115 protein-coding genes, 1 other RNA gene and 1 pseudogene (1 of these 117 running past the window's edge) are annotated in these 115,343 nt (G+C 47.2%); 87 read left to right on the forward strand and 30 right to left on the reverse strand.

Annotation, left to right across the window (positions count from 1 at the left end):
* The 11 genes from CP950_RS08825 to CP950_RS08875 all read left to right on the forward strand — a co-directional run.
* Positions 1-420: integrase core domain-containing protein (locus CP950_RS08825; protein ID WP_133092099.1), on the forward strand; the 420-nt coding region annotated here is incomplete at its 5' end.
* 363 nt (positions 421-783) lie between these two features.
* Positions 784-3,636: a beta strand repeat-containing protein gene (locus tag CP950_RS08830; RefSeq protein WP_096674505.1), complete on the forward strand. Its 2,853-nt coding sequence runs from the start codon at positions 784-786 to the stop codon at positions 3,634-3,636.
* Between the two features lie 240 nt (positions 3,637-3,876).
* Positions 3,877-4,701, forward strand: coding sequence for a ferritin-like domain-containing protein (locus CP950_RS08835; RefSeq protein WP_096674507.1), 825 nt, complete (start codon positions 3,877-3,879; stop codon positions 4,699-4,701).
* The gene (locus CP950_RS08840) at positions 4,698-6,593 is read left to right on the forward strand and encodes a B12-binding domain-containing radical SAM protein (protein ID WP_096674509.1); all 1,896 of its coding nucleotides are present in this window, start codon (positions 4,698-4,700) and stop codon (positions 6,591-6,593) included. The genes CP950_RS08835 and CP950_RS08840 overlap by 4 nt, the downstream gene beginning before the upstream one ends.
* A 49-nt stretch (positions 6,594-6,642) precedes the next feature.
* Positions 6,643-7,341 carry a hypothetical protein gene (locus CP950_RS08845; protein ID WP_096674511.1) on the forward strand — a complete coding sequence of 233 codons (699 nt, stop codon included), beginning with the start codon at positions 6,643-6,645 and terminating at the stop codon, positions 7,339-7,341.
* Between the two features lie 9 nt (positions 7,342-7,350).
* Positions 7,351-8,055: a hypothetical protein gene (locus CP950_RS08850; RefSeq protein ID WP_096674513.1), complete on the forward strand. Its 705-nt coding sequence runs from the start codon at positions 7,351-7,353 to the stop codon at positions 8,053-8,055.
* Between the two features lie 24 nt (positions 8,056-8,079).
* Positions 8,080-8,736: a 7-carboxy-7-deazaguanine synthase gene (gene queE, locus CP950_RS08855; protein ID WP_096674515.1), complete on the forward strand. Its 657-nt coding sequence runs from the start codon at positions 8,080-8,082 to the stop codon at positions 8,734-8,736.
* A 36-nt stretch (positions 8,737-8,772) separates the two neighbouring features.
* Positions 8,773-9,237, forward strand: coding sequence for a 6-pyruvoyl trahydropterin synthase family protein (locus CP950_RS08860; protein ID WP_096674517.1), 465 nt, complete (start codon positions 8,773-8,775; stop codon positions 9,235-9,237).
* Positions 9,238-9,251: 14 nt separating this feature from the next.
* On the forward strand, positions 9,252-9,707 hold the full coding sequence (tadA, locus tag CP950_RS08865) for a tRNA adenosine(34) deaminase TadA (protein WP_096674519.1): 456 nt from the start codon (positions 9,252-9,254) through the stop codon (positions 9,705-9,707).
* Positions 9,704-10,648 carry an LD-carboxypeptidase gene (locus CP950_RS08870; protein WP_096674521.1) on the forward strand — a complete coding sequence of 315 codons (945 nt, stop codon included), beginning with the start codon at positions 9,704-9,706 and terminating at the stop codon, positions 10,646-10,648. Before tadA ends, CP950_RS08870 begins: the two co-directional genes overlap by 4 nt.
* Before the next feature lie 44 nt (positions 10,649-10,692).
* The gene (locus CP950_RS08875) at positions 10,693-11,352 is read left to right on the forward strand and encodes an SOUL family heme-binding protein (RefSeq protein WP_243391971.1); all 660 of its coding nucleotides are present in this window, start codon (positions 10,693-10,695) and stop codon (positions 11,350-11,352) included.
* A 16-nt stretch (positions 11,353-11,368) separates the two neighbouring features.
* On the opposite strand, the gene CP950_RS08880 is transcribed toward CP950_RS08875, so the two are convergent.
* The 5 genes from CP950_RS08880 to CP950_RS08900 all read right to left on the reverse strand — a co-directional run bounded on the left by CP950_RS08880 (position 11,369) and on the right by CP950_RS08900 (position 16,935).
* A complete protein-coding gene (locus tag CP950_RS08880; protein ID WP_096674523.1) occupies positions 11,369-12,250 on the reverse strand; it encodes a 23S rRNA (adenine(2030)-N(6))-methyltransferase RlmJ in 882 nt (293 codons plus the stop codon).
* 16 nt (positions 12,251-12,266) lie between these two features.
* Positions 12,267-13,064 carry a phosphatase PAP2 family protein gene (locus CP950_RS08885; protein ID WP_096674525.1) on the reverse strand — a complete coding sequence of 266 codons (798 nt, stop codon included), beginning with the start codon at positions 13,062-13,064 and terminating at the stop codon, positions 12,267-12,269.
* 5 nt (positions 13,065-13,069) lie between these two features.
* The gene (locus CP950_RS08890) at positions 13,070-14,329 is read right to left on the reverse strand and encodes a glycosyltransferase family 9 protein (protein ID WP_096674527.1); all 1,260 of its coding nucleotides are present in this window, start codon (positions 14,327-14,329) and stop codon (positions 13,070-13,072) included.
* 17 nt (positions 14,330-14,346) lie between these two features.
* The gene (locus CP950_RS08895; protein WP_243391972.1) at positions 14,347-15,339 is read right to left on the reverse strand and encodes a lysylphosphatidylglycerol synthase transmembrane domain-containing protein; all 993 of its coding nucleotides are present in this window, start codon (positions 15,337-15,339) and stop codon (positions 14,347-14,349) included.
* 99 nt (positions 15,340-15,438) lie between these two features.
* Positions 15,439-16,935 (reverse strand): glycosyltransferase family 39 protein, encoded by a 1,497-nt coding sequence (locus CP950_RS08900; protein ID WP_096674531.1) that lies wholly within the window; start codon positions 16,933-16,935, stop codon positions 15,439-15,441.
* 69 nt (positions 16,936-17,004) lie between these two features.
* Between CP950_RS08900 and CP950_RS08905 the strand changes: the two genes are divergently transcribed.
* Positions 17,005-17,844: a DUF3047 domain-containing protein gene (locus tag CP950_RS08905; protein ID WP_243391973.1), complete on the forward strand. Its 840-nt coding sequence runs from the start codon at positions 17,005-17,007 to the stop codon at positions 17,842-17,844.
* A 39-nt stretch (positions 17,845-17,883) separates the two neighbouring features.
* On the opposite strand, the gene CP950_RS08910 is transcribed toward CP950_RS08905, so the two are convergent.
* Positions 17,884-20,181, reverse strand: coding sequence for a heavy metal translocating P-type ATPase (locus CP950_RS08910; protein ID WP_096674533.1), 2,298 nt, complete (start codon positions 20,179-20,181; stop codon positions 17,884-17,886).
* A gap of 69 nt (positions 20,182-20,250) precedes the next feature.
* Here CP950_RS08910 and CP950_RS08915 point away from each other — a divergent pair, with 69 nt between their 5' ends.
* Positions 20,251-20,445 (forward strand): heavy-metal-associated domain-containing protein, encoded by a 195-nt coding sequence (locus tag CP950_RS08915; protein ID WP_096674535.1) that lies wholly within the window; start codon positions 20,251-20,253, stop codon positions 20,443-20,445.
* 168 nt (positions 20,446-20,613) lie between these two features.
* Positions 20,614-21,702: an iron-sulfur cluster carrier protein ApbC gene (gene apbC, locus CP950_RS08920; RefSeq protein WP_096674537.1), complete on the forward strand. Its 1,089-nt coding sequence runs from the start codon at positions 20,614-20,616 to the stop codon at positions 21,700-21,702.
* 3 nt (positions 21,703-21,705) lie between these two features.
* Here apbC and CP950_RS08925 read toward each other — a convergent pair whose 3' ends face one another.
* On the reverse strand, positions 21,706-22,416 hold the full coding sequence (locus CP950_RS08925; RefSeq protein WP_096674539.1) for an ATP-binding cassette domain-containing protein: 711 nt from the start codon (positions 22,414-22,416) through the stop codon (positions 21,706-21,708).
* A complete protein-coding gene (locus CP950_RS08930; protein WP_096674541.1) occupies positions 22,409-23,104 on the reverse strand; it encodes an ABC transporter permease in 696 nt (231 codons plus the stop codon). Before CP950_RS08930 ends, CP950_RS08925 begins: the two co-directional genes overlap by 8 nt.
* Positions 23,105-23,170: 66 nt before the next feature.
* Here CP950_RS08930 and CP950_RS08935 point away from each other — a divergent pair, with 66 nt between their 5' ends.
* From CP950_RS08935 to sodB, 6 genes are all read left to right on the forward strand, one after another.
* Positions 23,171-23,371, forward strand: coding sequence for a hypothetical protein (locus CP950_RS08935; RefSeq protein ID WP_096674543.1), 201 nt, complete (start codon positions 23,171-23,173; stop codon positions 23,369-23,371).
* 38 nt (positions 23,372-23,409) lie between these two features.
* Complete coding sequence (locus CP950_RS08940; RefSeq protein ID WP_243391974.1) at positions 23,410-24,123, forward strand: endonuclease/exonuclease/phosphatase family protein; 714 nt, start codon at positions 23,410-23,412, stop codon at positions 24,121-24,123.
* Entirely contained in the window at positions 24,120-25,595 is a 1,476-nt protein-coding gene (gene cls, locus CP950_RS08945) for a cardiolipin synthase (RefSeq protein WP_096674547.1), read from the forward strand. The genes CP950_RS08940 and cls overlap by 4 nt, the downstream gene beginning before the upstream one ends.
* Before the next feature lie 77 nt (positions 25,596-25,672).
* Entirely contained in the window at positions 25,673-26,020 is a 348-nt protein-coding gene (locus CP950_RS08950) for a YqaA family protein (protein WP_336437104.1), read from the forward strand.
* A 212-nt stretch (positions 26,021-26,232) separates the two neighbouring features.
* Positions 26,233-27,009: a 3-hydroxybutyrate dehydrogenase gene (locus CP950_RS08955; protein WP_096674549.1), complete on the forward strand. Its 777-nt coding sequence runs from the start codon at positions 26,233-26,235 to the stop codon at positions 27,007-27,009.
* Positions 27,010-27,127: 118 nt separating this feature from the next.
* Positions 27,128-27,706 (forward strand): superoxide dismutase [Fe], encoded by a 579-nt coding sequence (sodB, locus tag CP950_RS08960; RefSeq protein ID WP_096674550.1) that lies wholly within the window; start codon positions 27,128-27,130, stop codon positions 27,704-27,706.
* A gap of 81 nt (positions 27,707-27,787) precedes the next feature.
* On the opposite strand, the gene CP950_RS08965 is transcribed toward sodB, so the two are convergent.
* Both CP950_RS08965 and CP950_RS08970 read right to left on the reverse strand, forming a co-directional pair.
* The gene (locus tag CP950_RS08965) at positions 27,788-28,948 is read right to left on the reverse strand and encodes an FAD-dependent oxidoreductase (protein WP_096674552.1); all 1,161 of its coding nucleotides are present in this window, start codon (positions 28,946-28,948) and stop codon (positions 27,788-27,790) included.
* A 64-nt stretch (positions 28,949-29,012) separates the two neighbouring features.
* Positions 29,013-29,177 (reverse strand): rubredoxin, encoded by a 165-nt coding sequence (locus tag CP950_RS08970; protein ID WP_096674554.1) that lies wholly within the window; start codon positions 29,175-29,177, stop codon positions 29,013-29,015.
* A gap of 171 nt (positions 29,178-29,348) precedes the next feature.
* Here CP950_RS08970 and CP950_RS08975 point away from each other — a divergent pair, with 171 nt between their 5' ends.
* On the forward strand, positions 29,349-30,293 hold the full coding sequence (locus CP950_RS08975) for a hydrogen peroxide-inducible genes activator (RefSeq protein WP_096674556.1): 945 nt from the start codon (positions 29,349-29,351) through the stop codon (positions 30,291-30,293).
* A 68-nt stretch (positions 30,294-30,361) separates the two neighbouring features.
* On the forward strand, positions 30,362-31,462 hold the full coding sequence (locus tag CP950_RS08980) for an alkene reductase (RefSeq protein ID WP_096674558.1): 1,101 nt from the start codon (positions 30,362-30,364) through the stop codon (positions 31,460-31,462).
* A gap of 44 nt (positions 31,463-31,506) precedes the next feature.
* Here the strand turns inward: CP950_RS08980 and CP950_RS09980 are convergent, their stop codons facing one another.
* From CP950_RS09980 to CP950_RS08990, 3 genes are read right to left on the reverse strand one after another with little or no spacing between them, the layout of a single operon-like run.
* Positions 31,507-31,683, reverse strand: coding sequence for a hypothetical protein (locus CP950_RS09980; protein WP_165766439.1), 177 nt, complete (start codon positions 31,681-31,683; stop codon positions 31,507-31,509).
* Between the two features lie 14 nt (positions 31,684-31,697).
* Complete coding sequence (locus CP950_RS08985) at positions 31,698-31,889, reverse strand: hypothetical protein (RefSeq protein WP_096674560.1); 192 nt, start codon at positions 31,887-31,889, stop codon at positions 31,698-31,700.
* 54 nt (positions 31,890-31,943) lie between these two features.
* Positions 31,944-33,089, reverse strand: a complete 1,146-nt coding sequence (locus CP950_RS08990; RefSeq protein WP_096674562.1) for an alpha-hydroxy acid oxidase — start codon at positions 33,087-33,089, stop codon at positions 31,944-31,946.
* A 124-nt stretch (positions 33,090-33,213) separates the two neighbouring features.
* Here CP950_RS08990 and CP950_RS08995 point away from each other — a divergent pair, with 124 nt between their 5' ends.
* The 3 genes from CP950_RS08995 (at position 33,214) to CP950_RS09005 (ending at position 35,851) form a co-directional block, all read left to right on the forward strand.
* Complete coding sequence (locus CP950_RS08995; RefSeq protein ID WP_096674564.1) at positions 33,214-34,122, forward strand: DMT family transporter; 909 nt, start codon at positions 33,214-33,216, stop codon at positions 34,120-34,122.
* A 115-nt stretch (positions 34,123-34,237) separates the two neighbouring features.
* Positions 34,238-35,386, forward strand: coding sequence for an aminotransferase class V-fold PLP-dependent enzyme (locus tag CP950_RS09000; protein WP_096674566.1), 1,149 nt, complete (start codon positions 34,238-34,240; stop codon positions 35,384-35,386).
* Positions 35,387-35,563: 177 nt separating this feature from the next.
* Entirely contained in the window at positions 35,564-35,851 is a 288-nt protein-coding gene (locus tag CP950_RS09005; RefSeq protein WP_096674568.1) for a protein tyrosine phosphatase, read from the forward strand.
* 57 nt (positions 35,852-35,908) lie between these two features.
* Here the strand turns inward: CP950_RS09005 and CP950_RS09010 are convergent, their stop codons facing one another.
* Positions 35,909-36,793 carry an NAD(P)H-hydrate dehydratase gene (locus CP950_RS09010; RefSeq protein WP_096674570.1) on the reverse strand — a complete coding sequence of 295 codons (885 nt, stop codon included), beginning with the start codon at positions 36,791-36,793 and terminating at the stop codon, positions 35,909-35,911.
* A 135-nt stretch (positions 36,794-36,928) separates the two neighbouring features.
* On the opposite strand from CP950_RS09010, the gene CP950_RS09015 reads away from it, so the two are divergent.
* The 3 genes from CP950_RS09015 to CP950_RS09025 are packed head-to-tail and all read left to right on the forward strand — an operon-like array spanning position 36,929 to position 39,556.
* The gene (locus CP950_RS09015; protein WP_096674572.1) at positions 36,929-37,786 is read left to right on the forward strand and encodes an LOG family protein; all 858 of its coding nucleotides are present in this window, start codon (positions 36,929-36,931) and stop codon (positions 37,784-37,786) included.
* 33 nt (positions 37,787-37,819) lie between these two features.
* Positions 37,820-38,335 (forward strand): hypothetical protein, encoded by a 516-nt coding sequence (locus CP950_RS09020; protein WP_096674574.1) that lies wholly within the window; start codon positions 37,820-37,822, stop codon positions 38,333-38,335.
* Positions 38,336-38,338: 3 nt separating this feature from the next.
* Positions 38,339-39,556, forward strand: a complete 1,218-nt coding sequence (locus tag CP950_RS09025) for a BaiN/RdsA family NAD(P)/FAD-dependent oxidoreductase (protein WP_096674576.1) — start codon at positions 38,339-38,341, stop codon at positions 39,554-39,556.
* Between the two features lie 10 nt (positions 39,557-39,566).
* Here the strand turns inward: CP950_RS09025 and CP950_RS09030 are convergent, their stop codons facing one another.
* Entirely contained in the window at positions 39,567-40,328 is a 762-nt protein-coding gene (locus CP950_RS09030) for a TerC family protein (RefSeq protein ID WP_207760258.1), read from the reverse strand.
* A gap of 205 nt (positions 40,329-40,533) precedes the next feature.
* Here CP950_RS09030 and CP950_RS09035 point away from each other — a divergent pair, with 205 nt between their 5' ends.
* Positions 40,534-41,127, forward strand: coding sequence for a hypothetical protein (locus tag CP950_RS09035; protein WP_207760264.1), 594 nt, complete (start codon positions 40,534-40,536; stop codon positions 41,125-41,127).
* 46 nt (positions 41,128-41,173) lie between these two features.
* On the opposite strand, the gene CP950_RS09040 is transcribed toward CP950_RS09035, so the two are convergent.
* Both CP950_RS09040 and CP950_RS09045 read right to left on the reverse strand, forming a co-directional pair.
* Positions 41,174-41,434, reverse strand: coding sequence for a TIGR02450 family Trp-rich protein (locus tag CP950_RS09040; RefSeq protein WP_243391975.1), 261 nt, complete (start codon positions 41,432-41,434; stop codon positions 41,174-41,176).
* Positions 41,400-41,714: a hypothetical protein gene (locus CP950_RS09045; RefSeq protein ID WP_096674580.1), complete on the reverse strand. Its 315-nt coding sequence runs from the start codon at positions 41,712-41,714 to the stop codon at positions 41,400-41,402. Before CP950_RS09045 ends, CP950_RS09040 begins: the two co-directional genes overlap by 35 nt.
* A 115-nt stretch (positions 41,715-41,829) precedes the next feature.
* Here CP950_RS09045 and CP950_RS09050 point away from each other — a divergent pair, with 115 nt between their 5' ends.
* Both CP950_RS09050 and CP950_RS09055 read left to right on the forward strand, forming a co-directional pair.
* Positions 41,830-42,879: a fumarylacetoacetate hydrolase family protein gene (locus tag CP950_RS09050; protein ID WP_096674582.1), complete on the forward strand. Its 1,050-nt coding sequence runs from the start codon at positions 41,830-41,832 to the stop codon at positions 42,877-42,879.
* A gap of 176 nt (positions 42,880-43,055) precedes the next feature.
* The gene (locus CP950_RS09055; RefSeq protein ID WP_096674584.1) at positions 43,056-43,247 is read left to right on the forward strand and encodes a hypothetical protein; all 192 of its coding nucleotides are present in this window, start codon (positions 43,056-43,058) and stop codon (positions 43,245-43,247) included.
* Between the two features lie 80 nt (positions 43,248-43,327).
* On the opposite strand, the gene selD is transcribed toward CP950_RS09055, so the two are convergent.
* From selD to CP950_RS09075, 4 genes are all read right to left on the reverse strand, one after another.
* Positions 43,328-44,398, reverse strand: coding sequence for a selenide, water dikinase SelD (selD, locus tag CP950_RS09060; RefSeq protein WP_096674586.1), 1,071 nt, complete (start codon positions 44,396-44,398; stop codon positions 43,328-43,330).
* A gap of 130 nt (positions 44,399-44,528) precedes the next feature.
* Positions 44,529-45,836 (reverse strand): DEAD/DEAH box helicase, encoded by a 1,308-nt coding sequence (locus tag CP950_RS09065; protein WP_096674588.1) that lies wholly within the window; start codon positions 45,834-45,836, stop codon positions 44,529-44,531.
* 122 nt (positions 45,837-45,958) lie between these two features.
* Positions 45,959-46,381, reverse strand: coding sequence for a YbgC/FadM family acyl-CoA thioesterase (locus CP950_RS09070; RefSeq protein WP_096674590.1), 423 nt, complete (start codon positions 46,379-46,381; stop codon positions 45,959-45,961).
* A gap of 7 nt (positions 46,382-46,388) precedes the next feature.
* Positions 46,389-46,835, reverse strand: coding sequence for a GNAT family N-acetyltransferase (locus tag CP950_RS09075; protein WP_165766440.1), 447 nt, complete (start codon positions 46,833-46,835; stop codon positions 46,389-46,391).
* Positions 46,836-47,016: 181 nt separating this feature from the next.
* Here CP950_RS09075 and CP950_RS09080 point away from each other — a divergent pair, with 181 nt between their 5' ends.
* The 11 genes from CP950_RS09080 to CP950_RS09125 all read left to right on the forward strand — a co-directional run bounded on the left by CP950_RS09080 (position 47,017) and on the right by CP950_RS09125 (position 55,470).
* The gene (locus CP950_RS09080) at positions 47,017-47,601 is read left to right on the forward strand and encodes a hypothetical protein (RefSeq protein WP_096674591.1); all 585 of its coding nucleotides are present in this window, start codon (positions 47,017-47,019) and stop codon (positions 47,599-47,601) included.
* A gap of 161 nt (positions 47,602-47,762) precedes the next feature.
* Positions 47,763-48,527, forward strand: coding sequence for a molybdate ABC transporter substrate-binding protein (modA, locus tag CP950_RS09085; protein ID WP_272867616.1), 765 nt, complete (start codon positions 47,763-47,765; stop codon positions 48,525-48,527).
* A gap of 109 nt (positions 48,528-48,636) precedes the next feature.
* Positions 48,637-48,882, forward strand: a complete 246-nt coding sequence (locus tag CP950_RS09090) for a FeoA family protein (protein WP_096674593.1) — start codon at positions 48,637-48,639, stop codon at positions 48,880-48,882.
* Positions 48,875-50,788, forward strand: coding sequence for a ferrous iron transporter B (feoB, locus tag CP950_RS09095; protein ID WP_096674595.1), 1,914 nt, complete (start codon positions 48,875-48,877; stop codon positions 50,786-50,788). Before CP950_RS09090 ends, feoB begins: the two co-directional genes overlap by 8 nt.
* Positions 50,789-50,817: 29 nt before the next feature.
* Positions 50,818-51,555, forward strand: a complete 738-nt coding sequence (locus CP950_RS09100) for a fumarylacetoacetate hydrolase family protein (RefSeq protein ID WP_419185589.1) — start codon at positions 50,818-50,820, stop codon at positions 51,553-51,555.
* Between the two features lie 15 nt (positions 51,556-51,570).
* Positions 51,571-52,620 carry an alpha/beta fold hydrolase gene (locus tag CP950_RS09105; RefSeq protein ID WP_096674597.1) on the forward strand — a complete coding sequence of 350 codons (1,050 nt, stop codon included), beginning with the start codon at positions 51,571-51,573 and terminating at the stop codon, positions 52,618-52,620.
* A gap of 121 nt (positions 52,621-52,741) precedes the next feature.
* Entirely contained in the window at positions 52,742-52,840 is a 99-nt protein-coding gene (locus CP950_RS10160; protein ID WP_419185591.1) for a DUF5993 family protein, read from the forward strand.
* A complete protein-coding gene (locus CP950_RS09110; RefSeq protein ID WP_096674599.1) occupies positions 52,837-53,400 on the forward strand; it encodes a disulfide bond formation protein B in 564 nt (187 codons plus the stop codon). The genes CP950_RS10160 and CP950_RS09110 overlap by 4 nt, the downstream gene beginning before the upstream one ends.
* Positions 53,401-53,445: 45 nt before the next feature.
* Positions 53,446-54,420, forward strand: a complete 975-nt coding sequence (locus CP950_RS09115) for a Bug family tripartite tricarboxylate transporter substrate binding protein (RefSeq protein ID WP_243391976.1) — start codon at positions 53,446-53,448, stop codon at positions 54,418-54,420.
* A gap of 114 nt (positions 54,421-54,534) precedes the next feature.
* On the forward strand, positions 54,535-54,993 hold the full coding sequence (locus CP950_RS09120; protein WP_096674603.1) for a hypothetical protein: 459 nt from the start codon (positions 54,535-54,537) through the stop codon (positions 54,991-54,993).
* 51 nt (positions 54,994-55,044) lie between these two features.
* Positions 55,045-55,470 carry a glycine zipper family protein gene (locus tag CP950_RS09125; protein ID WP_096674605.1) on the forward strand — a complete coding sequence of 142 codons (426 nt, stop codon included), beginning with the start codon at positions 55,045-55,047 and terminating at the stop codon, positions 55,468-55,470.
* A gap of 35 nt (positions 55,471-55,505) precedes the next feature.
* Here CP950_RS09125 and CP950_RS09130 read toward each other — a convergent pair whose 3' ends face one another.
* The 5 genes from CP950_RS09130 to trxA form a co-directional block, all read right to left on the reverse strand.
* Positions 55,506-56,900, reverse strand: a complete 1,395-nt coding sequence (locus CP950_RS09130) for an MATE family efflux transporter (protein WP_096674606.1) — start codon at positions 56,898-56,900, stop codon at positions 55,506-55,508.
* Complete coding sequence (locus CP950_RS09135; protein WP_096674608.1) at positions 56,901-58,628, reverse strand: ArnT family glycosyltransferase; 1,728 nt, start codon at positions 58,626-58,628, stop codon at positions 56,901-56,903.
* A gap of 92 nt (positions 58,629-58,720) precedes the next feature.
* Positions 58,721-59,068 carry a type B 50S ribosomal protein L31 gene (locus tag CP950_RS09140; protein ID WP_096674611.1) on the reverse strand — a complete coding sequence of 116 codons (348 nt, stop codon included), beginning with the start codon at positions 59,066-59,068 and terminating at the stop codon, positions 58,721-58,723.
* 176 nt (positions 59,069-59,244) lie between these two features.
* Positions 59,245-60,507 carry a transcription termination factor Rho gene (gene rho, locus CP950_RS09145; RefSeq protein WP_096674613.1) on the reverse strand — a complete coding sequence of 421 codons (1,263 nt, stop codon included), beginning with the start codon at positions 60,505-60,507 and terminating at the stop codon, positions 59,245-59,247.
* 260 nt (positions 60,508-60,767) lie between these two features.
* A complete protein-coding gene (trxA, locus tag CP950_RS09150; RefSeq protein ID WP_096674615.1) occupies positions 60,768-61,094 on the reverse strand; it encodes a thioredoxin TrxA in 327 nt (108 codons plus the stop codon).
* A 108-nt stretch (positions 61,095-61,202) separates the two neighbouring features.
* On the opposite strand from trxA, the gene CP950_RS09155 reads away from it, so the two are divergent.
* The 7 genes from CP950_RS09155 (at position 61,203) to CP950_RS10125 (ending at position 71,427) form a co-directional block, all read left to right on the forward strand.
* Positions 61,203-64,199: a PD-(D/E)XK nuclease family protein gene (locus CP950_RS09155; protein ID WP_096674617.1), complete on the forward strand. Its 2,997-nt coding sequence runs from the start codon at positions 61,203-61,205 to the stop codon at positions 64,197-64,199.
* Positions 64,196-67,705 carry a UvrD-helicase domain-containing protein gene (locus CP950_RS09160; protein WP_243391977.1) on the forward strand — a complete coding sequence of 1,170 codons (3,510 nt, stop codon included), beginning with the start codon at positions 64,196-64,198 and terminating at the stop codon, positions 67,703-67,705. The genes CP950_RS09155 and CP950_RS09160 overlap by 4 nt, the downstream gene beginning before the upstream one ends.
* Before the next feature lie 125 nt (positions 67,706-67,830).
* Positions 67,831-68,664 (forward strand): tetratricopeptide repeat protein, encoded by an 834-nt coding sequence (locus CP950_RS09165; RefSeq protein WP_096674769.1) that lies wholly within the window; start codon positions 67,831-67,833, stop codon positions 68,662-68,664.
* A gap of 43 nt (positions 68,665-68,707) precedes the next feature.
* Positions 68,708-69,211, forward strand: a complete 504-nt coding sequence (locus CP950_RS09170) for a DUF1993 domain-containing protein (protein ID WP_096674621.1) — start codon at positions 68,708-68,710, stop codon at positions 69,209-69,211.
* Between the two features lie 260 nt (positions 69,212-69,471).
* Positions 69,472-69,966, forward strand: coding sequence for a LexA family protein (locus tag CP950_RS09175; protein WP_096674623.1), 495 nt, complete (start codon positions 69,472-69,474; stop codon positions 69,964-69,966).
* Position 69,967: 1 nt separating this feature from the next.
* Positions 69,968-71,254 carry a Y-family DNA polymerase gene (locus CP950_RS09180; RefSeq protein WP_243391978.1) on the forward strand — a complete coding sequence of 429 codons (1,287 nt, stop codon included), beginning with the start codon at positions 69,968-69,970 and terminating at the stop codon, positions 71,252-71,254.
* A gap of 41 nt (positions 71,255-71,295) precedes the next feature.
* Positions 71,296-71,427, forward strand: a complete 132-nt coding sequence (locus CP950_RS10125) for a hypothetical protein (protein ID WP_272867617.1) — start codon at positions 71,296-71,298, stop codon at positions 71,425-71,427.
* 75 nt (positions 71,428-71,502) lie between these two features.
* On the opposite strand, the gene CP950_RS09185 is transcribed toward CP950_RS10125, so the two are convergent.
* Together CP950_RS09185 and ffs are read right to left on the reverse strand one after the other, a co-directional pair.
* The gene (locus tag CP950_RS09185; protein ID WP_096674627.1) at positions 71,503-72,171 is read right to left on the reverse strand and encodes a putative quorum-sensing-regulated virulence factor; all 669 of its coding nucleotides are present in this window, start codon (positions 72,169-72,171) and stop codon (positions 71,503-71,505) included.
* Between the two features lie 115 nt (positions 72,172-72,286).
* Positions 72,287-72,384: signal recognition particle sRNA small type (gene ffs / locus CP950_RS09190), an RNA gene on the reverse strand.
* A 32-nt stretch (positions 72,385-72,416) separates the two neighbouring features.
* On the opposite strand from ffs, the gene dnaX reads away from it, so the two are divergent.
* The 12 genes and pseudogenes from dnaX (at position 72,417) to rlmD (ending at position 87,041) form a co-directional block, all read left to right on the forward strand.
* Complete coding sequence (gene dnaX, locus CP950_RS09195) at positions 72,417-74,036, forward strand: DNA polymerase III subunit gamma/tau (protein ID WP_096674629.1); 1,620 nt, start codon at positions 72,417-72,419, stop codon at positions 74,034-74,036.
* Between the two features lie 41 nt (positions 74,037-74,077).
* Positions 74,078-74,401: a YbaB/EbfC family nucleoid-associated protein gene (locus CP950_RS09200; protein ID WP_096674630.1), complete on the forward strand. Its 324-nt coding sequence runs from the start codon at positions 74,078-74,080 to the stop codon at positions 74,399-74,401.
* Positions 74,401-75,015, forward strand: a complete 615-nt coding sequence (gene recR / locus CP950_RS09205; protein ID WP_096674632.1) for a recombination mediator RecR — start codon at positions 74,401-74,403, stop codon at positions 75,013-75,015. The genes CP950_RS09200 and recR overlap by 1 nt, the downstream gene beginning before the upstream one ends.
* A 126-nt stretch (positions 75,016-75,141) precedes the next feature.
* Entirely contained in the window at positions 75,142-76,557 is a 1,416-nt protein-coding gene (locus tag CP950_RS09210) for a carbohydrate porin (RefSeq protein ID WP_096674634.1), read from the forward strand.
* Positions 76,558-76,807: 250 nt separating this feature from the next.
* Positions 76,808-78,223, forward strand: coding sequence for a TolC family protein (locus CP950_RS09220; protein WP_096674638.1), 1,416 nt, complete (start codon positions 76,808-76,810; stop codon positions 78,221-78,223).
* Positions 78,224-78,234: 11 nt separating this feature from the next.
* A complete protein-coding gene (locus CP950_RS09225) occupies positions 78,235-79,461 on the forward strand; it encodes an efflux RND transporter periplasmic adaptor subunit (protein WP_096674640.1) in 1,227 nt (408 codons plus the stop codon).
* An 8-nt stretch (positions 79,462-79,469) separates the two neighbouring features.
* On the forward strand, positions 79,470-82,523 hold the full coding sequence (locus CP950_RS09230) for an efflux RND transporter permease subunit (protein WP_096674642.1): 3,054 nt from the start codon (positions 79,470-79,472) through the stop codon (positions 82,521-82,523).
* Positions 82,524-82,569: 46 nt separating this feature from the next.
* Positions 82,570-83,343: a 5'/3'-nucleotidase SurE gene (gene surE, locus CP950_RS09235; RefSeq protein WP_096674644.1), complete on the forward strand. Its 774-nt coding sequence runs from the start codon at positions 82,570-82,572 to the stop codon at positions 83,341-83,343.
* A gap of 29 nt (positions 83,344-83,372) precedes the next feature.
* Positions 83,373-83,996 (forward strand): annotated as a pseudogene (locus tag CP950_RS09240) (protein-L-isoaspartate(D-aspartate) O-methyltransferase); the annotation flags it as partial.
* Entirely contained in the window at positions 83,993-84,784 is a 792-nt protein-coding gene (locus CP950_RS09245) for a peptidoglycan DD-metalloendopeptidase family protein (protein WP_096674647.1), read from the forward strand. The pseudogene CP950_RS09240 and the gene CP950_RS09245, both read left to right, overlap by 4 nt.
* A gap of 33 nt (positions 84,785-84,817) precedes the next feature.
* The gene (locus tag CP950_RS09250; protein ID WP_096674648.1) at positions 84,818-85,642 is read left to right on the forward strand and encodes a 3'-5' exonuclease; all 825 of its coding nucleotides are present in this window, start codon (positions 84,818-84,820) and stop codon (positions 85,640-85,642) included.
* Positions 85,632-87,041, forward strand: a complete 1,410-nt coding sequence (gene rlmD / locus CP950_RS09255) for a 23S rRNA (uracil(1939)-C(5))-methyltransferase RlmD (RefSeq protein ID WP_096674649.1) — start codon at positions 85,632-85,634, stop codon at positions 87,039-87,041. The genes CP950_RS09250 and rlmD overlap by 11 nt, the downstream gene beginning before the upstream one ends.
* A 56-nt stretch (positions 87,042-87,097) precedes the next feature.
* Here the strand turns inward: rlmD and CP950_RS09260 are convergent, their stop codons facing one another.
* Complete coding sequence (locus CP950_RS09260) at positions 87,098-87,799, reverse strand: Bax inhibitor-1 family protein (RefSeq protein ID WP_096674650.1); 702 nt, start codon at positions 87,797-87,799, stop codon at positions 87,098-87,100.
* Positions 87,800-88,088: 289 nt separating this feature from the next.
* Between CP950_RS09260 and ndk the strand changes: the two genes are divergently transcribed.
* The 15 genes from ndk (at position 88,089) to CP950_RS09335 (ending at position 105,098) form a co-directional block, all read left to right on the forward strand.
* Entirely contained in the window at positions 88,089-88,514 is a 426-nt protein-coding gene (gene ndk, locus CP950_RS09265) for a nucleoside-diphosphate kinase (protein WP_096674651.1), read from the forward strand.
* Positions 88,515-88,548: 34 nt separating this feature from the next.
* Positions 88,549-89,724: a dual-specificity RNA methyltransferase RlmN gene (gene rlmN / locus CP950_RS09270; RefSeq protein ID WP_096674652.1), complete on the forward strand. Its 1,176-nt coding sequence runs from the start codon at positions 88,549-88,551 to the stop codon at positions 89,722-89,724.
* 28 nt (positions 89,725-89,752) lie between these two features.
* Complete coding sequence (gene ispG, locus CP950_RS09275) at positions 89,753-91,021, forward strand: flavodoxin-dependent (E)-4-hydroxy-3-methylbut-2-enyl-diphosphate synthase (RefSeq protein ID WP_096674653.1); 1,269 nt, start codon at positions 89,753-89,755, stop codon at positions 91,019-91,021.
* Positions 91,022-91,045: 24 nt separating this feature from the next.
* Positions 91,046-92,374, forward strand: coding sequence for a histidine--tRNA ligase (gene hisS, locus CP950_RS09280; RefSeq protein WP_096674654.1), 1,329 nt, complete (start codon positions 91,046-91,048; stop codon positions 92,372-92,374).
* Between the two features lie 71 nt (positions 92,375-92,445).
* Complete coding sequence (locus CP950_RS09285) at positions 92,446-93,105, forward strand: YfgM family protein (RefSeq protein WP_096674655.1); 660 nt, start codon at positions 92,446-92,448, stop codon at positions 93,103-93,105.
* Positions 93,102-94,259, forward strand: a complete 1,158-nt coding sequence (gene bamB, locus CP950_RS09290) for an outer membrane protein assembly factor BamB (RefSeq protein WP_096674656.1) — start codon at positions 93,102-93,104, stop codon at positions 94,257-94,259. The genes CP950_RS09285 and bamB overlap by 4 nt, the downstream gene beginning before the upstream one ends.
* Entirely contained in the window at positions 94,256-95,620 is a 1,365-nt protein-coding gene (der, locus tag CP950_RS09295; RefSeq protein ID WP_096674657.1) for a ribosome biogenesis GTPase Der, read from the forward strand. Before bamB ends, der begins: the two co-directional genes overlap by 4 nt.
* A gap of 138 nt (positions 95,621-95,758) precedes the next feature.
* Positions 95,759-96,001: an RNA chaperone Hfq gene (hfq, locus tag CP950_RS09300; RefSeq protein ID WP_096674658.1), complete on the forward strand. Its 243-nt coding sequence runs from the start codon at positions 95,759-95,761 to the stop codon at positions 95,999-96,001.
* Complete coding sequence (gene hflX, locus CP950_RS09305; RefSeq protein WP_272867618.1) at positions 95,967-97,235, forward strand: GTPase HflX; 1,269 nt, start codon at positions 95,967-95,969, stop codon at positions 97,233-97,235. Before hfq ends, hflX begins: the two co-directional genes overlap by 35 nt.
* Positions 97,225-98,781 carry an FtsH protease activity modulator HflK gene (gene hflK / locus CP950_RS09310; RefSeq protein ID WP_096674662.1) on the forward strand — a complete coding sequence of 519 codons (1,557 nt, stop codon included), beginning with the start codon at positions 97,225-97,227 and terminating at the stop codon, positions 98,779-98,781. The genes hflX and hflK overlap by 11 nt, the downstream gene beginning before the upstream one ends.
* A gap of 5 nt (positions 98,782-98,786) precedes the next feature.
* Complete coding sequence (gene hflC, locus CP950_RS09315; protein WP_165766442.1) at positions 98,787-99,650, forward strand: protease modulator HflC; 864 nt, start codon at positions 98,787-98,789, stop codon at positions 99,648-99,650.
* A gap of 22 nt (positions 99,651-99,672) precedes the next feature.
* Positions 99,673-100,842, forward strand: a complete 1,170-nt coding sequence (locus CP950_RS09320; protein ID WP_096674666.1) for an ATP phosphoribosyltransferase regulatory subunit — start codon at positions 99,673-99,675, stop codon at positions 100,840-100,842.
* Between the two features lie 59 nt (positions 100,843-100,901).
* Positions 100,902-102,242 carry an adenylosuccinate synthase gene (locus tag CP950_RS09325; RefSeq protein ID WP_096674668.1) on the forward strand — a complete coding sequence of 447 codons (1,341 nt, stop codon included), beginning with the start codon at positions 100,902-100,904 and terminating at the stop codon, positions 102,240-102,242.
* A 47-nt stretch (positions 102,243-102,289) separates the two neighbouring features.
* Positions 102,290-104,503, forward strand: a complete 2,214-nt coding sequence (locus CP950_RS09330) for a malate synthase G (RefSeq protein ID WP_096674669.1) — start codon at positions 102,290-102,292, stop codon at positions 104,501-104,503.
* Positions 104,504-104,711: 208 nt separating this feature from the next.
* Entirely contained in the window at positions 104,712-105,098 is a 387-nt protein-coding gene (locus tag CP950_RS09335) for a hypothetical protein (RefSeq protein WP_243391979.1), read from the forward strand.
* A gap of 8 nt (positions 105,099-105,106) precedes the next feature.
* On the opposite strand, the gene CP950_RS09340 is transcribed toward CP950_RS09335, so the two are convergent.
* The gene (locus CP950_RS09340; protein ID WP_133092101.1) at positions 105,107-105,478 is read right to left on the reverse strand and encodes a hypothetical protein; all 372 of its coding nucleotides are present in this window, start codon (positions 105,476-105,478) and stop codon (positions 105,107-105,109) included.
* 242 nt (positions 105,479-105,720) lie between these two features.
* Here CP950_RS09340 and CP950_RS09345 point away from each other — a divergent pair, with 242 nt between their 5' ends.
* The 11 genes from CP950_RS09345 to phoR form a co-directional block, all read left to right on the forward strand.
* Positions 105,721-106,950 carry an MFS transporter gene (locus CP950_RS09345; RefSeq protein ID WP_243391980.1) on the forward strand — a complete coding sequence of 410 codons (1,230 nt, stop codon included), beginning with the start codon at positions 105,721-105,723 and terminating at the stop codon, positions 106,948-106,950.
* 44 nt (positions 106,951-106,994) lie between these two features.
* Positions 106,995-107,681, forward strand: a complete 687-nt coding sequence (locus CP950_RS09350; protein WP_096674677.1) for a dienelactone hydrolase family protein — start codon at positions 106,995-106,997, stop codon at positions 107,679-107,681.
* 62 nt (positions 107,682-107,743) lie between these two features.
* Positions 107,744-108,220 (forward strand): hypothetical protein, encoded by a 477-nt coding sequence (locus CP950_RS09355; RefSeq protein WP_243391981.1) that lies wholly within the window; start codon positions 107,744-107,746, stop codon positions 108,218-108,220.
* 72 nt (positions 108,221-108,292) lie between these two features.
* Positions 108,293-109,633: a phosphoglucosamine mutase gene (gene glmM, locus CP950_RS09360; protein WP_096674680.1), complete on the forward strand. Its 1,341-nt coding sequence runs from the start codon at positions 108,293-108,295 to the stop codon at positions 109,631-109,633.
* Between the two features lie 99 nt (positions 109,634-109,732).
* The gene (gene pstS / locus CP950_RS09365) at positions 109,733-110,764 is read left to right on the forward strand and encodes a phosphate ABC transporter substrate-binding protein PstS (protein WP_096674771.1); all 1,032 of its coding nucleotides are present in this window, start codon (positions 109,733-109,735) and stop codon (positions 110,762-110,764) included.
* 72 nt (positions 110,765-110,836) lie between these two features.
* Positions 110,837-111,826: a phosphate ABC transporter permease subunit PstC gene (gene pstC / locus CP950_RS09370; protein ID WP_096674682.1), complete on the forward strand. Its 990-nt coding sequence runs from the start codon at positions 110,837-110,839 to the stop codon at positions 111,824-111,826.
* A complete protein-coding gene (gene pstA / locus CP950_RS09375) occupies positions 111,823-112,692 on the forward strand; it encodes a phosphate ABC transporter permease PstA (protein ID WP_419185590.1) in 870 nt (289 codons plus the stop codon). Before pstC ends, pstA begins: the two co-directional genes overlap by 4 nt.
* 29 nt (positions 112,693-112,721) lie before the next feature.
* Positions 112,722-113,534, forward strand: coding sequence for a phosphate ABC transporter ATP-binding protein PstB (gene pstB / locus CP950_RS09380; RefSeq protein ID WP_096674775.1), 813 nt, complete (start codon positions 112,722-112,724; stop codon positions 113,532-113,534).
* A 12-nt stretch (positions 113,535-113,546) separates the two neighbouring features.
* Positions 113,547-114,254: a phosphate signaling complex protein PhoU gene (gene phoU / locus CP950_RS09385; protein WP_096674684.1), complete on the forward strand. Its 708-nt coding sequence runs from the start codon at positions 113,547-113,549 to the stop codon at positions 114,252-114,254.
* A gap of 37 nt (positions 114,255-114,291) precedes the next feature.
* Positions 114,292-115,008, forward strand: a complete 717-nt coding sequence (phoB, locus tag CP950_RS09390; RefSeq protein ID WP_096674686.1) for a phosphate regulon transcriptional regulator PhoB — start codon at positions 114,292-114,294, stop codon at positions 115,006-115,008.
* Between the two features lie 48 nt (positions 115,009-115,056).
* On the forward strand, positions 115,057-115,343 hold the 5' end (the start) of the coding sequence (gene phoR / locus CP950_RS09395; protein ID WP_096674688.1) for a phosphate regulon sensor histidine kinase PhoR. The gene runs 1,033 nt beyond the window's last position; the window shows 287 of its 1,320 coding nt (coding positions 1-287); the start codon lies at positions 115,057-115,059; its stop codon lies beyond the right edge, outside the window.

Below are 115,343 nucleotides of genomic sequence, written 5' to 3' on the forward strand. Positions count from 1 at the left end.
GAATCCAACCGTGAGATCTTGGCGATTGAAATTGATATTAGCCTGCCAGCAGCTAGAGTAGTGCGAACCCTAGAGCAACTAGAGGATATCCATGGTTTACCCAAAGCCATACGGCTCGATAACGGGAGCGAACTTCGGTCTGCCGTGTTCATGGGCTGGTGCGAAGAAAAAGGGATTGAACTGAAATTTATACAACCGGGTAAGCCTCAACAAAATGCGTTTATTGAACGCTTTAATAAAACCTACCGTCATGAAGTACTCAACGCGTATTTATTTGAAAACCTCAGGGAGGTGCGTGAAATAACAGAAAACTGGATCACTATTTACAACGAAGAAAGACCGCACAGCTCTCTTGGCAGAATATCGCCTAGAGACTATCGAGCACAGGCAGAAAACAACACTTTAGGAATGTCGGCTTGACGGGGGATACTACACAATGGCATGTCAGATCCATCACATTCCACTTAACCCCAAGGTTCTCGATGCCTATGCCACACCAAAAGCCAATACCTTAAAGCCATTGTTTTTAGTGTTGTTTAGCCTCATTTTTAGAGCTTCTAAGGCGTAGGTTGATTCAGTAAGACTCTAGGCGATGACTAAATAGTCCAACATTTTTGACTCATAAAAGCTATTACTAATATGTTCCCCATTTTAGGGCGGACACACATATTGTTTTAAATCAAAAAAGGTACAATAGAATCGCTTTAGACCTTAGAGCTGTCTTTGCATATTTTGACGACTACCGCACTGGCGTTGCAACACAGTTTAATCCTACGAGGCATTATGATTTCCATATTTCGTTTTATTAGAACTAAAAATTTCGCATTAATTTTTACTCCTTTTTTCTTTACTAGCGCTTTAGCTATCGACAGTAACGGTACTTCTACTTATGCTGGTTCTCAGCAACTTACTGCGACAGGCTTTCAATATAACTCTGGTACATCGACTGAAAGCTCCATCACTACCGTAACTGGTATTCGAGATGGAACTATTACCGGCAACTACTCCATTACCAATGATAGTTATTCAGGATCAACCTGGGGACTTCTAACGAGCCCCTCTTCAAACTTATCTCAATCACTGGTCAGCATTTTTCCTTCTGGGTATACAGCTCCAGCTGCAAGTGCTACTGCATCAACAACGACAACACCCCAAAGCAATCTCACAATTGGTGGTAATCAAGTCATCAGTTTGACGCCTTATGGTCCTGCGTATGGATCGGCATCAGGAGTCTTATCCGTGGTGGGTAGTTACAAAGATACTGTCAATACATATACCTCGGCTGGGAAGACTATTTATGCTGATCAAGGTTTTTTGTATGATGCAGCGCTGGGGGGACAGTTTACTAAGCTGACGATCCCAGTTTCAGTCACGCTTGTTAATAACACATCTAATTTTGTCCAAAACACCTTGGCGCATAGTCACTATGGCAACCAAGTTGTAGGCAATTATGACACTACCTTGGCTAATGGAAATGCATTTTCTTACAACACAACTACCGGAATTTATACTAGCTTGAATAAACCTGGTGCACTAAGTACTACGGCATATGGTGTCTATGGCGGAGTCAGCGGAAATGTAGTTGCTGGTGGCTATGCCAATGTAGTAACTAGCGCGTTAAATGGTACGGGTACCGTAGCGTATATTTATAACCAGCAGGGCACTGGAGCCTATGTTACCTATGTAGCACCAATTCCCACCGGGGCTCCAACTGGCACTACAACTGTGGCAACCCATTTTGAAGGGATTACTGGTGCTGGTGCAAGTAAGACCTATAACCTCGTAGCTGACTCCGTTGATTCAAATGGTAATGTCCATGCTTGGGTCGTTCATGTGGCGGCTGATGGGACATCAACCTGGACCGAAATTACCGCCCCAGCTTCAGCTCCTGGAGCCATAGTATCAGCCAACTCGATTTATCAAAATCAATTTATTGGTGTCTATACTTACAATGGAATTGTTTATGCATACGATCCAACTGTGCCAGGTATTTATACCCCTACTACCAATTCAGCACCCTTAACAAATAACAGCAATAGCGCAACAGCCTACACGCTTAATAATGGTGATGATTTTTTAAATACTTCTACCATCACAATGACAGGAACTAATAGCCAAGGTGTTACAGCTGTGGGAAACAATGAAGTGACCAATGCTGCAGCTGGAATAATCAGTGTGACGGGTGCTGGTAGCGCCGCAATCAAAATAACTGGTAGTAACAATACGATTTTGAACTACGGTACTTTAAATGCAGCTTCTGGAGCATACGCTATTCAACAAACAGATGCATCAAGTGGTACAACTATTATTAATGAATCTACCGGGGTTATCAATGGTCAGGTCTCTATTACTGGGGACTCCACAGCCCGTTTTGAGAATCAAGGTTATTTTGGAATTACTTCTTCTGGTGCAGGCGTTACCCATACCGTCACAGGAGTGTTTGCTCAAACGTCTTCTGGAACATTTGGATTACGCGTATCCCCAACGTCTGCTGACAAACTAGCTATAACAGGAACAGCGAAATTAGGCGGTACTTTGTATGTCACTGGTGCAAGCGGAACTTATAGCAATACTCGGTATACCTTACTGTCAACAACTGCTGGAATCAGTGGATCGTTTGCAGGCTACAGCACTAATCTTAGCAATGCGACTAATCTTTTTTATGATGCCAATAATGTTTATTTGAATATTTACCAATTTACTACCGCCAATACTCAACAATCTTTAGTAAATACTGCCAATGCCTTGCAGGGTACTTTTGCTTTACAAAATAGCGTTCTGGTTAACAGCTTTAGTTATGACTGTAATGAGTTTGGTGAGAATGGCATTTGTATTTCGGTTGGCGGTAGAAATACAGCCATTGCCAATACAAATGGGTTAAATAACTCTAGCGCACTCTTAATTGCAGCATATCGCGCTAGTAACAACGTGCGGGTAGGTGCTTATTTTGATCAAAATTTATCTTCCAGTAATCCTGGAGGTACTGTGCAATTGGGCAATAGCACTCCACTGATGGGGGCTTTTGTAGCTATTGCTCAAAGAACAGATGGCACTGGTGCTGAAGCTAAGTTTACTGCAGCTTATGGACAAAAGAATGCCACGATTACCCGTCAAGTAGTCAATAACACTGAGCCTGGCAGCGGATCTTCTACTCTATTTAGTAGCGGCGTACAGTTAGTTGCTAAGTATGGATTTGCGATGATGGATAAAATCATTATCGCCCCATATCTTGGTATGCGATATACCGCTAATAGTATGGGAGGGTATACCGAAGGAAGTTCTGCATCCGTGACTGCTCCGTTAACCTACCAAGCTCTAAATACTAATGCAACTACTGTTGTTGGTGGATTAGGCGCTTCGCATCAGTTGACATCGAAAACCACTCTATTTGGTAGTGCTGGTCTTGAACAGGATATTTCAACTTCCAACGGGACTTATAGTGCCAGTGGAATTAATGGCTTAACCCCATTTGGATTTAATTCCAATCCCGTTTACACAAGAGCTACTGCAAGTTTGGGAGCATCTTATTTGCTTGAGAAAAATCAATCAGTTTCAATAGTGGGTGCATATAGACAGGCTGCTTATCAATCCTTGAATTCAACCACGGGTATGATTTATTACACGATAGGCCTCTAATATATTGAATCGTTTTCCAGTGTGTTCGGGACCGCCACTTTATTTACTCAATCTAAAAAGACAAAATTCCTACTAGCGTAGATATATAGAGTCTAAATTTATCGTCTAAATGCCACACTACCAATCTAGTTACACAGAAGTTACACATACAAATTCAGCAGGCGTAACCCACTGTTTTGTATGTGGTTTTAACAACGTAACTATTGAGTGGGAATAGGCGGCATCGCTCTACCGTTGCCTATGGATGAATTACGAGAAACCGCTCTTGCATTATTGGTGAGCACCGATGCGCAATTTAAAGTAAGTCAGTTGCACTCCTTGTTTACTCAATATCAGCAGCAAGATGTAGCCTTAAATCCCTCAAAGCAATTTGACTGTGAAAGCCTTGATCTTCCGGGTCGCCCAGTAAAGCCAGAGCTAGTTCCGCCTTTGCGGGCCCCCAAGAGAAGAATGGATACGATTGAAGGCAGAGCCATTCTTTGGCATTCTCTAGCCCATATCGAATTTAATGCGATGAATCTCGCTTTAGATGCTATTTGGCGCTTCCCAGATATGCCCAAGGAGTATTACGAAGATTGGTTAAAGGTTGCCAAAGAGGAGTCTTACCATTTCAGCTTAGTCAATCAGCATATGCAATCTTTTGGATTTAGCTATGGCGATTTTCCAGCTCACAATAGTTTGTGGGAAATGGTTGAAAGAACCACTGATTCTGTTATTGCCAGAATGGCCTTAGTTCCAAGAACCATGGAGGCAAGAGGTCTCGATGCAGTTCCCGGAATTCGGGATCGCTTTGCACAAATCAAAGATAGCAAAGGAGTAGAAATACTCGAGATTATTCTTCAAGACGAAATCGGTCATGTCTTCATTGGAAATCACTGGTTTAATTTTTTATGTGCTGGTGAAAAAGTATCTCCGATCACCGCTTATCGAGAATTAGCCAAAAAATACCATGCGCCCACATTAAGAGGGCCGTTTAATTTTGAAGCGCGGCAGCAAGCAGGATTTTCTTCTGAAGAGCTGAGCTTACTTGAATCGCCCATCGAGAAACGGATGCAGGCAGTATGAAGATACTCAGTCTGATTCCGCCGATGACGCAGCTCAATACGCCGTATCCTTCTACGGCGTATCTCACTGGTTTTTTGCGCTCACAAGAATTTGCAGCAGTCCAAGAGGACCTAGCCTTAGCTTTAGTGCTCAGATTCTTCACTCCAGAAGGTTTGGCGGAGATTCAGGAGGAAGCGCTTAAGTTGCCTGAAGAAAATCGCAGTGCCAGCGTGAACTTCTTTCTTGATTATTTTGCTGATTATCAACACAGCATTGCTTTGGCCATTGCATTCTTACAGGGGCGTGACAGCACGCTGGCTCATCGGATTAATAGTCGCAGCCTGCTGCCAGAGGGGCCACGCTTTGCCTCTTTAGATGCCTATGATGAAGAAGAGGATGGGGACTCATTAGCATGGGCCTTTGGCGCCTTAGGTTCGCAGGATCGGGCGCGCCATTTAGCGACTCTCTATCTCAATGATTTATCAGATGTCTTGCGCGATGCTGTGGATGACCGCTTTGAGTTTGTTCGCTACGCTGAATCCTTAGCGAGTAGCCAGCCTACCTTTAATCCGCTAGCGGATGCCTTGGCTGCAAGCCCCACATTAATGGATTCGCATCTACAAGTATTAACTCGGGCCTCTATAGAAAAACACCAGCCGAGTTTGGTGTTGTTGTCAGTACCTTTTCCCGGTGCGATGTATGCCGCTTTGCGAATTGCTCAGACCATCAAAATCATTGATCCACAGATTAAGGTGGGTTTGGGTGGCGGGTATGTCAATACCGAGTTGCGTGAGCTCTCAGACCCCCGCATTTTTGATTTTGTAGATTACATTTCCCTAGATTCTGGAGAGCGACCCCTGTTGGCCCTCATCGAGCATTTGAATGGTAAGCGCTCAGCAGAGAGATTGGTGCGGACATTTATCCGCAATGCTAACCATGAAGTCCGCTACATCAATTGGCAAGAGCCAGATGTTCCATTTGAGAAAGTGGGCACTGCTACTTGGGATGGACTGCCCCTCAATTCGTATTTGTCTTTATTAGATATGCTCAATCCGATGCATCGTCTGTGGAGCGATGGGCGTTGGAATAAGCTCACTGTTGCCCATGGCTGCTATTGGAAAAAATGCAGCTTCTGTGATGTGAGTCTTGATTACATTTCACGCTACGAGACTGCTTCAGCCAGTCTATTGGTTGATCGCATTGAAGCGATCGTTGCTGAGACTGGTCAGACTGGATTTCATTTTGTAGACGAGGCTGCACCACCGAAGATCTTGAAGGCGCTTGCTGAGGAATTAATCCGTCGCAAAGTCATTATTTCTTGGTGGGGAAATATCCGCTTTGAAAAAACCTTTACCCCTGAGTTGAGTGAGTTATTAGCGCAAAGCGGATGCATAGCCATGTCGGGTGGCTTAGAGGTTGCTTCGGATAGATTACTAGAGCTCATGAAAAAAGGGGTGTCCGTAGAGCAGGTAGCCCTCGTAACCAAAGGCTTCTCGGATGCAGGAATTTTGGTGCACGCCTACCTAATGTATGGCTTCCCGACGCAAACCGTTCAAGAGACAGTGGACGCCTTGGAATATGTCCGTCAGTTTTTCGAGAATGGCTGTATTCAGAGTGGCTTTTTTCATCGCTTTACTTGCACGGTACATTCACCAGTAGGTAAGGATCCGCAAGCCTATGGCATCTCCTTAGCGCCATTGCCTGAGATTAGCTTTGCAAAGAACGACATCGGGTTTATAGATCCGAGCGGAGTAGATCATGATCTTCTTGGCATGGGTCTAAAGAAGGCAATTTACAACTTTATGCACGGCGTTGGCTTTGAGCAAGAGGTTGATGCCTGGTTTGAGATGCCAGACATCCCGAAAGCGAGCATTGCCCGTAATAAGATAGCCAAAGTCTTGCAGCTTATATAAACTTCATCATATTGATCTAGTCACCAATCATCATTACTGAGGTAACCCTATGAATTTATCTCGCCGTACTTTCATCGCATCGGCTGCCTTAGCGCCAGTGGCCTGTAGCAGCCTTTCTTATGAACACGGTATCCCCGTAGCTCAGCCTAAGCCGCTGCCACTGGTTCGTCCTCCCCAGGTCGGACAAGAGTGGAGCTACCTTAAGAAGGATGTATTTAACGGTCAAACCCTGGGCTTAATCAACGAGCGGGTTACCAGCCTTGGCTCCCCAATTACGATTGAACGCACTACAGCGGTTGGTGGTCGACTCCCTACTGAAATACAAACAAGCTGGGGAATGGTTGCGACGGATACGCAATGGGCCCGCGTACTCCAGTTCAATCCCGCGTTACCACTTTGGCCATTGCAGCTATCCAATAGTTGGGCGCAACAATTTAATACTAAATATAGCGTGGCAGGCTACCCCGCTACTCAGTTGAATTGGCAAGAATATATGAGCGTACAGGGCTGGGAAAAGATTACCGTTCCCGCCGGTGAGTTTATTGCCCTGCGCTATCAGTCATTGATCAACTACGAAAGTGATGATCCCAATAAGGTGGACTGTATTCATAAAGAAACCACTTGGTTTGTTCCTCAAATTGGGCGTTGGGCTGCTCGCGAAGTCTCTGGTTCTTACCGAATACAGGGTCAAGTGGGGGCGGTCATTCTAGAGGGAAGTTTTCAGTGGCAACTGACTGCTTATAAGTAATCACTAGTAATGAAAATTCACCAGCTTTTGCTCTTATGTGTGGCTGTGACATTGACTGCTTGTATTGCATCACAACCCTATCCTGAAGGCATTCCCCTAGTTGCCCCAATATCTCCACCAACAGTGAGAGCGCCACAAGTAGGGCAGCAATGGGTTTATGAAGTTCGCAATGTGTTTAACCGCGAACTCGTCGACATCGTCACCGAAAGAGTCGCCTCGGTCGGCCCGCAAGTGCGGATTGAGCGTAGCGGCCTAAAGGCAGGCCAGTTGCCCGATGAGATTCAAGGCCCATGGGGCTATGTCATTCAAGACCCTTTTTGGAATCCACCCCAACGGTTTTTGCAGCCATCCCCTATATGGCCCGAACAGTTGCTCATCGGCGGATCGGGTTTTTATCCAACCCGTTATCAGGTGGTGGGTTATCCAGACAGTAGTTACTACTGGGATTTAAATCTCAAGGCGGTTGCTTGGGAGCAGATAGCGGTACCTGCCGGCGTGTTTATAACCCTAAAGTATCAAAGAGAGGCGCCTTATTTTCAGAGTAATGATGTCTTTCGGCTTGCTAATGCGCGTACTGAAGATGTCTGGCTTGCCCCAGAAACTGGCCGCTGGGCTATTCGCCGCGGTTATGGGCGCTACATACTGGGCGGGATGAACTGGAGCGGGGCTCTTTGGGAGGATTACTTGGAATGGGATCTAATCTCCTGGAAGTAAGTAAACCGCTTAAAATCAGCTGTAATTATGTATACCGTTAAAGAACTTTTCCCCACCCTGCAGGGTGAAGGTGCACACGCAGGCCGTGCTGCTATTTTTTGCCGCTTCGCCGGCTGCAATCTTTGGAGTGGACGGGAAGAAGATCGCGCCACAGCCGTTTGCCAATTTTGTGACACCGATTTTGTGGGCAGTGACGGCGCTGGTGGCGGTAAATTCGAGAATGCCGAGCTACTCGCAAATGCGATTGAGGATGCCTGGCTGAGTACTGGCGCAGGGCCACAACAACGTTATGTCGTATTTACGGGCGGCGAACCACTCTTACAGCTAGATGCCGCTTTAATTGAAGCATTGCACGGCAAAGGGTTTTCGATCGCCATTGAAACCAATGGAACGATCAAGGTTCCCAAGGGAATTGATTGGGTCTGTGTAAGCCCTAAAGCCGGCTCTGATCTGATAGTGTTGCAAGCGGATGAAATTAAATTGGTCATTCCGCAGTCTGGTCATCAAGCCTTGGAAAGTCTATTAGCGCGTTTCGAGGGCATGGATTATCGCAATCGTTTCTTGCAACCCATGGATGGTCTGACCTTAAAAGAAAATACCGCCTTAGCCGTGCGTTTATGTCAAAAGCGTCCATTGTGGCGTTTGAGTGTGCAAGCGCATAAGATGATCGGCATTCGGTAATTAGGTCAAAGTCTCAAATAAGAATGAAAATAAAATATGTCCAATAAGTCAAAAGCCATCTCCATCACCCGTCGTCTAGAGTTCGATGCAGGTCATCGCATTCCAAATCATGATGGACAATGCAAGCATCTCCATGGCCATCGCTATGCGATTGAGGTCACCCTCACGGGCGTGATCGCCAATCACCCTGGCCAAGCAGATGATGGCATGTTGCTCGACTTTGGCGACATTAAGCGCTTAACCAATCAATACGTAGTCGAGCCTTGGGATCATGCATTCTTAGTAGCAAAAGAAGATGTAGCTTTAGTAGCATTCCTCAATTCTTTACCCGATCATAAGACCGTGGTCATGGACTCGGTGCCTACCGTTGAAAACTTAGGTAACGCTGCCTTTGCAATACTAGAGCCCATATTTGCTAAGGCCTTTGCAGGCAGCTTGCAATTAACTTCGTTACGCTTATACGAAACTCCTAATTGCTGGGTAGACATTACTCAGTCATAAGCACGGAACTCTACATGTCAACTGAGCTTGATCATCAATTTATGCAGCAAGCATTGGATCAAGCTCGACTAGCAGCCGCGGCGGGTGAGGTACCAGTAGGAGCCGTGCTAGTGCGTGATGGTGTTGTCATTGCAAATGGCTTTAATCAACCTATTGGACTTCACGATCCCAGTGCCCATGCAGAAATGCTCGCATTGAGATCTGCCGCCCTAACTGAATCTAATTACCGTTTGCCTGGCGCAACACTTTATGTCACGCTTGAGCCTTGTGTCATGTGTGCCGGTGCCATGCTGCATGCTCGTTTAGATCGAGTGGTGTTTGGTGCCAGCGATCCTAAAACAGGTGCAGCAGGCAGTGTCCTGGATATTTTTGCCGCAAAACAGATCAATCACCACACTCAAGTTGAAGGTGGCATCATGAGCGAGGAATGCGGCCAAGTACTGCGGGATTTTTTTAAGGAGCGGCGTTGAAGCACATTCATTTAATTGCGCCCTCCGGGGCTAGTCTAGATATACGTAGCCCCGCCGCTGGTGTTGAGGCACTGCAATCCTTGGGGATTGAAATTCACAATACCGCATGTTTTGAGCGGGTAGATCAACGCTTTGCGGGATCAGATGAACAGCGCCTTGCGGATATGAATGAGCTGAGCCAAGTTGATCCTGAGAAAGTAGTCATGGCCATTCGTGGCGGCTATGGATTGCATCGCTTGCTGCCCAATATTGAATGGGCAGCCATTGCAAGCAATATTGAACAAGGCTTGCAGATTTGTGGGCACAGTGATTTCACAGTATTTCAATTGGGGCTATTAGCGCAGACGGGCGCAATTAGCCTCGCTGGCCCCATGCTCAATTTTGATTTTGCTAGTCTTAACGATGCTGGTGTAGTAATGCCACCCAACAACTTTACTTGGCAACATTTTGTGCAAGCAATGGATGCGCGCACCTTGGATTGCCAAGTAACAGCGCCGCAAACATATCTGGGTTCAATGCCGCAGGGAGCTTCCTCTGGGATATTGTGGGGCGGTAATTTATCTATCCTCGCTGGCTTAGTGGGAACCCCTTATTTACCCAGCGTAAATCAAACTCGTGGTGGCATCTTATTTTTAGAGGATGTGAATGAGCACCCCTACCGAGTGGAGCGGATGTTGATGCAATTACTCGATGCGGGTATCTTAAGCAATCAAAGCGCCATCCTCTTGGGAGGGTTCACTGCCTATCGCCTACATGATCACGATCGTGGCTATAGCCTGGAGAGTGCTCTTAAGGCTATCCGTCAAAGGTTGCCACAGCATATCCCGATCTTGACCGATCTGCCGTTCGGCCATCAACCAGAAAAGCTCACCTTGCCAGTAGGTGCACAAACGAACCTAAATTACGATGCCAATGGATTTACTATTCAGTCTCGTTGGTAATGCGTTTTTGTCACAAAAAGGTCTTTATGCTCAATCACCGACTTTTGCGAATCAGCCTCATTCTTGCAATCCTCTCGATTCTCTTTTCTGCGAGTGCCGCCATGGCTATTGAAGAACCCAAATATACCGTGCTTGAAAAATCCACTCCATTTGAACTGCGCGAGTACGTGCCGCTGATTTTGGCTGAGGTAGAGGTAGCAGGGGATATGGATGATGCATCTAGCCAAGGCTTTCGTTTGATCGCTGCTTATATCTTTGGTAAAAACCAAGCCAAGAACAAAATGAATATGACGGCACCAGTGACGATTGAGTCCAAAGATACCAATCTAAGTCAACGTATTGCGATGACGGCACCCGTCACGATACAGGAGTCTAAGCAGACTAAGCCAAATGAGCCAGCATCTAATAAGAACTTATGGATCGTGTCATTTGTGATGCCAAGCGAGTACACGCTTGCGGATTTACCTCAACCACTTGATGACAGAGTACATATTAGAGAGTTGCCTGCGGAGAAAAAGGCGGCGATTACTTTCTCTGGCCGGTACAGTGAAGAGAAGGTCTTGGAGAAAACCCAAGAACTACAAGCTTGGATGAAAACCCGTCAATTGAAGGAGGCGAGCGATCCGCAATTTGCGCGTTACAACCCGCCTTGGACACTACCGTTTTTTCGTCGCAATGAAGTGTTGATTCGTGTAAGCGATTAAGTTAAAACAAAACTTGTCAGACCTCAACACTTTTCAACAGAAATTTAGCGCCCTCATTTTGAGCCAGAGCGCTAATTAAAAAAGGTAGTGCTTCTTGCAATTGCTTTTCTAGCGTCCAGGGTGGATTAATCACAAACATGCCACTTGCCTGCAAACGTCGCTCACCCGGTGAATTTTCTACGCGCAGTTCAGCTTGAAGCCATGAGCGTGTATGCGCTGCGGCAATCTTTTTGAGTCGATCCGGCAAGGCTGTGGATTCTCTTCTGGCAATGATGGGGTACCAAATGGCATAGCAGCCAGTGGCGAAGCGTTGCAAAGCCTCCTCTAAAGCCAACTCTAGGTTGCGATAGTCTTGTTTGTCCTCATAAGATGGATCAATGAGTACCAGGCCACGTCTACTGGGGGGTGGCAATAGACCCTTCAAGCGCGCAAAGCTATTTTCTGCATAGATATCAATTTGCTTTGCTTGCGGCAGTTGCGTGATGTTGTGACGCAAGATGTCGATTTCTTTTGGATGGAGCTCAAACAGCTTTAACCTATCCTGAGGCCGCAACATACGGGCCAGCAAAAATGGTGAGCCGGGATAAAGATCCAGCTCAGCGTTGCCATTCTCAGCTTGAATGGCTTGCAAATAAGCTAGCACCACTGCACTCACGGACTTACCCGATTGTGTACCTTGCTGAGCAAATTGCTGCAAGCGATATATCCCTTGATCAGCCTCTTTGCTGATTGCCGCAAAGCCGTCTTTTAGGTGATAAATGCCAGCACCGGCATGGGTATCCACTACAGTAATAGCACCCGGTTTTTCTTGTAGATACTCAAGCAATAAGAGTGAGATCAGATGCTTCAATATATCTGCATGACTCCCCGCATGAAAGGCGTGGCGGTAACTAAACATCGCTAAACATAGTCCTTTAAATACTCTTTTTAAGTTGGGCTTTAACAAAGAATGTCAAAGTAATGGCAATGAGTATTGCCGCTCCATATTGCAGAGGCAAGTTTAGGGTGAGATCCATGGTTTCAGTTAACAACATATATATGGCAAGAGCTCCTGCACAGGCAACAAACCTTGGCCCAATCTGAGTTGGCACTAATTGAGTGCTCGGAATGTAGCGAGCGACGCTGGCACCTATTAGCCCGCACCACAAGCCAATAGCAGCTCCACCAAGGACATCAGTAAGCCAGTGAGCTCCAACCCCGATACGGGAAAGCCCAACTAAGCTTGCAACGATGAAGACCCAAAACATTGAACGACGGGATGCTGGTTTGCAGGCGAAATAGAGCGCAGCAGCTACAGCAAAGGCAGTTAGCGTATGACCGGAAGGAAACGCTTTTTGCAGGAGCGGTTCACCAATACGATGAAAATCAACTTCATTGAGGATTGCTGCTGGTCGGGGAAACTCAAACCATGCCTTCAGGAAAGAGCTCAGTATCGCGCTCATAATACCCGCAACTATTCCCGAGCAAAGCATCCGAGGCGCTAGTAACAGCAGAGGAAAACACACCGCAAAAATACCCCAGCCATTACCAAGAAAAGTAAACCAAGCCCAAAGTGTATCGGGCAGAAAGGCCGTCCCGCGATTAAGAAATAAAAAAGTCGATGTTTGCAATCCGCCTTGATAAAGGAGTGCGACTACTGCCAACAGCAGGATGGGAGCGCACCAAACCCAAACTGCACAAACCTGCTGGCGAATGGCCGGCTTATCCGTCATATTAATTAGCGTGACTTTGCTTGATCTGCTTCATGCAGTTGATAGGTCATTTTTTCCAAAACCTGTGGAACGGTAATGGCCTGCATACAGACATTATTTTGGCAAGGGGTTTTGCGGTGATTGGCTGCGCTCACACAAGGGGAGCAGGCGAGGTTAGCGGTAATGGCAATCGAGTTACCAACTGAGCCGTAAAGGGCTGGCGTCTCTGGGCCAAATAAAACCACAGTTCGTAAAGGAGTGACTGCCGAGAAATGACCAGGACCTGAGTCATTCGTCACCATCACATCAGATAAGGTATAGAGCGGTGGCAGCTCTGCAAAGCTTACTTGCCCGGCGAAGTTTAAGGCTTTCTTAACCTGCGCATCTACCCGCACTTTTTCTACATAATCAAACTCCGCAGCAGATCCCGTAATCAGAATTAAATCCTGCGGGAATCGTTCGTGCAGCGCTTGGATGAGCTCAGAAAAGCGCGCTTGCGCCCAGCGTCTTTGTGGCAGTAAATCACTTGCATTGGGATTGACCAAAATTAAGCGCTGTTGACCGTGGGTAAATTCAATACCGGCTTCCTTACTGAGTTTTTCTATTCGAAGCTGAACGCGCTCTAGCGCTTTGGGGTCAATTTCAGCTTGCTGTAAACGAACTTCAGAATCCGCAATATGAATCTTGCTAAAGGGAATCTCAATCTCTTTGGCAAAGGCCGCGTAAACCAAAGAGAGAAAATTTTTGGTGATATGAATATGCGGGTTGTAATGAACCTTGCGGCCTAACATCGTGCCGCGCCATAATCCTTCACCATGAAAAATATCGTAGCCAACTCGGCGGCGAGCGCCACACAGACCAGTAAGCAAGGCGGTGAAACGTGAAAACAATTCCAAATCAATTACGGTATCGATTCCTTGCTGACGTGACCATACCAAGAAGCGCAAAGTATCTTTAATCAAGCTTGCCAAACCTGAGGAATCAATGGTGAAGATATTTTCTGGTTTGACTGTGTTGAGTAATGTCAAACTGGCGCTATTACTTTTAAAGATCAAAAAGAATAATTCTGCGCCGCGTGCTTGCGCATCGCGCATGGCAGGGTCTACCAATATTGCACTACCCATCTCAGAGAGCTCAATGAACAGGAGTTTGCGAGGGGTATCTGTGTCGCGATGGATGCTATTTTTAATGCCATCTATCAAAGCCACTATAGGGCTCACTAAGGCGCATAGCGGCACACCAACCCAATGGTCAATTGCGCGCATCGTATTAACGCTAATACTCATAATTTGACTTTAAAAGTTTATTTTCGTTTTAATAAAAAGTAGGCACCGGGTAAAACAGCAATCACCGTAATTGCACCATAACTAATCGATGCGAGAACAGTAATGGAGGGGTTCACCCCCCACAGTGCCAGCACCGAGGAAAGGGTTGCTTCGCGCAAACCCCATCCAGAAATGCTAATAGGAAGCATGAGCAAAAGACTGAGCGCAGGGAGGCCGATCATGAGAGCTTCAATGGGAGCATTGACACCATAGGCTTTGAGGCAACAAAAGAGCGTCAAAATTGTCAGGAAATGAATGCTGACGGCAAAAGCAGCTTGGGCAGTATTCATGGGCCAAGCAAATGCGAGCTGCAAGCCTGGCATGGCGTTCATCATCTGAAAGCGTTGCAAAAATTGGTTTAATAATTGGCGCGTTGGTGTCCAGACTAAACCTAGGGCGAGCACGATCAGGCCAAGGGCGGTTGCACCGATGACCAAATAACCCAAATCTTGCCCCCAAATGGCTAGGGTAGCGCCACCGATCACTAGGCCAATGCCGCCAAGTAGATTGTTGCCTACCACGCCTATAAAGCGGTCAATGAACGCCATCGCAAAGCTCAGGCGTAAGCGTGGCGGGGCATGATCTATGTCAACTGCCTGATGCAACTGAGCATCCAACTTTTTTTCTTGGGCAAGCTCACCACCTTGAGTCAGGTGGGTTGCCGTAATGGCTCGATAGCTATCCCCGCCAATGGTGCTGGGTAAACCTTGATTTACTAAGCCGCCAGCAAAATAGAGGCCAATATAAGAGAAGGTACGCCTAGGGAAGCCCACTGCCTCCATAAACTTTCCCCAACGAAAGCCTCCCAAAAGAAAGGCGAGAGTCATGCAGGCTAGAGCTAATAAAAACCAAATTGGTTGCAGTTGAATTTCAGAATGCAGTAAGGAATTCCAATCAATGCCGCTAGTCGCTTTCCATAGCAATAATAGTGACAGCACAATGCGGATGGATGGCCAGATCTTCTTTAGCATGATTTTCCACCTTGGACTGGCTTTAAGGGTGGATTGGGGTTGTGAACTCATAGGCGTTAGGATAATGCCTTGCGAGTCTAAGGTCTTGAATTTGATAAATTAGCGTACTAAATCAGCGCCTCTCCAGTTTGTACACAGGCTGAAGTCAAATGTCGATAAAAGCTGCCCAAAACGACGTGTTTCTAGACTATCTAAAAGTCGACAGCTCTCAAAGCCGGCGCCTTTTCCCGTAGGGGGCACGTATGACAAGCCTGACCAATTGAGCAAAATCACATTGGCACCCAAGGGTAACTGCCCAAACCAGAGGTCAAATTGGTCTTGCCGTTGATCTAAAACATAGACAGGTAAAGGCTGAGCATACCAAGCTGCACGACTACCTAAGGTCCAATTCTGAACGGCAATGCCAGTAGCATTATTGGCATGAGCGAGTTCGGCCGCTTTTTGACCAGCGCTCTGCCAGCCATAGAGATCCGCCATCGGATTGGCCTTCAGGTTGGCGGATGGAGGCCCGCCAGCCAAGACAAAACCAAAGCCGATGAGGCACAAAGCTATTTGCACAATGAATAAGCTACTAATCAGGCGTCGCCGTTGTTGAGACCAAGCTTTCGCTAAGCCTATGCCAATAAAGGGGGCTAAACAGAACCAGGCTGGCGTGGTCCAGTGGGGTAGGCTGCCACCACCTGAAAGCGCGGCAAAGATCGTGAAGGGGACAAAAAAGAAGCTCAATAGAGCAAGTAGGGTGAGTCGATGGTTGCGCCAACCCTGTTTTAGAAAGAAATACACTCCCACCACCATGAGCGGTCCAAAACAGGCAATTTGTATCCCAATAAATGCCGCGACTCTGCGCAAGGCCCATGTGCCTCCAGCGCCGTGTGCAATTTGATATTTGAATGAAATCCAATCATTTACCCAGTTCCAATAAAAGACGGGGCTGATCAAGACGCAGGCAATGATGCCAGCAAGCCAAAAGCCAGGTTGATTAATCCAAGGCTTTCTTTTTGCACTTAAAAAAACCATGAGTAAGGCAACGACGGTAAAAACAGCGGTGTATTTACTCAGACCAGCTAGCCCCAGTAAGACCCCAGTAATAATCCAATCACCCAATGAGAAGCGCTCTTTGCGTAACCAACGCAACGCCATCAACATGAGACCCAAACTCAGCGGGGTCAGCAAGGTATCAGGTAGTAGGCCAATCGATAGCACATGGGGCAGGGGGGCTGCTATTACCGCTAAGGTCGCCATCAAGCCACAACTTGGTCCCGATGGTAGTACATTCGTCAAATAGCCAGAGCTCCGACCTTGAATCACATCATGCAGCTCGAGTGTGATTCGATAAACTAAAGAGACAGAAATCAGCCATAAAGCTTCGGGGATTAGGCGAATTACCCCTTCGCTAGTAGTCAGCGCAATTAAAGGCCATTGAATCCACCCGACAAGCGGGGGGTGATCAAAGTAACTCCAGGCCAAATGCTGTGCATACAGGGCGTAGTGCGCTTCATCGACCGAGAACCCAAAGGAGAAGCCTAGGGCAAGATGGACGATTGCCACTATGCAAATGCTGATTACTGCCCAACTAGAAGGTGATGGATGGCGCATCTGGATCTTTATCGAATAGATTCAGGCAATTTTAGACTTAGTTGGATCATTCTTTGGGACAATCGCACTATGTCTAGACATCCCGATCGCCCCGAAACTGTATTAATGCATTGGAAAAAAGCGGTTGGCTGCCTGGGTGTAGCGCTGCTATTCACCTTCAGTGGCTGCGCAGGATTTAGTGACAACACCATTCAAGATGAGTCTGGTCAGGCGGTGAATTTGGATCAACTACCAGCACAAGAGAATTTACCCAAGTTCTCCGCGGGGCAGCCGGGCTCTGCTACACCTGAAGGCTGGCATTTCTATCGCATCGCTCCTTATAAAAAGAATACAAGCTACCGTCTAGAGGGCTATCAAGGCATAACGGTGTTGAGTGCGAACGCAAAAACTTCAGCGTCTGGATTGGCAGTGAAGTTGCGTCCCCGTTCTGCACAGAATCTTTGGCTGAAGTGGGAATGGAAAGCAACTACGGCATTAGACAGGGCAGATAATGCTGATAGAGCCAACGATGATTCCCCGCTCCGGATTTTGGTGGCCTTTGATGGCAATAAATCAAAACTGTCTTTGAAAGAAAAACTCAACTTCGAAATGGCCAATTTAATTAGTGGCCAAGAGTTACCTTACGCCACCCTGATGTACATTTGGTCGGGCAAAACGCCAGTCAATACCGTACTGAATAACGCACTTACTTCGCAAGTCAAAATGATCGTCGTAGATTCTGGCTGGGAGAATTTGGGAGAATGGCGCAAGCACGAAAGAGACTTGGCGAGTGACTACCAACGGGCTTATGGAGAGACCCCTGGCGCAGTCATTGGCATTGCAATCTTGACTGATACCGACAATACCAAGTCTGAAACCCGAGCGTTTTACGGCGATATGGAATTGATTCGCAAGAACGCTAAACAGTAGGCCAAAATAAATACGTAAATACGTAAATACGCTCTTTGCCTAATGAATATTGCGAGGACGCCAGCGTTTCAATAAGAGGGCATTACTCAGAACACAAAAGCTTGACAGTGCCATAGCGCTGCCTGCCAACATAGGGGATAAGTAGCCAAAAGCTGCCAAGGGGATGCCAATAGCATTAAAGGCAAATGCCCAAAATAAGTTCTGTTGAATCTTGCCCCAAGTCTTTTTAGAGATATCAATTGTGTCGGCAACAAGCAGGGGGTCACCGCGCATTAAGGTAATGCCAGCTGCTTGCATGGCTACATCGGTACCAGTCGACATCGCCATGCCGACATCAGCCATTGCAAGGGCTGGGGCATCGTTAATGCCATCACCCACCATAGCCACCCAATGATGCTGCTTACCGTTATTTGAATGTTGTAGTTTTTGAATAATCTCGGCTTTATTACCCGGCATGATTTGTGCGAATACTTCATCAATGCCTAGCGAGCTTCCAACGCGCGCAGCCGCTGACTCATTATCTCCAGTGAGCATCACAGTGCGGATGTGCATTTGATGAAGCGAGGCGATCGCTAATTTAGCTTGGGGTTTTAACTCATCACCAAAAGCAATGAGGGCGATTGGAGTGCTGTTTTCTTTGCCTGATGCATCCGCTTTCAGTAGAACGGAGATCGTTTGACCTTGATCAAAGCCCGCTTGGGCTAAGTTCAGTAAGTCTGCATATTGTGGGTGATGCTCTAGTGAAGTGACACTCTGCAAAGAGAGGCGCTCACCTTGATAGTCGCCTGCCGTCAAAGTTCCTGCAATGCCAATGCCTGGCAATGCCTTACTATCTTTACATGCAATAGGATTGACCTTGCTCTCTTTTGCTGCATCTAATAATGCTTTAGCTAAAGGGTGCTCGCTTCCCAATTGCAAGCCCGCTGCTGAGGCAAGTATTTGATTGGTATTCGTGCCGACCTCAACCAGTGGCATGAGGTCAAGCATGCGCGGCTTACCTTGGGTCAGCGTACCCGTTTTATCGAAAGCGACGACATCAAGTCGATGGGCGAGTTCTAGAACTTGAGGGTCTTTTATTAAGATGCCGAAGCGAGCCGCGATGCCTGTTCCAGCCATGATGGCAGCAGGCGTGGCTAAGCCAAGTGCACAGGGGCAGGCAATCACTAAAACCGATACGGCACGCAAGATAGCTATAGTTCCAGAGTCGACGAAATACCAGTTCGCAATGGCGGTGATGATGGCAATCATGAATACTGTCGGCACAAATACTGCGCTCACTTGATCCACCATTTTTTGGATGGGCGCCTTTTGGGTCTGCGCGGAATCTACCAAAGCAATGATTTGCGCAAGCACGCTTTCTACTCCTATTGCTTGAGCTTCAACGATCAAAACGCCTTCACCATTGAGCGCGCCACCAATCACTTGAGACTCAAGCCCTTTTTTCACAGGATTACTCTCGCCAGTAATCAGGGATTCGTCAATATGACTACTTCCCATGATGATTACTCCGTCAACAGGAATCCGTTCACCAGGCAGTACCAATACCCTATCTCGGGGGAGGATTTGCTCTAATCGAAGCGTGCGATATTGGTCAAGTGGAAGATCGTCACTCATCACAAGGTCAGGGTTTAATACCTTGGCATTTTCTGGCCACAACTTTTGCAGTGCTCGAATGGCGGTACTGGTTTGTCGTTTTGCGCGAGCCTCTAACCATTTGCCTAGCAAGACCATGCAAATGATGATGGCTGCGCCTTCAAAGTACAGTTCTTGATGGAGGTCAGAAGGAGAATTCAGCATGAGATAGAGGCTTAGGCCATAAGCAGCGCTAGTGCCAATCGCCACCAATAAATCCATATTGCCAGCACCAGCCATTAAAGATTGGTAGCCTGCTTTATAAAAACGCCAGCCGAAGATAAATTGCACGGGGGTGGCTAATGCCAATTGCCATACCGGCGGCAATGACCAATGAATGCCCAGTGGCATTAATATCATTGGCAAGACGAGCAGGGCTGCCAAAGCAAAGCTGAGGCACACCCGCCCCAAACCATCTGCCCCCCAAAATAAAGTGGATGCTGCCGGCGCATCATTGCCGCGCAGAGAACTCTCCTTAGCGCCATATCCCGTTTTTTGAATGAAGGCAATGAGGTCTTCAGCGCCAAGACTAGAGCCTGGCTTTACACGGATTCGGGCTTGTTCTGTTGCGAGGTTGACTGTAGCGGCCTCAATGTCTGGGTTTTTAGCTAAGGCTTTTTCGACACGACCCACGCAGGAGGCGCAGGTCATGCCGCTAATGTCTAAAGTGTAGAAATTGGAATTGATTTGTTGGTGAGCATCCATATAGAAGATAATCTACCTTAATAAGCCCCAACTTACCCCTTTTTACTTAAGATTACTGAAAGGTTCTCTATGTTTAATCTCACCGTTTCTGGCATGACCTGTGGCGGCTGTATTAATGCGGTAACACGAGCGATTCAGACGGTGGATCCTCAGGCAAAGGTTCAGGCGGATTTGACTACCCAAGTACTCACTGTGGAAACCCACTTATCGCCTGAAATCACTGCCCAATTGGTTACCGAAGCTGGCTTTCCGCTTTCTGAGTAGGGTTAAATGCACGCGGTTTATTACCAGTTTTATTTGGCGCATTCAGCAGTATTTTCAGGGTGAGGTTAATCTACACTCTATTGACTAAATGCCCCGTGGGAATTTCCCAAACTTAACCCGAGTGTTTTTGGGTTTGCCTTAATTTATTTTTCTTATTAGGAGTGTGATTTGGCTGTGACTGTTGAAGTGGTACAAGCGGTACTAAAAACGCTGGTTGATCCCAATACCCAAATCGATTTTGTGACTGCAAAGGCAGTAAAAAATCTGCGCGTTGAAGCGGGCGATATTAGCCTAGAGATTCTTTTGGGATATCCCGCAAAGAGTCAATTTGATGCAATCCGTGAGCAAGTCCTTAAGGCCTTGCATGAAATTCCTGAGGTGAAAAGTGTCAGCGTTAATGTAAGCAGCCAAATTGTTGCTCACTCTGTACAGCGCGGCGTAAAACTACTGCCTGGTGTAAAAAATATTATTGCGGTAGCGAGTGGCAAAGGTGGGGTTGGTAAATCCACCACCGCTGCCAATCTTGCGCTTGCCTTGGTGGCTGAAGGTGCGCAAGTCGGTATGCTTGATGCGGATATTTATGGTCCTAGCCTACCCATGATGTTGGGTATTTCAGGCCGCCCTGAATCACTTGAAGAAAATACAATTGAGCCAATGGAAGGCCATGGCTTGCAAGTTAGCTCAATTGGTTTCTTAATAGACCAAGATAGTCCGATGGTATGGCGTGGACCTATGGTGACCTCTGCTCTTGAGCAGTTGTTGCGTCAAACCCGTTGGCGTGACCTAGATTACTTAATCGTCGATATGCCTCCTGGCACTGGTGACATCCAGCTCACCTTGTCGCAAAAGGTGCCTGTGACTGGTGCCGTGATTGTGACGACACCCCAAGATATCGCCTTGCTCGATGCCCGTAAGGGCCTCAAGATGTTTGAGAAGGTAGGCGTACCGATCGTGGGCATTATTGAAAATATGAGTACCTATATTTGCCCAAGCTGTGGACACGAAGAGCATATTTTTGGCGCAGGTGGTGGCGAAAAAATGTGCAAAGAATATGGCGCCGATTTCTTGGGTTCTTTGCCCTTAAATCTATCGATTCGTGAACAAGCTGACGCAGGGCGCCCTACAGTTGCGGCAGATCCCGATGGCGCAATTAGCGTTGCCTATAAAGCGATTGCACGGCAAGTGGCTATTAAAGTTGCTAGTCTTTCAAAGGATATGAGTGGTAAGTTTCCGAACATCGTGATTCAGAACACCTAAGGATTAAAAACCCTCTAATTCTTGGCGAAGGAAGCGCTTGGCGGCTGGCGTTTGTGGATTGCTAAAGAAAGGACCTACGGGTCCTGTTTCTTTAATTTCTCCCTGATCTATAAACAGAATATATTCAGCCAAGCGTTGCACTTGAGCTAATTGGTGCGAAGTAAAAATGACCTCTGACCCTTGCAGCTTAAATTGGCGAATCATGCCCTCGACTTGTTCGGTTGTATTTGGATCCAGGTTGGCAGTAGGTTCATCCAACAGAACCAAGTTGGGTTTTTGTAAGAAGACTCTCCCCAAGCAGAGTTTTTGTCTTTCTCCAGCAGATAATTGATGGGCTGGATTACTAGCAAAGTCAGCCAAGCCGATTCGGTCAAGAACCTGATTCACATCCTCATTGCTAATAGTGCGGTCAGCGTCTTGAATCAAACTCAAATTAGCACGTGTAGAGGCTTTGATCATGGGTGTGTGATGCAAGACCAATGCAGTGCGAATAGGGGCATAAGAGTAGCGCAGGGTACCAGCGTCAGGCTTAATCAAGCCTTCGAGCAACTTTAACAAGGTAGTTTTTCCAGCGCCATTGGGGCCAACGCAGGCAGTAATTCGATCGGCAGGAATCATTGCGCTTGGAATATTGAGGATGGTTCTGCCATTGCTTCTCACGATGATGTCTTTGAGTTCGATGTAGCGCTGAAAGAGAGATCTTTGATCAACCATAACGGCGCTCCGCAATTTGTCGAACCACAAAGGTAATTAGGTTGGCCAATAAAACAATACTCAATAAGACAATACCCAGCGCTAAGGCGAGTGGTAAGTCTCCCTTACTTGTTTCTAAGGCAATGGCTGTTGTCATGGTTCTGGTGGAGTGATCAATGTTGCCACCAACAATCATGACCGCACCCACTTCAGAAATCGCTCGGGCTAAGCCAGCCAAAATAGCGATTGTTAGCGAAAAGCGGCAATCCCATAGCAACCATTTGAGATAAGAGAGGCGTGGCAGATGCAAGATTAAAAAGGAGTCCCGATGGATTTTCCAAGAATCCTCCAGTATTTGCCTGCTGAGGGCGGCTATTAAGGGGGTTGTGAGCAGTATTTGCGCCAGAATCATGCCCTTAACAGTAAACAGCCAGCCCCAAGCTCCCAAGGGGCCTGAGCGGGACAGTAAAAGGTAGACAACTACGCCCACTATTACGGTAGGGACGCCCATTAAGGTATTGAGGACAACAACAATAAGCTTTTTGCTTCTAAATTCTTCGGTGGCGAGAAATGCGCCAAGAGGTAGACCAAGTACGCAGCCAATGAGCAGGGCGGTCAAGCTCACCTGCAAGGAGGTCAACACAATACCTATTAAACTGGTGTTGAAGTGAGCAAGAAGAGAAAGTGCATCCTGAAAGGCATTTAACATAGACTTGATTCTATCAAGGCAGTGGCAAAATGAACTTATTGTTACCCACTAACTCAATTTGGACTTATGGCTGAAGTAATTTGTCTTTGCAATGAAGTGCTAGATGTGGATTTACGTGAATATCTTGACACCCATCCGATTGACTCGATCGAGGAGTTAAGAGATCAGGCATCTATTTGCAATAAATGCATGCAGTGTCAAGATTTGGTGGAGAGTGAGATCTACTTAGCAAGACTGCGCCGACAGCGCGCTCAGGAACAACTTTAATGGCCTCGCTGCCGTTCGGGCGGTTCAATATTGTGTCAATGAATTTGCATAAGGGCGTCTCGCCACTGCATCGACTCTCTACGGTGCATGGTCTGCGTCAAAAAATGCGTGACTGCAATCCTGATTTACTTTTCTTGCAGGAAGTTCAGCAAGAGCATCGCGGTCATGCCAAACGTTTTAGTGCTTGGCCTGCATCAGAGCTAACCCATTTTTTATCTGAAGACTGTTGGCATGCTTGGCACTACGGCAGAAACGCACAATATCAAGCCGGTCACCACGGCAATGCGATTCTTTCTAAGCGGCCATTAAACCATGGGCAAAACTATGACATTTCAGCGTATCGTTTTGAGAAGCGCGGTCTACTGCATAGCTCTGTGCAGTTGGAAGATGCCGCAAACCTCATTCATTGCTTTTGTGTGCACCTCGCCTTATTTGAGCGCGGTAGGGAGCGCCAGCTTGAGCAGATTCTGCGCTATATCGATACCTTGGCGAACCAAGGTCCAACCATCGTGGCGGGGGACTTTAATGATTGGCGCAATCGTATCAGCTCACCGATGCGGGCTGCTGGGTTTCAAGAGGTATTTGAGGTGATGACAGGGGCGCCTGCAAAGACTTTCCCCAGTTTCAAACCCATGCTGCCAATGGATCGAATTTATGTGCGCGGCTTTAAGATCCATGCGGCCACAATTTTGCATGAAGAGCAGATGCTCTCTGACCACTTAGGTATTTCCGCGGAACTCGAGTTGCTATGAATTTATTGGCTTATTTAATGAACGTCTTTTTTAATATTCATCTGATATGGCTTACGCCCATTCATATTCTGGTTGTCGCAGTTTTTTTTATCCGCATGATATGGGTAAGAAGGCCAGTAGGGGTTGTTTTTGCATGGCTACTTATTGTCATCCTGTTGCCGATATTGGGCATTGCCCTTTATGTGTTGATTGGCGAGCGCCCCGTAGGTCGAAGTCTTGCCCAAAAAATAAAACGCATGGAAAAAGACTACGTTGTAGTGTCAAACGAGATGCGTCGCCACTTTAAAGACGATGTTCATCTACTTCCTGCTGAAGCGAGGGCCCTCAGTCAATTAGCGGAATCGAGCAATGGCTCGACTTTAATCGCGGGTAACAAAATTGAATTGGTTTCCAATTCTCAGGAGATTTTGCAACAATTCATTTTAGAAATTAATGCTGCCAAAACAAGCTTGCATTTAGAGTTCTATATTTGGGCCTTGGGAGGAGATGCTGATCTAGTGGGCGAAGCTCTGATCAGGGCTGCTCAGCGCGGGGTAGCGTGCCGAGTACTTTTGGACTCCTTGGGAAGTAAGGTTTGGTTGAAATCAGCATGGCCAAAGCGCTTTAGAAATGCCGGTATTTCGGTTACTGAAGCGCTGCCTATACAAATTGGCCGTTTTCAATTTCGCCGTGCCGATTTGCGTCTGCACCGCAAGATATTTGTAATTGATGGACTGGTAGCTTGGACTGGCAGCATGAATTTAGTTGATCCCCGCACCTTTAAGCAAGATTCAGGGGTCGGCGAGTGGGTGGATGCGTTGATCAGAATTGAAGGGCCGGTGGTCTCTCAGTTCGAACTCACCTTTCTATTCGACTGGAGCGTCGCCACCAACCAGATTACTCGCTTTATCGATCCACACCCACAGATTTCCGCTAAGGCGGGGAGCGTGTTAGCTCAAGAATTTGCCAGTGGCCCCGTCTATCGTGACGATATTTTGTATCAAGTGCTGCTGTCTGCGATTATGGATGCGCGCAGCGAATTAACTATTACGACACCGTATTTTGGAGCTGACGACGGTTTAATGCAGGCCTTGCTGGCAGCCGCTCATCGCGGGGTCAAGATTACTTTAATTGTGCCCAAACTCAATGATTCAACTTTAGTCGCCTGGAGTAGTCGGAGTATGTATACCGACTTGCTGAGTGTTGGAATCCGTATCGCTGAATTTCATGGGGGGTTACTACACACCAAGAGTTTATTAATAGATGGGCGGATTGCTATTTTCGGTTCGGTAAACTTTGATCAACGTAGCTTACGCCTGAACTTCGAAATTAGTCTGATTGTGTATGACAAGGATTTCTGCCGAGACTTGGAAAATTTGATTCACTCTTATTTGCTTCAGTCTGACATGGTGGATCCTGAATCCTGGTCTCAAAGACCGCGGTGGCGGATACTGCTAGAAAATGCAGCCCACCTTACCTCGCCATTGCTATAGCCATTGATTACGCTACATAGAAAGTCTGTATTGATGTTGGTTATCTACTACTTGATAAAAACGGAGATTCTCTTTTAATGGAGCATCTACTGCAGTATGTTTTTGATCTATTTGAAATGCCCGCGGTTGGACTGCCGGCAGTGTTTCTTAGCGCCCTGATATCGGCTACCTTAATCCCCATTGGCTCAGAGCCGATTCTGTTTGGGTATGTCTCGCTGAATCCAAATCTTTTTTGGGTCGCCATTTTGGTTGCGGCGCTTGGTAATACCGCAGGCGGGATGATAGATTGGTGGCTAGGTCTGATTGCAAGAAATACGTTTGATGCCCTGAAAGAATCTAAGCCAGCTGAAGATCGGCGGCTGAAGCGCTGGTTAATTAAACGGGGGCCAGTAATGCTTATTTGCTTGGTTACCAATCGTAGGTGACCCCCTTTGCGTTGCGGCAGGCTGGCTCCGTCTAGCTTGGCTGCCATGCTTGCTTTACATGTTTATTGGTAAATTATTCCGGTTTGTCGTTGTTACTTGGCTCTTGAAGTTGATACCGGCGAGTTTTTGGCATCAATTAGGTGTAATGCTTCATCAGATTTAAATTATTTCGCTGTATGCTCGGTACGTCGAACTCTACAAAGAATATAACCATGTCTTATTTAAAAGGTAAAACCGCCTTAGTTACTGGCTCTACCAGTGGCATTGGCTTAGGAATAGCAATTGGCCTGGCAAAACAAGGCGTCAACATCATGATGAATGGTTTTGGCGAAAGAGAAGCTGCCATGGCCGAGGTGAAAGCTTGCGGAGTTGAGGTAGATTATCACGGTGCCGATATGAGTAAGCCCACCGAAATTGCTGAACTGATTCAGATAACGGAGGCTCGGTTTGGTGCACTTGATATTTTGGTGAACAACGCTGGTATTCAGTACACAGCCAAGGTTGAGGATTTTCCCGCAGATAAATGGGAGGCGATTATCGCCATCAATTTGAGCTCGGCTTTTTACACCTCCCATTACGCCTTACCTGGGATGCAAAACCGCAATTGGGGTCGAATTATCAATATCGCTTCCGTTCATGGCCTCGTAGGATCAAGTCAAAAGGCGGCCTATGTTGCCGCTAAACACGGGATCGTGGGTCTAACCAAAGTGATTGCGTTGGAAAATGCAAAGACGGGCGTTACTTGTAATGCAATTTGCCCTGGCTGGGTATTAACTCCCTTGGTGCAAAACCAAGTGGATGATCGTGCCAAGCGCGAAGGGGTAACTGTAGAGGCGGCTAAGCAGGCCTTGGTCTCAGAGAAGCAACCTTCAGGACAATTTGTTACTCCCGAGCAATTGGCTGCTTTAACGGTGTTCTTGTGTGGTGCTGATGCCTCTGAGGTGCGCGGGGCTGCCTGGAATATGGACGGTGGCTGGGCCTCCCAGTAAATTGACGTCAACAATCCGCGTTTCTAGTACAGACGAACAAAAGCGCAAGAATAGTCTATAGTTACAGCAAATATACCCCTTATATTTATCTGTTATTGTCATTTAAAAAGGAAAATTCATGGAACACACACTCCCCGCATTACCCTATGCAATGGATGCACTTGCACCATTTATCTCTAAAGAAACTTTAGAGTTTCACTATGGCAAGCATCACCAAGCTTACGTGACTAATTTGAACAATCTGATTAAAGATACTGAGTTCAAAGATTCCTCACTCGAAGAAATCGTTAAGAAATCCGCTGGTGGCGTTTTCAATAACGCAGCACAAGTATGGAACCATACTTTCTACTGGAACAGCATGAAGCCAAACGGTGGCGGTGCTCCAACAGGCGCGTTGGCAGATGCGATCAATGCAAAGTGGGGTTCCTTCGATAAATTTAAAGAAGAATTCACAAAGTGCGCGATTGGAACTTTTGGCTCTGGTTGGGCTTGGTTAGTGAAAAAGGCAGACGGTAGCTTGGACTTGGTTTCCACAAGCAATGCGGGCACCCCTATTACTACTGATGCCACACCATTGTTTACTTGTGACGTTTGGGAACATGCTTATTACATCGACACACGTAATGCACGTCCAAAGTATTTAGAGAATTTTTGGAACTTAGTGAACTGGGATTTTGCGAATAAGAACTTCGCTTAATACTAGGCTCTGAGTACCGAGCCACTATCGAAAAGGCCCACATAGTGGGCCTTTTTCATTTTCAACTGCGAGGGCTGCGCATTACAAAATGGCAGGCAACTCTTTAGTAAACGCACTTCGCTGCGCTGTGGCTGTTCCCATCAAAGCAAATCCCAACAAGCTCCCATTGGCTGCTTCAAAGCGCGCCTCTAAGCCACCGTCAATAGAATGTATTTTCCAGCTGCCTACCGCATCATTCGCTGGGGGTGAAATAATTGTGGGCAGAGCGGGGGTTTTAACCATCACCGGCATGGCTGGGTAAGAGAGTGTAAGGGCTTGACCCAATAAATTTGGGGCAAGCGCACGTGCGGCTTGCATGATTGGCATGACATAAGGCAGTACGAGACCTTCTACCTCGGCGCAGTCTCCCAGTGAGTAGACATTCTTAGCGCTCGTCTCTAGATGGCGGTTAGCCTGAATACCTCGATCAGTAGCAATGCCTGCGGCCATAGCTAAATCCACCCTCGGTTTTAAGCCCACCGCTGAAAGCACGACATCACTAGTGAGTACGGTGCCATTGGCCAATGTAACTGCTAGTTGCTCACCCTGATGACGAATGGCTTGTACGGTTGTTGCAAAATGCCAGCGCACGCCAGTCTCGCTCAGCTTATTCTCGAGCTCAACAGCGGCAGCCTCTGGAAGCAGGCGCCCCAATACTTGCTGTGCCAAATCCACAACATCCACTTCAAAAGAGCCCAAGGCTAGGTCGTTGGCGAATTCACAACCAATGAGGCCGGCGCCAATAATCAATACCTTCTTTTTACCGGCAATTCTTTGGCGAAAGCTGGCGTAATCCGTTAGATCATTCACAGTCATTACTTCTGTTGCGGCATCACCCTCAATAGGAATGCGAATTTGATCGGCCCCTAAAGCGAGCACCAGTTTGTCATAAGGCAGAGCTCCTTTGGAGGTGCTCAAGCTTTGTAGCTGCGTATCAATAGCAGTAACGCTAGTCTCACTAAGAATGGTAATTGCATGTTGCTCAGCTAGGCTGACAGCGCTAGAGGACTGTAATTGTTCCGCCGATTTATTGGTTGCAATGGCATTGGACAACATCGGTTTAGAGTAAAAATAGCCCGGCTCTCGTGTCACTAGTGTGATGGGTATGGCTTGATCGAGCTTGCGGATTTCGCGGATGACGGTGAAGCCTGCTAAACCACTGCCAACGATGACAATGCCTGCAGTAGTATTGGGTTGTTCCAAATCTGGTACTCCTAATGGGATGGGTGTTTCAGGAATGCGCTCTTATGGTGTGCCTGCAAGGGTATTACATTTGCACCATTTCAAAGTCCGACTTAGCAACACCGCACTCTGGGCATTCCCAGTCTTCCGGTATGTCCGCCCAAGCCGTGCCAGGAGCGATACCTTCTTCAGGCAGACCTTTTTCTTCTTCGTAGACAAAGCCACAAACAATACATTGCCAAGATTTCATATTCATTCCTTCATAGTTAGCCCGCTAGTTTAAATTCAATTGCTTTCATACGCCTTAGCGTCGGCGTAGAGAGCCAAAGTCTCTGGCGCTTGACTGTGCCAGTAGATCTAATAGTTAAATAATAATGTTATTATTAATCGATTAATTAGATCATAAAGAAAGCGTGAATCTATGGCCTCCTTGCCCTCATTGCGCCAACTGAGTTACTTTGTGGCTTTAGCAAAAGACCTGAACTTTACGCGTGCTGCCCAAGCGAGTTTCGTTGGTCAATCGACGCTTAGTACGGGACTGAAAGAGTTAGAGGACAGTTTGGGCGTTCGCTTGGTGGAAAGAGATCGCCAGAATGTGTCGATTACGCCGATTGGCCTAGAAATCTTAGAGCGAGCAAAAGTCATCCTCGCCGCATCAGAAGATTTAGTGGAGTTCTCCAAGGCTTCAGGAAAGCCAATGTCGGGGACAATTCGCTTGGGCGTTATTCCAACCATTGCCCCATTTCTTTTGCCCAATGTTTTGCCGGACATTCGTGAGCGTTTTCCAGATCTGCAGATTGCGCTGCGAGAGGATCTCACTGCTAATTTACTTGCGCGTCTTGCTGAGCATCAGCTCGACTTCGCATTAATTGCCTTGCCTTTTGAGACCGAGGGCTTGCTGGTGAGTGAGCTCTTTAATGATGAGTTTTGTTTAGTGGCGAGAGAGGGCGATCCTGCCTTAAAAAGCAAGGAAATTCAGTTGCCTGCGAAGTTGGCAGAACGCCTGCTTTTATTAGAAGAAGGGCACTGTTTGCGTGAGCACACTATGCAGGCCTGCAGGCAATCTGATTTTCGTAAGGCGGATGGGATGGAGGCTACGAGTCTGCTGACCCTGCTGCAAATGGTGGAGTCAGGCATGGGTATTGCCTTGCTGCCAGAGATGGCTTTAAAGGGCGGCCTTTTAAATGGCACTCATTTAGTGGCGAGGCCATTAGCCCCGCCAGTACCTAAGCGGATAATCGCCCTCGTAGCACGCTCATCGACCGCGCATTTAGAGGAATTTAATGCACTCTCACTGTGTATTCAGGAACAGTTCAAGGGGGCAAATAAGTCTAGTCGTGGCCTGCGCAAGGATGCTCGAATATAGGAAATGAATTATTCTTCACACACTCACCATTTTAGTTAAGCAGCACAATTTACAGAAAAGAGATTGCCATGTCCGGAAAAGAAATCATGTTCACCCCAGTTAAGCTGGGCTCCATTGAATTAAAGAATCGTCTTGTGATGGCCCCTTTAACCAGGATGCGCGCGATCGGAGGTGACGTGCCTAGCCCACTAGCCAAAACTTACTATAGTCAAAGAGCCAGTGCGGGACTCATCATTACGGAAGCCACTCAAATTTCTCCATTGGGTATGGGTTATCCAGCCACTCCCGGTATTTACTCTTCTGAGCAAACGTCGGCCTGGAAAGAGATTGTTGAGTCGGTGCATGCTAAGGATGGCTGTATCGTTGCGCAACTTTGGCACGTTGGCCGCATTTCACACTCATCTTTGCATCCAGAGCAAGGTTTACCAGAGGCGCCTTCGGCAATTCCCGCTGCTGGAAAAACTTACGGTGCCGATTGGCAGTTACATGACTATGAAACTCCTAAGGCGATGACGGCTGGGGATATCGCTCGTCTTCTAAAAGATTATGAATTAGCAGCACAAAATGCCAAGACAGCGGGTTTTGATGGGATAGAAATTCATGCGGCGAACGGCTATTTGCTTGACCAGTTTTTGCAAGACAAAACCAATCATCGTACGGATCAATATGGTGGATCCATTGAAAACCGCTTACGTTTATTGGGTGAAGTCATTGAGGCTGTAATAAAAGTGTTTCCAGCGGACAAAATCGGTGTGCGCTTATCTCCTTATGGCAGCTTTAACGATATGAGTGATAGCGATCCAGTAGCGTTATTTATGGCTGCTATTCATAAGCTCAATACGTACAAATTGGCCTATGTCCACATGATTGAGCCCCGCTCCACCAGTGCCGGTGGTGACGATCAAGCCGTTGAGGACGCGCCAATCACATCGGAAATATTTCGTCAGGCGTATCAAGGAAAATTCATTAGTGCCGGTGGCTATGACCAAGCTATGGGCGAAGCTGTTTTGGAAGCTGGCTTGGCCGACGCAGTCGCTTACGGCCGTTTGTATATTTCCAATCCAGACTTGGCTGAGCGCTTTCAAGCCAATGCACCCTTAAATCCTTACAACCGAGCTACTTTTTATGGTGGTGAAGAGGTGGGTTATACCGACTACCCAACGCTCTAAAGTGACGGTGTTAAGAATGGGGTTTCATGCGGGCGCATGAAGCCTCATTTTTTATTGTCAGGATCGTTCAGCAGACCGTAATAATTTGCCAGCAAGAGTAATGCAATGGAGGCGCATCCAAGGGCAAAGAATTGCCATTGATGCAGAATAGCTGTGCCAACAACAGTCATCAAAATAGTCCAGCCAACTACTAACTTGGCTTTTTTGGTGAGTGGTTTCATCTTTTCTTTATTCCTTATTTAATCGAGAGCCTTACTTTAGCGCTCAGCTCGCCAGACGGGCCGCGCTTATCTACTTGTGAAAGTCGCAAAGCCTCCACCTCAAAATCAGTTTGCGCAGGGTGGAATTCTATATTGCTCAAATGAATCACATAAGTCCAGACCAATTCTCGACCACGATCTTTGAAAACATCCACTACTCGTTTCATCTATGTTTCCTATGCAGGTGCAAACAGCAGGCCGAGGCAAGAATTAAGCAAACTTTAAAACGTCCCAGGATACAAAATCTCTTTGGTGACGTTATGAATATCACGATGACCTGTAAAAGCCATAGTGATATCAAGTTCGTTGTGAATGATCTCTAAACATTTTGTTACACCCGCTTCGCCCATGGCACCCAAGCCATATAAGAAGGGGCGACCAATCATGGTGCCGCGCGCGCCCAAGGCCCATGCTTTCAAGACATCTTGTCCTGAACGAATACCACCATCCATCCAAACTTCGATGTCTTTTCCGACCGCATCCACAATACCGGGAAGCGCCTGAATACTGGAGATCGCACCATCGAGTTGTCGACCGCCGTGATTGGAAACAATTAAGGCATCCGCACCTGAGTTTGCCGCTAAACGCGCATCGCCTTCATCCAAAATTCCTTTGATGATAAGCTTCCCGCCCCACAGCTTTTTAATCCACTCAACGTCTGCCCAGCTGAGACCTGGGTCAAACTGTTCTGCAGTCCAGGAGGAGAGGGAAGACATGTTTCCCACTCCAGTTGCATGCCCCACAATATTGCGGAAGGTTCTGCGGGGGGTCATTGCCATGCCCATGCACCAGCGTGGCTTAGTGGCCATATTAATCATGTTGGCAATAGTCAGTTTAGGGGGCGCTGATAAACCATTTTTCAGGTCTTTATGGCGTTGACCCAAAATCTGCAGGTCTAAAGTTAAAACTAGGGCAGAACACTTCGCTGCTTTTGCACGCTCGATCAGTCTTTCAATGAAACCACGATCTTTCATGACGTAAAGCTGGAACCAAAAAGGCTTGGTAGTGTGCTCGGCAACGTCCTCTATCGAACAAATACTCATAGTCGATAAACAGAAGGGCACACCAAATTTTTCAGCAGCTTTTGCCGCAAGGATTTCGCCATCGGCGCATTGCATGCCCGTGAGTCCCGTTGGGGCCAAGGCAACCGGCATCGCGACTTCTTGACCAACCATCGTCGTTTTGGTGCTGCGATTTTTCATATCTACCGCAACGCGTTGACGAAATTTGATTTTCTGAAAATCAGATTCATTCGCGCGATAGGTCGATTCAGTCCAAGAGCCCGAGTCGGCATAGTCGTAAAACATTTTTGGGGTACGTTTTTGATGTAACACCCGTAAATCTTCAATGCTGGTGATGATTGCCAAAATCTATCCTTGTGTCAAAGCCAATTAATACTCAATAAAGCTCTATCTTAGCAACTCTAGACGTTTCTTCCTACAATGCTAACTTGGCTGCTTTCTGGGCCTCCTAAGCAAACTAAGTACCTAAATGATCCAACTTAACCTCGCAACTACCTTCTATCTGCTAACAGCTACCTTTTTATGGGCTAGCAATGCAATTGCAGGTCGAATTCTGGTGGGGAGCATTTCTCCTATTACCCTTAGTATGGTGCGATGGGGTTTAGCAGCCTTATTTTTACTACCCTTAGGGTGGCGTATTTTCAAGCCCAGTAGCCCCTTATGGCGAAATCGGCGACGGTTCATTATTTTGGGTTTGTTAGGGGTGGGTAGCTATAACGTACTCCTCTATTTAGCCTTGCAAACCTCAACTGCTATTAATGTCACCTTGATTGGCGCCAGCATGCCTATATGGATGCTCTTGATTGGTGCGGTTTTCTTTCAAGTTAAACCACGCTTGTTACAAATGATTGGCGCTGTCGTATCGATTGCGGGAGTGTGCTTGGTATTAACCAGGGGCGATGTCGCCAGCCTGTTCTCAATGCAGGTTGTCGCTGGAGATCTCTTCATCATGTTGGCGACAATTCTGTGGGCCTCCTACAGTTGGATGATCAGTCGGCCTGGCAGCAGTAATGAGCGCCAGTGGCCTTGGGCCGAGTTTTTGCTAGCTCAGGTCATGATTGGCTTTTTATGGACCGCACTCTTCGAAAGCATGGAGGTCGCTGCTGACCTCGCCTTTATGGAGCTCCAAGCTTGGGAATGGCTACTCATTATTTTTGTGGCAATTGGCCCCTCCCTGATTGCCTACCGATTTTGGGGTTTGGGAGTGACTAGGGCAGGGCCTACGGTAGCAGCATTTTTTGCCAACTTAATCCCCTTATTTACAGCCCTTTTATCAGCCGCGCTTTTAGGCGATCCTCCAAAGTTGTTTCATGGACTAGCTTTTATCCTCATCGTGACAGGTATCTTAGTGGCCTCAATTCAGGGAAAAAAGGCGTAAAACATCCTTTTCTTGCTAAAAAGGCCTAGTTTTGCTAATAATGAGCCGCAGGTACACAGATTTATCTCTAAATCGGTATGATTTAGGGTTACGAATGCTTTTCTAGGAAAATACTATGCCAGGCTTACTTCCCCACGTTGATCCCGATGGACTCTTGGAATTTTCAGTGGTCTATACCGACCGCTCGCTAAACCACATGTCCGAAGAATTCAAAAAAGTGATGGTGGATATTTCGAGCGTCTTAAAAGATGCTTATAACGCCAGCTCTGCCGTCATCGTTCCGGGTAGCGGCACTTTCGGCATGGAGGCAGTTGCCCGCCAGTTTGCTAATAATGAAAAGTGTTTGGTACTGCGTAATGGTTGGTTCAGTTACCGCTGGTCTCAGATCTTTGATGCTGGTCATATTACTCAAGATCTCACCATCATGAAGGGCAGACAGCTTGAGAACACCTTTCAGGGTGTGTTCGCTCCTGCGCCGATTGAAGAAGTGGTGGCCTTTATTAAAAAAGAAAAGCCTGCTGTAGTTTTCGCGCCCCGCGTTGAGACCTCAGCCGGCATCATCTTGCCAGATGCCTATTTAAAGGCAGTAGGCGATGCAGTACGCTCAGTTAACGGCCTGTTTGTGTTGGATTGCATTGCCTCTGGTGCGATGTGGGTCGATATGAAGGCGTGCAATGTAGACATTCTGATTACTGCCCCACAAAAAGGGTGGAGCAGTTCCCCTTGCTGCGCATTAATTGCCATGGGTGAAAGAGCCCGTGAACGTATTGATGCTACGCAAAGCAGCAGCTTTGCCATGGACCTTAAAAAGTGGCTCCAAATTATGGAGGCATATGAAAAGGGTGGTCATGTGTATCACACGACGATGCCAACTGACGCACTCAAAATCTTGCGCGGCGTTATGAAAGAAACCCAAGCCTTAGGTTTCGATTGGTTAAAGCAGCAGCAACAGGAGTTGGGTGATAAGGTTCGCGCTTTATTGGTTTCTAAAGGTTATCAATCGGTTGCCGCCCCTGGGTTTCAGGCGCCAGGTGTAGTGGTGAGTTACACCACGGACGCAGATATTCAGTCTGGCAAAAAGTTTATTGCCCTTGGTTTACAAACTGCCGCTGGTGTTCCTTTGCAGTGCGATGAAAGACCCGATTTCCGTACCTTCCGCATTGGCTTATTTGGCCTTGAAAAGCTGACAAATGTTGACCGTACCGTAAGTCATCTTGAAGCAGCCTTGGAGAGAATTACCGAAGCTGAGGCACAACCCGCCTAAGCTTGCTGGGACTTCCTGATTAAAAAAGGCTATCTTCGGATGGCCTTTTTTTCGTCTAGAGTCTTCATCACGAAGGCTCTTTATGAAAAGAGTCGTTTTGTAGTTTTTAATAAATGAAGGATTTATGACAGTTATTTGGGTATGATTGAGAGATGAACCAACCTGTCGGAGAATTTCATGATTGTTCGTATCGCACGTATTAGCCTAGCCACCCTGATTGCATCTGCCATTGGTTTTTCCTCAATTACGGCTTTCGCTGCCGACCCTGCTCCCGCTCCAGCTCCCATGACTGCCCCTGCTGCAGCCCCCGTAGCTGCACCAGCGACCCAGTCTGATACCGCTGCTGAGAAAAAAGCAGCGAAGAAAGCGAAGAAAGAACAGAAAAAGGCAGATAAGAAAGCCAAGAAACAGCAGAAAAAAGCAGCAAAGAAAAAAGCGAAAGCGGCTGAAGCTGCAGCCTCTTAATTAGTTATTCGTATTTAGTTCACCGAGCCATCGAGCGTGTTACGTTCGGTGGCTTTTTTATTCGTGTTGATTGAGCAGGTTTCTCATCTCGAGAATAGTCTCGCTCGGTGTTAGCCCAATTGGCCCAATTTTTTTAGCGACTAAGCTATCGGCGGCAGATGCATGCAACTGAACGGCTAAGCCAGTAGCCTCCCACACATTTAATTGATGGTGAATGCCCTGAGCCGCAATGGCAGCAATACTTCCGGTCAAAATATCACCCATACCACCTGTTCCCATGCCCGGGTTGCCTTCTAAGCAGCAGAGCATGTCGTGCTGAGGTGCTGCTATTAAAGTGTGTTGACCCTTCAGCACCGTAATTGATTGCGTTAGTTTGACTAGGTCTGTAAGTGCGCTTGCGCGACGCTCCTGAACCTCTGCAGCTGAAAGATCAAGCAGGTAACCGGCCTCCCCTGGGTGCGGAGTTAATACGGTTTGATTGGGATAGCGCGCATTCCGCTCACGCAACTGAGTCATTAGTGGGCCAATGTCTGCAAGTAAATGAAGGGCATCCGCATCAATCACAAGGGGTATATTGGGATAAGCTAAAGATGCCTCCAGCCATTGAATCGCTAGATTAGAGAATCCCAAGCCTGGGCCGATCGCAATAACGTCTGGCTTAATGGCTTGGAGTTGTTCAGTGGGGTCAAAGCTGGCTAGGCGAATCATTAATTCAGCTTGATCTGGCAAGGCATGTGCAGAAGCGGGATCCAGCATTTCAAGTACGGTCCAGCCCGCGCCTAAGTGGAGTGAGGCATTTCCAGCAAGCAACAGAGCGCCAGCCATACCAGGTGCGCCGCCTATCAGAAGTACTTTGCCAGCATTGCCTTTATGCTCCGCAGGTGCACGTTTCAGGCGTTGAATTAAATGGAAGGTATTGAGTGGGGGAGGGCGATTCGACATACGATGAGTATGGCCTGATTTTTACCCTTAGGCAATTGACCTCATGCAACGCTGGAGCGAATGCAGTAAATCTTTATCAGTAAATCTTTATAATTCTCGTGATCAATCGCAATTCCCTTCTAAAAGGTTTTGACTATGAGTCCCAAGCTTCCACTGAATAATTCTCAAACCATTACAGATTATTTAAAGCTCCAAAAAAGTAAGATGAGTGAAAGTAACTCTGCGGACTCTTATAAATTCGCATTTGAGGATGAGGCCTTCTTAGCCCGCCCTGAAACTTTAGGTGTGCGCTTTCAGCTCGAACTCTTGAAGCCCGAAATCTTATTGCATGAGCGTGGTATTGATCATACGATTACCGTCTTTGGGTCTACTCGCTTTGTCAGTCATGCTACCGCCAAAGCAATGGTCGAACAGGCCAAGACGTCTGCGGAAGTGTCTGAAGCGGAAAGGGCTTTACTTCATTCTCAATATTACGATTCAGCGCGGGAGTTTGGCGCGCTTGTGGCGCACTATAACGCCACGCAAGCTGAGGCAGCCAATAAATTACACATTGCTACTGGCGGTGGACCCGGAGTGATGGAGGCCGCGAATCGCGGGGCATTTGAAGCGGGTGATAAAACGATTGGATTTAACGTAAGCCTTCCACGAGAGCAAATTCCGAACCCATATATTAGTGAAGGCTTGAGCTTTCGCTTTCATTATTTTGCCTTACGCAAGATGCACTTTATGCTTAGAGCAAGAGCAATTGTGGCTTATCCAGGCGGCTTTGGATCGATTGATGAGTTATTTGAAGTCCTGACCCTAGTGCAAACCAAAAAGGTCATGCGCTTGCCGATCATCCTAGTTGGTGGTCAATTTTGGACTGAAATCATTGATTTCCAAAAAATGCTCGAACATGGTGTGATTGAGCAAGCTGACGTTGATTTGATTCGTGTAGTGGAGACCGCTACCGAAGCTTGGGATGTGATTCGCAATTGGTACCAGTTAGGCTGAGCTCTGTTGGTAAAATAAGAAAATCAATCCAATATGACACTTACGCACACACTCAGTCTCTCGACGCAATTAGGTCTACCAGGATACCTTCTCGGCATTAGCATGCTCTTGCTCATCATGTTATTTCATGGGGCGGCCTTGCTGCAGATCGCGAAACGCTATGAAGTGAAGTCTTATCTTTATCTGTCTGAGAAAAAATACTCTGCGGTGGGTCTGACGTTCTATTTGGGGGTGATCTCATTGTTTATTACCCATATTCTAGAAATCATAATATGGGGCATCTCTTTGTGGGCCTTTGATCTACTCCCTGACTTGGATATCAGCGTGCTATTTGCTGGCAGCAGCTATACCGCAATGGGCTTTATGGAAGACATTTTGCCGATAGGCTGGAAAATGCTAGCCATTATTATTGCCTTCTCCGGTATGTTTTCATTTGCCTGGACAGCCTCTGTCATGATTTCAATGACGAAAAATTTCCGTCAAGCCTATACACGTATGCACATGCACAAGCTGAATTTATCCGCCGATGTAATTGATCGGTTTAAATAAGGCATGTCAGAAAAATGGGATGCCATCATCATCGGTGGCGGTGCAGCCGGTTTATTTTGTGCCGGGGTTGCGGGACAGTTGGGTAAAAAAGTACTCGTTTTAGATCACGCTACAGTTTTAGGTGAAAAAATCCGAATTAGTGGGGGAGGTAGATGTAACTTCACCAATATCCATAGTAGTCCCGCCAATTTTCTCTCGCTTAATCCACACTTCGTGAAGAGCGCCTTAGCGCGCTACCCCGCAAAAGAATTTATCAAGCTGATTCAATCCTACCGAATTGCCTATCATGAGAAACACCAAGGTCAGTTATTTTGTGACGACTCCGCTAAACAAATTATCGAATTACTATTTGCCGAGTGCGCCAAAGGTCAGGTACAAATACGGTATCCAGTGACTGTCGATTCCATTGCGCAAGATGGAGAGGGCTGGGTGGTGCACACCAATAGCGGCCCTGAAAGAACTCAATCCCTAGTGATGGCTACAGGCGGTTTGCCTGTACCTGCGATCGGCGCAACTGCCTATTCCCTGGATATCGCCAAGCAGTTTGGATTGAAAGTCATTGAGCCCACTCCTGCACTAGTACCCCTCTCCTTTACTTCTAATGAGTTTGTAAAGTTGACAGAGTTAGCGGGCCTCAGTCTGCCGGTGAGTATTCATTCGGGATTCAAGGGCGCGCGCTATGGCAATCATCAATTTAATGAAGATCTCTTGCTGACACACAAGGGCTTATCGGGCCCTGCTGTGCTCCAAGCCAGTAGCTACTGGTCGGCTGGGGAAGATATTCAAATTGATTGGTTGGGTCGCGCCGAAGGGGATAGCAAGTCTCATTGCGAGGCCATATTCAATGCGGAAGAAAATCGCTTGAAGACAACGGAAATCATTTTGTCTTTGATGTTGCCTCAACGTCTAGCCAAAGCATTTGCTAGTCAAAAACAACTACTGGGGCGTAAATGGGCTGAGGTAGGTAAGAAGGACCGTCAGGCCCTGCAAGATTTGATATTAAATTGGTCGGTCAAGCCAGCAGGTACCCTCGGCTGGAAAAAAGCGGAAGTCATGCTTGGTGGCGTAGACACGAAAGAGCTGGATAGCCAAACGATGATGTCACGCCAGCACGCAGGATTGTTTTTTATTGGTGAGTGCGTAGATGTGACCGGACACCTTGGCGGACATAACTTCCAATGGGCCTGGGCCAGCGCTTACGCTTGTGCTCAGGCTATCTAGATCGCTAGTATTAGCTTCTGTGTTTTTTCTTACGAGAGCGGATATTGAGTAGCTCTACCATGAGAGAAAAAGCCATTGCTACATAGACATATCCTTTGGGAATATGTAAGCCTAGGCCTTCTGCAATTAATACCACACCCACGACCGTGAGAAATGAAAGTGCCAACACCTTAATTGAGGGGTGGTTGTGGACAAAAATACCAATCGACTTCGAGGCCACCAGCATGACCAAAACAGAGGCCAGCACCGCGGCAATCATGATGCTAATTTCATCAACCATGCCCACAGCCGTAATGACGCTGTCAAGAGAGAAGATGATATCGAGCAGGCCAATTTGAATCACCGCCCCAATAAACAGCTTTCTTAGTGATGAATTCGAAGCTACAGGAGATCCCGCATCACTATGTTGATCTGTCAAATTGCCTTCTTCAACTTCGAGATAGATTTCTTTTGACGCTTTCCAGATTAAGAAAAAGCCGCCAAGAAGCAAAATTAAATCTCTGCCACTAATGGGATGCGTGAAGACATAAAAGAGGGTATCCGTCAGACTCATCACCCAAGATAGGCTTAGCAAGAGTAGGATGCGCGTGATTAAGGCGAATAAGAGACCAAATTGCCTTACTTTGTCCCTGATTTCTGAGGGTAGGCGGTTGGCAATAACACTAATAAATATGACATTATCAATACCCAAAATGACTTCTAGGGCAGATAAAGTAAAGAAAGCGATCCACGTATTCGGGTCAGAAAGCAGGGTAATGAAGGAATTTAGCATCAAATAATTTTAGTAATAGTTAATGACAATGTTTTAATCCCTATTTCATTAACCCGATCTTTTAGCAGGGTATATGCTTTTATTGCGTAATTTAAGCAATTGAGGTAATTGGCAAAGTATTTAATTCAGTATAGAGTAGCGGTGCAGAGCGGCATAAATAGACAATTTGAAACATCCTTAGTTAACCATGTAAATAAAAGGAAAAATGATGAATAAGCATGACTTTCAGGCTTGGCAACACGAAAAGGCACAAGAGCTATTTTCTTACTCACAAAAGCTGCTCAATGCCGCAAAAGAGTTAAGTGAATCTCATATCGCCGAAATTCAATGGGGCATGAAAAATGCCATGGATAGCGCAAAATCCGTTGCTAAAAACGACCTGGAAAAACTGAAAGATCTTCAAGCTGCAGCTACTAAAGAAGCCTCGCAACGTGCTAGCTCCTATCAAAAAAAGGTCAAGGCAGTTTTAAAGGATCTCGGTGAAAATGCGGCCGATGAAACTGAAAAGCATTTGGAGAAGGTACGCACTTCCTTGGTAACTTGGCTAGAAGAGGCTGAGAGCAAGCTGCCCAGTCATGCCGACAAACTTTCAAAAGTAGTGCATGAAATGTCAACGACTGGTCAGAAGATGTTTAAAGAAGGGCGCCGCATAGTTGGTCAAGTAGCGCAGACAGCTGAAAAGAGTATGGACGAGCAGCTTGCAAAACAGCCTGCAGCTAAAAAGCCCGTTGCCAAAAAAGCAGCCGCTAAAAGACCTGCCGCCAAAAGACTAGCTGCAAAGAAAACGGTTAAGAATTAAAAAGTAGTTCCTGAGCCTGCAAAAGCCGCCAGAGATGGCGGTTTTTTTATTTCCAGCCCTGCAGCCAGAGTTCACTGTTTGTGAGGTCGCGCCAAGCGATGCGCTGAACCGCATTGTTAATGACGGCCTCTAACTCAACAAATTCAATTTTTTCATCTGGCAAATCTGGGGCGATCACCTTAGTAACTAAAAAGTGTTTTTGCTTATTGATGGCGTTAACCGCAGTCCACTTTGTTAGGAGCAGTTTTTTAGGGCTCAGGGGATTGCGGTTTTTAGAGGGCATCGCAATGATAAGTTTTACCGTCATTCAATAAGAAGCCATTATTGGGAGTGAAGACAATGCTGGCATCCTGAATCTGAATGGGGCAAGTGAGGTCGAAATAGCTCTGTAACCCTAGGCTACCGCAGTAATTGAAATCATGATCTTGAAAATGCATACGCGCTTGCTTAAGAATCATGGGCACTTTATCCGCCGCCTCATGTTTACAGTTCCAACTGGTATACGTTTCACGCTCACAGGCTGCAAGGCTCATGCTTAGCGTAAGTAGCAATAGCAAGCGACGAAAAGAGGAAGAGAAACGGGGCATGACATTGAGGATAGTGATATTTAGAATTTATTGCAGACTAGCCGCGTTTTTGGTTATGATTTAAGGCAGAAGCTAGCAAACTAGCCTAATAATTGAAATTACATCAGGAGATAGTATGGATACCAGTCGTCGAGATATGCTGAAGTTGGGTGCAGTTGCGTCTTTAAGTGGCGTAGGAATAACCAATGCGTCAGCCGCCACCCTAGAGCGTCAGCCTATTTTGGTAGAGCCCATGACCGGAAATGCTGGCTTTCGGATTGCTAACTATTTACCAAAGATGGGCGCAAGCTCTCGCTTGGGATTAGTCACCAATGATGGCCTCATGGTTGATATCCCAGCTGAGGCGGCTCGTCTACGTATGACGCTCTCGTTCGACCCCACTTCGATGATTTCATTAGCGGGATCTGGGAATCAAGGTTTGCTTGAGTTAGCAAAGATTTTTAAGAACCGCGGTAAATCTATGGTGAGCGTGAATCAAGTGACCTTGCTCTCCCCTATTCCTAAACCACAAAGCAATATTTATTGTGTCGGTTGGAATTATCTTGATCACTTTGAAGAAGGCTTAAAGCATCGCGCCGACACTTCGGTGAAGGAGTACCCAAAGGTACCCGTATTTTTCTCTAAGGGCACGCAAACGATGAATGGTCCGTTTAGTGACATTCCTTATGACGGCAGCTACTCAACGATGATTGACTGGGAGGCGGAGTTAGCTGTTGTTATTGGTAAAAAGGGAATCAATATTTCTGAAGAAAATGCGTTTGACTACGTCTTTGGTTACGCGGCCTTTAACGACACCACGGCACGCGATGTGCAGCAAAAGCGCCACTCGGGACAATGGTTTAAGGGCAAGAGTCTAGATGGTCACGGACCGATGGGTCCTTGGGTCGTTACTTCCGGCGGCGTCAACCTAGACGACACCCGTATTATCTGCCGCGTGAATGGCGTAGAAAAACAAAATGCCAGTTATAAGCAAATGTATTTCAAGATCCCCGTGATTATTTCTGAGCTGTCTCGCAGTTTGACTTTGTTGCCAGGAGATATTATTGCTACAGGTACTCCATCTGGTGTCGGAGCAGGTCGTACACCTCAAGAATTTATGAAGCCGGGCGACGTGATGGAAACGGAAATTACAGGTATCGGCATTATTCGAAATCGCATTGCTTAAGACCTGAATCGCCTCTTAAATTATTAAGAATAGTTTCATTTTTTGGTATAAAAAGGTAAATAGGGTTCCAAAATTAGAGTTAACCCTGATTTGGAACCCTAAATTCACTGGTTTTTATGGCGATATACTGTTTTCGAGGCAACACTCTCATTCTGATTTGAAACAAAGGAGCCAAGATGTCACAACACCACGCAACACTATTAGCCGCTTTCGAAACCTACAAAGCCGAGAGCGAAAAGTTTGTAGAAAAAGGAGTGAAAGCTTCTGCTGCTCGTGCCCGTAAGGCATTGCAAGAAATTGCTGGCGCATGCAAAGAGCGCCGTAAAGAAATTACTGCAACCAAAGAAGCAATGGAAGCAAAGAAGTAATTTTTTGTAGTTCCAAAGGTATTAAGCCTAGCTCTAATACAGCTAGGCTTTTTTTATCTTTATCTTTTACTCAAAATGCATCATTTGGAGATCGTTAAATAGTGATCTTGCTTTGAATGCATCTTCCCAATGACTTTAGCATTCGAAAACTGGTGCTTATGAAAGATGGCCAGCACCGCTTCTACAGACTGAGGATCACAGGAAACCAGCAGTCCTCCGCTGGTTTGTGGATCTGTTAATAAAGCCTTTTGCGCATTGGAAAACTGCTCGGGTAGGTCAATATCATTGCCATAGCTTTGCCAATTGCGCTCTGAAGCACCGGTGATGATGCCTTGGTTCGCCAAATCTTCAACTCCTGCCAGCAATGGAATCTTTTGCCAGTCGATCTGTGCGGTGCATTGCGAGCCACGCGCCATTTCTAGTACATGACCTGCTAGACCAAAGCCAGTGACATCGGTTAGGGCGTGCACCCCTTCAAGTCGAGCTAACTCAGGACCTGCGATATTAAGCTGAGTAGTGTTGGCAATCATTTCTTGATAGCCGCTTGAGCTCAAAAGATCTTTTTTAAGTGCCGCCGAAAGAATGCCTACGCCGATAGGTTTACCTAGAACGAGCACATCATCTCTCTTTGCCGCAGCATTACTTTTGACAAGCTTCGGATCGATTAGGCCAATCGCAACCAAGCCGTAAATGGGCTCTACTGAATCAATGGTGTGGCCACCCGCTATTGGAATGCCAGCACTACGACAAGCATCAGCGCCGCCTTCAAGAATCCGCGAAATGGTTTGGTTCGAGAGTACATTAATTGGCATGCCAACAAGTGCCAAGGCGAACAGGGGTGTACCGCCCATGGCATAGATATCACTAATTGCATTGGTTGCGGCAATTTTCCCGAAGTCAAAAGGATCATCCACAATCGGCATAAAGAAATCCGTTGTAGCAACGATCGCCTGAGACTCATTGATTTGGTACACCGCAGCATCATCAGAGGTTTCGATGCCAACCAACAATGCCTTTGGAATGGGGAGATTGGGAACGTTTTTCAGTATTTCAGAGAGCACGCTAGGGGCAATCTTGCAGCCACACCCACCCCCATGGGAGAGTGAGGTTAGCCTGGGCTCTGGATTTGAAAGGATGCGTTCGCTGGACATGAGTTTATTTTTCTCTATTGGCGGAGTAGAAATTCAATTCCTACCCGGCTGAAGGCTGGCATTGCCAAAAGACTGGCCAATGTTTGGATTGCGCGGCGTCGAGTGATTGTCATCTATCTAGTTTAAAAAATTAGCGACTAAACGTCTTCTTAGGAGGGCTGCTGCGTTTACTAGCTGGATTACCTGTTCTGGGTTTACCTCCAGCCCCAGCTGATCCACCAGTACTTCCTGCTGGACGAGGCTTTCTGGATTGTTGGTGTTGTTGACTACGCAATTGAATAGGTTGAGCCACTGCATTTGGATCGGGCTCAAAACCAGCGATCACTTCTTGAGGTAATTTTTGTTTAATCAGCTTTTCAATATCCCTGAGCATTTGATGCTCATCGACACATACTAAAGAAACCGCTACCCCGTTAGATCCTGCTCTACCAGTTCGGCCGATGCGGTGCACATAATCCTCGGAGACGTTAGGTAAGTCGTAGTTCACTACGTGGGGTAGTTGATCGATATCAATTCCGCGTGCAGCAATATCGGTTGCCACTAAAACGGTAATCTTCCCATCCTTAAACTCTGCCAAGGCTTTGGTGCGCGCACTTTGACTTTTGTTTCCGTGAATCGCCATGCTAGTAATGCCATCTTTTTCTAACTGAGTTACTAATTTATTTGCACCGTGTTTGGTGCGAGTAAAAACGAGCACCTGTTTCCACTGATTACTCTGAATTAAATGGGCCAAGAGTGGATGCTTTTGACCGCGATCTACCGGATGAATTAACTGGGCGATCGCTTCATTTGCACTATTGCTACGCGCGACTTCAATTAATTCAGGCGCATTTAAGAGGCTATCTGCTAGCGCTTTAATATCATCAGAAAAGGTGGCGGAGAAAAGCAGGTTTTGACGCTTTTTAGGAAGGGCGGCCAAGACTTTTTTAATGTCACGTAAGAAGCCCATGTCGAGCATTCTATCGGCCTCATCTAATACCAAGATTTCAATTGCGTCCAAGGAAACGCATCTCTGCGCCATCAAGTCGAGCAAGCGCCCAGGCGTTGCCACCAATATATCCAAACCCGCTTGAATTGCTTTAATTTGAGGATTAGCGCCAACACCACCAAAAATCACGGCTGACTTGAGTCCAGTGTATTTGCCATACGTTAATACAGACTCTTGCACTTGCGCGGCTAGCTCGCGGGTAGGGGTGAGAATGAGAACCCGCAGCAGACGCTTGCCAGTTCCCGTTTGAGCAGTAGTGCTCAAGCGCTGCAAAATGGGCAAGGTAAAGCCAGCAGTTTTGCCGGTGCCAGTTTGAGCAGCAGCAAGTAAGTCGCCCCCCTTTAATACTGCAGGGATCGATTTTTCCTGAATAGGGGTGGGGCTGGTATAGCCTTCTTCTGCAATTGCGCGAAGAATAGATGGGGATAAACCAAGATCAGTAAATAGCATAGGAACCAAAATAAAATTGGCCCGTATTCAATTAAAAGACTATCCCGGCCAATGGGGTGAGCTGCCACACTTGCAGTGTTTGCAGAAAGAGCCTTATTTTAAGCTATTACCTTCAGATCCCATTATTTACTTATTGGAAAGAGCCAGTCCGGGATCGCTTTGGGTTTCAGGGTAAGGGTATCAACACAAACAATGTGCAACAGCGCGCTTACAAGCAATTCCGGCTCTGAACCCGATTGAATTCGCTGCGCCGTATGTCTGACAGCAATTTGTGTACGTCCTCGGCGCTCAAATATTTGCTCAATGCTCAAAATGTCATCTAGTCGGCCTGGCTTATTAAAGTTCATGGTGAGGTCCCTTACCGGTAACAAAATGTTGAATTCTGAAGCCAGCTGGGATGGGCTAAAGCCACGTTGATGAAGCCACTCAGCGCGGCTACGTTCAAATATGTCCAAATAACGACCGTGATAAACAAAGCCAGCTGCATCGGTATCGGCATAGCAAATTCGAAAAAGGAAGGGTGTACTAGTCTGCGCAGTGATCATGGTGTTCTTATTTAGTGGCAATAGTTAACGTCATATTACGATGTGGTATGCCAGCCTCCTGATAAATAGGTCCATTTGGGATGAATCCTGCTTTTTCATAAAAGGGCAAGGCACTAATTTGTGCATGCAAGATAAACTCACTGAGGCCTTGAGTTTGCCCAAAGTCAAGTAACGCGTTTAATAATTGCCTACCAAAACCCTTTTGACGAAAGCTGGGCATGACCGCCATGCGTCCAATCTGACCACGCCAATCAGATTGGATAAGTAGGCGCCCCGTTGCAATACATTGATGACCTACAAATATCAGGGCGTGTTTTGCAAGCGCATCAAATTCATCAATCTCCATGAATTCGGGAACACCCTGTTCTAGGATAAAAACGGCTTCCCTTACTGGGTACGCATGCTGCTCGGCATCTTGCCAGTCCTGCAGCGAAATAATGCTGTTTTTTTGCATAAAAAAAGCTTTTGTAATGTATTGACATTTTTTTGTCATATTGTTTGCTGGTAAAAATTAAATATAAATACTTACTGAGTGTCCATATATTTTTTTGACCCTAAATCATGGTTACAATAATATTCAGTGGGATGACTAATCACAGTGTCCCACCTCACTTTACTTAAATCTAGGAGTTATCTTGAAGAAATCTTTGCTAGCTGCATTAATTACCTCCGTCGGCTTGGTTGCCGCTACTTCTGTTTTTGCACAAATGCCTGCAAAAATGGTTCCTTTGGCAGCTGAAGTCGCTGTGATGTCCGCTACTGTGGATTCAGTAGATCTTGCTAAGCGTATCGTGACATTAAAAGATGCCAACGGTAATTTAGTACAAATGAATGTTTCAAAAAAAGTAAACGATTTAGACAAAGTTAAAAAAGGCGATATGTTTGTTGTTGAACATGCGCAAGCGATTGCAGTTGGTTTAACAGCAGTAGCTAAGGATGCAAAACCTGGTGTATCTGGTGTACATTCTGTAGTAATTTCCGGTAAAGGTTCAGCAAAGCCATTTGAAGAGACTACCGATACTATTTATGCGACTGTAAAAATCAGCACTATTGATTACAAAACACGCATGGTGACATTCACTTTACCAAGCGGCGAAAAGCAAAAGGTTAAAGTAGATCAAAGCGTACTCGGTCTTGAGAAATTCAAAACTGGCGACGACGTGATGGTTGAGTTTGTTGATGACACTGTCATTGGATTTGTAGCTCCAGCTAAGAAGTAATTTTTATCGGCAGAGTTAATCTGTTCAAAAAAAATGCCCGCTCGGTAATTCAAGCGGGCATTTCTATTTTCATAGTTCCTTGGGCTATTCCTCAGGCGAATCGTTTGTATAGTATTGTTGATATTCAAGGCAAATGAAAAGCAGAGGGAAAATTGCAAAGCGTGTTCAGAACCATTTTTTTTAGATGTTTTGTTTTCCTGCTATTCCTTGCGCTTGGCCCTGTTGCCAGCGCACAAACTGTGACAGTTGCTGTGGCCAGTAATATGAAGCCTGCCTTCGAGGCAATTTATCAGAATTTCAAAAGTACGCATCCACAAGAGCTCAGGATTGTGTACGGCTCTTCAGGAAACTTAAGTAGCCAAATTCAGCAAGGGGCCCCCTTCAATCTTTTTATCTCCGCCGATGAAATTTTTCCCTTACGACTTTACCAAGCAGGTTTGACGCAAAATGCTGGTGTGGTTTATGCCCGCGGAAATCTCGCCTTTATTTTCAATACTGCAAGCGGAGTCCCATTCAATTCTCAAGCTGGGCAAATTCAACAGGCTATTACACAGTCAAATAAAGTAGTCATTGCCAATCCAGAATTAGCTCCTTACGGCAAGGCAGCAGTGCAATATCTCAGATCGATTGACCTGTGGGAAGCGGTGAAGAGTAAATTGGTTTATGCGGAAAATATTTCATTGGCAACCATGTATGTGAGTTCTGGTGCTGTTCAGGTCGGATTTAGTGCAACATCATTAGCGATGTCACCCGAGCTGGGTCGTTCAATCCAATATGTCAAACTGCCCGAGGGCTCGTATGAGCCGCTCAATCAGCGTATGGTGTTAATGAACAATCCGCCCCCATTGGCTCTTGAGCTTTATGCCTATTTACGTAGCCCAGATGCTAAGACAGTTTTGCAGAAATACGGTTACGCAACCCCCTAACATTTTTAATTGGATGGTGGCTTTGCAGGGCGGCTGTGCTTTTGGTCTTGAATGATATTCATTCTCATTCAGAGATATAATGAACTTTAATCATTTTTCCCCTTATAGAATGAACTTAGACCAGGTGGAATTACATCACCTTTATCGCGTTACCAAAGTACATGCTCCCCAAGGCGGCCCGCACATGAAGGGGCAACTGGAGGATATTGGCTTTCTGCCTGGTGAGCCTGTCGCTGTCTTGCGAAAGGGTCTATTGGGTAAGGGCCCCATGATGGTTCGCGTCGGCGCTTCCACCTTTGCATTAAGACCTTCTGAAGCACGCATGATTGAAGTGGAAGCGGTGCGCCATGTCTGAGTCTAAGGTTCACTTTTATTCTAACGAGCCGATGGTTGCGCTCTTAGGTAACCCTAATTGTGGGAAAACAGCCTTATTTAATTTACTCACTGGTAGCCGTCAAAAAGTAGCGAATTACGCTGGAGTTACCGTGGAGCGCAAAGAAGGGCGCTTGACCCTAGCGAATGGAAAAACCATTCGTATTCTAGATTTGCCTGGAGCCTATAGTTTGTATCCGCGCTCTCTTGATGAGCGCGTCACTTGCAATGTGCTGCTAGGCAGAGCTGAAGGTGAGAAGAGGCCCAATCTTATTCTTTGCATTCTGAGCGCAACGAATTTGCGACGCAATTTGCGTTTAGTCCTGGCAGCTAAGCGCTTGAATCTACCTTGCGTGGTAGTGCTCAATATGCTTGATATTGCGCAACGCCAGGGCTTGCAAATCGACACAGCTGCTTTATCAAAGGAGTTGGGTTTGCCGGTCATCACCAGTATTGGTATCGAATCTCATGGCGCTGATGACATCAAAGAATACCTAGCCCAATTAGATTGGCGCAACGTACATTCTTTATCAGGGGCGACCCATCAAGACGAGATAGAGGATGTGGCATCTCATATTGAACATGTTGAAACAGACAATGTCCGAGTCCAGCGCATTTTGCAAAACTTGCATTTAGACCAAATTATTCCTGACCGCCTGAGTGATCGCTTGGATGCGGTATTGCTACACCCTTTGCTTGGCCCCCTGATTTTGGCCGCACTCCTCTTCTTTATTTTTCAAGCAGTGTTTAGTTGGGCAGAGCTGCCGATGGACTTAATTAAAAGCGCCATTGAGTACTTAGGCGATCAATTAATTACCGTATTGCCTAATAACTGGTTGCGCAGCTTGCTCATCAATGGTGTGCTTGCCGGCTTAGGCGGTGTCCTTATTTTCTTGCCACAAATTTTGATCTTATTTTTCTTCATTTTGTTACTAGAAGAATCTGGCTACTTACCTCGCGCAGCTTTTTTATTGGATCGACTCATGGGCGCGGTTGGCTTATCGGGGCGCTCCTTCATTCCTTTGCTCTCAAGCTTTGCTTGCGCTATCCCGGGAATCATGGCCACGCGAAGTATCTCCAATTCTAGAGACCGCATGGTGACGATCCTGATAGCGCCAATGATGACCTGTTCGGCCCGTCTACCAGTCTATGCTTTATTGATATCAGCTTTTATCCCGAGCAAAAGAATGGCTGGAGGAATTGAGTTGCAGGGCCTCGTTTTATTTTTACTCTACGTGGCTGGAATCGCAGGCGCAATGGGAGTTGCTTGGATACTGAAGCGCTTTACGAGTGAGCAGCTCCGCATGAATGTCTTGATGATGGAATTACCCAGTTACCATTTACCGCGATTAGGCAATATAGGAATTGGTTTGTGGCAAAGGGTAGTCATCTTTTTAAGGCGCGTAGGTGGAATTATCTTAGTGATGACTATTGCGCTGTGGGTCCTGTCCAGTTTTCCATTGCCTCCAGAGGGCGCTACGGGCGCGCCGATTCAATATAGTATTGCCGGAATGCTGGGCCAAGCCCTGTCTTATCTCTTCTCTCCGATTGGATTTAATTGGCAAATCAGCATTGCCTTAGTGCCGGGCATGGCTGCGCGTGAAGTCGTGGTCAGCTCCTTGGCAACCGTATATGCACTTTCTAGTTCGAGTGCGGATGCGGCGGAGGCTCTTGTACCCCTGATTTCTTCGAGCTGGTCTTTGGCGACCGCGCTCTCACTCATGGCCTGGTTTGTATTTGCCCCGCAATGTCTTTCAACGATCGCTACTGTCAAACGGGAGACGGGGGGTTGGCGGATACCCATTATTATGCTGAGCTATTTATTTGCCTTGGCTTATATTGCTTCATTTATTACTTATCATGTGGCGCTCTATTTGGGTTGGGGCTAAGCGCTGATCTTTGGTATGCTTGAAACAGAATGCCAAACCATACTTCATTAGATCTCTTTTTGGAAAGCAACATTATGGGTTCTCAATACGTCATTGATCCTCCAGAACGAATTACCTTGCCAGTCATCGGTGACGAGCGCCGCTTCGTCGTGAATCGGGTGTATTGCGTAGGCCGCAACTATGCTGATCATGCCCGTGAAATGGGCCATGACCCTAATCGAGAGCCCCCTTTCTTTTTTATGAAGCCAGCCAACTCGATCCTCGCAGATGGTAAAGATTTTGCTTACCCTAATCTTTCTCATGATGTTCAGCATGAAGTTGAGATGGTGATTGCGATCGGGCAGGGCGGAGCTAATATTGCGCCAGAACAAGCGCTCGAACATGTGTATGGATACGCTGTAGGTTTAGATATGACACGTCGTGATTTACAAGCCGAAGCCAAAAAGATGGGGCGTCCTTGGGATACTGGTAAAGCGTTTGATCAATCTGCTCCGTGCGCTGCGATCACCCCCGCATCTCAGTGCGGGCACCTCACCCACAGCGCCATCACGCTGTTGGTGAATGGCAAGCAACTTCAGACCGGCACGCTAGATCAAATGATTTGGAATGTACCTGAGACGATTGCCTATTTGTCGACGCTCTTCACGCTAGAGGTTGGAGACCTCATTTTTTCTGGGACTCCCGCAGGTGTGGGGCCCATTGTCAAAGGCGATATTCTGGAAGCTGCCATCGATGGGTTAGCAACACTCAAAACGACCGTTATTTAAATAGGGAACACATCGATGAGATTGCTGAACGCGCTAATGGTAGGTACATTAATGGCGCTTGGATTGCTGACAGCATGTTCTACTCCCAAGCAAGATACGGTCATATCCCAGAGCCCCAGTCGATATGCCAACGCCACCCCATTAGACCTCAGTCTAAGCGCTTTACCTTACCCGTACCCAGTGCGAGAATTTAAAACCACACTGCAGGGCCAGGCTGTTGTGATGTCATACATGGACGTTCCGGCCCAAGGCAGACAAAAAGGGGCGGTATTACTCTTTCATGGTAAAAATTTTTCAAGTGATTATTGGGCGCCGACGATTGCAGCTTTGAGTGCGGATGGCTACCGAGTGATCGCTCCTGACCAGATTGGGTTTGGCAAATCTTCCAAGCCCGATGTGCCGTATCACTTTGATGAGCTCGCGGCGAATACACGCGCGCTATTAATTTCTTTAAAGATTCAAAAGGTATCCGTTATCGCCAATTCTATGGGTAGCATGTTGGGAATTCGGTTTGCTCGTTTGTATCCACAGGTAGTACAAAAACTCGTTTTAGAAAATCCCTTAGGGCTCGAGGATTACAGTCAGGCGATTCCGGCGCAAACGAATGAGCGCTTGCTGCAATTAGAAATGGCTCAGACTGAAGAAAGCTTCCGCCGATTTTTGCAAAGTTATTTTCCGAGCTGGAACCCCACTTACGAAAAGTTTGTCGAGGTGTATGTACGAGTCCAAAAAGGTCCTGATTATCGGGCCTACTCTCAGGCCTCAGTCCTAACTTATCAAATGATTGCCGAGCAACCAGTTGTAAACGATTTATCGCAACTGAATATGCCGGTATTGTTAGTGATTGGTCAAAAAGATAGAACTGTATTCGGTCGTCGGTTCGCGCCTCCTGAGGCCGTCAAGACTTTGGGTGATTTCCCCCAATTGGGCCTAAAGGCTGCGAAAACCATACCGCAGGCTTCATTAGTGGCGATCGATGAGGCTGGACACGTTCCTCATTTAGAAAGCGAAGCAAAATACAATGCGGCAGTACTCCAGTTTTTGGATGGCAAGGTAGCAAGGTAAGCCGTCTTAATCAATGATGATTTGTAAAACGATTGCCTTAAACCTGCGATAGAATTCAACCATGTACATGTACCTGCCTTTTTTGACTGCTTTTATCGGCCTCTTGCTAATTCAGCTCGAGATGCGCTTTGCTGCCCTAGTTCTACTTGCGGTCACATTATTGATATTTGTTTACTGGTTTAGTTTTCATGCTTCGAGCCACCTTGATCTCAGTCTATGAGTAAGCGCTTGTTTCCTTCTTTGGCTGGTTTGGGCAATCAGCTCTCATTGGCCGCGGTGATTGGCGTGTTGTCGTATGCCTTCTTTGCGCAGTTTTATTACAACGAGCTACCTTGCCCCTTATGCTTGCTCCAGCGTGTGGGTTTCATCATCATTGGTTTTGCTATAGTCCTCAATCTTCGTTTTGGGGCGCATTCATCCCATTACGGCTGGGGTATTTTGGGTGGCTTAGTGGGCATGATGGTGTCTTTGCGCCAAGTGTTCTTGCATATCCTGCCCGGTGATCCTGGATATGGCACTACTTTCTTAAACCTGCATTTTTATACTTGGGGTTTTGTAGGGTATGCGGGTCTAATAGCCGGACAGGCGATTTTGCTTATGCTGCCTAGTCGAGAAGTGCGGTCTAAATCCTGGCTTGCAAATACACTCATCGCACTATTTATCTTGGTGGTAGCAGCCAATCTCCTATCCACTCTATTGGAGTGTGGCTTTGGTCCTTGCGCGGACGACCCTGTCAAATATGACGGCTTGGTTTGGTTGCGTACTCAGTTTGGTTTCTAAATACTGCTGAGTAGAATGCTTTCTCCTAGGTCAAGGTTGGGCCTTTTGGCCCTCTCTTGGATCCTGATGGTCGGCGTCAATCTTCCCGTACTGGCGCAAACCCAGGGCAGTACAACTCCGTGGCCTAAACAAGCTATTCGCATCATCGTGCCATTTACCCCCGGCGGTGCTCCAGATGTTTTGGCTCGCACCTTGGCGCAGAGTTGGCAGAAAAGCTTATCAGTCCCAATACTGGTTGAGAATCGTCCAGGTTATGGTGGCAATATTGCTGCCGACTTGGTTGCCCAAAGCCCTCCTGATGGTTATACATTGCTCATTGGGACCGTGGGCATTCATGCGATCAACGGTGCGCTTTATGAAAAACTGGCATTTGACCCGCTTAAAGATTTCACGCCGATCAGTTTCTTGGCTAGCACCCCTAATGTTTTAGTTGTCAGCAAACAAGTGGGCATCACCACGCTCCCTGAATTAATTGCCTTAGCCAAAGCGAAGCCAAATCAACTTACCTATGGCTCTTCTGGAGTGGGCACCTCTTTGCATATGTCTGGGGTGTTATTTCAAGAAATGACGGGAGTACAACTTCGACATATCCCGTACAAGGGTCGCGCGCAATCTCTGCCGGATTTAGTGAGTGGACGTATTGATATGCTCTTTGATAATCTGTCCTCCTCTCTACCTTTAATTCAATCCAATGACATTTTGGCTATTGGCGTTACATCATTGAAGCGGTCCCCCGCCGCTCAAGCAATTCCAACCCTTGCGGAGCAGGGGTTAATTGGGTTTGATGCCCGCTCCTGGTTTGCTCTCATGGCACCGGCCAACTTACCACCCGAGGTGCAAATGCAACTCAACATCCTTACCCGTCAGGCCCTGAGCAGCCCTAAAGTAAAAAACAAGCTGCGCTTGAGCGGCTTGGATGCGGCACCAGGAAGCCCGGATGATCTAAGTCACTTCATCAGCTCTGAATCCGCTAAATGGTCTAGGGTTATTCAAAGGTCAGGTATCAAGCTAGAGCAGTAAATATCCTAAAATGGACACATCCTGTCAGCTTAATTCGACTTAAAGCGTTAATAAAGCATGCAACTGATAATGTCCTAACTTAGACCTAGCTAAGACATCACTAAGGGGTCGGCAATGAGAACTTCTAAGCTATTAAATCAACACCGAATTAACGCGTTATTTTCCTTAGGGATCGCCTTTGCTGGTTTTGCCTATACCAGTCCCGCTGCGGCTCAGCATGGTTATGTTGGGTGGAATGTATCGGTTGGTGGCGGTTACCGTCCGGCACCCTACGGGCCATACGGACCAGGGTACGGAGGAGCATACGGTCCTGGATGGGGAGGATGGCGAGGGCCTTATGGTGCTTATGGATATCCGTATGGCGCCAACTACTATGCACCGCCAGTAGTCTACGCCGCACCTGTGGTTGCTTACGCTCCTCAGCAACCAATGGTCTTAGCTGCTCAGCCAGAGCCGCCAGTATGGTATTTCTGTCAAGCCAGCGGGCAGTATTTTCCTTACGCACAAAGTTGTGCATCGGGTTGGATTACCAAACCAGCTTCAGCCCCTCCTGGCGGATCGCCGCCGAAGTAGGCTGCTATTTTGGGGCGGTAAATTAAATATTAATTAAATGAAAGACCAAATATGAAACGCGCACTTATCTCTATTGTTTTGCTCTCATCCTTGGCTGCTTGTGTTTCAGCTCCAACAGGCCCAACTATCGCCATCATGCCGCGTGAAGGTAAGCCTTTTGAGGTATTCCAGCAAGAAGACCAAGTGTGCCGAGAGTTTGCAGCCAATGCCATTAAAGACTCTAGTAACACTGCTTTAAAAGAGGGCATCACTAGTGCGGCATTGGGCGCTGCCTTAGGTGCTGCTGCTGGAGCAGTCATTGGTGGCGGTAGCCATACAGGTGTTGGTACTGGTGCTGGAGTCGGTCTACTAGGCGGCTCTGCATTGGGTGCCATGAATTCCTCAGGTAAACAAAGCCAATCCCAGACTCAGTACAACATTGCTTACCAGCAGTGCATGTATTCCAAAGGCAATCAAGTTCCTAGTTTTCCTAGATAAGCTTAAGCCAACTGCCCTAAGGATAGTTGGGCGCTTTACACCTCGACCGGCGGATGCGTTTTCTCAAAACGTGCCGCCGTTCTTCTGAACAGATAAAGCAGGAAGCATGCGGCTAAGCCTAAGCTGATACTGTTACCAGCCCAAAAGCCGCTGGCACCCTGTAAAAACGCTGGCGTATTGCCAAACACATTAAAGCCCATTAAATAACCGCCACCTAAACCGACTCCCCACAGAGAACCGGCATAAATGAGCATAGGCCAAAAAGCTACACGATAAGCGCGCAAGATAAAGGCGGCATTGACCTGCAAGGCGTCAAAGACTTGGTAGAACGCAATGAATAAAAATAAGGGAACGGAGAAGGCTCTCACTTCCTCTGGGGGGTTGTAAAGATCCAAGAGCGTCATCCTAAATACCCAGACAGCAACCCCCATAGAAACGCACACCACGGTAGTAAAGAAGATAGATGACCAACCGATTTCTTCAGCACGCTCTTGCTTGTTGGCGCCAATCGATTGCGATACTAAAGTCATGGTAGCAATTGAAAGTGCCAGCGGAACCATGTACATCACAGTGCCCATATTGGCGATAATTTGATGACCTGCTAGCGCAGTGGTTCCCAAGCGCGCAATGAACAAAGACATAAATGAAAAAGAGGTCACTTCAATTAAATAGCTAAAACCAATGGGGGCTCCTAAGCGTAGCAAGGTCCAAATGCGGCGCCAATCGGGCATGCTGAAGCGACTAAATACCTTGAAGGGTTTATAAAAGTCATCCAATAAGACAATGAGTAAAGTGCTGACAAGCCACAGCCAGCTAATGATTACGGTGGCGACTGCGCAGCCGGGTCCCCCCATGCCTTCAAAGCCAAAACCGCCATAGATAAATAATAAGTTCAACGGAAACTTTAAGCCTAGGCCAATTAATTGCACCACAGTAATGACTGCTGGACGCGAAACGGCATTGTGCAAAGCGATCAGGACTCGCATTCCCATGCTGGCAGGTAAGCCAATAGCAAGAATGCTGAGGTAAAGCCGCGCCTTACCTTCAATCTCCAGGTCCACACGGGATATTCTCAATAAAAAATCTGCATTGAGTAAAACTAGGCAGCCCAATACCGTTAGACCAAGGGCCAGCCAAATCGATTGACGCACTTCTTCGCCAATCTCATCTAAGCGCTTTGCTCCAAACAATTGACCAGCGATAGGGGCAAGAGCAGACACGACGCCAGTTAAGCCAACATAGATGCTAATAAAAATCGCTGAAGCCATTGCTAAAGCGGCAAGATCAGGCGCTGAATAGCGCGCGGTCATCGCAGTATCTAGAACGCCAAAAGTGATCACCGCTAGCTGACCAATGAGCAGAGGTGCTGCTAATTTAAGTAGTGCAGGAATATCCTCGCCCAAGCGCGCCAATTTAAAGTGCAAGCCCATTTATTTTGATGAACCCGCAGTCACTTGATATAGCCTGAGACGCTCATCTCTATCCGATGCTCTGCGATCCTCCCAGAGAAGGGTGAGAGATTTTTTATTGAGGCTTGCATACGCTTTCGCCTCCAATGAATTGTGGGTGAGCATTAAATTACAGTTCGGGTCATCGCGCAGAGTCAGTGATGTGAAATACGTGAACGAGGCAAGCTGTGCCATACCAATATTGCTAGTATCTATACAACCGGGTGTATTGGCGATCACTTGCGACAGTCTTGTTGAGACATAGCGATACGTTTTAGCGTAATTAATTGTCGGTAACCACAGGGTCATTAGTAGCACCCACATCAAGGTCGTACCAGACGCAGAGATGATGAGACAGCGCCAGATTTCCTTTGGGGCGCGAGAGGTTCTCCAGCGCACAATGGCAATCCAAATAGCGGTAATGATTAATGCAATGAATAAACCCAGTACATCAAACTGGGTCTGTAAGCCCGGAAGTAATCTAGCTAAATTGGCTGCGGTAGTTGCTGGATAGCCGGTGACGCCAGCAAGCCAAACAATCCAAATTGCCATCGCGATCAGTGTGAAACTGAACATAGCGAACCAGTCAATGAAGCTAATCAGACCCCGCTTCAAAATTGGCAAACTAAATGCAGCAATGATCGATAGGCTAGGAATCAAAATCATTAAGTCATGTTCATTGGCTTCCGACCTAAATAAAATATAAATTAAGCAGCCGATAAATAAACTTAAGGGGATGCATAGATGCGGTGCACGCCAACGTCCTGCGCTGTTAGATTGCCCCCAATGCGCAAGTGACAGAATAGCCAACGGCCATACTGGCCAAGCGTATGCCCAAAAGTTCACGCTCAAAAAGCTGAGGGATGCGATAGAAGGGGTGGCACTCATTTCTGGCACATTTCGCCAGCCTTCTTGCGCAATATGACGCCACTCTGGGGATAGGTTGCCCCAATACCAAAGCGCAGGCCAAAGCGCAAAACCCATGAGTCCCAAAATAGTGCTGGCTAAAGTCCAGCGAAAGCGCAATTTAGCGTTGCTCATCAAGACTGCGATGATGGTTGCCGCTACAACAATCAAGCTTAGAGTGAGATTGCTGGAGAGCACAGTGACGGCAATGCCCAAGCCAGTCCAGATACCGCCTTGCCATGGCTTATCTAAGCCGCGTACGGTACCGTAGAGAATAATGCTGATGCCCATCAATTGCGCCATCATCGGAGTAGTTTCGTGAGCGCGTTGCGCAAGTCCGACGCAGGCAAGGAAGATCAGGAGCGCACCGTCGGCTAAGGTCATACCGTAGTTCTTACGTCCTGGCTGACCGCCTACTGCTAGTGCCATTGGTTGCACTTCTTGACGGCGGCCCAAGAGATAGGTGGCATACCAAATCGCCAGAGCAGCAGCAAAAAAACACAGCGCTGAATAAAGACGAGCAGCATTGGTCATGCCAATATAAGGACCAAAAAGATCTATAAGACTAGCGCCCAACCAATACGGCAAAGGAGCGCCTAGAGAGATATCGCGGCCAATCAAATGGGGAACCAGCCATTCTGTAGCTTTACCATGATGTGCAGCCCACATGCCACCAAAGCCAATGGCATCCTCATTTTTCCAGGGATCCCGCGCGAAGAGACCGGCAAAACCATAGACAATCGTCAGCGCAAAGATGATGATGCGTGGAATAGAGGTAGTGGCGGCGGCGGTAAGTTTAACCATGGATAAGGGTCATCAATTTAGCGGCAATAAAAAAGGCAGCAAATGCTGCCTTGATTATCTCGCAGGGAAGGGTTATCCAACCCCAGGATGTATTAAGCCTTTTTCTTAGCTGGCTTTTCAGCAGCTTTGGCTTCTGCAGCGGCCGCTTTTTTCTCAGCGGTTTTTGCAGCACCGTCGCCAGTTGCCTTAGCAACGGCTTTGGTACCAAATTTCTGGCGGAATTTCTCAACACGACCAGCGGTATCCATAATCTTTTGGGTACCAGTGTAGAAAGGGTGTGACTCAGATGAAGTCTCGATCTTGGCTAATGGATACTCATTGCCGTCTTCCCATTTGATTCTCTCTTTGGTAGACATAGTAGAGCGAGTCTTGAAGCTGAAGTTGTTGGAAACGTCAACAAAGACGATTTCGCGATATTCGGGGTGAATGCCAGGTTTCATGGTTAATCCTATTAGCGGGCAGCCGTTTAAGTTACGTTTAATTTATTCAATGAATTCAATAAATTAGCGAAGTTAAATACTTACCCAAGTTAAATACAAATGGTTAAAGCTTTAAAGGCGAAATTATGCCACGAAATCCATCAAAAAGCGCGTTTTATGCACCCTCTCAGGCTTAATTAGCCGCCTTTACGCATTAAATCAAAGAATTCGCCATTATTTTTAGTGGTTTTGAGCTTATCGACAATGAAGTTCATCGCTTCGATGTCGTCCATATCCGCTAATAATTTGCGTAAAACCCAGATTTTTTGGAGATTTTCCGCTTTCACGAGCAATTCCTCACGACGCGTGCCGGATTTATTGAGGTTGATCGCAGGATAGACGCGACGCTCAGATAAGCGACGCTCTAGGTGCACTTCCATATTGCCGGTGCCTTTGAACTCTTCATAAATCAGGTCATCCATGCGGCTGCCTGTTTCAATCAATGCGGTAGCGATGATGGTTAAAGAGCCGCCCTCTTCAATGTTGCGGGCAGCACCGAAGAAACGTTTTGGACGCTGCAAGGCATTTGCATCCACACCACCCGACAACACTTTGCCGGAGGAAGGAACAACGGTGTTGTAAGCGCGTGCTAAACGCGTAATAGAATCCAAAAGGATGATGACATCCTTCTTCATTTCTACTAAGCGTTTGGCTTTTTCAATCACCATCTCAGCGACCTGAACGTGACGCACGGCAGGCTCATCAAACGTGGAGGCAACGACTTCACCACGGACGGAGCGTTGCATCTCAGTAACTTCTTCAGGACGCTCATCAACCAGCAACACAATCAAAATTGCATCGGGGAAGTTGGTGGAAATCGCATGCGCAATGTGCTGCATCATGACTGTCTTACCGGACTTGGGTGAAGAAACAATCAAGCCACGCTGGCCAAAGCCGATGGGGGAGATCATGTCAATAATTCGACCAGTGAGATTCTCTTCCGCCTTGATATCGCGCTCCAAATGAATGGTGCGATTAGGGTGAAGCGGTGTCAAGTTCTCAAACATGATGCGGTTCTTTAAGGCCTCAGGAGGCAAACCGTTGATCTTGTCGACCTTGACCAAGGCAAAATAGCGTTCGCCATCTTTAGGCGTTCGTACTTCGCCTTCTACGCTATCACCCGTGTGAAGGTTAAAGCGACGAATCTGCGCTGGAGAGATATAGATGTCATCTGGAGAGGCCATATAAGAGGCCTCTGGAGAGCGCAAGAAGCCAAAGCCGTCTGGCAATACTTCCAAGGTGCCGTCACCAAAAACAGTCTCGCCCGCCTTAGCGCGCTTTTTCAAAATCGCAAACATCAATTCTTGTTTGCGCATCCGTTGGGTATTTTCAATCTCCAAACTGGCCGCCATTTCGAGTAAAGCGGAGACGTGAAGGAGTTTGAGTTCAGTTAATTGCATGTAGTTCTCTGGTGTATAAAAAAAGTGGGGATTGAATTTGAGGTTTGGCTGATCTTGAACAGGATCGGCTGGGAAAGCGAATTAGGGGGGGATTGGCTAAAAAGGGAAAGTTAAGTGCTAGAAAGCGAATCGCATCAGAATGCGTTCAATGGATATTACACGAAAAATCGACCCATGCAAGCTTATGGGTAAGGTTTGGGGGTGAAATCAGCTAAAAACTAAGCACAGGCTCAATATAAGAGCCTGTGACCAAGGATGATTTACAGATGACTATCAATAAATGCGGTCAACTGGGATTTAGCGAGCGCGCCGACCTTTTGAGCGGCGACAGTACCGTTTTTGAACAAAATCAAGGTAGGAATGCCGCGGATGTTGAATTGGGCTGGTACCCCAGGATTCTCATCCACATTCATTTTTGCAATTTGGATCTTTTCGCCATACTCAGTAGAAAGCTCTTCCAAAATAGGGCCGATCATTTTGCAGGGACCGCACCACTCAGCCCAAAAATCAAGCAATACAGGCTTATCGGATTTGAGAACATCTTGCTCGAATGAAGCGTCACTTATGTGTTTAATGCCGGCACTCATGAAAATTCCTTATTTAGACTTATTAAGTTTACGGACTACAGCGCTTATATTAGCAATAAGCCACTCAGTCTGCCCAAATTTTAAAATTTAGCGCCAAAATCAAACTCCATGCCTAAGTCCTTTCCCGTGATTTCTCAAGAAGCGCAAGTGCAATCCTGGTCGATTGCGCCCGATGCCACGGCGCTCGAGCAACTAGCCGCTGGAATCTGGAGCTGTGCAGGGCAAGCCAGTGCACGACCTATCGTCGTGCTCAGCACTGCGGGCCCTTTGATTGGAGTAAGGGCCGCCCTAGAAAAATACCGTCCTAAAGTGGGTGATATTCAGCCTCAGAAGGCATTTTTACCCCAAGTCATGAGTTTCGGCGATTGGCTGGAGGCGGCGCCTGGTATTTGGAGGTTTCCGCAAAAGCCCTCTGATTTAGAGCGTTGGATTTCAGTCTACGTCAATCTGCGCAAACATCCCCAGCTCAAATCTTGGTTTAAAGCAGAGAGTGATGCAGGGGCGTGGGGCTTGGCGCAATCAGTCATTGCCGCTTGCGATATTTTGTCGGAAGCCATGATTCCACAATTGCACGAGCAATTAAATCAACTGATTCAAAGCCAAGCACTTGACTCAGAGGCTTGGATCAAGGCTTTGCAAGTGATGCTAGATCGAACCATTGCTCAGGCTTATCCAGCGCTTTCACGAAAAGTAGTGGATCAAGAATCCGAGGTGCTACTCACTTTCTGGCGTTATCTCAGTGGCGTGGGCGATGGCGTCTTTCGGAAACATTTTGCGATGGCAGCCTATTTGGGTTTAGCGCAAACCAATCAAGCCACACCAAGACCCTTGATCTGGGTAGAAACTGCTGACCCGAAACCGATTGATCATGAGGTGATGGAGCGGTATTTGAGTAACTATGCGCAATACGCACCTGTCATTAAAGTCACATTGGATTGGCAAACGGTTGCCTTGTGGCCTGAGGCGCTCGCTGGCAATAATGAATTGGGTGAACTCAAGGAATTAAGCGAGGAGCAAGCGAGTCAAGTGAAGCGCAACTTGGCAAGTGCACGTTATCAAGATTGGCGTTTACTATCGGCAAGACGTTTTGAAGAATTGGCTTGGGCTGCCACTCAAGCAATTGAGGCGCATCTGATTGCAGGTAAAAAGAATATTGCTTTAGTTGCGCAAGATCGTCTCGCCGCAAGAAGGGCGCGCGCCTTATTGTCACGCTTAGGACCGGCGCTCAATATTCGTGATGAGACTGGTTGGAAATTAGACACCACGCGAGCGGCGGCAGCCCTTAATAGCTGGCTAGAACTGATCCGCGCGCCTAAGGAGGGGCCAACTGCAAGCGCTTTGCTAGCCTTCTTGCAGAATCCCTATTTGGATATTGCGGCTTGTATCCAATTGCCCCCCGAGGCCTGTATTGGTTTGGTAGCCCAGCTAGAAGATATTTTGATTGCCAGCCAAGCCAAGTCGGGCTGGGAAACTTTTTATATGGCGATCGAGCGTGCCAATGTCTACGCAGGCAATCAACACAACGCAGCTCATGAGGCCTTATTGAAGGTGCTGCAATTTATCCGCGCGCGTCATTACGCATGGCAAGAACTTAATCTCCATTGCGCTAATGCGTATGCCATGCTGCAAAAGGACTTAGAAGATACCGGTATCGCTCGAGCTTTAGAAAAAGACTCCGCAGGTCAGCAACTCTTGGAGACCATGCTCAGTCTTGACTTACATTCAAGCGATTACCAATTCGTTGCAATGCGCTTACCTGAGTGGATTAGCCTGATAAAAACCGTGATGGAGGGAGCTTCCTATGCAGAGGCTGGTAAAGAGGCGCAAGCCACCCTGAGCATCTTACCCTTAAGCTCCACACGCTTAAGAAGTTTTGACGCAGTGGTGGTAGTTGGCTGTGACGAGCAGCAGTTGCCAGCCTTCTCCGAGCCACCTTTGTTCTTCTCGGATGCGCTCAATCGTTTATTAAGGGCATCCACCATTACAGCTCAATACGTTCAACAGGCGAGAGATTTTTCACAGCTCTTAGTTTCCTGTGCCAGTGTGGATTTGCTGTGGCAGAGTAAAAGCAAGAGCGGCGAACCACTCAGGCCATCCGCTTGGATACAGCGACTTCAGGCTGAATTGCCGAGCTGGAAAGCAGTGATTGCGCAGCCCACACTTTATGAGGGCAAGGCTCAGCCAATAAAGCAGTCCGTTACTACCTTGGCCGCGGATTTACCAATGCCGCTGTCTATGAGTCCGAGTGCTTATAAAGCCTTAAGAGACTGTCCTTATAAATACTACGTACGCAGCTTATTAGGCTTGCGTGCAGCAAAAGAATTTGAGGATGGTTTTGATGCCTCATTAGCTGGACAGTCGCTGCATGCCCTATTGCGTAATTTTTACCAAGCCCTCAAGACTGAGGAGCAACAAGTCCATTCATTAGTGAACGCCGACATTCAGGCGCGCCGTGAGTGGATGGAGCAAGCGCTATTGACGATCTCCGAAAAAGAATTCAAGCGCCTAGTAGAGGGCGATAGGAGGGTGCTGGGCACACTACGGGATTGGCAAAAACAAATTCCTAGTTTTGTGGACTGGCAACTACAGAGAGAGGCTGATGGGTGGCGCTATCACAATGCAGAACAGAAGGTGGGCTTTGATCTGCACTTCATTGATGTAGATGGCATGGAGCGCATGATGCGCATTGAAGGGCGTGCGGATCGCTTTGATATCAACGTCAAAAGCGGGCATAGTGCAGAAGTCATTGACTATAAAAACCAGTCAATGACTAAGATGAAGAAGCGCTCTGAGCATGTTCTAGATGATCCGCAATTACTAATTTATGCCCGAGCTGCCAATGAAAATCCAGCGAGCGCCCATCTTCAGGATCATGAGATTAAGCAAGCAGAATGGGTTTCACTCAAAGCCGATGTAAAAAGAGGTAAGAAAGCCCAGCGCTCTCTTGAGGTCGAGAGCGTAACAGAACTAATGCCTATGTTTTCTGAGCAGCTGACTAAAGATATTGAAAAACTCTGGTCGAGAAAGCCATTGGCAGCATTTGCGCCAGATGGCGTATGTCAATATTGTGAGGCAAGAGGTATTTGTCGTAAGGGGATGTGGTGAAACAAGAATTTGATAACGCGCTCGCTTGCGATCCCCGTAAATCCATCATCGTCTCGGCATGTGCAGGTAGTGGCAAAACCTGGCTTCTAGTTGCCCGCATGATTCGCTTATTACTCGCTGGGGCGAAGCCCCAAGAAATTCTTGCGTTGACTTTTACCCGCAAAGCCGCTCAAGAGATGCGCGACCGACTTTACGGTTTGTTAGAGCAATTTTCAGTCATGGGAAATACTGAGCTTCTGAAAGAGCTATGCGATCGAGGCTTAAGCAAGGAGGAGGCCGAACAATTACTACCCCAAGCCAAAGCCCTCTACCTCAAAATCCTAGCCAGCCCGCAGCCGATCGTGATCGATACCTTTCACGGATGGTTTGGTAGGTTGCTCAATGCTGCGCCTATTTCAGCGGAGGTGCAGCCGGGATTTAGTCTGCGTCAAGATAGCAAGCGATTGCTAGAAGACTGTTTAGATGATTGGTGGGGAGATTTTCCAGTAGACCTCAAGGTGCACTATGATGTTCTTTTAAATCAGCTGGGCGCAAGCAATACGCAAAAATTCTTGATAGGTAATTACGGCCTCATGAAGCAGCGTGGCGCTTGGACCTTTTTTGAACAAGCTTGTAAAGCAAAGGGCATCACCCCGATTGAACACTTGCAGCAATTTTTACCGCAATTGCAGCAGGAGAATCCTTTGTTGCGGGTGTGGCATGCACCCAATGCTAGAGCGGATCTAGAGTTCCTGATTCGCTGCTTTGCACATAGCGGTAAGGCGGAGTCTGCGTTTGTACCGCAGTTAGTCAATGCCTTAGCGTGTTTACAGCGTCAGGGTGATGTCATGGAAATTGCCTCATCCCTGCAGACCGTCTTTATCACGGATAAAGATGAGCCTCGTGATAGCACCAATCGTGCATCGAGTGAAGTAAAAAAGTATCTTGTGAGGGAGGGTCAGGCCCAGCTTGAGCCGGACCACATCGCCTATAAACAAGCTTGGGCTCAAGCCTTTGTTGAGTTTCAAGACTATCAGGCCGAACAAGAAGTTTATGCCTTGAATCAAGCCTGGTTTGCGATGAGCGCCCGTATGCTGGATCACATTACCGCGACTAAAGATGCGATGCGGGTGCGTGACTTTGATGATTTGGAAATTGGCGTGAGTAAGTTAATGGCAGATTCTGCAAATGCGGCTTATCTGCAAGCGCGACTCGATGCCAAGTACAAACATATCTTGATCGATGAATTTCAGGATACGAACCCATTGCAGTGGCAAATTTTGCGCTCATGGCTTGAGGGTTATGGTCAAGGCGAAGATAAACCTAGCGTCTTTATTGTGGGCGACCCTAAGCAGTCTATTTATCGATTCCGCAGAGCCGACCCTCGCTTATTTACTAGCGCAATAGCATTCTTAGAAACCCATCTGCAGGCGACACCCCTCAATCAAAACACCACGCGCCGTAACGCTCCTAAGATTAACAACGCCGTGAACTCTACTTTCGCGCGCTCGCAGTTGCCGCCGACTTATCAGTTCAGCGAGCAAAAGACCTTGTGGAAGCCTTTGCAAGACGGAATACCAGAAGCGATCTATTCCCAAGAGGGTGAAGCAGCGCTGTTACCCCTAGTCCCCTATGTGGCGGAAGAGATCGCGCCACGTGTGGGTAATGCATTTGATGAGCCCATTACCGATGTAAACCAAACGGTAGCCGCTACACAACGCTATGTTGAGGGGCAAGAAATCAGTAAGCTTATCCTTCACGTTATAGCAACGCGGCAAGTGATGGATCAACAAGATGGGCGCATGATTTGGCGTCCTGCTCGAGAGAGTGACTTCTTATTATTAGTTAAGCGCCGAAAATATTTGCCGCAATTTGAGAGAGCCTTGCGCGAAGCGGGGCTGGCTTATGACAGCTCTCGTCTAGGTGGTCTACTCAACACCCTAGAGATTGATGACTTGATTGCCTTGTTGACAGTGCTGATGTCACCACGCCATGATCTCCCTTTAGCGCAAGTATTAAGAGGCCCTATCTTTTCTTACACTGAACAACAAATACAAAATCTCAGTATTGCGAAAGCGACGCATCAATACCGCTCTTGGTGGGATGCATTGCAAGATAGTCAGGATAGTTCCGCTCAAGAGGCTGCGCGCTATTTAGAGCATTGGCGCGTATTGGGAGAACGTTTGCCTGTGCATGACCTACTTGATCGGATTTATCAAGAAAGTAATTTACGCTTGAAGTATGCAAGCACTGCACAGCCTTTAGCCCGCACCCAGGTCGTGGCTAACTTGGATGCCTTTTTAGAGCTGTCACTTAACCAAGATGGTGGCCGCTATCCAAGCCTGAGTCGCTTTATTGACGCAATCAACGCGATGCGCCGTGGTGGTGATGATGAAACTCCAGATGAAGGTGATGTTGAGGCTGAGCCTGAGGCAGATCTAGCAGAAATAGATCAAGACAGCGAGATGTCGGAGGAAGATCAACAGAATCGTGTCTGCCTGATGACCATTCATGGAGCTAAGGGCCTTGAGTCGCCCTTTGTGATTATTTTGGATGCCAATCACACAGCGGGTGCCACTGAACACTCTGGCGTTCTGCTAGATTGGTCGCCGAATGAGGGCAGTCCATCTCATTTGTCGATGTACACCAGAGCCAATTTAACTCCACCCCGCAGTCACATTCGGGAGGAAGAAGAATTAATTAGTCAGAATGAAAACTGGAACTTACTCTATGTTGCCATGACGCGTGCTAAGCAGGGCCTTTGGATTAGCGGGGTAGCCAATAAGCCTACTGCAAATAATTCCACCGGCTTAGATCAAAAGTCTTGGTATGCGCGTGCGCATTTTGGTCTGCTGCCAACTATAGATGCGATAGAAGTGATGCCAAGCCGAGAAACTCATCAGCCAACCGCTCAACTAAGCTCCGATACCTTCAGCATGACCGATTTTCAGATTACTTGGGGGCCAGCCACACTCAGTCATCAAGAGCAGTTGCAAGCTATTCTGAGTGGCGCCACGGTAAAGACCAGTCCGCCTGTAGAAGCCAATTCCCCTAATGCGGGGATTTTGGAGGAGGGCGTGTATTTTCATAAACTGCTAGAGTCTATCGTTCCGCAATCTGGAAGTTCTGCAGTGGTCGTGCCGATGCCAAGCATCGAAGAGATCACGCGCTGGCTGAAGGTGGATCAGGCGATGGCTCGTAAACTGCACGCTTATTGCCAAACGGTGATGCACGCAACAGAGCTCAAGCCCTATTTAAGTTCGGGTAAGTGGGTGCAGGCTTGGAATGAGTTGGATATCGCTAATGAAGCTGGTCAGAGTTTCCGCTTGGATCGCTTGGTTGAGTTTGAAGATCATCTTGCCATCATTGATTACAAGTTAAGCATTCCTAAAGTAGATAGCGATTTGTATAAGCAATACCTAAAACAACTCGAAAACTATCAACAAGAGCTCAGACGCATTCGGCCGGACAAGATCAATAAAGCCTTCTTCATCTCAGCTGATGGTCAGATTAGGTCAGCGGAATAGCTGGTAATAGCCCCGATTGCCCTTGAAATGCCTTTTAAAGACCCCATATGTGACAAAGAGTATCAGTGCTTAAAATGGGGATAATGGTTATTCACCAGAATGGTTTCATCACTAAAGGAGTCAAGATGAAGATGCGTAGCGTACCCAATCTATTAGTCGGTCTATTTTCTGCCGCAATATTACTCACTAGCTCAATGGCGTTTGCCGAAGCAACGTTGCCAGAAGTCTATCAAGCCGTGCAAGCAGGCAAAATGGGTCAAGCCGATGCCATGATGAAGGAGGTTTTACAAAACCATCCAAATAGCGCCAAGGCAAACTATGTTGCTGCTGAACTGGCTCTCAAAGAGGGCAAGCTTGAAGATGCTCGTCGCTATTTCGCCAAAGCAGAAAATCTCGCCCCTGGTTTGCCATTTGCGCAACCTGAAGCAGTACAGAAAATTCAAGCCCGTTTAGCAGGCGGCGCTGTTGCAGGCAGCTCAAATAACGCCGGCGCCAGTTCTATTTTTACCAGCCCTATTTTTTGGGTCTTGCTCGCCATCTTGGGCGCAGGCATCTTTTTCTTCCTGAGAAATCGCAATCGTCCTGCCCCCTTGCAGGCGTACAGCGCTCCTGGCGCTCCCTATCCTGGTGCTCCGGGTGGCCCAGGTGGCTATCCTGGAGCCCCCGGTGCTCCAGGTGCTTATCCTGCCGCTGGCGGTATGGGAGGTGGCTTAATGGGGAGTTTGGCTACTGGTGCCGCGCTTGGTGCTGGAATGTATGCAGGTCAAGCCTTGGCAGGTCGTCTCATGGGTGAGCACGAAGGCGGTAATATGGCCAACCAAAATTCTGGCATGAACCAAGTCAGCGGCCCTGCTCAGGACAACTCTAATTTTGGAGTAAATGACGCCAGCTCATGGGACGATAGCAGTTCGAGCTCATGGGATGACAGCGGCGGCGGCGATTTTATGAGCGATGTCTAAGGCACGCATTTATCTACAAACAGCATCTCCTTAGAAAGTAATCATGGCAATTTCAATGTACCAAGCATCTGCTCCGCAATTTGCGAAGATGCTCAATAACCTGTTAGTTATTCTGCAAAAGGGAGAAGAATTCGCGGCTAGCAAGGGGATGGATGAAAAAGAATTAGTCGAGTCCCGCCTGATCGCCGATATGTTCCCCCTGTCAAAGCAGGTGCAAATTGCCTGTGATCAAGTCAAGAATGGGATGGCGCGCTTAGCCGGAATCGAGCCCCCTAAGTACGATGATCAGGAAACCACACTTGCTCAGTTAAGAGAGCGCGTTACTAAAACACTCTTGTTTCTACAGAGCATTCAGCCAGAGCAGATTGACGGCACTGAAGAGAAAAAAATTGAGTTCTCGATTCAGACGTATCACTTTGAGTTTGTTGGCGCGCAATATTTGTTGACTTGGCTGATTCCCAACTTCTATTTCCACGTCACCACGACTTACGATATCTTGCGCCATCATGGTGTCGCTATTGGTAAAACGGACTTCTTAGGCGGATAAGAGCGGGATGGGGCGCATCACCAATCTGATTGAAATGCTGCAAACTTGGCTTTTTCGTGCAGGGGTGTACGCCTCCAATACCTTTTTAGATGACCCCGCGCTTTTGGCTTTTGCCTTTTGCTGAACCAAAGCCACCTACGGGTGGTTTTGTCTTAGTGGGAAGCTAAAAAACGACAATGCCTGCCGTCTGAGAGCGGGTTCTTAAAAAAATCGGTGCCAGCTATTGATATACTGTATGGATATACAGTATATTAGAACTTATGGCACTTCTAGCACTTCAAAACCCCGTTTTCGATGAGACCCTGAGTCAGGCCCCACAAGGCTTGGCAGGGCATTTTGAGTCTTTTGAGTGCAAACTCCTGAGTCATCGGATGTCTGCGGGTTTCCCTAGCCCAGCGGCGGACTATGCCGAAGAAGGCCTCGATTTAAACCACTACTTAGTACAAAACAAGCCCGCCACCTTCATGTTCACCGTCAAGGGGGACTCAATGCTGGGAGCGGGAATCTGTGATGCCGACAAGGTCGTGGTCGATAAGGCACTCAAGCCAAAACATAAAGACATTGTGGTCGCCGTTGTGAATGGGGAATACACCATCAAACGCCTCTACCAAATGCGTGGCCGTATTGAGCTGCAACCTGAAAATCCCCGCTATGAACCGATTACCTTTAACGAGGGTAGTGAACTGCAAATCTGGGGTGTAGTGGTGGGCGTGGTTCGCAAATACAGCAATGCCAGTAGCAGAGGGGGGAAATAAGATGACGACTCCACTATTTGCACTTGTCGATGTGAACAATTTTTACGTTTCTTGTGAGCGGGTTTTTCAGCCCAAACTGGAAGACGTGCCAATGGTGGTGCTCTCGAATAACGATGGCTGTGCGGTAGCGCGTAGCGCGGAAGTCAAGGCCTTGGGCGTGAAGATGGCAACGCCTTGGTTCAAGCTGAAAGATCTCGCGAAAGAGCACGGCATTGTGGCGTATTCATCGAACTACACACTGTATGGCGATATGAGTAGCCGCGTGGTTGAGGTATTAAAAAAATTCACACCCAACCTAGAGGTCTACAGCATTGATGAAAGTTTTTTGGCAATCGAGACTGTGCTTAAACACTATCCGGATGCCAGCCACTTAGGTCACCTGATGAAGCAGACCGTGAAAGATACTACGGGTCTTCCAGTCTGTGTCGGGATCGGCGCTAGTAAAACCTTGGCAAAGCTGGCTAATCACTTGGCGAAGAAGCATCCGCAATTTGCAGGGGTATGCGATGTGGAATCCATGCCTAAGGCAGAGCTCTATCAATGGATGACCGAGACCGAGGTTGGCGAAGTCTGGGGTATTGGTAAGCGTATCGCCAAGAAGTTGCACCTTTTAAATATCTATAGCGTCTTTGATTTACTGCAGACTTCCCCGCAATCGCTGCGCCAACAATTTGGTGTGGTGATGGAGCGTCTTTGTTATGAATTGCGTGGCGTTTCTTGCTTGCAATTGGAAGAGGTTACCCCCGCCAAGCAACAAATTGTGTCATCACGTAGCTTTGGTAAGCCAGTCAGCTCCATGAGCGAGCTGGCAGAGTCAGTAGCCACCCATGTCGCCAGAGGCGCTGAAAAACTGCGCAGTCAACATTCTGTAGCGGGCGCACTCACCATCTTTATTCAGACGAACCCCTTTAAGCCGCACGAACCACAACGTCATCAAAGCGTCGTTGTGCCACTGGCAGATCCTAGCGATAACACCTTGACGCTCACGACCGCAGCGATTGAAGGTTTAAAGCAAATTTATTGCAGTGGCTTTAAGTACAAAAAAGCGGGCGTAATGTTCAGCCTCTTGGCGGATAAACCCACCGTCCAGCAATCTTTATTTGATGATGTGGCAGCCAAAGGCAAATCAGCGGGGCTCATGAAGGCTCTGGATTCGATTAATGGTCGATTTGGCAATACGGTTCTGCGCACAGCGGCAGCAGGCACAAAACAAGATTGGGTGATGCGATCAGGAAATCGCTCGCCCAACTACACCACTCGGTGGGATGAATTACCAGTAGTGCAATAACTATTTATTGATATCGCAAGCAACTTAACCAGGAGCAACACATGAGCTTATTAAACAACTTCAACGGCATCTCTCTCGCAGTCATCATGATTTTGTCTTACTGCGCCGTCTTGAAAAGCACCAAACGCCCAGCGCGCACAAATCGCTCTATGACGCATCGTAAATACTTTTAAAGATCAAGCAGCAGACCTAGCAGGGGAATAAGGAAATCACGGATTCCTTATTCCCTCGCGGAGGTCGCAAGGTCTTTAGTGAGCCTCTTTGGCTGTGAGCGCTTTACGTAAGTATTCGGAGACATTGTCTTGACGCAGCATCCACTGTTTGTAATCTGCCGGCACTTGACTGATTAACTCCCCTTTGTGTTTCCCAAAAGGCATAACAGTAGGCACCCTTGCTGTTTCGGACATTTGCCATAAAGCCTCAAAAGAGCTTGGCTTAAGCTTATCCAGAATGTGCTGCAGAATTTTTGAGCAAATCCAAACATCCGCTAAGGCGCTGTGCGCATTGCGCAATTGCTCTCTAGCACCTGCTCTTTCAAAGCAATACAGCAGAGCACTTTGAGTATGGCTGTCGAGCTCCGGCCATAGGCTACGGGCTAGCGCCAAGGTGCAGATCCGCTTTACGTCTGGACTACCGATCGCCTCCCAATCAAAATCGATGTTGTGGCCAATCAGGTACTGCGTGGTGGTTGGTAAGGCAAATGACTGGCTGGGCGGGCAATCCACCAACTCTTCATCCATGATGTGGTGCGTCGCGAGGGCGCCCAAGCTAATGGGTTTACCAGGGTTGTACCTTTGTACCCAAGGATTGCCAACCTCCAAGGGGCTCAATGAAGTGACATCCAGAGAGGCGGCCTCGATAATGACGGCCTCTTTTTTGTCGGTGGCTTCAACATCAAAAATAATAGCTTGGGTCATAGAGCGTCTTTAAGGTAGTGAATAAGGGGTAATGCACCCGTTAAGTATCCACTTTGAGAGCCGAGTAAGTCTACAAACACATTGAAAAAGCGCATTTGGGTATTAAAAGAGGGGGGTGGATGAGCCCGACCCCCGGCACTGACAGAATTGGGTTTGGCTGCTTCGTTCCCGACCTGACCAGGTTGTCCAAACCACCATGCGGGGAGGCCCATCCAATTCTATTTTAGCTTGTTAGAATGTAGGACATGACAGCATTGGCTTTAGCCCGTTCGTGGCGCCCTAAAACTTTCTCCCAATTGGTAGGTCAAGACCACGTGGTTAAGGCGCTAACCCACGCCTTAGATCAGGGTCGCCTGCACCACGCGTGGCTGTTTACTGGTACACGGGGAGTAGGTAAGACCACCATTTCCCGAATTATGGCCAAAGCCCTCAATTGCACTGGTGCGGATGGCCAAGGGCGCATGACTTCTGAACCTTGCGGTAAATGTCCCGCTTGTCTCGAGATTGACGCAGGGCGCTTTGTTGACTATATCGAGATGGATGCTGCTAGTAATCGCGGCGTGGATGACATTGCCGCCTTGCTAGAGAAGGCCGCCTATGCGCCCAGTAATGCGCGTTACAAGGTTTACATGATTGACGAGGTGCATATGCTCACCAATCACGCCTTTAATGCCATGCTCAAGACTTTGGAAGAGCCGCCTGAGCACGTCAAATTTATTCTTGCTACCACCGACCCCCAAAAGATTCCAGTCACGATTTTGTCCCGCTGCTTGCAGTTCAATCTCAAGCAGATGCCAGTGCCCTTGATTGTGGAGCACTTAGAGAAAGTGTTAGCAGCAGAAACAGTTGAATATGAATCAAACGCATTGCGTGTACTGGCTAAAGCGGCACAGGGCTCAATGCGCGATGCATTGTCCCTAACCGATCAAGCAATCGCGTATGCAGCTGGCACAATTTCTGAGGCAGCGGTACGGGGCATGTTAGGCACTTTGGATGATGCTTACCTGATTCGTATTTTGGATGCCTTAATTGCCAAAGATGGTGCGAGTCTCTTGGCCATTAGCAATGAGATGGGAGAGCGCAGCATGTCTTTCTCATTGGCCTTAGCGGATCTATCGAGTCTAATTCAAAAGATTGCCGCAGCGCAAATCGTGCCGGAATCGGTCTTAGCAGATTGGCCAGAAGCAGCAGAAATTTTGCGATTGGCAGGATTACTGACTAAAGAGGAAGCTCAGCTTTTCTACCAAATTACCATTACGAGTCGTCCTGATTTATCACTTGCCCCTGATGAGCAAACAGGCTTCGCGATGACGCTGCTGCGTATGCTGGCCTTTCGTCCCGGTCAAAGTAGTGAGCCAGTAAAGCCTCGCAGCGCTGGCGCCCCACCTGCGCCAGCGGCTCCAGTGGCGCCATCAGTGAAGCCTCAATCAGCGGCAGCACCAACTCCTCCAGCACCAACAATACCAACAGCAAGTTCAGCTGGTCGTCCCGACTGGCATGCGCTGATGCGCCAGCTACCCGTGCGTGGCATGGTGCAGCAGTTGGCATTCCAAACGGAGTTGCTTGAGTGGAATGATTCGCCAGCCGAAGTGCGCGCGACTATTGTGACGCCGATGCCGCAGTTGGCATCCGAAGCCTCTATCGGACGTTTAACGGATGCGCTAAGCGCCCACTTTGGTAAGCCTTGCAAAATCGTGATTGAAAAAGGTGAAGTGGAAGGCAAGACAGTAGCCAAGGTAGATGCGCAGATACATCAAGAAAAAAGACAGAATGCAGAGCAACTGATTGCGCAAGATCCTTTTATTCAGCAACTTGAAAAAGAGTTTGGAGCCAAAGTGGTTGGCGGTTCCGTTAAACCGATTTAAAAGACATTCCGTACACAACACATATTCATAAGGATAAAGCGATGATGAAAGGCGGCCTTGCAGGTTTGATGAAACAAGCCCAGCAGATGCAAGAGAAGATGAAGGTAGCGCAAGATCAGTTAGCCGCGCTCGAAGTGACTGGTCAAGCCGCAGGCGGCTTGGTAAAGGTCTCTATCTCTGGAAAATATGAAATGAAGCGCGTGCAAATTGATGCCGACGCAATGGATGATCGCGAGATGCTTGAAGACCTGATCGTGACAGCCTATACCGAAGCCTTTAAGCAAGTTGAAGCAGCCAGTGCGCAAGTGATGTCTGGGGCAACTGCTGGTATGCCAATGCCGCCTGGCTTTAAGTTACCGTTTTAATGGCGCGTCAAGAAGTTCCACAAGATGCGCTCAGTCGTTTGATTGAGGCCTTACGAGTTCTGCCAGGAGTAGGGCCTAAGTCAGCGCAGCGGATGGCTTTCTATCTACTGCAACATGATCGCAATGGTGCGGCAATTTTGGCTAAGTCATTAGGTGAGGCGGTAGAGACCGTCGGTCACTGCGCGCGGTGCAATACTTTTTCAGAAACTCAGATCTGCGGTACTTGTGAGGATGGTCGCCGAGATCCCTCATTGTTATGTATTGTGGAAACACCGGCCGACCAAGTCATGGTTGAGCAGACCTTAAGTTTTAAGGGAAATTATTTCGTGTTGATGGGAAGGATTTCCCCCTTGGATGGCATGGGACCCAATGAAATTCATTTTGATCGCCTTTTGAGTCGTATTGAACAGCCTGACACTGGCATACCCGTGAGAGAAGTGGTTCTAGCCACGAATTTCACTAGCGAAGGCGAGGCTACCGCGCATTACATTGGTGAGGTGCTCAAAATCAAGGGCATCAAAGTCACCCGCATTGCCAGAGGAATTCCTGTTGGAGGCGAGCTGGAATATGTGGACGCGGGCACCTTAGCAAGGGCCTTAATGGATCGGCGTTAAGCGGATTCAAATGAGCCCGTTCATTAAACCGTAACAAAAGACCGATATATTTAAGTGCTACAAGTTTGCCACCTAAGCAGTGCGCATATCTAATTTGGCCTAGCAGCCAGCAAATCCTTATTTCGAATGATCCTCAAGCATTTCTTTATCCTACTGTGTTGTTTGTGTTCATTCTCCGCACTGGCTCAAAAGGCGGGTTCAGACGCGGACCAAATTGCCAGCGTGGATCAAGAGATTAACGGTATTCCTACAGAAGGAATCTTTCTAGGCTTGCCCGCCAATGTACATGGGCAAACTACCTATATTAATCAGCGCTACAAACCATTTAATTCACCTTATCAAGGGCAAAATAGTTTGTTGCCCGATAAGTCAATGAGCTACACCTGGTCAGGAACCTTATTTTTTGGTGCGCGCTTGACCCCCAATACCGACCTATATTTCAATCCAGAGGTTGTATCGGGAGTTCCCTTTTCATCTTTAGCGGGCCTTGGTGGATTTAGTAATGGTGAAGCAACCCGCGCGCAAGGAGCGCAGGCCCACTTTTATTCTGCTCGCGCATTCTTAAGGCAAACAGTCAACTTAGAGGGTGAGCAAGTTGAGCTAGAGAATGAGGCTAATCAAATTAGTCAGATAGTGAGCAGCAATCGCTTTGTATTTACTGCGGGGCAATTTGCTACCTTAGATATCTTTGACGATAGTCGGTATGCCAAAGATCCGCGCGTTCAGTTTATGAACTGGGGCAACATGACTTACTTGGCCTACGATTATGCAGCTGACTCACGGGGTTATGGCTGGGGCTTGGCAGGTGAGTGGTATCAAGATAATTGGGTATTTCGGGCATCGCGCATGACCACGCCCGCAACCCCCAATGCGCAACCCATTAACTGGCATATTTTTTCAGCCTATGGCGACCAAATCGAAGTAGAGCGCGGTCACTTTATTGGCGACCTACCCGGGAAGGTCAGCGTATTGGGTTATCGCAACCGCATGACGATGGCGCGCTTTACCGATGCAACCAATTACGTGATTGCAAATAATGCGCAAGGAACACAAGCACTTGTTAATGTCCGCAATGGAATGCAAATCAAGACGGGTATTGGTATCAATGCTGAGCAAGCCTTGACTAAGGATTTGGGGGTTTACATGAGGGCATTCACCTCCGATGGGCATACGGAAACGATGTCGTTTGCAGAGGCGGACAACTCACTCTCAATCGGAGCGGGAATTACCGGCGATCGCTGGGGAAGACCCAAAGATACTATTGGAGTTTCCACGATGCTCAACGGCATTTCTTCTAATCGAAGAGCCTATTTGCAAGCAGGCGGCATTTCGAACTTTGTTGGCGACACTCCCTCCCCATACGCCGGCCCCAACCAGTCGCTAAGTTACAAGCCCGAGCAAATCAGTGAGATTTACTACAGCTTCCTTGTTACCAAAGGAGTCTTGCTGGCTGCAAACTATCAACATATTATTAACCCGGCCTACAACTCTGCTCGTGGACCAGTAAATATCCTCTCATATCGTATTCATGCGGAATTCTAAGGAAGCCTTGTGTATCCCGTTTGTACAAGGCGCGTCATTGATAAAGCAGGCTTTTTTAAGCAAACCGGTGAGCTACAACAACCCCTTAATGACCAAAGGCATTTGATTTGTAAGAAAAAAGACACTTCATTTATCTATCCTATAATTTGGTCAATATTTGAATTTGACAAATTTTGCAAAAATCTACTATTTTTACTATTTCGAGGCACCATTGATCAATAGAAATACCAGCAAGCCCCGAATTGCAAACATGTCATTGAGTGTTTGGTTTGTCATTGCTGGCAATGGGATGGCTTGCAGCGCGATGGCACAGGGTAACTCGTCGGTTGAAATTTTTAAAGATGTAGAGTTGTCAGCGCCACCCCAAAGCAGTGAGTCTTATGTACCTAAGGCGATGGAGCCAAAAAAGGTTTTGGCAGACTCAAAAAGCCTTAATCAAAAATTCAATCCCAATAACTTGGATTTGCGTCAGTTGTGGAATGAATTGCGTGCCAATAATCCTCAACTGATTGCGGCGCGTGAATCCTATTTTGCGGCCAAGGCCACTGTGCCGCAAATTGCCGCGCCAGATAATCCACAAGTCGGTTTAATTTGGTCAGGCATGCCTACGGGTTCTGCATTTGCACTGGGTACCGCAGGTACCAATCCAAACGGTCAAAATGGTTACTCCTTTGCGCAGCCCTTTAAGTTTCCTGGCAAGAAAGGTCTTGCCGCAGATATTGCTGATAAACAAGCCGAATCGTTGCAGGCGCAAAACGATAATCTTTATTTGCAATTGGGTTCCCAGTTAGCGACTTTATATTACGGCACCTTGGCTGCGCAAAAGCAATTGAAGGTTTTAAGTGATGCGGTGGTGCGTACTGAGTTGATTAAAAATATTGCCAAGGCGCGTTATTCCAATCATGCTGCCGCTTACGTTGAGTATCTCAATGCGCAAGTAGCTCAAAGTTCTGCAGAGTCGGATAAATTTAATCTAGAAAGACAGCTGGTTGTTGCTTATAAAAATATTAATGCGCTCATCGGTCGTGATCCGCGCGATAAGCTGGTGCTGACTGGCGATACCAAAACTGCCATGGGTAAGGTGCCCTCACTTATCGAACTTGAATCCTTCGCTGAAACTTCGCATCCAATTTTGAAGAGCTCCACGTTACAGCTCGATGCTGCTAAAAAAGGGGTGACTTTAGCCAAGGCCGCCTACCTGCCAGACTTTCAGGTAATTGCAACTTCTTACACGCCACGCGGACCATTGACCTCAAACAATGGCGCTATGTACTATCAATTTGAATTCGATATTGTTATTCCACTGTATTTCTTTATCAAAGAGCGTTACGGTGTAGAGCAAGCCTTACGCAACCAAGCGGCAGCTGAATCGACTGATGTGGCTACTAAGCAGCAGATTATTTTGGGGGTAGGTAGCGCATATGCCACTTATGAACAAGCCAAAAAATATTTTGAGTTCCTAAGAGATCGTCAGGTTCCGCAAGCAGATGCAGCTTACCGTGTGGCTATTACACAATATGCCAATAATGGTCAGGGCTTCACAGACCTGCTCACTGCCCAAACCCAATTAAGGGCTTTAGAAATTCAATTAGCCCTTGCTGAAAGTAATTTATTGCAAGCTCAAGCAGCATTATTTGCCTCTGCAGGCAAAGACCCCATTGAATAGGTTTAATCGTCATGTTAAAAAAATTCTTAGACAAAATAAAACCCACTATTGATCCTTTGCTCACTAAAGGAAAAGTGCAGTTGAAGCAAGTGGAAGTCAAAGCGCGTGAGCAGTGGGCTAAACCTAAGATGAAATCAGGCGCTTATTTAGTCGCCACATTATTGATTGGCGTCTTTTTTGGTCAAATGCTTGCTCCTAATAAAGGCAATGAATTAAAGAGCCAAAAAATTGTGGCAGTCGATAAAGCAGGCATTATTAATATCAGCCTGCCTGGAGTGATTCTGGCTCCTGAGGTTTTCGAATTCGCTCAAAGCCTTGAGTCTAACGTCCCAGTGTCCCTATCTGTTCCGGGTAAGCTTGCCTTTAATGCAGAGCGCCTCAAAGTGATTTCTGCGCGCGCCCCCGGTCGAGTTGAGCGTATTTACGCTTTTGATGGCGCGTTTGTGAAGCAGGGGCAGGCGGTTGCTGACTTTTACAGCCCAGATTATGTGTCGGCGCAAACGGAATATATTCTCTCGGCAAGAATGCTCTCTACTTTGCAAAAAGCACAAATTGGCTCTTTGTATGAGGACGCTCAGTTCACTTTAGAGGCGGCAGCCAATCGTTTACGTGTTCTTGGGGCCAGCAATGAAGATATTGTGCGTCTTAAAAATGGCGGTGAAGCTACACCGACGTTTCCTATTCGGACGCCGATTGACGGGGTGGTGATTAAGCGCGCGGTAGATCCCGGAGCATTCTTAAATACTGGCGATATTTTGGCTACAGTTGCAGATCCCAAAAACCTTTGGTTTTTAGGAAATGTCTATGAGCAAGATGTCGGCAAAATTAAAGTGGGTGATGTATTTCATTTAAAAGTTGAATCCTTTCCCGGGCGAGATTTTATTGCTAAGGCTAACTATGTTGGTGCCACCATCGATCCGGTGACGCATGCTTTAGTTGTGCGCTGTGAAGTTGATAACAGCGATGGTTTATTAAAGCCAGAAATGTTTGTGAGCGGCAAACTCGAAATCAGCAAAACACCCGCAATTACTTTGCCATCGACTGCCATCATTCAAGCGCGTAACTTGCGTTTCGTGATCATTAAAACCGGACCCGATAGCTATCGTCGCTTGCCTATCAATGGCTTTGATCTGAACGCACAAGAATTTGCGGTGACTGACGGTTTAACTGTTGGCCAGAATGTGCTGATAAAGGGGGCAACCCTCCTGAACCAGCGTTTCCTGCGTGAAGAAGACTAGGTCATTTAATGAATATCAATGAGGTCCTCAAACGAAGGCTGCTGATTGTCTTTCTGGCAGTCGGCTTATTGGCTGCAGGAATATCCAGTTTTCTGAAGTTACCCTTGCAGGCTTATCCAGGTGTAGCGCCATTGACTGTGCAAGCAATTTCGCAGTGGCCTGGGGCTAGTACAGCTCAGATTGAGCAACAAATTACGATTCCTGTAGAGAATGCCTTAGCCGGTGTCCCGGGAGTGCAGGTGTTTCGTTCCGTCTCTTTGTTTGGGCTATCCGTAGTTACCGTCAAGTTTAAGGAGGGCGAAGATAGCTTTAAGGCGCGTCAATTAATTAATAGTTATTTAAATAACTTGACCTTGCCAGCGGGCGCAAATATTGCCATGAGTCCTGATTCAGATGCGACTGGTGAGATCATGCGCTTCGCACTTGAAAGCACTTATGCATCATCTATGCAGTTGAAGACTTTCATGGATTATGAAGTCTATAAAGAATTAAAGCATGTGCAGGGCATCGCCGATATCTCATCATTTGGCGGTCAAACGCGGCAATATCAAATCATTATCAAACCTAGTAGTCTGCTAGCCAAGAACGTCACGCTCCAGCAGTTAATCACCGCAGTTACCAATTCCAATGTGAACGTTGGTGGCGGCCTTTTACCTGTTGGCGAGCAGCAGTTGGTGGTTCGTGGAGTTGGCCTCTTGAGCACTATCGAGGATATGAAAAGCATTGTTGTTGCAGTCAATAACGGTGTGGCTATTCGGGTTGGTGATGTCGCCGATGTTCAGGTGGGTCACACCCTGCGTCAAGGCATGTTCCAGTATCAGGATATTGCTGATGGCGTAGAAGGGGTTGTATTTTTACGGCGTGGCGAAAACGCCTCTGAGGTGCTCGATCGGGTCAAAGCCAAGATCAAAGAAATCAATACTTCTATCCTGCCCCCTGGAATTGATGTCTACCCTTTTTACGATCGCCAAGTACTGCTGGATATTACGATCGACACGGTTAAACACACCTTGTTCTTTGGTATCTCCTTGGTACTCATCATTCTCTACATTTTCCTGGGGAACTTTAGAGCAGCCGCTGTAGTGGCAGCCGTCATTCCTTTGGCGCTGTGCGTGTCATTCTTCAATATGGATCAATTTAAGGTTCCTGCGAATTTGATTTCTTTGGGGGCAATTGATTTTGGGGTGATTGTTGATGCTGCGGTGATCGTGATGGAAAACGTCATGCGTCACCTTGAAGACAGGCGCACCAATCTGAAGCAAAGCATTGTGCTGGGCGCAAGCGAAGTTCAAAGAGCCATGGTCTTCTCAACCTGCATCATTATTACGGCGTACTCACCCTTGTTTCTCATGGGTGGGGTTGAAGGAATTATCTTTAGACCAATGGCTTTCACCATGGGCTTTGCCTTATTAGCCTCGATTATTTTGAGTCTGACCTTTGTGCCCGCCATGATCTCCTATATCTTTAAAGAGGGTGGAGAGCATCGTCCCCCCGTATTTATTGATAAGTTATTGGCCGTATATAAGCCATTCCTACGCTGGTTAGTAGACCGTCCAAAGCAGGTTTTGCTCTCAGCAATCGGCTTAGGTCTTGTGACTATTTTGAGTGCCACCCAATTAGGTACAGAGTTTTTGCCCACCTTGGAAGAAAATAATTTGTGGGTTCGGATTACCTTGCCGAGCACAGTAGATCTTAAATACTCAGCGCAGATTGCTGACAAAATTCGGGCAGAATTTAAAAACCAACCTGAAATACAGTTTGTCTCTGTGCAGATTGGTAGACCGGATGATGGTACAGACTCGACTGGCGTATTTAATCAGGAGTATGGCCTGTACTTTAAAGCGCCTGAGGATATGCCGCCTGGCGCCAGTAAGAAAGCATTGGTAAAGCGTCTCGAAAATTATTTAAATGAATTGCCTGGTGTGGATTACACCTTCTCACAGTACATTCAAGACAACGTGAATGAAGCACTTTCTGGTGTGAAGGGTGAAAACTCAGTCAAAATCTTTGGTAACGATTTGGAAGTGCTTGACCAGCAAGCAAAAGACATCATTAAGCAACTGCGCAAGGTTCATGGAATTGCTGATGAAGGTATCTTTACTGAATTAGGTCAGCCAACCCTCAATGTGGAAATCAATCGCGAGCGTGCTGCGCGTTTCGGTATCAATGTCAGTGATGTCCAGGCTTTGGTAGCGAACTCTATCGGCGGCGCATCCATTACCAATGTGCTTGAGAATGAAAAAACATTTGGCTTGGCGATCCGCTTAATTAAAAATAGTCGCGACGATGTGGAGTCTATTGCTAGTTTGCTCATTGACACTCCAGATGGAAATTCAGTGCCATTAAGCATGGTGGCGAACGTCTCGATTTCTGATGGACCTTTCTTCATTTACCGAGAGTCTGGTCGTCGTTATATTGCCATTAAGTTCAGTGTGCGCGGCAGAGATTTGGGTGGGGCAGTAGCCGAGGCGCAGAAATTGGTTGATGAAAATGTTTCTTTGCCAAATGGCTACCGAATTACCTGGGATGGTCAATTCAATCAAATGAAGATTGCTCAGAGGAAGCTCATGACAATTGTTCCTTTGACGTTGTTGGCGATCGCCTTATTGCTTTACAGCGCCTTCGGTAATTTCCGAGACGCGCTCGTAGTGCTATTAAATGTCCCCTTTGCAGCGATTGGCGGTATTTTGATCTTGTTATTGACAGGTGAAACTTTGAGTATCTCTGCGGGAATTGGCTTCTTATCGCTGTTTGGTATTGCCATCCAAGATGGCGTCATTCTCATTTCTTATATTAATAAGCTAGCCAAATCAGATACGAATAGCATCAAGGACACCATTGTTGAGGGCGCATCCCTCAGAATGCGTCCGGTATTAATGACCGCTTTGCTGGCGGGCTTGGGACTTTTGCCGGCAGCCTTGTCTCACTCTATCGGTTCGGAGGCGCAACGGCCCTTAGCTTTGGTGATTGTTGGCGGCATGATCACCACCACATTGCTTACTTTGCTTGTGTTGCCCGTTCTGTATGCATGGATTCGCACTAGGGAGCAAAGGCGCCATTAAATTGCCTTTGACTGGGGTTTAGTTGAAAAAGTTGGATAATCGCTGAATGCATATATTAATATCGAATGACGATGGTTATCTAGCCCCAGGACTGCTTGCGTTGGTCAATGCGATACGTCCGCTAGGGAAAATCACAGTGATTGCCCCAGAGCAAAACCACAGCGGCGCATCGAATTCCTTGACTTTATCGCGCCCGCTCTCGATTCATCGAGTCGCTGGCGGTGAGCGTGATGGCTTCCTTTTTATTAACGGCACCCCAACCGACTGCGTGCACATTGCCATGACTGGGTTTCTTGAGGAAAAGCCTGATCTCGTTATTTCTGGGATCAATCAGGGCGAGAATATGGGTGAAGATGTCCTTTATTCGGGCACCGTAGCAGCCGCAGTTGAGGGTGTGATGTTTGGGGTTCCCGGTATTGCTTTCTCCCAAATTGATAAAGGCTGGAGTCGGATTGAAGATGCCGCTAAGGCAGCGCATGATGTTGTAGCGCAAATGTTGGTATCCAAGCTCGCACGCACCGAAGGTCATGCCACATTGCTCAACGTCAATATTCCCAACCGTCCTTATGCTGATTTGTATCGCTGGCGTGTTACCCGCTTAGGAAACCGTCACCACTCTCAGCCAGTAGTTGTCCAAAAAAGTCCGCGTGGCGATGAAATCTATTGGATTGGCGCAGCGGGCAACGCAAAAGACAGTTCTGCGGGCACCGACTTTAACGCAATTGACGAAGGCTGCATCTCCATTACCCCAATGCAATTAGATTTATCACACCATGCTCGCATTGCAGCCATGCGTGAAAATGGTTGGGATCGCGGTTGAGGCCAGCGGCGGAAAGATTTGCCGGCCATCGACAGGCCTTAGCTGCAAAAGTATTGGCTGCAGGGATTAAGCATCATAAAACTCTGGAAGCGATTGCGACTGTGCCGCGCCATGCTTTTTTAGATGCCGGCATGCACCCACAGGCTTACGAAGACACTGCCTTACCGATTGGCCATTCGCAAACCATCTCCAAGCCATCCGTTGTAGCGCGCATGATTGAGCTTCTACACAAACCGCGTCATCGACTGGGTAAGGTCCTTGAGATTGGTACAGGCTGCGGTTATCAGGCGGCTGTTTTAAGTCTCTTGGCGGAAGAAGTGTATTCAATTGAGCGGATTCGGCCGCTACATGATTTAGCAAGAACAAAATTACGTCCTTTTCGGATCAATAATTTGCGCCTGATTTATGGTGACGGTATTTTAGGCTTACCCCAAGCAGCCCCTTTCGACGGCATTATTTTGGCTGCTGCAGGATTGGGAATTCCGGATGCATTGCTCGATCAGCTGGCGATTGGCGGGCGCTTAATTGCCCCAGTTGTCAAAAATGAGCAAGAACAGCAGTTGGTAATGGTGGAGCGAATGAGTTCTCAGCGCTATCAAAGAACGGTACTGGACGGGGTCTTTTTCGTGCCTTTACAATCGGGGATAGTATGAAAAATTACCACTTAGCCCCTAAGCTGACTTCTTTATTGCCCTTGAAGCTTGCCATCGTCTTGATGGCAATCGCCTCCATGGTGGGCTTGTCGGCTTGCTCCTCAACACCTCGAGCCAAGCCGGCAACTGTGGTTGATCGCACAAGCTCGACAGTTGAACCAGCCCCGCCAGGTTATTACCGAGTCAAAAAGGGAGACACCTTAGCGCGCATTGCCCTCGATAACGGCCAATCACCTAGGGATGTGATTGCTTGGAATAATTTGGCCAACCCAAATCAGATCGAAATTGGTGATCTCATCTTAATCAGCCCCCCGGCCGTCTCAAAGTTAACGGTGAAGTCCATTCCAGCCTCAAGGCCAGCAGCCAATGAAGATGTGCCTAAGGCTGACACTCCAAAGGCCGACGCCTCCAAAGAAATGGTCGCTGAGCCAGGAATTCGTTTGTCATGGCCTGCCAAGGGCAAGGTCAGCAATGATTACAGCGAGCAAACTAAAGGTATTGATATTGCTGGTAAGTTAGGCGATCCAGTCATGGCAGCCGCTGATGGTAAGGTTGTTTACGCTGGCAACAGTCTGCGTGGTTATGGCAACCTCATCATTATTAAGCATGACAATACCTACCTCACTGCTTATGCGCACAATCGCAACCTCTTGGTGAAAGAGGGTGACACGATTAAAAAAGGTCAAAAGATCGCCGAGATGGGCGACACCGATACCACTATGGTTAAGTTGCACTTTGAGTTGCGTGTAAACGGCAAGCCCGTCAATCCAACCGCCTATTTGCAATAAGCAGCGCGAGACGTTGCTGTTGATGAAAGCCCTATGGCAACCGTTTTAGTATTTGATATCGAAACCATCCCCGATGTAGCGGGTTTGCGTCGGCTCGAAAATCTTCCGGTGACGTTGACGGATGCGGAAGTGGCTACCAAGGCGATGGCCGATCGACTGGAAAAAACCGGCAGCGATTTTTTGCCTTTATATCTGCAACGGATTGTGGCGATTTCTTGTGTGATCCGCAGAACAAGTAAAGATGGCAGCCCTCAAATTAAAGTGGGCACTCTTGGCGCTCTAGAGGATGACGAAAGCGTCCTCATTCAAACCTTCTTTGATTTGGTGGAAAAGTACACTCCCCAATTGGTATCTTGGAATGGTAGTGGTTTTGACTTGCCCGTGCTCCACTACCGCGCGCTAGTAAATCATGTTCAGGCACCTCGGTATTGGGAAATGGGTGAGAGCCAAGAAAACGATAGTCGTGAATTCAAGTGGAATAATTACATCAGTCGTTATCACATGCGCCATTTAGATCTCATGGATTTGTTAGCTAAATTTAATGGGAGAGCGAACGCCCCTCTAGACGGCCTGGCTAAACTCTGTGGATTTCCAGGCAAGATGGGAATGGATGGCAGCCAAGTCTGGCCCGCTTTTCAGGAGGGGAAGCTAAACGATATCCGTCGTTATTGTGAAACCGATGTGGTGAACACCTACTTAATGTACTGCCGCTTTCAGTTACTGCGTGGTGGTTTCTCTCTAGCGGAATACCGAGAAGAGATTGATTTTGTTAAAGCCTATTTAACTAAAGAAGCCCTAGAGCCAAACGGTGCTCAATGGCAAGAATACCTAGCTGGCTTTGCACCTAATGCTAGTTGAGGCGCTGGGAGCGGTACTTGTAGAGTCTCTAGATTTAGAGGCGCAAGGAATTGCGCGCCTAACCCCGACTGAGCACGAGCTTGAGCTTGGGCAGAGTGGGAAGGTAATCTTTATTCAGGGGGCGCTACCAACGGAAATGGTGACGTACACCGTTACGCGTGAACGAGCGCGTTTTAATAAAGCAAAAGTCCGTCAGGTGATTCGGCCGGCGGTCTTTCGTTCGCAGCCCAAGTGCAAGGCGTTCGGAGTATGTGGTGGTTGCACCATGCAGCATTTAGATGTGCGCGCCCAAATTGCCATGAAGCAACGCGTCCTTGAGGATGATCTAAAGCATATTGCTAAAGTAGCCCCTGAAGAAATGCTAAGACCTATGGGCGGGCCCGCTTGGGAATATCGTCATCGTGCCCGTCTGAGCGTGGTGAACCGCTCAATCAAAAAGGGAACTGTCTTGGTGGGTTTTCATGAGGCTAAGAGTGGTTATGTAGCCGATATGACCGCCTGTGAAATTATGCCAAAGCATGTCTCGCATCTCTTGCCAGCAATGCGTAAGTTAGTGATGGGGATGTCGATAGTCGATTTCATTCCGCAAATTGAACTCGCGGTTGGTGAGGCTGAAGATCCCCAATCGGATGATCCGCTGAAAATAAAGCCAGTGACCGCTTTGGTTTTGAGACACCTTAAACCCTTTAATCCGGAGGACGAGGCTCTTCTCAGAGAATTTGCTGAGCAACATCATGTCTGGATTTGGTTGCAGCCCAAAGGCATTGAAACTGTTGCACCGTTTCATCCACTTACCGGCAAGCTTTGCTATCGCTTACCCGAGTTTGAGATTGAGATGCCATTCAAACCGGCTGACTTTACGCAAGTCAACCATCTTATGAACCGATCTTTGGTTAGTAGGGCGCTTCGCTTATTGGAGATGAAGCCAAGCGATCGGGTGCTTGATTTGTTTTGCGGTATTGGCAATTTCACATTACCTCTTGCCCGACGTTCAAATAGCGTCTTGGGCATCGAAGGTCTTGCCAGCCTCACCAGTCGTGCACAAGCGAATGCAGAACATAACGGACTGACGCAGAAAGTGCATTTTATGCAGAGCGACTTATTTAAAGTCAGCTCTGAAACGATTGCCTCGTGGGGAAAAGCGGATCGCTGGCTAATGGATCCCCCGCGTGAAGGCGCGATGGAGATTTGTAAGGCACTCGCCGAGCTGCATCAAAGTAAAAGTGATCTATTGCCACAGAGAATTGTGTATGTATCTTGCAATCCCAAAACACTTGCAAGAGATGCTGATATTTTGTGTCATCAAGCAGGCTACACATTAAAGAGTGCCGGTATTGTCAATATGTTCCCCCATACCTCGCATGTGGAATCGATGGCAGTTTTTGAGTTGTGTAGTTAGTAATTGCCAATAAAAAAGGCGCCCCTAAGAGCGCCTTGTCGTTTTCGCAAGCTTACTTAGTCGCGATTACCGCCAACAATGCCCAGTAAGGCTAACAAGTTGGTAAAGATGTTGTAGACATCTAAGTAAATTGCCAGCGTGGCCATAATGTAGTTTGTTTCACCACCATTGATGATGCGCTGAACATCAACCAGAATAAAGGCTGAAAAGATGCCGATCGCAACCACCATTACCGTCAACATTAATGCAGGCAACTGCAGCCAAATATTGGCTACCGAGGCAACAATCAGAAGTAGCACGCCCACCATTAACCATTTGCCAAGACCGGCAAAGTCGCTCTTGCTTACCGTGGCGATGGTAGCCATGACAGCAAAAATAGCCGCTGTGCCACCAAAGGACAGCATGATCAGTGAGGCGCCGTTGCTGTAGCTGTTTAAGGTGTATCCCACTAAGCGGGACATCATGACGCCCATGAAGAAGGTAAAGCCTAGCAAGAGCAGAACACCTAAGCCAGTATCTTTATTTTTCTCAATAGCCCAGAAGAATCCAAAAGCAATGGCCATAAAGAGGATAAAGCCCATAAATGGACTTTCAGCAAATAAACTGAAGCCAGTTGCGACACCTAGCCATGCCCCAATCACCGTCGGAATCATGGAAAGCGCTAATAAGGCGTAGGTATTGCGCAGGACGCGGTTGCGCACCTGAACTGTAGTGATCGAGCCAGATTGCCCGAATCCGAAAGAGTTAAGATCGCTCATATTGACTCCCTTTTTCAAGTGAATAACAAGAACCCATCAGGGTTATGGCCCTAAGTATAGACAAAATGGGGAAATATATAGCTCTTAGTAGAAAAGACTACAAAGTATGGGGTTATGCCTATTAAATTCAATGGCTTAGCACGGCTTTACTTAGGGTAAATACGGTCGGGCATTGTATAATTCGGGGGTTTGTTGAGTAAGTAGCATTCTCTGAAAGGGTAGGAAGCTCCCCCCAGATTCTCTCCTACTTACTTAATACCTATTTTTGAAATTACTTTTGGAGTTTTGCATGGCTATTGAGCGCACCCTTTCTATTATCAAACCTGACGCAGTGGCAAAAAATGTCATTGGGAAAATCTATGACCGTTTTGAATCTGCTGGTTTAAAGGTGATTGCCTCAAGAATGGCACATTTGTCTCAGGCTGAAGCAGAACAGTTCTACGCTGTTCACGCTGCCCGTCCTTTTTTCAAAGACTTAGTGAGCTTCATGATCTCAGGCCCTGTGATGATTCAGGTACTTGAAGGTGAAGGCGCGATTGCTAAGAATCGTGACTTGATGGGTGCGACTGATCCAAAGAAAGCGGATGCTGGCACGATTCGTGCTGACTTCGCAGATAGCATTGACGCAAATGCAGTTCACGGCTCAGACGCTCCAGAAACAGCTGCTGTAGAAGTTGCTTTCTTCTTCGCCGGCATGAATGTTTTTAATAGTTAATTTCGCTTCTTCATTTAAAGCATAAGAAGTCGCATTGACCTCCCCGCGCGTAAATCTCTTAGATTTTGACGCTGACCAGATGGCGGCGTATGTCGCGGGGCTAAACGAAAAACCGTTTAGAGCAAAACAACTCATGCAATGGATTCACCAACGCGGTGTATCCAATATTAACGACATGAGCGATTTGGCTAAAGGATTTAGAGCCACCTTGCTTGAAAAAGCAGAGGTAGTTTCTCTCCCTGTGATTCGAGATGAGCAGGCGAATGATGGCACGCGCAAGTGGCTTCTGGACGTGGGCGCCGGTAACGCAGTGGAGTCTGTGTTTATCCCAGAAGATGACCGAGGCACTCTCTGTATTTCTTCTCAAGCAGGTTGCGCTGTTAACTGCCGCTTCTGTTCAACGGGATATCAAGGGTTTTCACGCAATCTCACTTCCGGTGAAATCATCGGTCAATTGTGGTTTGCTGAGCATCTGTTGCGTAACGATCCCATGGCCGTTCGTCGAATGGAGACTTATCCAACGCCTGGCTGGGAACATACTGGACGGGTGATTTCTAATGTCGTTTTAATGGGCATGGGTGAGCCTCTACTTAATTACGATCAGGTTCTTCCCGCACTTCGTTTGATGCTGGACGATCGAGCCTATGGTTTGTCGAGACGTCGTGTCACCGTTTCTACTTCAGGTGTCGTACCCATGATGGATCGCTTGGCGCAAGACTGCCCCGTTGCATTGGCAGTTTCATTGCATGCGCCCAATGATGCATTGCGCGATCAATTAGTGCCACTCAATCAAAAATATCCCTTAAGGGAGTTATTAGCAGCGTGTGAGCGCTACCTGCCTTTTGCGCCAAGGGATTTCTTAACCTTTGAATATTGCATGCTTGATGGCGTGAATGATTCTGATGTCCAGGCAAAAGAACTGGTGCGTTTACTCAATGGCATTAAATGCAAAGTGAACCTCATTCCATTTAATCCTTTCCCAGAATCTGGGTTGAAGCGTTCACCGCCACAACGCATTCAGGCATTTGCTAATATTTTGTTAAATGCCGGCATGGTAGCAACTGTGCGCAAAACTCGCGGTGATGATATCGCCGCTGCTTGCGGACAATTAGCAGGTGACGTGATCGATCGTACTCGCGTGCGCGAGCGTGACGTGCATGCTGCCGACATTATTCAGCCAATACAGTGGCTCGACAAATTAGATTCTTGATAGGGTCATTTAATTCCCTTTGGTTTTTATGAGCTCAATTCTCTCTACCCCGTCTCCCTTACCACTTGGCCCAGCAGCAAAGCGGGCTACACGTCAAGCAACGATCGCTTGGAAGACCAATATCATCACCGTGGGTGGCGATGCACCAGTACGCGTGCAATCCATGACGAATACCGATACAGCTGATGCAATTGGAACCGCGATTCAGGTGAAAGAATTAGCGCGCGCTGGCTCGGAGATGGTGCGTATTACTGTTGATACGCCTGCGGCCGCGGCCGCAGTTCCTTATATTCGTGAACAGCTCGACAAGATGGATGTTTTGGTGCCGTTGATCGGCGATTTTCATTACAACGGTCACACCTTATTAAATGACTACCCTGATTGCGCTCAGGCTTTATCCAAATATCGTATTAATCCAGGTAATGTAGGTAAGGGCGCTAAGCGCGATCCCCAATTTGCTCAAATGATTGAGGCAGCTTGTAAGTACGATAAACCGATTCGAATTGGCGTGAATTGGGGCAGTCTAGATCAAGACCTCCTTGCCAGCATCATGGATAGCAATGCTGCCTTGCCAGTTCCCAAGACGGCCCAAGAGGTCATGATTGAGGCTTTGATTCAGTCAGCTTTGCAGTCTGCTGAAAAAGCAGTTGAGCTTGGTATAAATCCCAACCAAATTTTGCTCTCCTGTAAGGTCAGTAAGGTACAAGATTTGGTGGCTGTGTATCGCGATTTGGCAAGGCGCTCAGACTACCCCTTGCATTTGGGTTTAACTGAAGCGGGCATGGGCAGCAAGGGGATTGTTTCTTCGACAGCGGCGATGGCCATTCTTTTGCAAGAGGGCATTGGCGATACGATTCGCGTTTCTCTGACGCCTGATCCAGGCGCTCCCCGTGAAAATGAAGTGATCGTGGCGCAAGAAATATTGCAGACGATGGGATTGCGGCATTTCACGCCGATGGTGATTGCTTGTCCAGGATGCGGTAGAACCACGAGCACCACCTTTCAAGAGTTAGCCGCCAATATTCAATCTTATTTGCGCCAACAAATGCCGCTTTGGAAGAAATCCCATCCCGGCGTAGAAAATATGAACGTAGCCGTGATGGGTTGTATTGTGAATGGTCCCGGCGAAAGTAAGCATGCCAATATTGGAATCTCACTCCCTGGCACAGGTGAAGCTCCAGCAGCACCGGTTTTCGTTGACGGACAAAAAGTAAAAACTTTACGCGGCGATCGCATTGCTGAAGATTTTCAGGTGATTGTTGACGAGTACGTGCAGCGTCATTACGCACCCAAATAAAAATAGAAGAAACGAAGCGCAACAATGACTGAACAAACCTCTTCAGATAAAGCCCCTAAAGCTCAAAAAATTAACGGCGTACGGGGCATGAATGATCTTTTGCCTGGCGATGCTGCCCAGTGGTTTCATCTTGAGCATGTTTTTCGTGATCTCACTAGAGCGTATGGATATGAATTTTTAAGAACGCCCATCGTCGAAGCGACCGCTGTTTTCCAGCGGGGTATAGGTGAAGTAACCGATATCGTTGAGAAGGAAATGTACTCCTTCGAAGACCGCCTGAATGGCGAGCAATTGACCTTGCGCCCAGAAGGAACGGCAGCCTTGGTGCGCGCTGTGATTGAGAATAATTTACTCTACGAGGGTCCTAAGCGCCTTTGGTATAGCGGACCCATGTTTCGTCATGAGCGTCCTCAGCGCGGCCGTTATCGCCAATTTCATCAGTTTGGTATAGAGGCCCTTGGTTTTGCTGGTCCGGACATTGATGCTGAGATCATCTTGATGGGCCAACGCCTCTGGGATGAGCTTGGTCTCAAAGGCGTGCGTTTAGAAATCAATTCCCTCGGACAAGCTCCTGAGCGCGCTGAACATCGCGCTGCCTTAGTGGTGTATTTCGAGCAGCATCGAGATTTACTGGATGAGGACTCTGTCCGACGCTTAGGTACCAATCCTTTACGTATTCTGGACTCCAAAAATCCAGCAATGCAGGAGTTAATTGAGGGTGCGCCAAAACTCCTAGATTTTTTAGGGGAAGAGTCTTTGAAGCATTTTGAAGGTGTGCAGACCTTGCTTAAGGCGAACAATATTCCTTGCAAAATTAATCCTAGACTAGTGCGCGGGCTAGATTATTACAACTTGACTGTATTTGAGTGGATTACCGAAGAGCTTGGTGCGCAAGGCACTATTGCTGGCGGTGGTCGCTATGATCCCTTGATTGAGCGGATGGGCGGCAAGGCAGCGACTGCTTGTGGATGGGCCATGGGAATGGAACGTGTCCTAGAGTTGATGAAGGTATCGGGCTCCTTGCCTGAGCCCCAAGCGCAATGCGATGTCTTTGTCTTGCATCAGGGCGGTGAAACATTAATTACCGCCTTGGTTGTCGCTGAACGCCTGCGTAGCGCGGGAATTGATGTCATTCTGTTTTGTCCTGCCGATGGTCAAACGGCCAGCTTCAAGTCGCAAATGAAGAAAGCAGATGCTAGTGGAGCAAGCTATGCAGTCATTATTGGACCAGATGAATTAGCCAAGAATGAAGCTCAACTCAAAGACCTTCGCGGAACCGGAAACCAGCAGGCAATCCCTTTAGACGGGGTTGTTGAAGGGGTCATTGACGCTATTGTTGGCGCTACGGAATAGAATTGGCTTTATTGTTGGTACATTAACCTCAAATCATTATTTAAATTCGTACTTAATTCGCTTGGATTGACATGCCTTTAGACCTAGAAGAACAAGAACAGCTGGACCAATTCAAAGCCTTTTGGCAAAAGTACCGTAATCTGATTACCGGAGTACTTACCGCATTGCTCCTCACGTACGCGGCTTATAGCGCTTATCAGTGGTGGAGCAATAGCCAAGCATTAGCTGCTTCACAGCTATATGAAACGATGATCTCTGCGATTAACAAAGGCGACAAAGACCAAGCTTTTCTGGCTGCTAACGACATGCAAAAAGACTTTAGTCGCACCCCTTATGCGGCGATGGCTAGCCTGGTCGCCGCTAAGCTGGCTTCTGATGCAGGGGACGGCGCCCAGGAAATGACTTATTTGCGTTGGACTGCACAGCATGCTTCTAATCATGGCTACCAAGCCTTGGCAAAATTGCGCTTAATTAGCCAGCTCACCGATCAAGGATCAGCGGCTGATTTAGCTGAGGCCGATGTCATGCTGAAAGAAAAGCCAGTCAAGGGCTTTGAGGCTTTGTGGTTGGAGCGTCGTGGTGATTGGTATTTAGCGCAGAAGAATACGCAAGAAGCGCGCTCAAGTTATGAGGCCGCTTGGCAACAGTTGAATCAAACCAAAGAATTTCCGGAAGAGGCGCGGCGCTTGCTTAAGGTGAAATTAGATGCGGTAGGGGGAGTAGCTCAATGAGATTTACATCTAAACCGATGCAACAGTGGCTTCGCGCTACTTTGGTCATGAGCATGGCAGCGGCTGTTTTGGTGGGCTGCTCAGGAAATTCGAGAACGCATAAGCCAGCAGAATTGGTGAAGGTTTCTAATCAATTTGATTTGTCACCCGTTTGGTCCGCGAATATAGGCTCTTCAGAGTCGTTTAATTTTCATCCTGCTGTGGCTGGTGATGCGGTCTATGCCGCTTCCAACCGCGGCAACTTAGCAAAACTGGATCTTAAGACGGGCAACAAGGTTTGGGAGGTTTCGGTGCCTGATCGCCTGTCGATTGGACCCGGATCAGATGGACGCGTAACAGCGGTCGTCACCACTAAGGGCACTGTCTATGCTTATGACGATACGGGCAAGGCGCTTTGGAATGTGAATGTGGGTAGCGAGGTATTAACTGAGCCTGTAGTTGCCGGAGGCGTGGTCGTCATTCGCGCCTTGGACAACCGCTTTATTGGTTTAGATGAACTCACTGGCGCACGTAAATGGATTTATCAACGTCAACAGACAGCTTTGTCCTTGCGGGTTGGTTATGGCATGCTCGCAATTGGAAATGAAGTAATTGTGACTGGCTTTGCGGGCGGTCGCTTCGGCATGATTGCATTAGCCAATGGCGGATTAGTTTGGGAAAGCCCAATCTCCTTTCCCAAAGGATTCTCTGAAATTGAACGTCTGAATGATGTCACTGCAAAACCCAGCATGCAAGGTGAAATTATTTGTGCAGTGTCTTATCAAGGGCGCGTAGGCTGTGGTCAGGCGCGTACTGGCAACCTCATTTGGTTCAAGGATTATTCAAGCTACACTGGCACTGCGCAAAGCGCGGAGATGGTGTTTTCTTCGAATGAAAAGTCTTATGTGACCGCATTTGCGACCAAAGACGGTACGCAGATTTGGGAAAACACCCAACTCACTTTTAGAGATGTTGGCGAGTCTTTAGCCGTCGGCAGAGTGTTGCTAGTAGGCGATGCCGAAGGTTATGTTCATGCACTCGATCAATCGAATGGCGAAATGTTAGCCCGCATTCGTCATGACAGCTCACCAATCTCAGCGGCACCCATTTCAGCAGGAGGCCTCATTTTGATTCAGTCCCAAGGCGGCAAACTCGCGGCGTACAGTCCCAAATGAACCCAGTCATCACCATAGTTGGTCGTCCTAATGTTGGAAAGTCGACCCTCTTTAATCGCTTAACGCGCTCTAGAGATGCGCTTGTTGCCGACTTTTCCGGCTTAACGCGAGATCGTCACTACGGCAAAGGTCGTATTGGTGAGCGTCCTTTTATTTGTGTGGATACGGGTGGCTTCGAGCCCGTTGCCAAGACCGGCATTGTGGCCGAGATGGCTAAGCAAACTAAGCAAGCCGTCGCTGAATCTGACATCATTATTTTCTTGGTGGATGGCCGCTTAGGCATGGCTCCCCAAGACCGCGTTATTGCCGATTTCTTACGCAAGACGGGCCGCCCTATTATTTTGGCGGTCAACAAAACAGAAGGCATGCAAGCCGGCGTTGTCACGGCGGACTTTCATGAACTTGGTTTAGGTGAGCCATTTCCGATTTCATCAGCGCATGGTGATGGCGTTCGCGGCTTGATTGACGATGCATTGGATTCTTTAGGCATCGCAGAGCCTGACCCAGAAGATCTGGTAAACGATCCTAACCGGCCAATGAAAATTGCCGTGGTGGGGCGTCCGAACGTTGGTAAGTCGACCCTGATCAATAAATTAATTGGCGAGGAGCGGGTGATCGCTTTTGATATGCCTGGAACCACGCGGGATGCGATTGAGGTGCCTTTTGAGCGCAATGGCAAGCCCTATATTTTGGTGGATACAGCGGGCTTACGCCGTCGCGGCAAAGTATTTGAGGCGATTGAAAAATTCTCGGTTGTGAAAACCTTGCAAGCCATTGCAGACTGCAATGTGGTCATCTTGATGTTAGATGCCCAACAAGATATCTCTGAGCAAGATGCGCATATTGCTGGATTTATCGTTGAGGCAGGTCGTGCGCTAGTGGTTGCCGTCAATAAATGGGATGGTCTTGATAGTTATGTGAAAGAGCGTGCCCGTTTAGAGATTGCTCAAAAACTACGCTTTCTAGATTTTGCCAATGTGCATCCTATTTCAGCGATAAAAGGCACCGGCTTAAAGGAGCTCTTTCAGGATGTGGATGCTGCTTACGCGGCTGCAATCGCTAAGTTACCGACACCTAAACTGACTCGTATCTTGGAGGAGGCTATTGAGCATCAGCAGCCTAAACGGGTAGGTATGGGTCGTCCGAAGCTGCGTTATGCGCACCAAGGCGGTATGAATCCCCCCATCGTGGTGATTCATGGAACTGCATTGAGTGGCGTAACTGATAGTTACAAACGCTATTTAGAGGGTCGCTTTAGAGAGGTCTTTAAATTGCGTGGTACGCCAATGCGAATCCAGATGAATACAGCAAAGAACCCTTATGTCGACGGGGATAAGGGTAAAAAAGGCCATAAGAAATAAACTGGCGTACAGTTTTACTTTTATAGCTAAACCCTACTTGAATTCCCACAATTAGACCCAATTTAAAGAGTATGTGCAGTAATTGCAGTCATCAATTAAAAAAGCAAGACTCCCTCAAAATAATGAATAAGGAGCAGTATGAATAACAGCAAAACCCAATTGCTACAGGATCCCTTCCTCAACGCCTTGCGCAAAGAGCATGTTCCTGTATCTATTTACCTCGTTAATGGCATCAAATTACAAGGCAATATAGAGTCGTTTGATCAGTATGTCGTGCTCTTGCGCAATACCGTGACTCAAATGGTTTACAAGCACGCCATCTCCACGATCGTGCCTGCGCGCGCCGTTGAGTTCCGCACGGAAGAAGCTGACCCTGTATAAAACTGGGGTAGACGCGCCTAGAGCCGTCCTCGTTGGAGTCGATACTGGGCGTGAAGATTTTCCCGAAAGTATGGCGGAGCTCAGTCTATTGGCTGAAAGTGCTGGTTCAGTACCCACAGTCAGCGTGATTGCCCGTAAGGGTCGAACCGATCCCGCCTTATTTATCGGGTCTGGCAAGGCCAATGAGCTGAAAAAGGCGCTTGAAGAAAACAATGCTGAGTTGGCGATCTTCAATCACCCCTTATCGCCTTCGCAGCAACGAAACCTAGAGCGTCATATTGGCTTTCATGTGATGGATCGCACAGGCCTCATATTGGATATTTTTAGTCAAAGGGCACAAAGCCATATTGGTAAGACGCAAGTAGAGTTGGCACAAGTGCGTTATCAAATGTCCCGGCTGGTGCGAGCATGGAGCCATTTAGAGCGGCAAAAAGGGGGTATTGGCTTACGCGGTGGACCTGGCGAGACTCAGATGGAGTTAGATCGCCGTATTTTGGCTACCAAGGCCAAACGCCTAGAAAATGAGCTAGAAAAGCTTCAGCGCCAGCAAAGAACCCAAAGAAGGGCGCGCAATCGCAAGGATGTGTTCTCGGTATCGTTGGTTGGTTATACCAACGCCGGTAAATCCACTCTTTTCAATACCCTTACGAAGGCGGGCACTTACGCAGCCGACCAGTTATTTGCTACTTTGGATACCACCTCGAGAAGGGTTCATTTGGAAGGGGTCGGTTCAATCGTGGTGTCAGACACCGTGGGCTTTATTCGGGATTTGCCTCACCAATTGGTGGAAGCCTTTAGGGCCACCTTGGATGAAACCATTCATGCAGACCTCATATTGCATGTAATTGATGCTTGTAGCCCCGTTTCTCGGGAGCAAAAATTAGAAGTAGAGGCAGTCTTGCGTGAAATTGGCGCTGACGATATCCCGCGCATTGAAGTCATGAATAAAATTGATCAGATGCCGCAGACCTTTTCAAAGGGGGCGCAGTTAGAGCGAGATTCAGAAGGCATTCCAAGCCAGATTTTCTTGTCAGCCAAAGACGGTCAGGGGCTGGATTTACTTCGGGCAGCCCTAGCTGAATGCTCTCAAATGACTGATAGAATAAGGGTTGAACACAATCGTGCAAAGACGCAAATGGCCCCGGATGAGTTTTTAGCCCCTTTACCCGAACGTCCAGAATCTTCTGAATTTAATCCTATCCCCCATAGAAAATACACACCTCATGACGCGTAAATTTCTTGATCTATTTTCTGTGAGCGATCCAAGCGGGGGCAAGCTCCCTGCGGAGAGTGATTCTAAGGGCGCCAATGAGGCTCAAGGTAACGCTTCCAATCCGCAGGGTGAGGCAAGTAATGAGAACAGGCCGGCTGCGACCCAGCCCAAAGGTTCGCCACCTGCTAGACCAGATGGCCCACCTGACCTTGATGAGTTGTGGCGTGATTTTAACGATCGCATCAGTAGCTTTTTTGGCGGAAACCGAGGAGGCGGTAAGTTAGGGTCGGGCGGTTCTAAACCCGCTAACAAGCCCAGTAAGCCAAACAACTCAGATATTCCAGCGCCATCCGAGCGGGTAAATCAAGGTGGGAACGGCGGGAATGGCGGCATGGGCGCATCTAATGGGCCCAATTTTAATTTCACTAATCCCTTTGGCACTAAGGGCAGTATTTTGCTGTTCGCCGGCGGCGCTTTTTTGATTTGGTTGTGCAGCGGCTTTTTTATCATTCAAGAAGGTCAGGCTGGCGTGATTCTGACCTTTGGAAAGTATGCAGATACTGCTAAGCCAGGAATTAATTGGCATATGCCTTGGCCAATTCAATCTGAAGAGACCGTGAATTTGTCCGGAGTACGGTCAGTTGAAGTGGGTCGGCCCGTCTTAATTAAAGCAACCAATCAAAAAGATTCCTCCATGTTGACTGAGGATGAAAATATCATTGATGTGCGTTTTGCCGTGCAGTACCGTTTAAAAGATCCAACGGACTATTTATTTAATAATCGCGATCCCGATGCGGCGGTAGTGCAAGCGGCAGAAACTGCCGTGCGTGAAATCGTTGCACGTAGCACGATGGATAATGTCTTATACGAAGGGCGCGAGAAAATAGCGATTGATTTAGCAAGTTCAATACAGCGGATTTTGGATAGCTATAAAACAGGTATCTATATCACCAGCGTGACAGTGCAAAACGTCCAGCCACCAGAGCAGGTGCAAGCGGCATTTGATGACGCTGTAAAGGCGGGGCAAGATCAAGAGCGCCTTAAAAGCGAAGGACAGGCTTATGCAAATGACATCATTCCACGCGCCAAAGGTACTGCAGCCCGCTTGATTCAAGAGGCGGAAGGTTACAAGGCGCGCGTAATGGCGACGGCCGAAGGTGATGCGGCCCGTTTTAAGCAGATACTAGTGGAATACGCAAAGGCACCGGGCGTTACGCGTGACAGGATGTACATCGATACGATGCGCGAAATGTATAACAATGTCACAAAGGTGTTGGTAGACACCACTAAGACTAATAGCTTGCTTTACTTGCCGCTAGATAAAATCGTTGCGCAAGTGAGCGCCGAAAGTGCACAGGCAGCAAATTCTCAAACAAATTCTGTGAACTCTGGCGGGCAGAGTAATCAAACCAATCAAACCAATCAAAGCACTCCAACGGGCGCAGTGACAGTAGGTGGGGCTACTGGTGCAGCAGTTACATCAACTAATTTACCTTCCCCCGTCTCCGGCAGCTCAACAGCAGATAAACGCGATGGTTTCCGTAGTCGCGATCGGGAGTCACGTTAATGAACTTGAACCGCCTAATACCAGGCCTTATTGCGCTCATCGTCGTTGTTTATCTTTTGGCTTCGAGTATTTTTATCGTGGATCAGCGGCGTTATGCAGTGGTCTTCTCGTTCGGTCAGATCGTCAGGGTGATTGAACAACCCGGCCTGCAGATTAAGTATCCCGCGCCATTTGAAAGCGTGCGCTTCTTTGACCGTCGAATTTTGACGATCGATAATCCTGAAGCAGAGCGTTTCATTACCGCCGAGAAAAAGAACCTGCTAGTCGATTCTTATGTGAAATGGCGCATAGTCGATCCACGCAAATTTTTTATTAGTTTCAAGGGCGACGAGCGTTTAGCGCAAGATCGTCTGACGCAATTAATTCGTTCGGCTTTAAACGAAGAGTTCACCAAGAGAACTGTGAGAGAGTTGATTTCTGATCAGCGTGAACAAGTGATGCAGGGGATTCGGAAGAAGGTAGCCGAAGATGCCTCGGATATTGGTGTCGAAATAGTAGATGTGCGTTTGAAGCGGGTGGATCTTTTAGCGGAGATTAGCGATTCGGTTTATCGCCGCATGGAAGCGGAGCGTAAACGCGTGGCTAATGAACTTCGTTCTACTGGCGCTGCTGAGTCGGATAAAATTCGTGCCAATGCAGAACGTCAGCGCGATACGATTCTGGCAGAGGCCTATAGAGATGCTCAAAAGATCAAAGGATCTGGAGATGCAAAGGCGACCGCCCTCTATGCCGAAGCATTTGGCCGTGATCCCCAGTTCGCTCAGTTCTATCAAAGTCTTGAAGCCTATCGGAATTCCTTTAAGGATAAGAAGGATGTGATGGTTGTAGAGCCCAATGGCGAATTCTTTAAGTTCTTGCATAAAAAATAATGGAAAGCGAGTAAGTCAGGTGATGAATCGTTGGTTGCTTCCTGAAGATATTGCTGATGTATTGCCAGCAGAGGCTCGCAAAGTCGAAACTCTGCGTCGGGCTATTTTGGATTTATATCAATCCTATGGCTATGAACTCGTGGCGCCTCCTATTTTGGAGTTTTTAGATTCCTTATTAACGGGTACGGGTTCGGACCTGAACTTACAAACTTTCAAATTAGTCGATCAGCTATCGGGCCGCACTTTGGGCTTGCGAGCGGATATGACGCCTCAAGTAGCTCGCATCGATGCCCATCTTTTGAATCGTGAAGGGGTAACGCGCCTATGCTATGCCGGCTCCGTTGCGCACGCACGTAAACCGGTTGGCAGTGCCGCTAGAGAAGAGCTGCAAATTGGGGCAGAAATTTATGGTTGTGCCACTTGGGAGGCAGACCTTGAGGCCATCACATTGTTATTAAAGACATTGGGCTTGGCGGGTTTAAAGCGGGTGTATCTTGACCTTTCTCATGCGGGTATCGTGGCAGGGATCTTGGATGGGCAAGCTATCGATCAGGCTGAAATTGAAATTCTGTACGATTTACTGCAATCCAAAGATCGCTCACGCCTATCGACTTGGACGCAATGCTTGTCGACGGACGCCGCTACTGCTTTAATGGCCTTGACGGAGCTCAATGGGCCGAGTGCTGAGGTATTGAAAAATGCAAAAGTAAGCTTGCCTCAACATGCCATGGTTGAACAAGCGCTAGCGCAATTAGAAAAGCTGGTTGGCGCAATCACCAATTTATCCGCTGATTTAGAAGTCAATATTGATCTGGCAGATTTACGCGGTTACCAATATCACAGTGGCGTTATGTTTGCGGCCTATGTTGATCATTTTCCGCAACCTATAGCGCGCGGTGGTCGTTATGATCATGTGGGCCGGGCATTTGGCCGTTCTCGTCCAGCAACAGGGTTTTCATTGGACTTGTTAGCGCTCTCGAACTTAGCGCTTGTGAGTCAGCGTAAGTTGGCAATCCTCGCGCCGTGGATCGAGGATGTGACTTTAAGTGATGCGATTTCTCGCTTACGCAATTCTGGCGAGGTAGTGATTCAGATGCTGTCAAATGAGCCGGTAGAAACTGCCGAATACATTTTGGATCGTGAGCTGGTCAAGCAGGGCAACGCATGGGAAGTAGTTAAAAAACCCAGTTAATAAATCTCTTTGAGATCTGTACTTAAACCTATTTTGTCATTTTATTTTTGGATTGAATTATGTCTTTAAAGCAAGAAGCACACGGTCGTAATGTCGTCGTCATTGGCACTCAGTGGGGCGATGAGGGCAAGGGCAAAGTCGTCGATTGGCTGACGGATCACGCTCAAGCAGTAGTGCGTTTTCAGGGCGGACATAACGCAGGTCATACGCTCATTATTGGCGATAAGAAAACAATCTTGCGCTTGATTCCTTCTGGGATCATGCATAAAGAAGTCATTTGCTATATTGGCAACGGGGTAGTGCTCTCACCAGAGGCGCTCTTTAAAGAGATTGGTGAATTAGAGGCGGCCGGTTTGGATGTGCAATCCCGCTTAAAGATTTCAGAGGCAACTACTTTGATCCTGCCATATCACGTGGCCATTGATCATGCCCGTGAAAAGAAACGTGGCGAAGCGAAGATCGGCACAACCGGTAGAGGCATCGGCCCTGCTTATGAAGACAAAGTAGCGCGCCGGGCTCTTCGTGTGCAGGATATGTTTTATCCAGAAAAGTTTGCCGCTCAGCTGCGAGAGAACTTGGAATATCACAACTTCATTCTCACCAATTACTACGGAGCAGAGCCAGTTGACTTTCAGAAGACCTTAGAAGAAGCCATGTCTTATGCAGAGCGCATCAAGCCAATGGTTGTGGATGTGTCTAGCGCTCTTTACGCTGCAGAACAGGCAGGTCAAAATTTACTGTTTGAAGGTGCGCAAGGGACTTTGTTAGATATCGACCACGGCACCTATCCCTATGTGACCTCGAGTAATTGCGTAGCGGGTAATGCTGCTGCAGGTTCTGGTGTTGGACCAGATTCTTTGCAATACATATTGGGTATTACTAAGGCCTATTGCACTCGCGTGGGAGCAGGGCCCTTTCCGAGTGAGTTGTACGATCACGACAATCCAGCAAAGCAAGATCCCATCGGCGTACGTTTGGCCGAAGTGGGTAAGGAATTTGGTTCCGTTACCGGACGTCCGCGGCGCACTGGTTGGTTAGATGCTGCCGCCTTGAAACGCTCGATTCAAATTAATGGCTTGACGGGTTTATGCATCACTAAGCTCGACGTACTCGATGGTTTAGAGACTATTCGACTTTGCGTTGGCTATCATTTGGATGGCGAAACGCTGGACGTATTGCCTCGTGGTGCTGAGGCAGTCGCCCGTTGCGAGCCTATTTACGAGGATTTCCCTGGCTGGCAGGGCACCACCTTTGGAATTCGGGAGTGGGATCAGTTGCCCAAGGAGGCTCAGCAGTTTTTAAGCCGCATTGAGGAGGTAGCTGGTAAGCCTATCGCTATGGTCTCTACGGGGCCTGAGCGCGATGAAACTATACTATTGCATCATCCTTTTCAGGATTGATGGAAAACGCACAAAATTAACTAACTTACGTACTAAAGGTTTTGATCATGACCGCACGCACTGCCTGTAATAGCCTCCAAGTAGCTACCCCCCTCTATCGATTCATTGAAGACAAAGTCTTGCCAGGAACAGGTATCCAAAGTGCAGACTTTTGGAAGGGGTTCGATCAGATCGTTAAGGACTTAAGTCCAAAAAATACTGCTTTACTCGCAAAGCGTGACCGCCTGCAATTGGATTTAGACCAATGGCATCAAGCAAATCCTGGTCCTATTAAAGATATGCCTGCTTATCGCAAGCATCTGCAAGAAATTGGTTATTTAGATACAGTCCCTGGCAAAGTACTGGGTACAACCCAAAACGTAGATGATGAATTGGCGCTACAAGCCGGCCCGCAGTTAGTCGTTCCGGTCTTGAATGCCCGCTATGCCTTGAACGCAGCTAACGCGCGCTGGGGTTCTTTATATGATGCTTTGTATGGTACCGACGTACTTTCTGAGGAAGATGGCGCTACTAAAGCAGGGGCATACAACCCTATTCGTGGCGCAAAAGTGGTGGCGTTTGCCCGTAACTTTTTGGATCAATCTGCTCCATTGGCCAAGGGCTCGCATCGTGATTCCGTGGCTTACAGCGTTGACGGTAATTGCCTAGTTGTTACATTAAAAGATGGACAAACAACGGGTCTGGCGGATGAAAAGCAGTTTGTTGGCTATCAAGGCGCTGCCGCTACACCAACTTCAATCCTGCTCAAAAATAATGGTATTCATATTGATATCGAAATCAATAAAGCCAAAACGATTGGAGCAACTGATCCAGCCGGCGTAAACGATGTGATTCTTGAAGCTGCGTTATCCACGATTTTGGACCTGGAAGATTCAGTAGCCGTTGTCGATGGCGACGACAAAGTCTTGGCTTACGATAACTGGCTCGGAATTCTCAAAGGGACTTTGGTTGAGGATGTCATGAAGGGTGGCAAGACATTTACACGTTCATTAAACCCAGACCGCCAATACACCGCGGGCATTGGCGCTACCGATGCAAAAGATGGTGTAGTGACGTTACATGGCCGCTCTTTATTATTTTTGCGTAACGTTGGCCACCTTATGACTAATCCTGCGATTCTCACGGGTGATGGCGAGGAAATCTATGAAGGTATTTTAGATGCGGTAGTGACCGTTCTGATTGCGCTCCACGACATTCGTCGTCCAGCTACACAAGCCATCGGCAATACGCGTAAGGGCTCTGTTTATATTGTTAAGCCAAAAATGCATAGCGCTGAAGAGGTTGCTTTTGCAGCAGAGCTGTTTAGCCGAGTTGAGCAACTGCTAGGTCTGCCAGCAGATACAGTAAAGCTGGGCATTATGGATGAAGAGCGTCGCATGAGTGCCAATATTAAGGCGGCAATCGCAGCTGCAGGTGCTCGCGTCGCATTTATTAACACTGGCTTCTTAGATCGCACTGGTGATGAAATGCATACCTCAATGCACGCCGGCCCAATGATGCGTAAAGGGGATATGAAAACCAGCAAATGGCTTTCAGCTTATGAGCGTCGCAATGTTTTAGCAGGCCTGGATTGTGGCTTGCGTGGTCGCGCGCAAATTGGTAAGGGAATGTGGGCTATGCCTGATTTGATGAAGGCTATGGTTGAGCAAAAGATTGTTCACCCTAAAGCAGGTGCCAATACCGCTTGGGTGCCATCACCAACTGCGGCGACCTTGCATGCGTTGCACTATCACCAAGTAAACGTTGCCCAGATTCAGCAAGAGATGGAGCATTTGGATACCGCTGTAGAAGCCGAAGCATTATTAGATGATTTACTGGCTATCCCCGTAGTTGAAAAGCCAAATTGGTCTAAAGAAGAGATTTCTCAGGAGCTGGATAACAACTGCCAAGGTATTTTGGGTTATGTAGTGCGTTGGATTGACCAGGGCGTTGGTTGCTCTAAGGTGCCTGATATTCATAATGTGGGATTAATGGAGGACCGGGCAACCTTGCGCATCTCCAGCCAACATATTGCTAACTGGCTACTTCACGGCATTGTCACTGAGGCTCAAGTAAATGAAGCACTGCAACGTATGGCTAAAGTGGTTGATGGCCAAAATGCTAGTGATCCACTTTATAAGCCGATGATGCCCAATCATCAAGATTCTTATGCCTATAAAGCAGCCAGCGATTTAATCTTCAAGGGCCTTGAGCAGCCTAGCGGCTACACCGAGCCCTTGTTGCATGCATGGCGTTTGGAAGTAAAGAAGGTTCAGGCATAAATAGAGTCATTCTGTGTTTGAAATAAGAATGGATTTGTCGCGAGGCAAGTCCATTTTTTTATTGTTCGAACGGCCTATCTAATAAATCAATATGTTCGGGTTTCTAAACTTCTTTTCCGCGGGAAATAGCTTAAAGCAAGACCTGCAATTTAGATTTAATGATGGGGGTAGGGAAGCCGCAGGCTATCAGGGGAAAGCAGGCGACTGCGTGGTTCGATCCATCGCTATTGCCACTGGCTTACCCTATAGGCAGGTCTACGAAGATCTTCAACAGGCGAATGCAGCTTACGCTGAGCGCAGAAATGACAAGTTGGCTCGTAGACTCAATGCCAAGGGCTCATCGCCGCGCAATGGTAACCATCGCAATGTTTTCCATGACTATATTTTGAGCCATGGCTTTGATTGGGTGCCCACCATGCAGATTGGTGCAGGGTGTCAAGTGCATCTGAGGGCAAATGAACTGCCTGAGGGAACTTTGATTGTCAAAGTTTCCAAGCATTTAACGACGATTGTGAACGGGGTAATTCTGGATACGCACGACCCTTCACGCGGTGGAAGTCGCTGTGTTTACGGCTATTACATTCAACGCAAATAAAGTTTCAGCTATAAGCCTTGGTCTGGATTGCCATATTTTTGATCCCATGCTGCTTTGTATGTAGTTGTCATGGCAATCATGATGGTAGTAGTCCAGGCCAAACTAAATAAGCCTGTAAGGGAAATAAAAAATGCAATTGTTTTCCATCCATTCGGAAGAATGTCAGGCTCAAAACCTACGGTGGTATAGCAACTTCCTGAAAATAAGATTGCCTCTATCGCCGATCCAGAAAGATCAAGTGCCAACAAGAATATTGACCAAATCAATATTTCAGATAAATGAATGAGTGCAATATATATAAATGAAAGATAGAAATGAAAAAAGACACGGTTATATTGATGCTGCGCTAAGTTAACGACAGTTCTGCGCTGGAATCGCATGTGCAGATGATTTATCGCACTGCCGTGAAAAATCAATATCAGAACCAGGCAGCACGTACCGCAAAAGATATCTTGTAAGAAGCTTTGTAGAGAAAATCCAGTAAATATAGCACTCATCATAGTTCCGTAAATCGAATTTGGTTAAAGCTCAATATGAGGTTGTCATTGCACATGTTATCAGAGCATAAATTTGACATGATAGGGTGATAATGAGATGTTCCTTATTTTCTGTAAAGCACCCCTTGATTAATATTCAACTGCCCCGAGAAGCAAAAAAACAGGAACGTTTTTTTCTGTTGGCGCTTGCTGGTATTCAATTTACCCATATTCTGGATTTTATGATCATGATGCCGTTGGGTCCAGAATTTATTCGGGCTCTCGACATCAATACACACCAGTTTGGTTTATTGCTGTCTTCCTATACTTTTGCCGCCGCCATCTCAGGTGTATGCGCAACCTACTACATTGATCGATTTGAGCGTAGACAACTTTTACTAAGTTTGTATGCTTGTTTTATTATCGCCACTTTAGCGTGCGGTCTTGCGCCCAACTATCACACCCTCTTTATTGCTCGTGCCTTTGCAGGTGCATTTGGCGGCATTTTAGGCTCCCTTGTGCAAACCATTGTGGCTGATTCCATTCCATTTGAGAGAAGAGGAAAAGCATTGGGCACAGTGATGGCGGCCTTCTCCGTTTCAACGGTTGCTGGTGTGCCCTTGAGTTTATTTTTGTCAAACAATATCCCCGCCTTGGGCTGGCGAGCCCCATTTATATTCATTGCATTGATATCGTCCCTCATTCTGTATTTAGGCTATCGCAACATCCCAAAAATCGTTGGGCATTTTGGGCATATTCATGAGGGAAGTCGTTTTCGGCAAATTTGGAATGTGTTTTCAGCACATCAGCATCTTCGCGCTTTTTTATTCATTGGCCTCATCATGTTGACCGGCTTCTCGGTGATTCCTTATATCGCTCTATATCTCACAGCGAACGTAGGAGTGAATGTATCTTACATTTCTCTCATTTACTTATGTGGAGGAGTGGCAACGCTAGTGAGCTCGAGGTTGATTGGCCATCTAGCGGATCGATTCGGCAAGGTGAAGGTATTTCGTGCACTGGCCATCTTGAGCTTGATACCTTTATTGTTAACTACGAATTTGCCTCAAGTACCCTTATGGGTAGTTCTGCTGAACTCCACCTCTTTCTTTGTGTTGATTTCTGGACGCATGATTCCAGCTATGGCAATGATGAGTCAAATAGTAGAGGCAAGAATTCGCGGTACTTTTATGAGTTTGGTTGGCTCAGTGCAAATGTTAGCCTCCGGCATTGCCTCTGTGGTAGCGGGTATGGTTGTCACGATTGGAGTTGATGGCAGAATGCAGCATTACAACCTGGTGGGTTACGGCGCTGCTCTCTGTGGCTTGCTGACCTTTTTCTTGGTGGGATATATTCACAAAGATAAAGCGGTCTAAGCTCTCTATTTAGATACATTTACTTGATACGAAAGAAGGTAAGCATGATTACATTTCAAAGACCAGATGGAAAATCGGTAGCGGCCTATTTGGCTGAACCTGAGTCCATAGACGGCGCCCCAGGAATCGTGGTGATACAGGAGTGGTGGGGTCTTGACGATGAGATTAAAAAAGTTGCGGATCGTTTGGCAAAGGCTGGTTATCGCGCTTTAGTCCCTGATCTATATCGTGGCAAGCTAGCCTTAGAGGCGCAAGAAGCGGAGCACTTAATGAGTGGCCTCGATTTTGGTGATGCTGCTGGTCAGGATATTCGTGGGGCAGTTCAATATTTAAAAGCGACAGGTAGCACTAAGGTTGCTGTGACCGGCTTTTGTATGGGTGGTGCATTAACCATTCTCTCCGCATGCCATGTTCCCGAGTTGGATGCCACAGTAGTTTGGTATGGCTTTCCTCCGGCAGAATATGTTGATGCGCAAGCCATTACCAAACCGATGCTAGGGCACTGGGCACTGCAGGATGAATTTTTCCCCATTACGGGAGTCGATGCTTTGGAAGCAAAGCTACAAGCTGCTGGCGTGAATTATGACTTCGAGCGCTACGACGCAAAGCACGCTTTTGCAAATCCTAAATCTGACTCTCGGGGTTTGCCGCCACTGCAATACAATTCGGCTGCCGCTGAACTCGCGTGGGATAGAAGCCTCGAGTTTCTTAAAAAATATTTAGATAATTAAATTTCAAGCAATTACTTTTTTCAATCCTTTGATTTATTCCTATGCATCTCTTCGCTGAAAATATGGCTATTGAAATAGCCTTCTACTATCGCAACCTGGCTTTGGGCCACGGTGTTATTCCTAAAGTATTTACTTTGGTAAATGGCGAGGGGGATCAGTACCTGTTTTTTATTGATGACCTGAGAATGGAGCCAGAAGAGGAGTCACAATTTCTGGCATTCATCGTGCAGCAACATGAAGCGGTTTGTTATGCGCAGGGTACTTTAGTGATTCTGGATGCATCGCAACAGCTAATTGAATTTGCAGTCATCGATCATGATGATCAGGAGGCGATTGTGTGCTCGGCAGAGCTCATGCGGGATGTAGATGAAAGGCCGATTGGCTTGACTGAATTTGAAAAGACCCTAGCACCCAAGAAGACCATTTTCTTTGGCGGACTCTTTGATCTTTTGGATTTATCTGAGGATAAGCAGGAGGAGTTTGAAGGCCTGTGGGCAGAAATGAAGCCCAAAATTTTGCATCGAATGATGGATTTGTAATGATTTCTTGGGTTTGATGGCTGGAATAACCTACATACCAAGGCATAGTTACTAAGTTTTATAATCTATTCCATGAAAAAACAATACTTTGGTACTGATGGTATTCGTGGCGAGGTAGGGCAGTTTCCTATCGTTCCAGAATTTATGACTCGCCTGGGTTATGCCGCTGGCAAAGTCTTATCCCGAGATGCCAAGGTGGGAGAGCGCTGCAAAGTCTTGATTGGTAAAGATACACGTATTTCAGGCTATATGTTGGAGGCAGCCTTAGAGGCGGGCTTTGCCGCAGCGGGAGTAGATGTAATGCTCTGTGGCCCTATTCCAACCCCTGGAGTGGCTTATCTCACAAAGGCATTGCGTTTATCTGCGGGGCTGGTGATTTCTGCTTCGCACAATCCTTACCAAGACAACGGCATTAAATTTTTCTCCGCCAAAGGCGACAAGCTCTCTGATGAATTCGAGCTGGCAATTGAAGCGCAGCTGGAACAAGCTATTGGGTGTGTGAGTTCTGAACACCTAGGTAAAGCGTTTCGATTGGATGATGCTGCGGGACGCTATATTGAATTTTGTAAATCAACCTTCCCAAGTGATCTCAATCTCAAGGGCCTCAAAATAGTAGTGGATTGTGCTAATGGAGCCGCCTATCACACTGCTCCGCACGTGTTTCATGAGTTGGGCGCTGAGGTTGTTTCTATCGGGGTGCACCCCGATGGGCGCAATATTAATGACGCATGCGGCGCCACAAGTCCAGCAGCCTTAATCGCCAAAGTAAAAGAAGTTAAAGCCGACTTGGGAGTCGCCTTAGATGGTGATGCCGACCGCTTGCAGCTTGTGGATGCCGATGGTAGATTGTTCAACGGCGACGAATTGCTTTACATGCTCACCAAAGACAGACTGAATCGCGGCCAACAGCTGGGTGGTGTGGTTGGTACCCTGATGACCAATTTAGCAGTTGAGCAAGCGATTAAAGCCCTTGGTATTGGTTTTGAGCGCGCTAAAGTGGGTGACCGTTATGTCCTCGAACTCCTGAAGCAAAAAGGCTGGCTTATCGGAGGCGAGGGCTCTGGACATTTACTCTGTTTGGATCAGCACTCTACTGGTGACGGCACCATAGCAGCGCTGCAGATTTTAGGAGCTATGCAACTGAGCAAGGCTTCCTTGTCGCAATTACTTGGCTCAGTCGCGATCTTTCCTCAAGTGTTAATTAATGTGAGATTTCGCTCCGATTACCGCTGGCAGGAAGATGCCATCTTTACAAAAGCTATAACTAAAGTGACAGCGGATCTAGGTGATCAGGGAAGGGTCCTGGTAAGAGCTTCTGGAACAGAGCCGGTTTTAAGGGTAATGGTGGAGGCCACAGATATCGCTTTGGCAGAAAGAAATGCACACTATTTAGCAGGGTTGATACCGATCTAACTTACTGATTAAATTAGACTTTTTGAATGTCATAATTAGGTCACACTTAATGGGTAAATTATGCAATTCGTACTTTTACAAATTATTCAGGAATATTTAATGTCTAAACTTAATTTATCAAAGCTTGTTGCTGCAACATTGCTACTTTCTTCCTCTTTGGCCTATTCAGCTGAATTAACTGGCGCTGGCTCATCATTCATCTTCCCAGTGTTATCTAAATGGGCGGAAGCATATAAAGCCAAAACTGGTAACAGTCTGAACTATCAGTCAATTGGTTCTGGCGGCGGTATCAAGCAAATTAAAGCGAAGACAGTGGATTTTGGTGCATCTGACGCCCCCCTAAAATTTGAAGAACTTCAAGCTGCCGGAATGGTGCAGTTTCCTGCAATTATTGGCGGAGTAGTTCCAATTGTAAATATTGATGGTATAAAACCGGGTCAGCTAAAGCTCTCCGGCGACCTTTTATCTGATATTTTCCAAGGCATTGTGACTAACTGGGACGACAAGCGCGTAGCCCTGTTAAATCCTGGTATCAAGATTCCTGCTGGCAACATCACGGTCGTTACCCGTTCTGATGGCTCTGGCACCACAGCTATTTTCACTGACTATTTATCCAAAGCAAGTGGTCCGAGCGGTTGGAAAGAGGCTGTGGGTTCAGGTGCCTCGGTAAAGTGGCCTGCTGCATCTACTGTTAGCGGTAAAGGTAACGAAGGTGTTGCTGCTAACGTTGCACGTATCAAGAATTCAATTGGTTATGTAGAGTTTGCATACGCTAAGAAAAATAGCTTGTCATACACTCAAATGAAAAATATGGCCGGTCAATTTGTGTTGCCTGAAGAGGCTTCATTTGCAGCGGCATCTGCTGGTACCGATTGGTCTAAAGTTCCAGGTATGGGCACTTTCATTACCAACGCTCCTGGTGCAAAGGCTTGGCCAATCACTGGCGCAACCTTCGTGATTATCTATAAGCAACCTGAAAATAAAGCTAGCGCCGCTGAAGTTCTTAAATTCTTTGACTTTGCGTTTACCAACGGCAAGAAAGCCGCTTCTGAATTGGATTACGTGCCAATGCCCGATGCAACTGTTGATTACATTCGTAATAGCGTTTGGTCACAGGTTCAAACTAAGTAAGCTTTATTTCAGTAAATAAATGAGGATGTTGAGCTAACGCTCTGCATCCTCTATCAATTCGTAGAGCCCTTCATGTTAGAGAATATTCTCCAAGCTGGTCAATTACCTCCTGCTGCCGCGCAAATTGCCAAACGTCAACATTTTCGTGATCTGATCTTTAAATCCACGACGCAGTTTTTTGCTGTATTGGTTTTGCTGGTCCTTTTGGGGATATTGCTCTTGCTGTTCTATGACGCACTGCCTGCATTGCGCCATTTTGGATTGCAGTTTTACTGGACAGTAGAGTGGGACGTAGTCAATGATGAGTTTGGTGGATTAATTGCGATTTACGGTACTATCGTTACCGCGGTGATTGCCCTTCTGATCGCAGTTCCATTAAGTTTTGGTATTGCCGTATTTCTTACTGAGATGTGCCCATCTGTTTTACGTCGCCCCCTAGGTATTGCAGTGGAATTGCTCGCTGCTATCCCCTCTATTATTTATGGCATGTTTGGTCTATTTGTCTTTGCGCCCATTTTTGCTGAGTATGTGCAACCTGCATTGGCATCAACCTTGGGCCAAATCCCTGGTATTGGGATCTTATTTTCAGGTGCCATGAATGGCATTGGTATTTTGTGCGCTTCTCTGATTTTGGCGATTATGATTTTGCCTTTTATTACTTCAGTGATGCGAGACGTTTTTGCTGTTGTACCACCTATGCTCAAAGAGTCAGCATATGGTATTGGCTGTAACACTTGGGAGGTTGTGAGTAATGTCGTGCTCCCCTATACCAAGACTGGTGTCATCGGCGGAATTATGTTGGGCTTGGGCCGTGCACTGGGCGAGACAATGGCAGTGACCTTTGTGATTGGTAATGCCAACCGCATTTTTCCATCCTTATTTGCCCCGGGAAATTCCATCGCTTCTACGCTGGCCAATCAATTTGGTGAGGCTGAGCCTGGTCTGCATTACTCCTCGTTATTCGCGCTCGGCTTGGCTTTGTTTGTTATTACTTTTGTCGTTTTAAGTTTGGCTAAGCTATTACTAATGCGTATGGAAGCCAAACAAGGACTCAAAACATGATGAATATGCCTAGTCACTTTAATAGCAGCTTATTTCAGAAGCGCAAGCGTCAAAACTTATTTGGCTTGACTATCTCTATGATTGCGATGGCAATCGGCATGTTCTTCCTATTTTGGATTTTATCGGTTCTTTTTATCAAGGGTTTCTCGGCAATATCTATAGATACTTTTATTCAAAGTACGCCTGGTCCAGGGTCTGAAGGTGGCGGTTTGGCGAATGCCATTGTCGGTAGCTTAATGCTCGTATTTTTTTGTACCATCATTGGCACGCCAATCGGCATCTTGGCGGGTATTTACCTCTCTGAGTATGGCAAGAAGAATTTGATGGCTGAAGTAACACGCTTTGTTATTGACATCATGTTGTCCGCCCCATCGATCGTTATCGGTTTGTTTGTCTACGCCTTTGTGATTGCTCCTGGTAAGCACTTTTCAGGTTGGGCCGGAAGCTTGGCTTTAGCTTTGATTGCGATTCCTGTGGTGGTGCGCACTACAGAAAATATGTTGTCTTTAGTGCCCATTCGTTTACGTGAGGCAGCCTTTGCATTGGGCGCACCCAAGTGGAAAGTCAATTTGCAGGTCACCTTAAAGGCGGCGCAAAGTGGGGTAATTACTGGTGTGCTCTTGGCGGTTGCACGTGTTAGTGGTGAGACTGCCCCATTGCTATTTACCGCATTAAACAACCAGTTCTTCTCTTGGAAGATGAACGGCCCAATGGCTAACTTACCGATGGTTATTTTCCAATTTGCCTTGAGTCCTTATGATAACTGGGTCGACTTAGCATGGGTAGGCGCTCTGTTAATTACTTGTACAGTACTTGGTTTAAATATTACGGCCCGCATATTTTTGCGCGATAAATCTAAGAGATAAGTGAACATACTGAAAGACGTATTATGAATATGATTGCACAGAGTAGTATCAATATAGAGATCGAAGTCATCAGTGAAACTTCAGTGTTGAAAAATGCTATAGAAATTCGGAACATGAATTTCTATTACGGCAAATTTCAGGGTCTGAAAGATATCAATCTGAACATCGCCGAAAAGAAAGTGACGGCTTTCATTGGACCATCTGGTTGTGGTAAGTCCACCTTATTGCGCACCCTCAATCGGATGTATGACCTCTACCCAGGTCAACATGCCGAAGGTGAGATCAACTTCTACGGCAAAAATATTCTTGATAAAGATCAAGACCTCAATTTGTTGCGTTATCAAATTGGTATGGTGTTTCAGTCACCTACACCATTTCCAATGTCTATTTATGACAACATTGCCTTTGGTGTGCGCCTCTATGAAAAGCTTTCTCATTCCGAGATGAATGATCGTGTTGAATGGGCGCTAAATAAAGCTGCCCTGTGGAACGAAGTTAAGGACAAACTGGGTCAGAGCGGTTTATCTCTATCCGGCGGTCAGCAGCAACGACTTTGTATTGCTAGGGGTGTAGCTGTCAGACCATCTATTTTGCTTTTAGATGAGCCAACCTCAGCTTTGGATCCTATTTCTACTGGTAAGATTGAAGAACTGGTGAATGAGCTCAAGCAGGATTACACGATTGCTATCGTGACCCATAACATGCAGCAAGCTGCGCGCGTTTCTGATTTCACGGCTTACATGTACCTAGGTCAGATGGTTGAATTTGGCAAGACTGATGAAATTTTCATCAAGCCCCAGAAAAAAGAAACAGAAGACTACATTACAGGCCGTTTCGGTTAATAGGACTACACAATGCCAGATCAACACTTATCCTCGCAATTTGATTCAGACTTAAATTCGCTCTGCAGCAAGCTTCTTGAAATGGGCGGCTTGGTAGAGGCGCAAATTACCGTGGCCTTGCAAGGCTTTTCACAAATGGACACTGAGCTGTGTGACGTAGTGATTGAACGTGAGCGCAGAGTCAATGAGCTTGAAGTAGAGATCGATTCTGATTGCGCAGAGGTTATTGCACGTCGTCAGCCAACTGCTCGCGATCTTCGTCTCGTCATGGCTGTTTCTAAAGCAATTACCAATCTTGAAAGAGCGGGCGATGAGGCAGAGCGGGTTGCTAAAAGAACCAAGCGTTTGATCTCAGATGGTATTTTGAACAGAATCAATATTGCTGAAATTCGTTTATCGGGTCAAATGGCCGTGACTTTGCTACGCAGAAGTCTTGATTCTTTTGCACGCTTAGATGCTGTAGCGGCTGCTCAAGTGGTTAAAGAAGATCGTCAGCTGGATGAGGAATTTCAATCTTTCGTGCGTCTTTTGGTCACTTACATGATGGAAGATCCACGTCTAATTTCTACAGGCTTGGATATGCTGTCGATTGCTAAAGCCATTGAGCGCATCGGTGATCACTCCAAAAATATTGCCGAGTTTGTGATTTATGTTGCCAAAGGTGCTGACGTGCGCCATATTCCACAAGAAGACTTGGAACGCGAAGCTAATAAGCAATAAGTTATTTAGATCTTAGCTTAATGAACAACTTTTTTTTATGAGCCACCGGATACTCATCGTTGAGGATGAGCCCTCCATTGCAGAATTATTAGCAATCAACCTGTCTCACGCTGGTTACGAAGTTGATCGGGCTTTTCAGGCTGATGAAGCTGCGGCGATGATGCGCTTAAATCCTCCGCATCTCTTAATTCTGGATTGGATGCTGCCTGGTAAATCAGGCGTGCAGTTTTCTAAGGAGTTGCGCGCCAACCCTAAGACGCAATCCTTGCCAATCATTATGTTGACCGCAAAAAGTGATGAGTTGGACAAAATTCAGGGTCTTGATGCAGGTGCTGACGATTACGTTACTAAGCCATTTTCACCAAAAGAGCTAATTGCTCGGGTGAAAGCCTTGTTGCGCAGACAGGGGGCTATTGTGGTGGATCAGCCTTTGCTGACTGTGGGCCCAATCATGATTGATTCTCTTGCACACCGAGTTACTGCGGTTTGGCAGGACAAAGAGTCAGAGACCATTACTTTAGGGCCAACCGAATATCGTTTACTGGAGTTTTTGATGCTCAATGCTGAGCGCGTTCACTCCCGTACGCAATTGCTTGATCAGGTTTGGGGTAATGATGTGTATATCGAAGAACGTACGGTAGATGTCCACATTAAACGCCTCAGAGCGGCGCTGGCGAAAGCTGGATGTGAACGTTATATCGAGACAGTGCGCGGCAGTGGATATCGCCTTACTAAGAGCCCGGCACCCAATTAAGTTCTGATCTTTCCTGCTAGGGAAACGAGATGGACTAGTATTATTCCCATGATTTCTGTCCTTTTTCGCTTTATCCTCATTTTTAGCCTTGCTGTTTTGGCAGCCTACATTGCGTTTGTACTGATTAGCCCTGTTACTGCTTTGGTTGCCAGCCTGGGAATTTTAGGGGCGGCACTTGCTTATGCCTATTTCAACCTCTATAAAATTCAATACTTTCTGCGGCAAAATGCGATTGGTGAAACGCCAGAGATGGGTGGCTTGTGGGAAGGGTTGATCCATCGTCTGAAGCGCCAATTTAGAGATCTGCATGAACAAGTTCGCTCAGCCCGTCAGGA

The organism is Polynucleobacter meluiroseus (genome assembly GCF_900205755.1).
In the GTDB taxonomy this organism is placed as follows: domain Bacteria; phylum Pseudomonadota; class Gammaproteobacteria; order Burkholderiales; family Burkholderiaceae; genus Polynucleobacter; species Polynucleobacter meluiroseus.

Excerpts from the sequence above, each read along its gene's own strand:
- CP950_RS09185 (WP_096674627.1), bottom strand. The coding sequence starts at position 72,171 with ATGACCCAAGCTATTATTTTTGATGTTGAAGCCACCGACAAAAAAGAG.
- recR (WP_096674632.1), top strand. The coding sequence starts at position 74,401 with ATGGCGCGTCAAGAAGTTCCACAAGATGCGCTCAGTCGTTTGATTGAG.
- CP950_RS08970 (WP_096674554.1), bottom strand. The coding sequence starts at position 29,177 with ATGAAATCTTGGCAATGTATTGTTTGTGGCTTTGTCTACGAAGAAGAA.
- phoU (WP_096674684.1), top strand. The coding sequence starts at position 113,547 with ATGCCAGATCAACACTTATCCTCGCAATTTGATTCAGACTTAAATTCG.
- CP950_RS08830 (WP_096674505.1), top strand. The coding sequence starts at position 784 with ATGATTTCCATATTTCGTTTTATTAGAACTAAAAATTTCGCATTAATT.
- CP950_RS09000 (WP_096674566.1), top strand. The coding sequence starts at position 34,238 with ATGCCAGGCTTACTTCCCCACGTTGATCCCGATGGACTCTTGGAATTT.
- CP950_RS08890 (WP_096674527.1), bottom strand. The coding sequence starts at position 14,329 with ATGAGTATTAGCGTTAATACGATGCGCGCAATTGACCATTGGGTTGGT.
- CP950_RS09035 (WP_207760264.1), top strand. The coding sequence starts at position 40,534 with ATGATGAATAAGCATGACTTTCAGGCTTGGCAACACGAAAAGGCACAA.
- CP950_RS08835 (WP_096674507.1), top strand. The coding sequence starts at position 3,877 with ATGGATGAATTACGAGAAACCGCTCTTGCATTATTGGTGAGCACCGAT.
- CP950_RS09110 (WP_096674599.1), top strand. The coding sequence starts at position 52,837 with ATGAGTAAGCGCTTGTTTCCTTCTTTGGCTGGTTTGGGCAATCAGCTC.
- CP950_RS09350 (WP_096674677.1), top strand. The coding sequence starts at position 106,995 with ATGATTACATTTCAAAGACCAGATGGAAAATCGGTAGCGGCCTATTTG.
- CP950_RS09170 (WP_096674621.1), top strand. The coding sequence starts at position 68,708 with ATGGCAATTTCAATGTACCAAGCATCTGCTCCGCAATTTGCGAAGATG.
- CP950_RS09245 (WP_096674647.1), top strand. The coding sequence starts at position 83,993 with ATGAAAAATTACCACTTAGCCCCTAAGCTGACTTCTTTATTGCCCTTG.
- pstS (WP_096674771.1), top strand. The coding sequence starts at position 109,733 with ATGTCTAAACTTAATTTATCAAAGCTTGTTGCTGCAACATTGCTACTT.
- CP950_RS09010 (WP_096674570.1), bottom strand. The coding sequence starts at position 36,793 with ATGTCGAATCGCCCTCCCCCACTCAATACCTTCCATTTAATTCAACGC.
- CP950_RS10125 (WP_272867617.1), top strand. The coding sequence starts at position 71,296 with ATGAGCTTATTAAACAACTTCAACGGCATCTCTCTCGCAGTCATCATG.
- CP950_RS09065 (WP_096674588.1), bottom strand. The coding sequence starts at position 45,836 with ATGCTATTTACTGATCTTGGTTTATCCCCATCTATTCTTCGCGCAATT.
- CP950_RS08985 (WP_096674560.1), bottom strand. The coding sequence starts at position 31,889 with ATGAAACGAGTAGTGGATGTTTTCAAAGATCGTGGTCGAGAATTGGTC.
- rho (WP_096674613.1), bottom strand. The coding sequence starts at position 60,507 with ATGCAATTAACTGAACTCAAACTCCTTCACGTCTCCGCTTTACTCGAA.
- CP950_RS08905 (WP_243391973.1), top strand. The coding sequence starts at position 17,005 with ATGTCTAGACATCCCGATCGCCCCGAAACTGTATTAATGCATTGGAAA.
- sodB (WP_096674550.1), top strand. The coding sequence starts at position 27,128 with ATGGAACACACACTCCCCGCATTACCCTATGCAATGGATGCACTTGCA.
- CP950_RS08980 (WP_096674558.1), top strand. The coding sequence starts at position 30,362 with ATGTCCGGAAAAGAAATCATGTTCACCCCAGTTAAGCTGGGCTCCATT.
- CP950_RS09330 (WP_096674669.1), top strand. The coding sequence starts at position 102,290 with ATGACCGCACGCACTGCCTGTAATAGCCTCCAAGTAGCTACCCCCCTC.
- surE (WP_096674644.1), top strand. The coding sequence starts at position 82,570 with ATGCATATATTAATATCGAATGACGATGGTTATCTAGCCCCAGGACTG.
- CP950_RS08915 (WP_096674535.1), top strand. The coding sequence starts at position 20,251 with ATGTTTAATCTCACCGTTTCTGGCATGACCTGTGGCGGCTGTATTAAT.
- CP950_RS08850 (WP_096674513.1), top strand. The coding sequence starts at position 7,351 with ATGAAAATTCACCAGCTTTTGCTCTTATGTGTGGCTGTGACATTGACT.
- CP950_RS09140 (WP_096674611.1), bottom strand. The coding sequence starts at position 59,068 with ATGAAACCTGGCATTCACCCCGAATATCGCGAAATCGTCTTTGTTGAC.
- CP950_RS09175 (WP_096674623.1), top strand. The coding sequence starts at position 69,472 with ATGGCACTTCTAGCACTTCAAAACCCCGTTTTCGATGAGACCCTGAGT.
- CP950_RS09980 (WP_165766439.1), bottom strand. The coding sequence starts at position 31,683 with ATGAAACCACTCACCAAAAAAGCCAAGTTAGTAGTTGGCTGGACTATT.
- CP950_RS08995 (WP_096674564.1), top strand. The coding sequence starts at position 33,214 with ATGATCCAACTTAACCTCGCAACTACCTTCTATCTGCTAACAGCTACC.
- CP950_RS08940 (WP_243391974.1), top strand. The coding sequence starts at position 23,410 with ATGAATTTGCATAAGGGCGTCTCGCCACTGCATCGACTCTCTACGGTG.
- CP950_RS08930 (WP_096674541.1), bottom strand. The coding sequence starts at position 23,104 with ATGTTAAATGCCTTTCAGGATGCACTTTCTCTTCTTGCTCACTTCAAC.
- CP950_RS09210 (WP_096674634.1), top strand. The coding sequence starts at position 75,142 with ATGATCCTCAAGCATTTCTTTATCCTACTGTGTTGTTTGTGTTCATTC.
- CP950_RS08935 (WP_096674543.1), top strand. The coding sequence starts at position 23,171 with ATGGCTGAAGTAATTTGTCTTTGCAATGAAGTGCTAGATGTGGATTTA.
- CP950_RS09050 (WP_096674582.1), top strand. The coding sequence starts at position 41,830 with ATGGATACCAGTCGTCGAGATATGCTGAAGTTGGGTGCAGTTGCGTCT.
- hflK (WP_096674662.1), top strand. The coding sequence starts at position 97,225 with ATGACGCGTAAATTTCTTGATCTATTTTCTGTGAGCGATCCAAGCGGG.
- dnaX (WP_096674629.1), top strand. The coding sequence starts at position 72,417 with ATGACAGCATTGGCTTTAGCCCGTTCGTGGCGCCCTAAAACTTTCTCC.
- CP950_RS08840 (WP_096674509.1), top strand. The coding sequence starts at position 4,698 with ATGAAGATACTCAGTCTGATTCCGCCGATGACGCAGCTCAATACGCCG.
- CP950_RS09165 (WP_096674769.1), top strand. The coding sequence starts at position 67,831 with ATGAAGATGCGTAGCGTACCCAATCTATTAGTCGGTCTATTTTCTGCC.
- CP950_RS09225 (WP_096674640.1), top strand. The coding sequence starts at position 78,235 with ATGTTAAAAAAATTCTTAGACAAAATAAAACCCACTATTGATCCTTTG.
- CP950_RS08950 (WP_336437104.1), top strand. The coding sequence starts at position 25,673 with ATGGAGCATCTACTGCAGTATGTTTTTGATCTATTTGAAATGCCCGCG.
- CP950_RS09005 (WP_096674568.1), top strand. The coding sequence starts at position 35,564 with ATGATTGTTCGTATCGCACGTATTAGCCTAGCCACCCTGATTGCATCT.
- CP950_RS08885 (WP_096674525.1), bottom strand. The coding sequence starts at position 13,064 with ATGACGGATAAGCCGGCCATTCGCCAGCAGGTTTGTGCAGTTTGGGTT.
- CP950_RS09320 (WP_096674666.1), top strand. The coding sequence starts at position 99,673 with ATGAATCGTTGGTTGCTTCCTGAAGATATTGCTGATGTATTGCCAGCA.
- CP950_RS09015 (WP_096674572.1), top strand. The coding sequence starts at position 36,929 with ATGAGTCCCAAGCTTCCACTGAATAATTCTCAAACCATTACAGATTAT.
- CP950_RS09040 (WP_243391975.1), bottom strand. The coding sequence starts at position 41,434 with ATGACGGTAAAACTTATCATTGCGATGCCCTCTAAAAACCGCAATCCC.
- pstB (WP_096674775.1), top strand. The coding sequence starts at position 112,722 with ATGATTGCACAGAGTAGTATCAATATAGAGATCGAAGTCATCAGTGAA.
- CP950_RS09200 (WP_096674630.1), top strand. The coding sequence starts at position 74,078 with ATGATGAAAGGCGGCCTTGCAGGTTTGATGAAACAAGCCCAGCAGATG.
- CP950_RS09120 (WP_096674603.1), top strand. The coding sequence starts at position 54,535 with ATGAGAACTTCTAAGCTATTAAATCAACACCGAATTAACGCGTTATTT.
- CP950_RS09230 (WP_096674642.1), top strand. The coding sequence starts at position 79,470 with ATGAATATCAATGAGGTCCTCAAACGAAGGCTGCTGATTGTCTTTCTG.
- glmM (WP_096674680.1), top strand. The coding sequence starts at position 108,293 with ATGAAAAAACAATACTTTGGTACTGATGGTATTCGTGGCGAGGTAGGG.
- CP950_RS08880 (WP_096674523.1), bottom strand. The coding sequence starts at position 12,250 with ATGTTTAGTTACCGCCACGCCTTTCATGCGGGGAGTCATGCAGATATA.
- tadA (WP_096674519.1), top strand. The coding sequence starts at position 9,252 with ATGTCAACTGAGCTTGATCATCAATTTATGCAGCAAGCATTGGATCAA.
- CP950_RS09130 (WP_096674606.1), bottom strand. The coding sequence starts at position 56,900 with ATGGGCTTGCACTTTAAATTGGCGCGCTTGGGCGAGGATATTCCTGCA.
- ndk (WP_096674651.1), top strand. The coding sequence starts at position 88,089 with ATGGCTATTGAGCGCACCCTTTCTATTATCAAACCTGACGCAGTGGCA.
- der (WP_096674657.1), top strand. The coding sequence starts at position 94,256 with ATGAACCCAGTCATCACCATAGTTGGTCGTCCTAATGTTGGAAAGTCG.
- CP950_RS09105 (WP_096674597.1), top strand. The coding sequence starts at position 51,571 with ATGAGATTGCTGAACGCGCTAATGGTAGGTACATTAATGGCGCTTGGA.
- CP950_RS09045 (WP_096674580.1), bottom strand. The coding sequence starts at position 41,714 with ATGCCCCGTTTCTCTTCCTCTTTTCGTCGCTTGCTATTGCTACTTACG.
- CP950_RS09090 (WP_096674593.1), top strand. The coding sequence starts at position 48,637 with ATGAACTTAGACCAGGTGGAATTACATCACCTTTATCGCGTTACCAAA.
- CP950_RS09055 (WP_096674584.1), top strand. The coding sequence starts at position 43,056 with ATGTCACAACACCACGCAACACTATTAGCCGCTTTCGAAACCTACAAA.
- CP950_RS09125 (WP_096674605.1), top strand. The coding sequence starts at position 55,045 with ATGAAACGCGCACTTATCTCTATTGTTTTGCTCTCATCCTTGGCTGCT.
- CP950_RS09325 (WP_096674668.1), top strand. The coding sequence starts at position 100,902 with ATGTCTTTAAAGCAAGAAGCACACGGTCGTAATGTCGTCGTCATTGGC.
- CP950_RS09180 (WP_243391978.1), top strand. The coding sequence starts at position 69,968 with ATGACGACTCCACTATTTGCACTTGTCGATGTGAACAATTTTTACGTT.
- CP950_RS09020 (WP_096674574.1), top strand. The coding sequence starts at position 37,820 with ATGACACTTACGCACACACTCAGTCTCTCGACGCAATTAGGTCTACCA.
- CP950_RS09025 (WP_096674576.1), top strand. The coding sequence starts at position 38,339 with ATGTCAGAAAAATGGGATGCCATCATCATCGGTGGCGGTGCAGCCGGT.
- CP950_RS08895 (WP_243391972.1), bottom strand. The coding sequence starts at position 15,339 with ATGCTAAAGAAGATCTGGCCATCCATCCGCATTGTGCTGTCACTATTA.
- selD (WP_096674586.1), bottom strand. The coding sequence starts at position 44,398 with ATGTCCAGCGAACGCATCCTTTCAAATCCAGAGCCCAGGCTAACCTCA.
- CP950_RS09355 (WP_243391981.1), top strand. The coding sequence starts at position 107,744 with ATGGCTATTGAAATAGCCTTCTACTATCGCAACCTGGCTTTGGGCCAC.
- phoB (WP_096674686.1), top strand. The coding sequence starts at position 114,292 with ATGAGCCACCGGATACTCATCGTTGAGGATGAGCCCTCCATTGCAGAA.
- CP950_RS09285 (WP_096674655.1), top strand. The coding sequence starts at position 92,446 with ATGCCTTTAGACCTAGAAGAACAAGAACAGCTGGACCAATTCAAAGCC.
- hfq (WP_096674658.1), top strand. The coding sequence starts at position 95,759 with ATGAATAACAGCAAAACCCAATTGCTACAGGATCCCTTCCTCAACGCC.
- trxA (WP_096674615.1), bottom strand. The coding sequence starts at position 61,094 with ATGAGTGCCGGCATTAAACACATAAGTGACGCTTCATTCGAGCAAGAT.
- CP950_RS09155 (WP_096674617.1), top strand. The coding sequence starts at position 61,203 with ATGCCTAAGTCCTTTCCCGTGATTTCTCAAGAAGCGCAAGTGCAATCC.
- CP950_RS10160 (WP_419185591.1), top strand. The coding sequence starts at position 52,742 with ATGCGCTTTGCTGCCCTAGTTCTACTTGCGGTCACATTATTGATATTT.
- CP950_RS08955 (WP_096674549.1), top strand. The coding sequence starts at position 26,233 with ATGTCTTATTTAAAAGGTAAAACCGCCTTAGTTACTGGCTCTACCAGT.
- CP950_RS08860 (WP_096674517.1), top strand. The coding sequence starts at position 8,773 with ATGTCCAATAAGTCAAAAGCCATCTCCATCACCCGTCGTCTAGAGTTC.
- CP950_RS08975 (WP_096674556.1), top strand. The coding sequence starts at position 29,349 with ATGGCCTCCTTGCCCTCATTGCGCCAACTGAGTTACTTTGTGGCTTTA.
- CP950_RS09220 (WP_096674638.1), top strand. The coding sequence starts at position 76,808 with ATGTCATTGAGTGTTTGGTTTGTCATTGCTGGCAATGGGATGGCTTGC.
- CP950_RS08845 (WP_096674511.1), top strand. The coding sequence starts at position 6,643 with ATGAATTTATCTCGCCGTACTTTCATCGCATCGGCTGCCTTAGCGCCA.
- CP950_RS09250 (WP_096674648.1), top strand. The coding sequence starts at position 84,818 with ATGGCAACCGTTTTAGTATTTGATATCGAAACCATCCCCGATGTAGCG.
- CP950_RS09075 (WP_165766440.1), bottom strand. The coding sequence starts at position 46,835 with ATGCAAAAAAACAGCATTATTTCGCTGCAGGACTGGCAAGATGCCGAG.
- ispG (WP_096674653.1), top strand. The coding sequence starts at position 89,753 with ATGAGCTCAATTCTCTCTACCCCGTCTCCCTTACCACTTGGCCCAGCA.
- pstC (WP_096674682.1), top strand. The coding sequence starts at position 110,837 with ATGTTAGAGAATATTCTCCAAGCTGGTCAATTACCTCCTGCTGCCGCG.
- CP950_RS08925 (WP_096674539.1), bottom strand. The coding sequence starts at position 22,416 with ATGGTTGATCAAAGATCTCTCTTTCAGCGCTACATCGAACTCAAAGAC.
- CP950_RS09135 (WP_096674608.1), bottom strand. The coding sequence starts at position 58,628 with ATGGTTAAACTTACCGCCGCCGCCACTACCTCTATTCCACGCATCATC.
- bamB (WP_096674656.1), top strand. The coding sequence starts at position 93,102 with ATGAGATTTACATCTAAACCGATGCAACAGTGGCTTCGCGCTACTTTG.
- hisS (WP_096674654.1), top strand. The coding sequence starts at position 91,046 with ATGACTGAACAAACCTCTTCAGATAAAGCCCCTAAAGCTCAAAAAATT.
- CP950_RS08910 (WP_096674533.1), bottom strand. The coding sequence starts at position 20,181 with ATGGATGCTCACCAACAAATCAATTCCAATTTCTACACTTTAGACATT.
- cls (WP_096674547.1), top strand. The coding sequence starts at position 24,120 with ATGAATTTATTGGCTTATTTAATGAACGTCTTTTTTAATATTCATCTG.
- pstA (WP_419185590.1), top strand. The coding sequence starts at position 111,823 with ATGATGAATATGCCTAGTCACTTTAATAGCAGCTTATTTCAGAAGCGC.
- CP950_RS09340 (WP_133092101.1), bottom strand. The coding sequence starts at position 105,478 with ATGCGATTCCAGCGCAGAACTGTCGTTAACTTAGCGCAGCATCAATAT.
- CP950_RS08900 (WP_096674531.1), bottom strand. The coding sequence starts at position 16,935 with ATGCGCCATCCATCACCTTCTAGTTGGGCAGTAATCAGCATTTGCATA.
- CP950_RS09070 (WP_096674590.1), bottom strand. The coding sequence starts at position 46,381 with ATGATCACTGCGCAGACTAGTACACCCTTCCTTTTTCGAATTTGCTAT.
- feoB (WP_096674595.1), top strand. The coding sequence starts at position 48,875 with ATGTCTGAGTCTAAGGTTCACTTTTATTCTAACGAGCCGATGGTTGCG.
- CP950_RS09260 (WP_096674650.1), bottom strand. The coding sequence starts at position 87,799 with ATGAGCGATCTTAACTCTTTCGGATTCGGGCAATCTGGCTCGATCACT.
- CP950_RS09030 (WP_207760258.1), bottom strand. The coding sequence starts at position 40,328 with ATGCTAAATTCCTTCATTACCCTGCTTTCTGACCCGAATACGTGGATC.
- rlmD (WP_096674649.1), top strand. The coding sequence starts at position 85,632 with ATGCTAGTTGAGGCGCTGGGAGCGGTACTTGTAGAGTCTCTAGATTTA.
- CP950_RS09100 (WP_419185589.1), top strand. The coding sequence starts at position 50,818 with ATGCCAAACCATACTTCATTAGATCTCTTTTTGGAAAGCAACATTATG.